Origin of the sequence: Acetobacter indonesiensis, assembly GCF_000963945.1 — a bacterium.
Lineage (GTDB): Bacteria > Pseudomonadota > Alphaproteobacteria > Acetobacterales > Acetobacteraceae > Acetobacter > Acetobacter indonesiensis.
The window spans coordinates 1-114616 of the sequence record NZ_BAMW01000045.1; the positions used below are offsets into that span (position 1 = coordinate 1).

The following is a 114616-nucleotide window of genomic DNA, read 5'->3' on the forward strand; positions in this document are numbered from 1 at the left end:
CTCAATCAATATTAGAGGATACGGAATCACCAACAGATACTCAAAATCCTTTATCTACTTCTACTGGCTGTCGCTCAGACCATACCGCCGCTTCACACTCTGCCCTAAAAACAGGAGAAAAATATCACAGATCAAACGGGATTATAAGCCTCATAATCCTCCCGTTTAACTGACGACACGCCCTAGTATTGTGATGATTTCGGGTGTGTGAACGTTAAAATTATTTGTTATTTGTTTCCTCATTCCGATTCAACCGCCCTTCTCCCATAAACAGCAGTAGCGGCGCAGCGATGAAGATCGAGGATGACGTTCCCACGACAATCCCAAACAGCATGGTCCAAGCGAAACCAGAGAGGGTACTGCCGCCAAAGAGGGCTAGGGGGAGGGCGGCCAGAAAGACCGTTGATGACGTGCCCAATGTGCGGTTGAGGGTCTCGTTGATGGAGAGGTCGATCAGTTCGCGCAGGGGCATGGTTCGGTATTTGCGCAGGTTTTCACGCACGCGGTCATACACGACCACTTTATCGTTTGTTGAGTAACCCAGAATGGTGAGGATGGCGGCAACCATCACCAGATCGAACTCAAAACCGGTAAGAACCAGAAAGCCCATGGTTTTTGTGAGGTCGAGCACCAGGGTGATCACGGCGCTTAGGGCAAACTCCCACTCGAAACGGAACCAGATATAGCCCAGAATCATCGCAAGGCTGAGGCCAAGGGCCAGCATACCGTTACGGAACAGTTCTGAGGAAACAGAAGCACCGACCGCGTCTGCGCGTAGAACAGTGGTGCCGGGCTGGGCTTCGTCAACAGCGTGGCGCACGCTATCAACAATCTTGTTTGTTTCCTGGCCATCCCCTGCATCCAGTCGGATCAGCACGTCATCAGGGGAGCCGAACGACTGGATCGAAGCGTGTGTAATGTTGTGTGCAGCCAAGGCCGTACGGAGTTTGGCGAAATCGGCCGGGCCGGATGTTTTGGCTTCAACAACAATGCCGCCGCGGAAATCAAGCCCCAGCGTCAAGCCGGGATAGAAGAAAAGCCCGATTGAGGCCAGAGACAGCACGGCAGAGGTGATCAGGCCAGCAAAGCGACCGCGCATGAAGTTGATGTGGGTATCCTTGCGTACAAAACGCAGGAGAGGACGTCCGAACATATGCGCCTCGTCTTAAACTGGCAGGCTGGTTGGGCGTGTAAGCGCATACCAGCGGACCATAAGCAACCGGGAAAGAAGAAGGGTGGTGAACAGCGTTGTGACAATACCGATGGTGATTGTCAGCGCGAAGCCGCGAACCGGCCCTGTGCCAAACACAAACAGCATGACGTGAGCCAGCAAGGCTGTGGCGTTACTATCCACAATTGTGGAGGTGGCGCGTTCAAAACCAGCTTGCATGGCGGCCAGAGGCGTCCGACCGCGGGCAATTTCCTCGCGGATGCGTTCATTGATCAGAATGTTTGCATCGACGGCCATACCCAACGTCAGCAACATGCCGGCCATACCGGGGAGGGTAAGTGTCGCTTCAAAAAGCGACAGAATGGCTATCATCAGCACAAGGTTGGCCAGCAGCGCGACGTTGGCATACCAGCCAAAGCGGCCATAGAACAGCGCCATGAACAGAATGACCATGACAAAGCCAGCGGCCAGACTGAGCATCCCAGCACGAATGGAATCTGCCCCCAATGACGGGCCGATGGTGCGCTGTTCAACAACGCTTAGCGGCGCGGGCAGGGCACCGGCACGGAGCATCAGGGCCAGGTCAGTTGCACGCTGGGCGTCAAAACCGCCTGTGATCTGACCGTTTCCACCCGTGATGGGAGAGCGAATGACAGGCGCTTCAATGACCTTGTTATCAAGGACGATAGCAAAGCGTTTGCCCACATTGGCCTGCGTAACAGTAGAGAACGCATGGGTGCCAAGAGAGTCAAAGGAGAAAGAAACAGCCCATTCACCACTTTGCGAATCAATGGCGGCCCCTGCGTTGGTCAGATCCGTGCCATCGACATCCACATGGTCATAAACCGGCAGTGGTGCACCTTCGGACGGGTTAGACATAGGCAGCAGGCTGACACCCGGTGGGGGGGCTGTCGCATGCATTGGGTTTGAATCCACCAGACGGAATGTCATTTTAGCGGTGGTACCCAGCAGATTCTTAATGCGCTCGGGATCGCTGACGCCAGGGAGTTCAACCACAATGCGGTCATCGCCCTGACGGGTGATTTCCGGATCAACGGCACCTGTGGCGTCAATACGACGGCGGACAATCTCAATTGACTGCGTTACGGCTTCACGCGCCCGGGCCTTGACGGCGTCAGGTGAGAGCGTGAGCGTAATTGTGCCGTTATCCTGCTTTTTAACTGTAAATTCGTTAGCAACCGTGCGGGGTAGTTTTTCAAGTGCCGCCACGTCTGCATCTGCTTCTGACGCGTCACGAGGGGAGAAAGAAACAGTGCCCGCCTCATCATTGGTGACAATGTTGCGATAGCCAAGCTGTGATTTCAACAGGGCATCGCGGGTGCTGTCAGCCAAGGTTTGCAGGCGATCATGCGTCAGGCTTTTCAGGTCGATCTGCATAAGCAGATAGGACCCGCCGCGCAGATCAAGCCCCAGATGGACCTGCCGCCAGGGAAGGGATGGGAAGGGGTTACGTAAGCCGTTGGGCAGGCAGAGCAACAGACCTAACAGGCATACACCCAATACCGAGGCCAACTTGAGGCGGCTGTAATACATTCTCACCTGAAACATACGGTTTTTGTCGCCGGGACCATGCCGCTCCCTTGCGTGTGATGCAACACTCCATGCGTATTTAAGAGAGAGGCACCGGGTATTCCGCTAGAAAAAGTGGCACGGTTGCATCAGTGATCGGGCGCAGAAAGCCGCCAAAAGAGGGCGAAATCCTACGGGTAAGAAAATTTACTACGGATTCGGGACCTAAGGCCCACCGTTCGCAGGAAAACGGACAGAAACTGAACGGAAAGAAATCAGGCTGCTATAAAAATTAGGGTTTGCTGAAAGAAACAAAACGGGAACAATAAACGTGTATTTTGGGTTTGGCTTCAGGGCTGCTACCGCTGTGTGGAATAGAATTGGCACATAGCAAGAAGGGGTGGGTTATGCAGAACAGCTTACGTGTTGGCGTGATTGGAGCCGGACATTTTGGTCGTTACCATACCCTAAAAGTGCGCGATGTGCCGCGCGAGGTGCTGGTTGGTCTTTTTGACCCCGATCCCCGCCGCGCTGCGGATGTTGCGAAGGAAGCCGGTTGTCCGGTGATGGAATCAGTTGAAGACCTTCTTGCGGCCTGTGATGCCGTGGTGATTGCCGCCCCTGCAGAGTTTCATTTTGAATTGGCTGTGCAGGCCTTGCGGGCTGGCAAGCATGTTCTCGTCGAAAAGCCGGTCGCTGCGACGTTGGAGCAGGCAGATTTTTTGGTGACGCTGGCCGAGGAAACGGGGCTTGTCTGTCAGGTGGGACACCTGTTGCGTTATTCAGCTGAGCATGAGGCCATAACGCAGCGGATCAGTCGCCCCCTTTATATAGAAGCGACACGTATTGCGCCCTTTAAGCCAAGAGGCACGGATGTGTCGGTCATTCTCGACCTGATGATTCATGATCTTGATCTGGTGCTGGCAATTGTTGATAGCCCGATTGCACAGGTTGATGCGCTGGGCGCTGCCGTCAGTTCTGCCCATGAAGATATAGCCAACGCACGTGTGCGGTTTGAAAACGGATGTGTGGCGACAATTACAGCCAGCCGTATTTCCTTGAAGACTGAGCGGCGCATGCGTCTGTTTTCTGAGGAAGGGTATCTTTCTGCCGATTTTGGAAAGCGCGAACTGACCATGATTGGTCGGGAGCGTGGCATTCCGTTGCCAGGTACTGGTGGCTTCCGTCGGGAAGCGATCTCTTGGAAAGACCATGATTCTTTGCAGGCCGAGCATGTGGCGTTTGTTGCGGCGTGTCTGGATGGTGCCCCAGTTGTGGTGGATGTACGTGCTGGGCGGCGGGCACTGGCTGCAGCCTTGGCGGTTGCAGAAGGAATTGAAGACTCACGCCGGCGTATGGAGGCTTCGGGCCTGATTGCGGTTGGCCAAAAGGTTTTGGCCGACTGAAATATTTTATGATCGCGGGAAACTGCGAAAAATGTGGATGCAAGCGTTTTTTCGGTTCAGATTGAAAAAAAATCACTAGATATAGGGGCGCTGATAGCGCAGAAACGCGACATATGGTGTCGCCTTTCATGGCGCCCACACCCCTATTCAAAGATGCAGTTTAGCAAGCGGAGCAAGTGACGCCATGAGTCTGGTCGACGTTCAGGAAAATGAAAGCCGCCGTTCTGAGTCACGGGAATCTGTGGTGGCAGACCTGTTCGAACCGGGCAAACTGGAAGATATGGTGCAGTTGCCGGGGCATCATCAGGTGCGGGTTGACCGCACACGCGATGCCTTGCTGACGCCGTTTGGTAAGGCAACGCTTGATAACCGCTATCTGCTACCAGACGAAAGTTATCAGGATCTGTTCGGTCGTGTTGCGTCCTACTACGGGGCGGATGCGGCGCATGCACAGCGTATTTATGACTATATGAGCCAGCATTGGTTTATGCCTGCTACGCCAGTTCTTTCAAACGGTGGCACGACCCGCGGCTTGCCTATTTCCTGCTTTTTGAATGAAGCCAGTGATAGTCTGGACGGCATTGTGGGGCTGTGGAACGAGAACGTCTGGCTGGCCAGCCGTGGCGGCGGGATTGGCTCTTACTGGGGCAACCTGCGCTCTATTGGCGAAAATGTTGGGCGTAACGGTAAAACGTCAGGCGTTATTCCGTTTATCCGCGTGATGGACAGCCTGACGCTGGCGATCAGTCAGGGATCTCTGCGCCGTGGGTCTGCTGCGGTCTATCTGCCTGTCTGGCACCCGGAAATTGAAGAATTCATTGAAATCCGTCGCCCGACAGGTGGTGACCCTAACCGTAAGGCATTGAACCTGCATCATGGGGTGCTGGTGTCAGATGCGTTTATGCGGGCAGTGGAAACGGATGAAGAATGGGGTCTGCTATCCCCCAAAGACGGTACCGTCATCCGTAAGGTGTCTGCGCGCGGGTTGTGGATCCGTATTCTGACGGCGCGTATGGAACAGGGCGAGCCCTACATTGTGTATTCAGACCATGTGAACAACGCACGGCCCGAACACCACAAGCTTGCCGGTTTGGAAGTCAAGACGTCCAATCTGTGTGCTGAAATTACCTTGCCGACCGGGATTGACCAGCATGGCAAACAGCGCACTGCCGTTTGCTGCCTGTCGTCCCTGAATCTGGAAACGTGGGATCAGTGGAAAGATAATCCGCAGTTCATTGAAGACGTGATGCTCTTCCTTGATAACGTCTTGCAGGACTTTATTGACCGCGCCCCCGAGGAAATGGAAAAGGCCGCTTATGCCGCCATGCGCGAGCGTTCGGTTGGTATGGGTGTCATGGGGTTCCATTCCTTCCTTCAGGCCAAAAACCTGCCGTTTGAAAGTGTGATGGCAAAGGTCTGGAATAAAAAGATTTTCCAGCATATTCGCACACAGGCTGATGCGGCTTCGCGTAAACTGGCTGACTTGCGTGGCCCATGCCCGGACGCTGCCGAATATGGCGTGCATGAGCGGTTTTCAAACAAGATGGCTATTGCGCCTACAGCGTCGATTTCCATTATTGCCGGGAACGCCAGCCCAGGCATCGAACCGATTGCGGCAAACGTCTTCCTGCAGAAAACATTGTCTGGTTCCTTCACGGTGCGTAACCGTCATCTGCAGAAGCTTTTGCAGGAAAAGGGAAAAGACACAGATGAAGTCTGGTCTCACATCACGCTGAACAAAGGCAGTGTGCAGGCTTTGGACTTCCTGACGCAGGATGAGAAAGACGTGTTCAAGACCGCGTTTGAGCTTGATCAGCGTTGGATTGTTGAGCATGCGGCTGACCGGCAGCCATTTGTCTGTCAGGCGCAGTCAGTCAATCTGTTCCTGCCAGCCGATGTGCATAAGCGTGATCTGCACCAGATTCACTACATGGCATGGAAGAAGGGGCTGAAGTCTCTGTACTACTGCCGTTCTCTGTCCATTCAGCGCGCAGACACCGTCAGTAACGTGCTGACAGCGGCTGACGTGCAGGCAGCGGAAAATGCCCAGCGTGGCGTGGCTGCGGCCCCAGCCGCTTCTACCAGCACGGACTATGATGAATGTCTTTCCTGCCAGTAAATGGCAGGAATAGTCGTCATTTATTTGTTTTTTAAAGATTATTCCTTTTGTGAAGGGCGCTGTAATGAGCGAAAGTCAGGCAGGAACACCGCAAGCCGGGACCAGCGAACAGGAACAGCATTTTGATTTGCTGACTGCAAACCCTGTTTATAAGCCGTTCCGCTATCCGTGGGCCTATGATGCATGGCTAACGCAGCAGCGCCTGCATTGGCTGCCTGAAGAAGTGCCTCTGGCTGACGATGTCAAAGACTGGCATCGTGTACTGAATGATACGGAACGTCATCTGGTAACCCAGATTTTCCGGTTCTTCACGCAGTCAGACGTTGAAGTGAACAACTGCTACATGAAGCATTACAGCCGGGTGTTCAAACCCACTGAAGTGCTGATGATGCTGTCAGCTTTCTCCAACATCGAAACTATTCATATCGCAGCCTACAGCCATCTGCTTGATACGCTGGGCATGCCCGAGGAAGAGTATTCCGCATTCCTTAAATATAAGGAAATGAAGGATAAATACGATTACATGCAGGCGTTCTCTGTGGACAGCAAGCATGAGATCGCCAAGACTCTGGCCGCGTTTGGAGCATTCACCGAAGGCCTTCAGTTGTTTGCGTCCTTCGCAATTCTGCTGAACTTCCCGCGCTTTAATAAGCTCAAGGGTATGGGGCAGATTGTTTCATGGTCGGTGCGTGATGAAACACTGCACTGTCTGTCCATTATTCGTCTGTTCCGGGTGTTTGTGCATGAAAATCCGGAAATCTGGACGGACAAGCTTCAGAACGAACTGCGTGAAATCTGCGCCACCATTGTGGAGCATGAAGAAGCCTTTATTGATCTGGCATTTGAAATGGGGCCGGTTGAAGGGCTGGATGCGGCGCAGGTTAAAACCTACATCCACTTCATTGCGGATCGTCGCCTGATTCAGCTTGGTTTGGAACCCCTTTACAACACCACCAACAATCCGCTGCCATGGCTGGATGATATGCTGAATGCGGTGGAGCACACCAACTTCTTCGAAAATCGTGCCACCGAATATAGCCGCGCTTCTACAAGCGGCACATGGGAAGAAGCTTTTGAAGCTTCTATTTTCGAATAAGCTGTAAAAACATTACATTATACAGTTTTTCTGTGAAAAAGGCCGTCCCACGTGGCGGCCTTTTTCATAATGAAAACGCCAAACAGCATGCCATAAAATCCACACGACTAAGGCTGGTTTTCGAGGTGTACCAGTTTTTGAACGTTGGGCTGTGTTTTCTGCTGACGGTGGAGCACAAGCGGATTGCCGTCTTTCAGAATGAGGCGGCTTTCTGGGGTAAAGCCTCCGGCATCTTCATGTAACGTCAGGCCGGGCAGGATGCGCGATGGGTTTTTGACGCCGTAGCGGGCTTGAACAAGCATCAGGCGCGCGGCGCGGCCACGCTTTGGCCATAGGGGGCAGAGAGCAATGTCTCCAAATCGGGCAACGGTTAGGGCTGTGCAGGCTGCTGCCAGTTGATCTGCCGGGAGCGCTAAGGTGAGGCTACCTTTGTGTCTAAGCAGTCTGCTGGCTCCTTTTATCCAGCTTTTCAATGTGTCAGGCAAAGCACGCCGTGCCAGATCGCGTCGCGCTGTGGGGGAAGAGCTGCTCTCTGCTTCATGCCAGGGTGGATTCGCAAAACAGTGGTCGAACTGACCAAACGGAACTTCCGGAGGCAGATCGGTCGGAAAGCTGGCGTTTACGAATGTGACTCCGGAATGGCCGTTGGCGTGCATATTTTGCTCTGCCAAGACGAGTGAGGCAGAATCCAGTTCGATGCCCCACAGGTTCAGTTCTGGTATGCGATGTGCCAGACACAACAGGCCAGCGCCTGCACCGCATCCGATTTCAGCCACACGCTGGCCGGGACGGGCAGGGACCGCAGCAGCCATGAGCACAGGTTCAAGGCCGGTTCTGTTGCCTGTCTGGAATTGTGAGTACACAATTTTTCCGGCCATGAGAGTGCCGGAAGAAAGCGGAGGAAAGTGAGACATGACGGGCCTTAACAGAAAGTGTCTGGCTGTCTTGAGGCGGTTGACGCTTGACCGTTTTTCTGGTGCCCCGCATATGGGTTGGACGTCAACTCATCCCATGGCTGGGGGAATAGCGTTTGGATGTTGCAGTCAGTCTGCCAGACTCTGGCAAGGCCACAAGCCAGGATGGATCTAGTGTTTCTGTGAGTAAGCCAGGAGAAGCGGGCTTAAAAGCCCTGGCCGATTATCTCGCGCAGGATATGCGCGCCTGTAATCAGGTTATTATTGACCGTATGCAAAGCCCCGTTGCGCTTATTCCGCAACTGGCTGCGCACCTTGTAGCCGCAGGGGGTAAACGCCTGCGCCCCTTACTGACCCTGGCTTCGGCCCGGATGTGTGGGTACGATAATCAGGACGGCAAGCTGCGGCATGTTGAAATTGCTGCCTGTGTCGAATTTATTCATACCGCCACATTGCTGCATGATGATGTGGTTGATGACAGCCAGCTTCGGCGTGGGCTGGCCAGTGCCAATGCCATTTTTGGAAACAAAGCCTCGGTTCTGGTTGGGGATTTCCTGTTTGCGCGGGCTTTCCAGATTTTGACGGCGGATGCGTCACTGGATGTCATGGCGATTCTGTCTGCTGCCTCGGCCACGTTGGCTGAAGGCGAAGTGATGCAGATGACCACGCAGAATGATCTTTCGACCTCGGTCGATCAGTATTTGCAGGTCATATACGGCAAAACGGCGGCTCTTTTTGCAGCGGCGTGTGAATCTGGTGCCGTTATTGGTGAGACCGTGCCTGAAAAGCGTGAAGCTCTGCGGGTTTACGGGGCCAATCTGGGGATGGCGTTTCAGCTTGTGGATGACGCGCTTGATTACGCGGCAGATCAGGCTGTGCTGGGCAAGGAAGTCGGTGATGACTTCCGCGAAGGCAAGGTGACACTGCCCATTCTGGCAGCCTATGAGGCCGGGAGTGAGGAAGACCGTGTCTTCTGGCGGCGCGTAATTGAAGAGTGTGACCAGACCCCGGAAGATCTGGACGCTGCCTTGGCCCGCATTGCGGAAACCAATGCCATTGCGGCAACGCTGGCTAAGGCTGAAGACTATGCCGCCAAGGCACGTGAAGCCCTTTCCATTTTTGAGGATGGAGAAATCAAGTCTCTGCTGATTGAAACGGCAAGCTATTCAGCCAGCCGCGCAAGCTAAGGATTGGCTTGAAACAGTAAGACAGGACGTGAGAGGTCAGACCCAGAAGGTCTGGCCTCTTTTTTTGTTCAGGCTGAAGGTGATGGGGGGACTGTCTTATCTGCCGCTTTCGGTTTGATATCGCGCAGATTGGGGAGAAAAGCCGTCAGCAGCCCGATAGCAGGCAGGTAAGCGCAGACGTGATAGACAAATTCGATACTGGTATGGTCAGCCAGTTCGCCCAGAACAGCCGCACCTAATCCGCCCATACCGAAAGAAAACCCGAAAAAGAGCCCTGCCACAGTGCCCACCCGTCCGGGCATAAGTTCCTGTGCATACACCACAATGGCGGAGAAGGCGGAGGACAAGATAAGCCCGATAATAATGCTCAACCCAATGGTGGCGTGAAGCCCCGCATAGGGCAGCATCAGGGTAAAAGGCAGCACGCCTAGAATGGAAATCCAGATTACCAGCTTTCGGCCAACTTTATCCCCGACAGGACCACCAATGATTGTGCCTGCGGCCGCTGCGGCCAGAAAAACAAACAGATAGGTCTGGGCAGAACGGACAGGCAGGCCGAAATGATGCATCAGGTAGAAAGTGTAATAGCTGGTGATACTGGCCAGATAGAAATATTTGGAAAAGACCAGTGCAATCAGAATGAACAGGGCCTTCCCCACTTGCGCACGGCTAAGATGCGCATGAATAGCCGCCAGAGACGGAGTTCCTGTCTGTGCCCGGCGCGTCTGTTCATACCAGCGGCCCAGAATAGTCAGCAGCGCAATTCCGCCAAGGGCGACGAGTGCAAACCATGCCAGACTTTCCCGGCCACGCGGCACAACGAAGTAGGCGGCCAGCAGAGGACCCATTGCCGTGCCGAAATTGCCCCCGACCTGAAACAGGGATTGCGCAAGACCGTGTGCTCCGCCTGACGCCATGCGGGCAATGCGCGAGGATTCCGGATGGAAAATGGAAGACCCGATACCAAGTAAAGCCGCCCCACAGACCAGAATGGCATAGGAAGGCGCATAAGCCAGCGTAACCAGCCCAATCAGGGTAAAGGCCATGCCAACGGGCAGGGAGTAAGGGCGAGGCTTTCGATCACTCACCAACCCGACCAGTGGTTGCAGCAGGGACGCCGTGATTTGGTAAGTGAGTGTCAGAAAGCCGATCTGCCCAAAATCGAGCGCGAAATTGCCTTTTAGAATCGGATAGAGGGCAGGCAGCAGAGACTGCATGGTGTCATTGAGGAAATGACAGAAGCTGATAGCCCCCAGAACAGGAAAAACGGTTGATGACGTCCGGCTGGGGCGTCCGGCAACAGACTGGCTCACGAGGCAATCCTTGTTATTGTTTTGTATTTTGGAAAAGCTGAGCGACCGCCAGTGTCGCTAGGACTATGTTTGGAGAAGCCTAGACCCGCAAGTCAGCCCTTGTCACGTCTGGATGTTATGACGAGGCAGTGAGGGCGGCCGCTGAAATGCCGTTGGAGGCGAGGTAGGCAGATTTGATGGTATTGAGATAGGGCTACGGGCAACTCTTTCGGCAAAGTATCATCCGAAAAAATGCGCGTTCAGGCTGTTTGCGGTTCTGTCGCAGTGGCGCTGGGCCAAAGGGTAATTTTCTGGAAACCGAACGCCGGTAGATGCTTTTCGAGTGCTTCAGGTTCTGGCGGCGTGGCGGTGAACCATGCTTGTGGTGTGCTGTGGGGTGCTGGGGCGTCTGACAGAGTATGCAACACGGTCAGGGTATGACGGGCAACGGCTTCGGCCGGGTCCAGCCACGTAATATGACGGGGGGCAACGGCGCGTATTTGCTCCAGCGCAAAGGTATAATGCGTGCAGCCCAGACCGACGGTGTCTAATTGCCCATCTGTGTCCCGCTCAAACAGCCCAGCTATTTCCTGCTTAACAGTTTCAGCGGGCACGGTTTCACCGCGAAAGAGTCGTTCTGCGCATCCAGCAAGGCCGGTAGCGGCATGCGCAATCAGTCTACAGTCTGGGGCGTAGAGGGCCTGAAGCTGATTGAGGTAGGGGCGGCGGATGGTGGCGCGTGTTGCCAGCAGGCCAATGACGTGGGTTTTTGTGATGCGTGCTGCCCAGCGTATGGGGGGCACACAGCCAATAAATGGGATATCAGGCCACGCCGCACGAAGGGTATCAAGAGCAAGGGTGCTGGCCGTGTTACAGGCAATCACCACAACCTGTGGTTGCAAGTGACGAATGGCCTGCGAAACAAGCGTGAGAATACGCTCAACAAGGAACGTATCGTCCTGTTCGCCATAAGGAAAAACGGCGGTATCGGCCAGATAATCGATCGAAAGGGTAGGGTCTAAAGCCCGTAACGCCCGCACAATGCCCAGCCCACCAATTCCGGAATCAAATGCCAGAATACGATGAGGAGCAGAGTGTGCGGGAATCGTCATGGGTGGTAGAAATCAGCCCTGTTTGGCCTTGAATTCAGCGGCTTCTTCAAGGCTGCCAACGCCGCCATGGCGGGCAGACCAGGCACATGGGTCTTCAAGGAAGCGACGTACTTCGGCTGCTGCGGATTCTGAGAAATAAGGGCGAGTGGAGCAAGCTTCCAGCACATCCCACCATGTGCACAGAGAGTGCAGGGCCACGTTCATTTCTGTCAGCGTACGTTGTGCACCGGGGAAAACACCATAGTAGAAGACCACAAAAGCGTGGTTCACAATGGCTCCGGCATCCCGTAGGGCGTTGGCGAAGCGTACTTTTGATGCGCCATCTGTGGTCAGATCTTCAACCAGCAGGGTGCGCATGCCTTCGGGGACGTCTCCTTCAATCTGGGCGTTCCGGCCAAACCCTTTGGGCTTTTTGCGTACATACGCCATGGGCAGCAGCATGCGGTCAGCCATCCAGGCTGCGAAAGGAATCCCAGCTGTTTCGCCCCCCACAACGGCATCCAGGCTTTCGTAGCCGACATGGCGGCCAATTTTTTCAACGCCAAGTTCAACAATTTTCTGACGCGCGCGCGGGAAGAAGATAATGCGGCGGCAGTCAATATAAACCGGAGACTTCCAACCAGACGTCAGCGTGTAGGGTTCTTCAGGGCGGAAGTTGACGGCTTTGATTTCCAGCAGCAGGCGTGCCGTGCTCAGAGCAGCATCGCGGTCCCAGTCGCTGGTCTGGCCAGAATGATGGGCGGCCAGGTTTGCGGGTGACGTCATGAAGCGCTTCCTTGAATTTTGGCAGTTGAAATTTGCTTTGGCATAGCCTCCGGCGGCTTGAAAATCTATGCTTCATCTCAGACTTCCGCGCTGGAATGAAAAAATGATGTTGTCTGTAACGCAGTTGGCCCCCGTCTGGGTGGTTGAGAAAGCATCAGGGCGTGATCTGGGGCCAGCTTATGTGCTGGCTTCCCGGCTTGGCTGCCTGTTCCGGCGCGTGAGCATGGATGACCTGATACTCGATTCGCATCTGGAGGGGCGGCGCGCCCCCGGTCTGATTCTGACATCTGGTGTGCGGGGCGGTTACGCGGCGTTGCGGGCTGGTCGGCGGGCGCAATGCCCTGTGGTGTGGTGCGTGAAGGGGGAGACACGGTCAGCCCCCATGTTGCGGTCTCTGCCGTTTGATCTGGTGGTGGCGTCGTCTTCTGCTGCTGTTGCGCCAAAATTCTGTCCCACACTTGGCCCGCTGACTGCGGTTTCGCCTCATGTGCTGGCGCATGCCGGGCGTGCCTGGCAGGAGCGACTGGAGCACCTGCCGCACCCCCGTATTGCAGTTAATCTGGAAGAAGGGGCATTCCGCACGCCTGAAGAAGCATTGCTGCTAGGCAAAAAACTGGCGCTTATGGTGAACCGATATGGCGGCTCTGTGCTGTTGAGCGTGCGGGAAGATACGCACCCGGAGTTAACGGATGCTTTTATTGTCGGGCTGTCAGCGTCTTTTATTCTGGTCTGGCGCACAGGCGAACCTGATGAGGACCCAACGCTGGGATTTATGGCCTGTGCCGATACCGTTGTGGTGCTGGGTGGGAATGCGGTTGCATTGGTTGAAGCATGTGCCGTTGATGTGCCGGTATTTCTGATGGAGCGAGAACAGGATTTGCGGGGTGCAAGAGGGCGGCTGGTCAGGCGGTTGATAGAAGACCATCATCTGCGCCTGTTAGAGGATGACTTTGTCGCATGGCCGCGTCCGATCCTTGATGAAGCGGGGCGGATTGCCGATGTTATGAAGGCGCGATGGGTCTTGTAAAAATGTCACTGAAAAAACTTGTGATGTGCTGAAAAGGGCTTTCTGGCTTGCGCGGGATTATAAACAGGCGTTTAATCAGGGTCTGTTGAGATTGATTATTAATTGAGGGTGATGCTGTGGCTGTTGAACTAAGTCGGATCGCACGTAAATGCGAGCGAGCTGTCATCACGGCGTATCAGGAACTGCGAGACGTTGGGACAGCAGATGTCACCGCATTTCATGCCTGCACAACCCTTTATCGTATTCATCATCCTGAAGCATCATTGAACGAAGCGCGTCGTCTGGTGTCTGAATGGATTGACCATCATGTTGTGCGCAAATCAGAAGCGCCGACCAAAGGCTGCGACTGCGACTGAAAGCGGTAGCTGGGTTACAGTTTCTGTTCTGGAAATGCAGGGGCCAGATCGGGTAATCCGGTCTGGCTTTTTTGTTTGAACAGGGACCATCATGGTGCAGCAGGATCGTTCATCCCTCACTGGCTTGTGGCACGGCCAGTTTACGTATCCGCGTAGTTTCAGGCCTGAATTTTTTACGGCCTCACTGCTCGACCAATCGGGCGCGCTTTCTGGCTCCATTACAGAAAAAGCAACAGAGACCACAGCGCAGCAAAGCATTTTATTCGCCACACTTAGCGGACGGCATAGCGGCAGTCTTGTCATGTTTGTGAAGCTTTATGAAGGCGGAAACCGCCAACATTCCGTACAGTATGAGGGTACCGTCAATGAAGATGGTACCGAAATAAGCGGAACGTGGTCCATTCCCGGTAACTGGTCTGGCCAGTTTTTAATGATACGGGAAGGTCAGGCAGAGCAGACAGAAGAGTTGCTCTGTGAAGCAGATATCTGAAGAAGCTGTTTTTTAACGATAATTAGAAAAATAGAGGGCGCATCGACGCGCCCTCCGTAAGTGTATGTTTTAGCGTTTTTCAATGCCGACGAAATCACGTTCCGGGGCACCAAGATAAAGCTGGCGGGGACGGCTGATGCGCTGACCCGGTTCTTCAATCATTTCCTTCCACTGGCTGACCCAGCCGGTGGTGCGGGCCACGGCAAACAGCACGGTGAACATGCTGGTTGGGATACCCATGGCTTTCAGGATGATGCCTGAATAGAAGTCGACATTCGGATACAGCTTACGCTGAACGAAATATTCATCATTGATGGCGATTTTTTCGAGCTCGATTGCCAAATCCAGCAGTGGATCATCCTTAATGCCTAGTTCGGTCAGAACTTCGTGGCAGGTCTGCTGCATAATCTTGGCGCGTGGGTCGAAATTCTTATAAACACGATGGCCGAAGCCCATCAGTTTCACGCCGCTTGTTTTGTCTTTTACCTTGGCAATGAAGTCAGGAATATTTTCTTTTTTGCCAATGGATGCCAGCATTTTCAGCACGGCTTCGTTCGCACCGCCATGAGCAGGCCCCCACAGGGCGGCAATACCAGCAGCAATGCAAGCAAACGGATTTGCACCCGTAGACCCGGCCAGACGGACGGTTGAAGTCGATGCGTTCTGTTCGTGATCGGCGTGCAGAATAAGGATACGATTCATGGCGCGGGCCAGAACCGGGTTCACCTTGTATGGCTCTGAAACGCGCGCAAACATCATGGACAGGAAGTTTTCGGCGTAGTTCAGGTCATTCCGCGGGTAGATGAACGCTTCGCCCTGCGTATATTTATACGCCCATGCCGCAATGGTCGGGATTTTTGCAATCAATCGCATGGCTGCGAGGTCGCGGTTGGCCCCTACGGCAATGTCGCTGGCGTCTGGATAGAAGGCGGACAACGCGCCGACTGTGCCACACAGAATGGCCATTGGGTGCGCATCACGACGGAAGCCATTGAAGAAGTTGCGAATCTGCTCATGCAGCAGAGTGTGGTTGGTCAGGGTGTGGGAGAATTTGTCAAATTCAGCCTTGTTGGGCAGTTCGCCATTCAGAAGCAGATAAATGACTTCTTCATAGGACGCATGTTCTGCCAGTTGGGCGATAGGATAGCCCCGATGCAGAAGGACGCCTTTGTCACCATCAATAAAGGTGATCTTGCTGTTGCACGATGCGGTTTCACCGTAGCCGGGGTCAAACGTGAAGACGTCCAGTTCAGCCGGGAGTTTACGGATATCGACAACGTCCGGACCCAGAGTGCCGGAAAGAACAGGGAATTCGGCAGTTTTGCCCCCGAGCGAGATGGTGGCAGTAGCCTGCTTACCTTCGTTCTGCGACGCGCTCATGATGTTTCCTTCTGCATTATAAGACCGCAGCCCTGTTGCGGTCTGCTCTGTCACTGTTGTCTCCGATCCCGTCTGAAACAGGAAGAAGCGCGCTGATAAACCGCTCGTTATCTGGGGCGCGATTGGGCAGAAAACCGCGGTTTTTTTGCTTAGGGTCGCGAGAATGTGTCCAAAGTCAGGCTTTGATGGTCACAGCCTTGCCAGCTTGAAGCATCATTTTCGGCGTCAGAACCCCACATATGAAAGACTGCAAGAGACCCAGTTGCGAATCCCTGATCAAGCACGGCGGCCTGATTATCCATAAGGCTGGCGAGGGCGGATATTCCGGGGTTGTGACCAACCAATAGTACAGTGCGAGCCTGTACAGGGGCCAATCTGATCTGCGCTAGCAAGGCCTCAACTGTAGCTTCGTAAATCGCGTCACAGAAGCGCGTGGGAAATAAGGAGGGTGTGTGGAGAAAGGGCTGCAAGCCCTCAAGAGTCTCCCGCGTGCGGCGTGCCGGGCTGCACAGCACAAGATCAGGTGAGAGTGCGTGCGTCCTTAGCCAGTCACCACAGCGAATTGCGGCAGTGCGTCCTGCTGCTGTCAGCGGGCGGGCGAGGTCAGCGTGCTCGCTAAAATCACCTGCGGGGGCAGAGGCTGCTTCCGCGTGCCGAAGCAGCAGCAGACGGCGCGTCATGTTGCAGAAGTATCAGTCGATTTTTTGGCAATCGCTTCGTGATGCCGAATGACTTCATGAATAATGAAGTTCAGGAACTTTTCAGCAAAATCCGGATCAAGATGCGCGTCTTCAGCCAGAGTGCGCAGTCGGGTAATCTGCCGCGCTTCTCGGGCCGGGTCTGCCGGGGGCATGCCGTAACGGGCCTTCAGCGCCCCCACGGCCTTTGTGCACCGGAAGCGTTCAGCCAGCATGGCCACAAGGGCTGCATCAATATTGTCAATGCTGCGGCGAAGATCCTGAAGGGCATCGGTCGGGGAAGGCTGGTCAGTCACGGTGGTTCTGTTTCTCTGGTTAGGGGCAGTGGGATTTAGAGTAGTTTGTAGCCTGTTACGGGCGCGTTGTTACTCTTCCATAAAATCGGGCGGCAGGTCCAGCCACGCCAGATGGCCGCCTTTCCCGGCACCGGTATCGGTAAAAATGGCTTGTCCGCCCGTACGGCCTGGAATGGTCAGCGGGCAGCCGTTGGTTGAGCGCTGATCATGCCCGCAATAGACGGTGTATCCCGTTGGAATATGGTTGACCCAGTTAAGGCACCGTTCCGGGTATCCGTCTTTCTGCATGCGGTTTGTGGTTTCCCCGAACAGCGCGCGGGAGAGCAGGAACGTGACCCGACCAAGAGCCGGAGGCGGAGGCTCCATCAGCATACGTATATCAAAAGCCCCATGCACAAACACCTTGCGGCCGAGCACCACCCATGCCGGTGCTGCTTCAAGGTATGGAAGGATTGTTTGCAGAACGTCAGTATTTTCAGGCTGGAACAGTTGGGTCAGTGTGGCTTCTAACGGAGGGTCAGGGCGTAATTTACGCCCCAACAACGCACGGCCCAGTTTGCGGTCATGGTTACCGATAAGAAACAAACCCCGCCCGCGTTGCATGACATCCATCATCAGGCGTAAGACGCCCGCGCTGTCGGGCCCGTAATCGACCAGATCCCCTAGTTGGATAATGAAGCGGTCTGTTGCGATGGCATGACGAAAGGCCTGCAGATCCCCATGCACATCCCCCACAACACGGAGTCCTTTCCGCATTGCGTTTTTCACGTTTTCGTCAAGGAAGAAGCCTTCGAGCATCCGCGTTTGTCCACCATTCCTTCCTTCCATGTAGGCTTCACTGGTCCAGACAGGAAAGGGCAAGGGACTATTTTTTTGCATCAGGGGTTTGTGCACAACCATGTGACAGGCCAGAGCGCAGTTTTTCTGCCTAGGTATAGCCCATCACCCAGCGCCGGAATGGCGTTGGTGGGAAAAAGGCAGGATGAGAGAGGGCTGTAGCCGGATGACAGGGTGCAGTGTATTTCCCCCGAATATTTGTTCTGCCTTTTTTCAGAACGCTATGAACAAAGAACAGGAAAGCCTCTCATGACAGAGCGCATTCGGAATGCCTCCCTGCGTAGCAAGGTTTGCCCGGCACAAGACGCCGCTGAATTGATTCGCCCCGGCGCCGTGGTTGGTGCCAGTGGTTTTACCGGGGCCGGCTACCCCAAAGCCGTGCCAGAAGCTCTGGCAGCCCTGATGGAAGCATCCCACGCCAAAGGCGAAGATTATCGCATCAGCCTGATTACGGGTGCGTCAACCGGGCCGCAGCTTGATGGTGTTCTGGCAAAGGCCAACGGTGTTTATTTCCGGTCTCCGTTCAATACGGATGCCGGGATGCGGAATCGCATCAATGAAAATGAAACCGACTATTTCGATAACCATCTCGGGCAGGTTGCTGGCCGTGCGGTACAGGGCAACTACGGCAAGTTCGACATCGCGCTGATTGAAGCCACCGCTATTACTGAAGATGGTGGCATCGTGCCGACATCATCAGTCGGTAACTCCCAGACGTTCCTCGATATTGCTGAAAAAGTGATTATCGAAGTCAATGAATGGCAGCATCCGGGGCTGGAAGGCATTCATGACATCTGGGATGGCAACATCAGTGGCCCGCCGCCGCGTGACATCATTCCGCTGACGAAGGCAGATGGTCGTATTGGTGGTCATTCACTGAAAGTGGACCCAAGCAAGATTGCTGCCATCGTCCGCACCAATGATCGTGACCGTAATGCGCCCTTCGCGGCACCGGATGATACGGCAAAAGCGATTGCCAGCCATCTGCTTGAATTCTTTGAACATGAAGTGAAGCAAGGCCGTCTGCCGCCGTCATTGCTGCCGTTGCAGTCTGGTGTGGGCAACGTGGCCAACGCGGTGCTGGAAGGTCTGAACGAAGGCCCATTCGAAAATCTGGTGGGCTATAGTGAAGTCATTCAGGACGGCATGCTGGCCATGCTGGATTCCGGCCGTATGCGCGTTGCTTCGGCCACGTCGTTCTCGCTGAGCCCTGATGCAGCAGAAGAAATCAATAATCGTATGGATTTCTTCCGTAACAAGATCATTCTGCGCCAGCAGGATGTCAGCAACAGCCCTGGTGTGATTCGTCGCCTTGGCTGTATTGCCATGAACGGCATGATTGAAGCTGACATTTATGGCAACGTGAACTCTACCCGCGTGATGGGTTCCAAGATGATGAACGGCATTGGCGGGTCTGGCGACTTTGCGCGCAGTTCCTACCTGTCGGTCTTCCTGTCACCGTCAACAGCAAAAGGCGGAAAAATTTCCGCTATTGTGCCAATGGCCGCCCATGTTGATCACATCATGCAGGATACGCAGATTTTTGTGACTGAGCAGGGACTGGCTGACCTTCGTGGTCTGTCACCAGTGAAGCGTGCGCAGGAAATTATCTCCAAATGTGCACACCCGGACTACAAACCACTGCTTCAGGATTATCTGGATCGTGGTCTTAAAGAGTCTTTCGGTAAGCACACGCCACATCTGCTGAACGAAGCTCTGGCATGGCACCAGCGTTTTGTTGAAACTGGCAGCATGCTGCCAAACTGATTACCTCGGCTGACTAACAAGAATGGAGGTTAAGGCTTCAAGCCTTCCTCCATTTTTTATTTCTGGAAATCGATAGGAATGTTTTGAGGCAGCACGCGTGCCGCCCAGAAAGCTATACGCTGGGCTTGCCTGCGGACTTTCGCCTTTGCATAGCAAGAGGGGAAATTAGTTCCCCTGTGTCAGCGCCTGTGTGAACTGCGCTGGCTGTTCTGTCACCACGATATCAACCGGGCGTTCAGCCAAAAACTCTGCGGTTGAAAAATGGGCTGACCTTGGATTTTCCGTAATGATGGCTTCTGCATCCCGGTGCACCAGTGCGAATAGATCAGGCGCTGCGGTGGGGGAGAGATAAGCTGCGTACGGATGATGTCCGGCCATACGGTGCGCGGCATACGCATCGCGCGTGGAATTGATGGGGATGGCGACCATCATGGCAGAATCAGCCTGCAAAGCAGCTTCAACCCCGTCATGATCCTGAGCCACCAGCACCACACGGTCCCGCATTCTTGCTTTGCGCACCAGCTGGGCAACGTCTGTCGGGTTGGTGTCATTCAGATCAAGCATCAGCAGGGTATGTGCGCGGCGGGATGAGGCCAGCACTTCGCTTAACTGATTGGAACCGGGCACAACAATAACGCGGCCATCGGCCTGTGTGGCCAGTTCAAGCCGCAGCATGGCGGGCGAGGATGAGCCGCTAAGCAGCCCGGTTGATGCGGGTGTCATGCTCAGGCCGGTTCCGGGCGCACAGACCACCAATCCGTGGTGGATGCGGGCCATAATGCCATAAGCTTTTGACTGGTGTAACGCGAGCCCAAAGCCAGTCAACGCACAGACGCCAATAGCCAAGGCAGCTTTGCCGAGGCAGCGTTTGAGCGGATTGGCGTGTGGTTTCTGGGCATCCATTGTAAGTTCAGGATGCGACATCTGATGTTTCCCTGTCCTGCTGGCCTGCCATGGCCGCTGCACGCGCAAGATCAACCGACAGAACACGGCTTACACCGCGTTCCTGCATGGTCACGCCAAAAAGGTGGTCCATATGGGCCATTGTCAATTGATGATGCGTCACAACCAGAAAGCGAGTCCCTGCTTCTGTTACCATGTCGCCAAGAAGAGCACTGAAGCGTCCAACATTGGCATCGTCAAGAGGTGCGTCAACTTCGTCGAGCACACAAACGGGTGCCGGGTTACAGCGAAAGACTGCAAAAATCAACGAAAGAGCGGTTAAAGCTTGTTCACCCCCCGAAAGCAGCGAGAGTGTTGCCAGTTTCTTACCTGGGGGCTGCGCGTAGATTTCCAAGCCTGCTTCAAGCGGATCATCACTGCCGACCAGCCCGAGATGCGCCCGGCCACCGCCGAACATGCGTGAAAAGAGCGATTGAAAATGATGATCGACCTGTGTGAAAACGGCCATTAACCGCTCTCTGCCTTCTTTGTTCAACGCACCAATGGAGCCACGCAGGCGCGCTATGGCGGCTTCAAGGTCTGCAATTTCTGCAGCCAAGGTATTTGCGTGAGTTGAGGCTTCTTCAGCCTCGATTTCCGCACGCAGGTTGACTGGCCCCATATCATCGCGCTCACGCGTCAGGCGGGCAATCTTGCGACGGAGCGATGTTTCGGCGGCTTCTGTCAGGTCGCCCATAGGGGGGCGCGGTGGGGCGGGTGTTTCGGTCAGAAGCTGATCAAGAATAGCCTGTGCCTGTTCGCTCTTGGCTTCCGCTTTTAGCAGGTTTTCACGGGCAGTCGCTAGCTCGCCCTCTGTTTTGCGGCGCTGTTCGTTCGCGGCGGCAAGAGCGGCTTCAGCGTCTGCCCGCGCTTTGTCTGCTGCTGCGTAATTTTCTTCGGCTTCCGTCAGGGCGCGCAGTGTATCTTTTTTCTGGCGTTCTGCTTCGGCTGGGAGTTCCGAGACTGTTTCATGATCAGTCCGGGCTGTTTCAAGCCGGATTTTGGCGTGTTCCAGTTCCGTGCGGGCCGCCGTGGCGCGTGCTGTCCATTCTTCCAGACTGGAGAGGAGTGTTGCCTGCCGACTGGCCAGTGTTGATTTTTCGGCCAGCAGGGCGGCGCGCTGTTCGCGCACCTGCTCCAGCTGCGTGGCGAGTTCGGCTTTCTGCTCCTGATGCAATGCAACATCAGCCTCGCCATCTTCCGGGATGGAAGCTGTGGCGGCATCAAGGGCTGCTATGGCCTGCGCAAGGAGGGTATCTCGTTCCGCTTTTTCAGCCGTGAGTTCCTGAAGACGCGGTGAGAGGGCTTCGAGCCGCGAGCGGAGTTCAAGCGCCTGCTGCTGAAGCTGCTGATGCGTAACACGGGCCTGCTGCGCTGCTTTTTCGGCTGTTGCGGCGTCCTGTTCTGCTTGGCGGAAAGCAGCTTCAGACTCGGTCTGATGACTCTGGGCCGCTTGCAGGGCCGCTTCAAACTGCTTGTTGGCTTGTGCGGCAGTGACGCGGCTTTCGAGTTCGGAAACGGTGTTTTCTTCCGTCGCCACGTCATGGCGCAGCCGGTCACGTTCAGGCAGCAGAGTTTCTAGCCGGGCACTGGCGGATGCTTGCTGATTTTCAGCCCGTGTCAGTGCCTCGTTAGCGGCACGAAGTGTCTGTTCTGCCAGTTTAAGGGCCGAGCGAGCTTTCTGTTCTGCATCCTGCGCCGCGGCGTCCTGTTTGCGGGCGTCATCAAGAGCCGTACGCAGGCTTTCAGCCGAAGGCAGGGCATCGCTTGCGGTCTTGGCGGCGGCAAGAGCGGTTTCTGCATCGGCGCGGGCACCGGCGGCACGCTCCTGCTGGGGGCGGAGACCATCAAGCCGTGCGCGCGATGCAGCATGTCGGCGCTCAACATCGGCTTCCTGCGTGCGGGCCTGTTGGAGCGTTTGTTCAAGACGAGCTCGCTGGTTGCGGTGTTCTGCGGCCTGACGTTCTAGAACCTGCACGGCGTCAACAGCAGTGCGTACGGCCTGTTCTGCTGCCGGGGCATCCTGTTCCAGCACAGTAATGCGCTGCTCGGTTTCTTTCAGGATGCGCCGTTGGCCAAGACGGCGCGTGGCGGCATCGGGCTCGCCCGCACGTGTGTAAAATCCGTCCCAGCGCCACAGATCGCCTTTTAGAGAAACAAGGCTCTGGCCCGGTTGCAGGGTCGATTGAAGCGGCGTGCCCTCTACGCCGTCAGGCAGCAGACCGATAAAACCAAGCAGACGATCAAGAACAGCCGGGGCTTTAATATGATCTTTAAGGGGTGAGGCAGAACTGGGAAGGTGGGGTAGCGAACCAGAGGCATGAGTGAGCAGATGCCAGCCGCGTGGCTGTCCATCAGCCGCCGGAGCATCCAACCCCTCTGCCAAGGCGGCTGCCAGAGCGGCTTCATAGCCTTCGGGCACCTCAATTTGGGCAGAAACAGGCTCAGCACTGGCGGCTTCATCTTGCCCCAGAGCCTGCGCCAACCCTTCAGCCTGCGCTTTCAGGCGTGTCAGTTCTGTTCGCAGAGCATCATGTTTGCCCAGAGCATCAGCCTGTGTGGCTTTCAGGTCCGTCAGACGCGACTCTGCATCACTCAGAGATGCTGTAACGGTTTGTAGATCGGCTTCAAGCGTTGCGCGTTTCTGCTGCGCTTCCTGCAAAATTGAATCGGACAAAGCGTCTTTCATGGCCTGTTCCAGGCCACGGGTCAGCGTTGCTTCTTCCTGCTGTGCTCTTTGCAAGGCTGTTTCGGCCGCCCGCTTTGCCTCGGCAACGTTTTTGCGCTGGGCTTCATCAGCCTGAAAATTACGGCTGGCCTCGGTCAGGGCTGTACTGGATGTCCGTCTTTGGGCTTCGCTTTCTTCCAGTATGCGCGCTGCGACCTGATGGCTTGTGCTGGCCTCGGCTGCTTTAGTGCGGAGCGTCTGAAGAGCGTCGTCCTGAAGCAAGGAGGCATTGGTTTCAGCGTGCCGCTTTTCAAGCTGCGCCAGATCATTGCGCAACGTCGCCAGCCGAGAACGGGCTCTTTCTAATGCCTTGGTTGCTTCAGCCTGTGTCTGACGCGCATTTTCTGCATCATTTTTGGCAATAGATAACGCAACACTCGCTTGGGACCGTGTGCGCTCAGCGTCTTCAAGCGTTATACGGGCAGCCGCTTGTGCCTTGGTCGCGACGTCTACAGCATTTTCTGCCGCAGCCTGCGCCTCATCCGATGGCATACGGCTTTGCAGGCCGTCCAGTTCAGTCTGGAGGGCTGTCACGGCCTCTGTTGTGCGGGCGTGGAGCGCTTTGGCTGTCTCCAGCTCTTCCGTGGCACGGTCTCGACGGGCGCGTGCTGTGGTCAGAGCTTCCGTCAGACGACTCAGCGTCTGATCTGCTTCAGCCAGATCTGCCGTCAGCTTGGTCTGTTGGGCTTCAGCCTCGGCCATGCGAGATGGCAGAGACGTTGTGGCGGCTTCCGCCTCCGCTTGCTCGGTTTTAAGGCGTTCTAGCGTTGCTTCGGCATCATCCGCACGGGTCTGGGCCGCTGTGAAGTCGGCTTCGTGTTGGCTCAGCCGTTCAGTCGCTGCCTGTGCCTGTGCTGTGGCGCGTTGTTCCTCACGCGCCATCCCTTCAGCCGTGACGCGGCAACGTTCCAGAATGGTGCGGGCGGTATCAGCTTTTTCCCGAATGGCGGGCAGGGCCTGATTGGCTTCAAATTCGCCAATAACAGCGGTTTCAGCCGCCTCCTCATGCTCTGTCAGGGTTGTGCGGGCACGGGCGGCCAGATCAATCGCGCGTTCAACCGCCAGTCGTGCCCGTGCGTGCAACACGGCCAGCAATTCCGTTTCTGACTCGCGCAAGGCGGCCGAGATTTCGCGGTAGCGTCCTGCTTCCTTTGACTGTTCGGCCAGACCATCCAACCGCGTGGCCAGTTGCTGGCGTAGGTCTTCTGCACGGGTCAGGTTGTTTTCGGTGGCACGCAGTTTCAGTTCTGCTTCATGCCGACGGGCGTGAAGCCCTGTGATGCCGGCTGCTTCTTCCAGAATGCTGCGGCGTTCTTCGGGCCGTGCGCCCACCAGCATGGCCACGCGGCCCTGACTGACCATGGCGGAAGAGCGTGCGCCAGAAGCAAGGTCAGCAAACAGGGTCTGCACGTCACGGGCGCGGACCGTTTTGCCGTTGATGCGGTAATCACTGCCTGAGCCACGTTCTGCACGGCGGCTGATCTGAAGTTCGTCCAGATCAGCAAAGGCAGCAGGGCCGAGACCTTTGGTGCCTTCCAGCGTAACCGTGACTTCTGCGAGGGAACGTGCGGCGCGCCCTGTGGTGCCAGCAAAAATCAGATCATCAAGCTCACCACCACGCAGGGAGCGGGCGGAAGATTCGCCCATCACCCAGCGCAGGGCTTCAACAACGTTGGATTTTCCGCAGCCGTTTGGCCCCACAATACCGGTAAGACCGGGCAGGATTTCCACGGTTACAGGATCAGCAAAGCTTTTGAAGCCAGCAATCCGCAAACGGACGAAACGAACTGTCATTTAAACCTGAAACAGGGGGCAGCTATAGGGCGTTGCCGCTGTTAGCTGGCTTCCGTCACATGTTTTGCAAAGGTTTCGTAGTCCATGTCGTTTGAAACCTGGACCTTGTTATTAAACCGGAAGGTCGGTGTGGAATCGAAGTGGTATTTATCCTGTGCGTCTGTCTGTTGCGTCAGGATGAATTGCATCAACTGCTGGTCGGCTACCGTTTTATCAAACGTATCACCCGGCATACCTGCAAAGGCAGCCATTTTCTTCAGGGATTCGAGTGGCGGTGCGCTCTGGTTGTAAGCCCAACGGTCAAGGCTGGACAGCAGGGAGACCGCAAAAGCTTCATACCGTTCGGGCGGCAGGGTGCGTGCCACCATGGCGGCAACCGTTGCAAGCTGATCGGTCGGGAAATCATGGAAGACGTAGCGGATTTTGCCCGTATCAATCAGGTTTTTCTTGACCAGCGGAAAGGTATTTTCTGCGAAATGGGCGCAGTGGATGCAGGTCAGGGAGAACCATTCTTCAACCACAATCTTGGCATTCGGGTTGCCAAGTTCACGCGGGGTCATGCGCGGATCCGTGCCTGTGCTCTGGGCGTGTGCCAAACCACCAGCCGCACTGCTGATAAGTGCTGTGCCTGCGGTGACAAGAAGTGAGCGGCGAGAAAAGGCCATGGAAATCCGGGCTCCGTGACTGGTTGGGACTAATCCAAGAAAAATAGGCATGACGGCAGAACCATGCTGCCGTCAACCCGTTCTTTATTCTTGCGCTGTGTTCTGACTGCTGCTTGCAGGCGTTTCCGGTGCGTTTGGTAGCTTTCGCAACCTTACGCGGCGGATGTGCCGTGCATCCGCATCCAGCACACGGAAGACGTAGCCGTTTTCATGGGTCAGAACTTCCCCGCGGGTGGGGACGTGGCCTGCCATACGGAAAACAAGGCCGCCAATCGTCTCGATTTCAGCTTCTTTTTCAGAGGGGGTTAGAATCGGGCCGATCTTGCGTTCAAATTCTTCAACAGGGCAGCGGGCATCCACATCAAACGACCCATCGGGGCGTTCAGCAATCAGCGTTGCTGCGGGTTCATCATGTTCGTCGGAAATATCGCCGACAATGGTTTCAATCAGATCCTCAATGGTAACCAGCCCATCGATGCCGCCATATTCGTCAATGACCAGCGCCATATGGGTTTGCCGCTGACGCATTTGCAGCATCAGGTCAAGCACCGGAATTTGAGGCGCAACCATCAGCGGCTGGCGCAGCAGCGCTTCCAGATTGAAGGCTTCACTGGTGCCGACATAGGCAATCAGATCCTTGACGTGGATCATGCCGACAATGTCATCCAGTTGCTCACGATAGACCGGCATGCGGGAGTGGTTTTCACGCCGCATCATTGCCAGGGCGTCATCCAGACTAATTGCCACGGACATGGCCACAATATCTGGACGCGGCACCATGACGTCATCTGCTGAAATATTGCGCAGACGCAGGATGTTAGCGATTAGCGCGCGTTCCTGCCGATCAAGCTCCGGCTTTTCTCCGTCGGCTGTTTCTTCAGATTCATCAGCAGCCTGTTGCACAAGGGCGGCAATGGAACTACGCAGGCCGGGCGTGTTCTTCTTCCGGTTGAAGAAGGAAAACAGGCCGCTGCGGGGCTGTTGAGGGTCCTGCGTGGAATCGTATTCGCTCATGATCGCGGTTTCCATGGGTTGGGAACGCCCAGCCGGGATAACAAGCGGGCTTCCAGCATTTCCATTTCACGCGCTTCACCAGCGTGATGGTGGTCATAACCTGCCAGATGCAGGCTGCCATGAACAATAAGATGCGCCAGATGGTGGCTGACAGGGCGGCCAGCCTTTTGTGCTTCCCGCACAACGGTTTCAAGCGCCAGAATGATATCACCCCCCGGCAGACCCGGTGGGGGATCAAATGTCAGCACATTGGTGGGGCGGTGTTTGCCGCGGTGCACCCCGTTCAGCCGTTTGACAACGCGATCTGTGGAAAGAACCACGCTACCGGGCTGCCTGCCGTAATCCGTGCAGGCGGCCAACGCGCGCCAGACCAGTTTTTCGGGTGCTGTGACATGGCTGCGCCAGCGCCAGTCCTCAACAAGGACTTCGGGTGCTTCGTCAAAGGCGGAGGATGGGAAAGACTCTGCAAAAACAGAGCTTTCCTGGTAAGCCACGTTCTGTTCCTGAACGTGGCTACTACTACTGGGCGGTTCCATTGTTCTCCTGACGGCCCTTGCTGCGGGAGGTCTCCCTTTTAGCCGTCGCTTTCGCATCATACGCTTCAACTATGCGGGCGACCAGTCTGTGGCGCACAACATCTGTTGCATCAAAGCGCGAGATGGTGACACCGCGCACATGTGCAAGCGTTTCGATGGCGTCCCTCAACCCTGATGTGGTGCCCGATGGCAGGTCAATCTGGGTCAGGTCACCCGTGACAACCATGCGTGACCCCGGGCCCAGACGGGTCAGAAACATTTTCATCTGCGCAATAGTGGTGTTCTGGGCTTCATCCAGAATGACAAAGGCGTGGGACAGGGTGCGGCCACGCATGAAGGCCAAGGGGGCAACTTCAATATCGCCCGCCGCCATGCGGCGCATCACCTGATCACCCGGCAGCATGTCATGCAGGGCATCATACAGGGGACGCAGATACGGGTCGATCTTGTCTTTCATATCCCCCGGCAGGAAGCCCAGACGTTCACCTGCTTCTACCGCCGGGCGGGAGAGGATAATCCGGTCAACTGAGCCCGCCTGAAGCATGGCGACAGCCTGTGCGACGGCAAGATAGGTTTTGCCTGTGCCGGCTGGGCCAATGCCAAAAACCAGTTCCTTGCTGGCCAGCGCCTGCATGTAGGTTGCCTGCCCAGCCGAACGCGGTTCAATAACGCCATGGCGCATTTTTAGGGCGGGAAGGCCTTCTGTGGGAATGAAGGCAGGGGCAACAGGATCGGAAGCAGACGGCCGCATATCGGTTTGCCTTATGGTTGCCTGTAGTCGGGTCATGCGGATGGCCGCATCGACAGCGCTGATATCAACCACGCCACCGTTGGCCAGTTTCTGGTAAAGAGTGCTCAGCGCCGTACGGGCCAGCGCCGTTTCTGTGGCTGCACCTTTTATGGAAATACGATTGCCGCGTCGCGCGACCTGAACCTCCAGCCCTTCTTCCAGATGCCGCAAATGACGATCATGGTCTCCTACCAGTTTGGCCAGCAATGTGTTGTTTTCAAACAACAATGTGACGGGTTTTTCCGTGTCGAGCGGCACGGAGGGAAAGGATGGAGCGGGAAGGGGCTGTCGTGTTGTGGTCAAGCGTACACGGTCTCCTCTACCAAAATGCCTCCCAACGAATTGGTCAGGCGTTCAGTGATTCTGACAGGCAGTTCCTGCCCGATCAGATGACGGGGGCCGGAAACATGCACGGGCTGCAACCACGGGGAACGCCCCGTGATCTGACCCGGTTTACGGCCCTCACCAGTGAACAGAACCGGAATGGTCTGCCCAACCAGCGTATCATTGAAGGCATCCTGCTGTTCACGCAGCAGGGCCTGAAGCGCTTGCAGGCGTGCATCCTTCACATCCTCGGGCACCTGGAACGGGGCACCTGCCGCCGGGGTGCCGGGGCGCTGCGAGTATTTGAAAGAATAGGCCAGCGCAAAGCGCACATCGCGCACCAGTTGCATTGTGGCTTCAAAATCCTCATCCGTTTCACCCGGATGGCCGACAATGAAGTCGGAGGACAAAGCAAGGTCTGGCCGGACCTCACGCAGGCGGCGCACAATGTCACGGTAGTCATCTGCGGTATGGCCACGGTTCATGGCTTGCAGAATACGGTCAGAGCCTGCCTGAACCGGCAGATGCAGGAATGGCATCAGGGCAGGCAGATCACGGTGCGCAGTAATCAGGCTGTCATCCATGTCTCGTGGGTGCGAGGTCATGTATCGGATACGCAGGATACCCGGTATGTCAGCCAGTGTGGCCGCCAGACGGGCCAGCGTCCACACCTGCCCATCAGGGCCTTCACCGTGATAGGCGTTCACGTTCTGACCCAGCAGGCAGATTTCCCGCACACCGCTATCAGCCATACGCTGGGCTTCCGCCAGAACGGACGCGACGGAACGGCTGCTTTCAGCACCACGGGTATAAGGCACCACGCAGAAGGAGCAGAATTTGTCGCACCCTTCCTGAATGGTCAGAAAAGCGGTGTAGTTGCCCGGCGTCTGGGGGGCGGCGGTATCGGGCAGAAAATCAAATTTCTGCTCTGCCGGGAATTCCGTATCAATCACAGCACCGCCTGCACGGGCCGCACGGGCCACCATTTCAGGCAGACGGTGATAGGTCTGCGGGCCAAGCACAATATCAACATAGGGGGCGCGGGTCAGGATTTCCTGCCCTTCGGCCTGCGCCACACAGCCTGCGACGGCAATAATGGTCTGCTCGCCGTTTTCTTTCCGCGCTTCCTTGATTTTGCGCAGACGGCCGAGTTCGGAGAACACTTTCTCTGCCGCTTTGTCGCGAATGTGGCAGGTGTTCAGAATAATCATATCCGCGCTGTCAGGAAGATCGACCGGCTGGTAGCCCAGCGGGCGCAGCACGTCGCTCATTCTGGCGCTGTCATACACGTTCATCTGGCAGCCCCATGTGATGACATGCAGGCCTCGGCGAGAGGAAGACGGGGCGTTTGATACAGTCATGATGGCAGGGGCTCCGGCATGCCGCAGGCCCATTCCGTGCGGCAGGAGGAGGAAATCAGGCGGACAGAGCCTGAGGTCAAGCCTCTTTTCTCACATCATGTGTATTCATGGCGTGGTCCTGTATCCTGAAAGCTGGCAGAGCAGGCCTCCTTAACAGGGCGGATGTCTTGAAAATACGGAACCGTTCCCGTGTTTTCAGCGCCTCTGTCTGTATGAAGCAAAAACTGAGGCCACTCTGTCAAGCAAGCGTTTTGTTGCTCCCGGTTTGTTGCACGGCAACTCGGCGGCGTCGAAGCGTCCGGGCTGGATGGTGCCGGGTTCATTCTGGCGGAGTTCTGCGGCTCCCTGCGCCACGGCATGCCATGCAGCCTGCGCAAGCGCCTTTCTGCTGGGGAAAAGGTCAGGGTCAAGCGGTTCATGGAAAATCACGGCGGCCTGAAGCGATTTCCACTGCACCATCTGCCAAAGGTGCGGCCCCAGATCCATGTCTCCATACCATGAAAACACTGGCCGACGCAGGCGCTGCACGGGCAGGCCTTCCAGTTTGTCATAGGAAATGGAAATGGGTTGGATCAGGGGTGTCATGCCCGGTTCGTAACTGACTGGCAGCAGGGCCGGGTCCATGCCGTCACGCAGCTTAGGCAGCTTGGCGATGGCAAAAAAGGCAGACATGAACGGTAACACGCGGGAACCGTCGGACGATGTGCCCTCGGGGAAGAGGATGAGGTTGTCACCGCCAACCATGCGGCGAATCATTTCATCGCGCTCGCGGCCCGTTGTGCTGCGCTGGCGGCTGACAAAAATGGTTCGACCAATTTTGGAGACCAGCCCCATGACCGGCCAGTTTTCAATATCACCCTTCGCAACAAAGACTGATGGCAGAAGGGTGCCCAGAATAGGAACATCCAGCCAGGAGCAATGGTTGGAAATATAAATGACAGGCCGTTCGCCCCGCTGACGGGCTTTCAGGCCACCCACGGTGCCAACCCGTTTGCCAACCACACGGATATTGACGCCCAGCAGCTTGCACAGGCCGCCCCAGATAACACGCGTCCATCTTATTTTTGCGGTGCCGGGCACAACCAGAAGGCAGGCTTCAAACCCGACGGAAAGCGGCACCCAGAACAGAATCCCGCCAAGGCGGATACCGCCACGGATCTGTGCAGACAACGTGCAGAGACGTTCCATCCACGCAGGGAGAGGCGAGAACCTGTCCGGTTTTGTCAGGTTATCTGTAGCGGACGGCCGCTGCGGGGCCGGGCGGGCGCGGGTCATGTTCTTGCCACTGCCTTGGGCTGGCAGGCTTTACTCTGGCGACAGGAATGAGAAACCATACGCCCTCATAACGCGAAGTTGTGCGGCTGGACAATCTTGCTTCGCATTCCGTGGCTGAGGTGGCAGAAGGAAAGAAAGAGTAAATATCCCTTCATGTTGTGCCTGATTGACCGTATTTTGGTCATGGTGATGCGGCATGGAGCAAAGCAGACCTTTAAAAAACACGGGCAGGAAAGCGGTAAGATCGGTGCAACCACAGGCGGAACAAAACGGGTGAGGGTGAGCGGAAAAGGCATCCTGAACGGACTCGTGCTGACGGCGAATCGTGTTGTTGCCGGTTTTTCGTTGTGGAGCGTCGCTGCGGGTGGCTGGGCCCTTGCCGCTGAATCGCAGGCTTATGTGACAAACCTGAAACCGACCGGGCAGGCCGATCTAGATGCTGCGCTGAAATCGTCCTCTGACCTGTTGAGCCTTCAGGCAACGCACGCCGTGGGGCCGTTTGCATTATCTGGCCGTATCAGAAACGACTATGACCGCCTGAAAACCGCGTTGGAAAGTTATGGCTATTACGAAGGCACGGTAAAAATCACGCTGCATCGCGACAAAAGCAAGGATGCGGTGCAGATGGACGGCCTGTCGCCAGCACTTTCAAGCTGGATTGAATCCGTGCCGGATAAAGAAAAAATCACAGCCGATATTTCGGTTGAGAAGGGGCCACTTTATCACATTGGCTCAGTCAAACTGGTTGACGATAAGAACAATGGCGTTGTTGACCTGACACCCAAGCAAAAAGCCGCTTTTACCCTGAAGCCGGGTGATACCGCTGTTGCGGAAACCGTGCTTGGTGCAGGCGGCACACTGTTAGATGCCCTTCGTGAAGATGGTCATGCCTTGGCAAAGGTTGAAAAGCCCCAAGCCTATCTGCGTCCACAAACCCGCACACTTGATGTAGTTTATCCAGTGACGCCCGGCCCGGTACTGAATATCGGGGCAATTGATATTTCCGGGCTCAAACGTGTGCATGAACCGTTTGTGCGTCGGCAACTCACCGTCAAGGAAGGGCAGCTTTACCAGCCCTCCAAAATTGATGCCGCGCGGCAGGATCTGTCCGGGCTTGGTGTTTTTTCAAATGTGGGCGTGAAGGATGGCTCGACCGAGCCGGTAAACGGCACCATGCCGCTGGATTTTACATTCAAGGAAGCCAAGCGCAGGGCTATTGGGGCCGAAGCGGGCTATTCAACAGATCTGGGTGTGCGTGGGGGTGTAACCTGGACTCATTATAACCTGCTGGGCAATGCTGAACGCTTGAAGCTGACTGCACTGGTTACCGGGCTTGGTGGGTCCGCCCAGCAAGGGCTGGGCTATGACGTGTACGCTGATTTCTTCAAGCCCGGCTTTTATAGCCGCAAGCAGAATCTGAGTGTGCGTGTTGAAGGGCTGCGGCAGTTGTTCTGGTCATACCGTCAGACAGCCATTCTGGTTCGTGCCGGGCTGACGCGCCAGATTGGCAAATATTGGAACGTGAACTTCGGCGTTTCTGGCGAGCAGGAAGAGATTGAACAGTTTGGCGTGACTCGCGATTACACCATTGGCTCCATTCCATTGGGGGCGACCTTTGATAATACGGGGCTTGGTAACCCGATTGAGCCTGCCACACATGGCATCAGGGCCAACGTGAACGTGGCGCCCTCAATCTCACTGGGAAACAAAGGCAGCGGGACGTCTTTCTTCGCCATTATGAATGCGACGGCGTCTTACTATTTTGACCTCAAACATCTGGGCATCAGCAAGCCGGGGCGCAGTATTCTGGCTATTCGTGGCACGGTTGGCAGTATTCAGGGTGCGACGACCTATGACATTCCGCCTGACCAGCGCCTGTATGCTGGTGGTAGTGCAACGGTGCGCGGGTATCGTTGGCAGGGCGTTGGGCCGCAATATGGCCGCACACGCTACGCTATTGGTGGCACGTCACTGGATGCGGGGACGATTGAATACCGTCAGCGGCTGTTCAAAAGCTTCGGCATGGCCGGGTTTGTCGATGCCGGGCAGGTTGGCAGCAGCAGTTCGCCCTTTACCGGCACGTTGCGGGTCGGTGCCGGTGGCGGTGTGCGTTATTACACGCCTATCGGGCCGGTGCGGATAGACGTTGCCGTACCGCTAAACCGTGCCCCACGCGGTGATAAGTGGGATCTGTATATTGGGCTTGGAGAAACATTCTGATGGCGGCGCATGACGAGGATACAGCACCGCGCCGCCGTTCTGTTCTGCGCCGTACAGGCCGTATTGCTGGGTTAACGGTTGGTGTTCTGGCAGGTGTGGCCGGGTTGGCCGTGGGTGTTATTCTGGTCGGGGCAAATACGGGGCCGGGCCGCAGGGTATTAATGCAGCAGACCACGGCGCTGACGGGCGGCATGGTCAATATTACCGGGCTTACCGGGCGGTTTCCTGACAAGTTTCATCTGGACTCAATTGCCCTGAAAGACAAACAGGGTGTCTGGCTGTCCCTGACCAATATTGACCTGAACTGGTCCCCGCTTAGTCTGGTTGCGCGGACGGCGCGTATTTACGCCATCACGGCTGATCAGTTGGCTATTCCGCGCTTGCCTGTGTCAGACAGCACGGCTGCGCCTTCGACCCCGTCAAACAGCAAATCCAATCTGGGTATCGGTATTGATATTCAGAAGCTGGCTGTGAAGCGTATTGATGTCGGGGCTCCGTTAGCGGGGGTGCCTGCTAGCTTCTCCCTTGGTGGTCATGGGCGTCTTTCCTCTATTGACCCCGTCATGAATGGGCTGACGCTGCCATCGTTGCCGAAATCTGACATTGCGCTGACCGTAAAGCGGCTTGATGCGGAGGGCCTGATTGATCTGGCAACCACCACAGGAGGTGGCAAGCTGGGCCTGCATCTGGATGCCAAAGAAGGGAATGACGGGTTTGCAGCCTCCAAGCTGCAAATGTCGCAACTGACACCTTTAGCGCTTTCTCTGGATATCAAAGGGCCTACTAACGCGGCCGTTCTGGCATTTTCTGCTGGGGCGGGGTCAATTACCGCTAAAGCCAATGGCGTGCTTGATCTGTTAGGCGAAAAACTTGGTAGCCTGACTGCACAGCTTGATGCGCCGAAAATGGCCCTGCGGCCTGATCTGGGGTGGGATGCGATTCATCTGGTGGCCCAGCTAAAAGGCAAGATGACGCAGCCGGATGGCACTGGCAGTTTACAGATTGATCGACTGTCGGCTTCGGGCGCGGGTGTGGGTTCTCTTAAAGCTACATTTGACGGGCAGAGCGGTCGTCCCGGCGTGGCCGATCTGTTGCACCTGGTCATGACGGCTGACGGAATTCGTCTGCCCGGTTCTGCGCCAACCCTGCTGGCGAGTGCCCCGCTTCAGTTGGATGCCAAACTTGCCCCGCAGGAAGCGGGAAAGCCTTTGGTGCTGGATGTATCACATCCGCTGTTGCATCTGACAGGCAACGTGCAGACGGCGGCACCGCAACGGGGCACCTTGGCCTTGACGCTGGCTGACCTGCGACCATTCGGCCAGATGGGGAACACGCCCCTGCAAGGCCAGATGGGTCTGAACGCCAAGTTCGATCTACCCGCCAAGCCAGAGGGCGACACCCATGTCAGTGCTGATGGCACGTTGGCCATCACGGGTGGCCAGCCGCAGGCAGTCGGGCTGATTGGCCCGAAGGGCACGTTCTCGCTTGTGACGACCCTTCGTCCGCTAGCGCCCAGCAAAGAAGCAAGCGTGGCCCAACCTGCGAAGGAAACGGCTGAAAACCATCAGACTGCGCCAACAAAAAGCCTCCCGAGTGCGCAGCCTACGGCAGAAAACGGCGGTAAAACCTCTCCGGCACCGGTGAAAGTGGCGGCGCAGGCCTCTTCAGGTGGGCAGCAAGTCGATATCACCAAACTGGCAGTTGATGGTCAGGCGCTGCATCTGGCTGCGCATGGGCAGGTCAATACCGGGCGCGATATGGATGTGGCCTCGACCCTTGCTCTGCCTGACCTGAGCAAGGCGCTGCCCACACTCCGGGGTGGCCTGACGCTGGCCCTGAATGCAAAGGGGCTGATGCAGGATTTTGCTGCAACCTTGCATCTTGAGGGAGACCCCGGCACCGCAACAATGCCGCGTGGCCCGGTTGTGCTTGATGCCGCTTTGGAGCATCTGCCCTCCGCACCGGCAGGTACACTTGATGCACATGGCTCGGTCGATAAAGCGCCATTATTGCTGAATGCCGCCTTTGCTCAGGATGAAAAAGGTGCCCGTCAGATTGACCTGAAAAAGCTGTCTTGGAACAGCGTTCAGGGTGAGGGAGCGTTATCCCTGCCACAGGGTGAAGTGGTGCCGCTTGGAAATCTGAGCCTGAAAATTGGCCGTTTGGCTGACTTCCGCAATCTGATTGGTCAGCAGATTGCAGGCGCGCTTACTGCCTCCGTTCAGACAACACAAGTTGAGGGAAAGCCGCAGGTTTCCCTTAAACTGGACGGCAATGTTGCCACGGCGCAGGCAAAAGTCGGGTCTTTGTCTCTCGCAGGTACAGTGCGTGACCCGGCAGCTCATCCCAGCCCGGATCTGACCTTGAAGCTGGCAGGTCTTTCTGCTGGAGGTGTAACCGGGCAAGCGCGTGTGACGGCCAAAGGGCCGGATAACGCCATGGCGCTGACGGCGCAGGTTGGCCCGGCAAGCTGGTCTGGTAGCCCGTTGATGCTGGATACCGCCGCTGTGCTTGATTTGCCTGCCAAGCAGGTCAAAGTGCAGAAGCTGACGGCGACAGCCAAGGAAGAAAGCCTGAAACTGCTGGCCCCAGCACTTGTCTCATTTGGGGAGACAATGGGTGTAGACCGGCTGCGGGCCACCCTGATTACACGCGGCGCGCAACCTGCGACAATTGACGTTGCCGGGCGTATGAAGCCCACTTTGTCGGTTACGGCAGATATCCGCAATGTAACGCCAGCTTTGGCTCGGCCTTTTGCGCCAGATCTGCATGCGCAGGGTGATTTGTCCTTACAGGCCAAGGTGGCTGGCAGCATGGAGCGGCCAACCGGGCAGGCACATCTGGTTGGGCATGGCCTGCGGCTGGAGGGCAGCACAGCCATGGCGTCAATCCCCGCTCTGAATGTGGATGCTCTGGCTGATCTGGCAGGCACGTCGGCCAAGGTGAATGTGAAAGCCGCCGCCGGGCCCAAACTGGCTTTGACTGTGGCAGGGACGGCTCCGCTCGCAAAAACAGGGCCGATCAATCTGCGGACAGATGGGCATCTTGATCTGGCGATTGCCAATGGTGTGCTGGGGGCACAGGCGCGACAGGCCAAGGGACAGGTTCAGCTTGCCATGCAGGTTGCTGGTACTCTGGCTGCGCCAAATGTGACCGGCACGGTTGATCTGCACGACGCAGATTTTCAGGATTTTGCACAAGGTGTGCATCTGGCCGACATCAACGGTCGGGTTGTGGGCGCACGTGACAGCGTCCTGATACAAAACCTGACGGCGAAGGCAGGTGATGGCTCATTGGGCGTCAGTGGGTCTGTGGGGGTCATGGCCCCCGGCATGCCCATAGACATGCACATAACGGCTAAAAATGCCCGTCCGATTTCAAGTGATCTGCTGACGGCCATCATGAATGCTGACATTGCCATCCGTGGGCAGGTGAGCACACGCATGGATGTTGTGGGCGGTATTGATCTACCGCGTGTGGAAATCAACATTCCCAACTCCATGCCGTCGTCTGTAGCCCAACTGGATGTCATTCGTCCCGGTGACAAGGTTCCGGACAAAAAAGCAGCAGAAGCCAATACCAAAGCCGCTGTCATCAATCTTGATCTCAGCGTGACCTCGCCGGGCAAATTCTATGTCCGTGGACATGGGCTTGATGCAGAAATGGCAGGCAAGCTGAAGGTCAAGGGTACATCCCAGGCCCCATTGGTCAGCGGTGGGTTTGACCTCAAGCGTGGTAATTTTGATCTGGCCGGTATCTCGCTCAACTTCACCAAAGGACGTGTGGCGTTTGACGGAAGCGGCGTAAGCCACAAGTTGGACCCCACACTCGACTTTGAAGCAGACCGTGTTGTAAGCGGCCAGACCGCCATGCTGAAGGTAGGTGGCTATGCCAGCGCGCCCAAGATCAGCTTTGTTTCTAACCCGCCGCTGCCGCAGGATCAGGTGCTGGCCATGCTGCTGTTTGGCACGGACGCGCATTCTCTGTCCTCGACCCAGATGGTGGAGTTGGGGACGGCTTTGGCAACCTTAACCGGCATGACTACTTTTGACCCAATGGGCACTTTGCGCAAAACCCTGCACCTTGACCGTCTGGCTATTGGTGGCGGGTCTGGGGTGGGTAACGGCGGCACGACCGTTGAAGCCGGGAAATACGTGATGAAAGGCGTGTATGTGGGGGCCAAACAGGCCACATCAGGCTCTGGCACGCAGGCGCAGGTTCAGGTTGATCTGATGAAAAACCTGAAACTCAACACGACGGTGGGCACTGGGGGGAATGTGACCGGCTTTACAACACCAGAGAACGATCCGGGCAGCAGTATCGGCTTGCTGTGGCAGCACCGTTATTAAGGCTTGATTAACGTAAGCCCTAATAACGTCTAGCAAGAGCATGTTTTCTTGAGCGCGTGCTCATTGTTTCTCCCCGCTTTTGGGCAGAAATGGCTAATGCCGGGATAATCTTTCGTTAGCCCAGCAGAGGTAGTTCAGCGACCGTGCGCCCCATTATGAGAAGCTGAAATCGACCACTACGGGCACATGGTCAGATGGTTTTTCCCAATCGCGGGCTTCGCGCACCACGGTCATGCCGCTTAAGTCTGCGACCAGATCGGGCGTGACCCATACATGATCCAGGCGACGGCCACGGTTGGACTTTTTCCAGTCCTGATTCCGATAAGACCACCATGTATAAAGCTTTTCATCTGCCGGGATAAAGTGACGCATGGCATCAACAAAACCGACATCCAGCCACTTTGTCAGACGCTCGGTTTCAGGGGGCGTGTGACTGACAACGTTCAGAAGTTGTTTGTGGCTCCAAACGTCATGTTCCAACGGGGCAATGTTGAAGTCTCCCACCAGAACGCTGCGTTCGCGTTTGCGGGTGGTGAACCACTCTGTCACTTCCTCCACAAACGCGAGTTTGTGGGCAAACTTTGGGTTGGTTTCGATATCTGGAATATCGCCCCCTGCGGGCACGTAGAAATCGTGCAGTTCAAGCGGGCCGCTTGGCAGATGCACCAGCGCCCCGACATGCCGACAGTCTTCCTTGCCGTGCCAGTCAGGCAGTTGTTCCAGCGGGGTGACCGGATGGCGTGAAAGAATAGCCACGCCGTTATAGCTCTTCATGCCTTTGTAGTGCAGGTGTTCGTAGCCCATTGCCCGGACTGCATCAGCCGGGAAGAGGGGATCAGGCACCTTGGTTTCCTGCAGGCAGATGATATCTGGCAGCAGATGCGCTGCCAGTTTTTCAAGGCTGGGCAGACGCAGGCGGAGGGAGTTGATGTTCCAGGTCACAAGTCGCATGGGCAGGGCATCGCGCATCCGGGTTTGCGGGGCAAGTGAAATTCGGCACATAAGACAGAACGGGCAGGGTGTATGCCTTGAATTTACCGCATACGGGACCATTTTTGCAGCATGACGCTTTCTCCTTCGGCTCAGGCGAGCCAGCCTCAGGTTTCTTCCGCAGCGCGTGCGTTGCATGACGCTTTGTTCACGCTTGATAGCCACATCGATATTCCGTGGCCGGATCAGGATGACGCGTTTGTGGACACGACAACACGGCGCGTTGACCTGCCTAAAATGCAGCAGGGCGGCATGTCAGCCGGGTGTTTCGTGGCCTATATTGGTCAGGGGCCCGTAACGGAAAAAGGCCACAGTGACGCCCAGGCACAATGTCTGGCCATGCTGGATACCATTAACCGCATGCAGGGGACTCGCAATGGACTGACTGCGCGCGTGTGCCCCACCGTGGCGGAGATGCTGGCCGCTCAGGCTGCTGGGGATCTGGCCGTGGTGCCTGCCGTTGAAAATGGCTACGCCATGGGTGATGACCCGGCTTTGCTGGCGCAGTTTCGGGCCAAAGGAGCGCGTTATGTGACGCTGACCCATAACGGACATAATGCGCTGGCGGATGCTGCCGTGCACCGGCCAAGTTTGGGTGACAAACCGGAGCGGCATGGCGGCCTGTCAGATCTGGGGCGTGAAGCGATTGCCCATATGAACCGGTTGGGCATGCTGGTGGATGTTTCTCATTCAGCCAAATCGACCATGTTGCAGGCCACCAAGGTTTCGCGGGTGCCTGTCGTAGCCAGTCATTCCTGTGTGCGAACACTGTGTGATCACCCGCGTAATCTGGACGATGAGCAACTGGATGCCTTGAAGGAAACCGGCGGCGTCATTCAGATTACCGCCATGCCCGCTTTTCTGAAGCCGCGTGACGGCGATGGCCCGCGGTCTGCCAATGTGGCGGATTTTGTGGACCACATTGATTACGTCGTGAAGCGTATTGGTGTGGAGCATGTCGGGATTTCATCAGACTTTGATGGCGGGGGTGCCATTGATGGTTGGCAGAATGCCACGCAAGGCGTCAACCTGACGGAAGAACTGCTGCATCGTGGTTATGACCGCAGTGAAATTGCGGCCTTCTGGGGCGGTAACTTCATGCGTCTTTTGAAAGCGGCAGAAGCCGCAGCGGAACAAACCGCGACCAAGGTCTGAAAAACACGGTGGGCAGATTTTCGTTGAATTTGTCCACTTCCTCTCTTGACTTCCTTTATTTTCAAAGAAATCTCCGAAACTGCCTTTATCGGGCAAAGCTCTGCTTTTATAAAATCCATATAAATCAATAACTTGATATGTATGGCTAAAAAATATGCAAAGCGTTGAGGAGGGGGGAAATCTGCGGATTTCAGGAGAGATAAGGTGGTTATTCCACAAACTTATCCACAAGATCGGTGGATGAAATTGTTTTCTCGGAAGAGCGCTTGATGACATCTGACATTTCTTCAACTGACGTCTCGGTCAGCACATCCGGGGATGCGCCCGCGTGTGTGCCCAAAGGCGTGGAAGTGATCAGGGAAGCATTGAAGACCATGCCTCTTTCCCCCGGTGTCTATCGGATGATTGGGGAGAAGGGAGATGTGCTGTACGTAGGTAAGGCGCTGGCGCTGAAAAAGCGCGTCACGTCCTATACACAGGTTGCACGCCTGCCTGAGCGGCTGCGGCGCATGGTGTCCGAGACAGTCTCGATGGAGATTGTCACGACGCATACTGAAGCTGAGGCTCTGCTGCTTGAGGCCAATTATATCAAGCGCATGAAGCCTCGCTTCAACATCTTGCTGCGGGACGATAAAAGTTACCCTTGGCTGATGCTGACGGATGGGCACCCCTTTCCGCAGGTGGCCAAACATCGGGGCAAGCCGGTCAAAGGGGCCAGTTTGTGGGGGCCGTTTGCGTCAGCTTGGGCCGTCAATCAGACGTTGAATTTGTTGCAGCGTGTGTTTCTGCTGCGGTCCTGCACAGATGCCGTGTTCAATAGTCGGACGCGCCCCTGCCTGCTGTATCAGATCAAGCGGTGTTCCGGCCCGTGTGTGGATCGCATTGACCAGTCATCTTACGCCAAACTGGTTGAGCAGGCGCGTGAGTTTCTGTCAGGCAAGGACATGGCCTTACGTGAAGAGATGAGCACGGAGATGCACAAAGCCGCTGAGGGCATGGAATTCGAACGCGCAGCCACCCTGCGTGACCGTATCCGTGCGCTCGCGCAGATGCAGGATTCGAATGTTATCAATCCGTCTTCTTTGCATGATGCAGATGTATTCGGCATCTGGCAGGAAGCCGGACAGGCCTGCATTCAGGTCTTTTTCATTCGTGGGGGGCGGAATAATGGTAATCGCTCCTTCTTCCCTGCACACACAAAGGATGAAGAACCGGGAGACGTGCTGTCAGCGTTCATCGCGCAATTTTATGATGATAAGCCGTGCCCAGCACAGGTGCTGGTCAACCACGCGCTTTCTGAAGAGGCGCTACTGGGTGAGGCTCTCTCGCTCAAACGTGGGCGCAAGGTGGAGATTCTTTCTCCGCAACGGGGGGAAAAACGGCAGGTTCTTGACCATGCGGTTGCCAATGCACGGGATGCCCTGCACCGAAAACTGGCGGAGACGGCCGGGCAAGCCAAACTGCTGGAAGGTGTGGCCACAGTCTTTGGGCTGGATGCGCCCCCACAGCGTATTGAAGTCTATGACAACAGCCACATCATGGGATCACATGCGTATGGTGTGATGATTGTTGGCGGCCCGGAAGGGTTTGACAGGCGAGCGTACCGCAAGTTTCTGATCAAAGGCCCGGTCACGCCCGGAGATGACTTTGCGATGATGCGTGAAGTGTTGGAACGTCGGTTTGGCCGTGCGTTGAAGGAAGTGGCCGAGGGTGATGTGTCAAACTGGCCGGATGTTCTGCTGATTGACGGTGGGGCAGGCCAGTATTCAGCCGTAAAAACTGTTCTGGATGATCTGGGCGTAACGGGTGTGAAGCTGGTTGGTATTGCCAAAGGGCCAGACCGCGATGCTGGTCGTGAGTGGTTTCATACAGGGCAGGCTCCTGCCTTTCAGCTCGATCCGCGAGATCCGGTTTTATACTATCTTCAGCGTTTGCGGGACGAGGCGCATCGATTTGCCATTACAACCCATCGTGCCGGGCGGTCTAAAACGCTGGTGACATCAGAACTGGACGATATTCCGGGCGTGGGGCCTGCCCGTAAGAAGATGCTGCTGAACGTGTTCGGGTCAGCCCGTGGGGTGAAGCAGGCGGGGCTGGCCGAACTCGAATCGGCACCGGGTATTAATCGGGAAACGGCGCGGGCCGTGTATGGGCATTTTCACCCGGATTGGACGCCGGGATAAGGCTGTGAGCCAGACCTGCACTGCATTTCTGGGTGAGTGGCAACAAGTGGTGGTCAGAAACCATTTCAGAGCACTGGGAAATAGGTTAGGCTCCCGACAATGCTGACAGATTTGCCGAATGTTCTGACATTGTCACGGATCGTGGCTATTCCGATTGTGGTGGTTTTCGCTGCATGGGGTACGCCGCAAACCGACGCTGCGGCGTGTGTTCTGTTCATTCTGGCGGGGATTACCGACTATTTTGACGGCAAGCTGGCGCGGTCTCGGCATCAGCTTTCAGACTTCGGCCGCATGTTTGATTCGATTGCTGACAAATTGCTGGTCGGGGCCTGCCTGATGGTGCTCGCTGGCTTTCTGCGGCTGCCTTATCAGAGCCTGTGGCCGGCGATTATTATCCTGTGCCGGGAAATTCTGGTTTCGGGCATGCGCGAATATCTGGCTGAACGTCAGGCACGGTTGCCCGTGACCCGCTTGGCAAAATGGAAAACCGGCTTTCAGATGACGGCCATTGGGTTTTTGCTGGCAGGGGACGGTACCGGCATTCTGCTGGGTATGCCGTGGTTGCCCGTGGCCTTGATTGGGGCCGTGCTGCTGTGGATTTCTGCGGTGCTGACACTGATTACCGGTTGGGATTATCTGACCACCGGTCTGCGGCATGTTGATTTATAAGCAGTTGAAACGCTGGTGAAATCTGCCCTAACTACGCTTGGTGTGTGGCAGAAAAGCCCCAAAGTGGTGGCTTTGGGTTGTGTCCCCCCCGTAAACCGTTATTTAGCTTTGTGGTGGCACATTGTCGCTACAGCAGGCATTGCTGATTCGCCTGCATATGTCATGGTTAGCGGAGTCAGGTGATGCGGAAAGCTGCTCTATTGGGAGCATGTCTGGTTTTAGGCGGGTGTTCAGGGTTTGGGAAATATATTTCCGACACAGCCACTCTGCCCGGGGAAAATCCGAATGCACCGTCAGGGTCAGACCTGAATATGCGGCGTATTCACGGATATTCCACAGCCGAAACACCGATTCTGCCACAGGGTGGGGACATCTGGCCGGGGCCACCTGCGCCACTGCCGACTCTTGAAGATGTGGAAAAAGACCGCATTGGTACCGTTCTGGGTGGGGCTGGCGGCCAGTCTGGCGTACCTGAATTGCAGGATGGTGGCGAAATGAGCGTCAACGGCCCGTCCGAACAGCCTGTGTCGAAAGAGCCTATGGGCAAGCTGCCCGATGCCGAACCAGATGTTGCCAACAAATATGGGGTGCAGCGCGGTAATGCTTCGACAATCGAAATTCCGAATGGCGATGGCACTGTTACTCTGATTCACCCCGATGGGTCTGTCACCACTTCCCAGCCGCCACGAAAGGCAGCCGCACCCAAGCAGTGAGGGGTGTGGATTTCAGAATTTTTTCCTCAAGGAGTGCTCATGCAGGGCAGGGTCACTATTCTCTATTTCGCTTCCTTGCGTGAGCAGTTGGGGCGTGAGTGTGAGGATGTTTCCCTGACTGATGGTCAGGTCCCGGTTCAGACGCTGGTGTCTGACCTGCGCAGCCGGGACAAGGCACTTGATGGCGTGTTCGCCGCCATGCCGCGTATTCGCGTAGCTATTAATCAGGAACTGGCCAGTTTTCAGGACACTGTGAAAGCGGGCGACGAAGTCGCCTTCTTTCCGCCCATGACAGGCGGCTGACGGCCATGATCCGCGTTCAGGTTCAGCAGGACGAGTTTGATATGGGCGCAGAAATGGCTGCTCTGTCCCGTATCTCGGGCGCTGTTGGCGGGATGAGTGTGTTTATGGGGCAGGTCCGCGGGAATCAGGGCGATGGGCTAGAAAGCCTGACGCTTGAACATTACCCGGGCATGACCGAAAAAATGCTGATGGGTTTGGCTGAGGAAGCGTTCAGCCGGTTTCATTTGTTGGGCTGCACTGTCATCCATCGGGTCGGCATCATGTATGTGGGGGACCCAATTGTTTTTGTCGGTACAGCAGCCAGCCATCGTGCAGCAGCCTTACAAGCCACAGCCTTTCTGATCGACCGCCTTAAAACCGGCGCTCCGTTCTGGAAGCTTGAACGCTTTACAGATGGCCGCAGTCACTGGGTGGATGCGCGTGAGACAGATGATGCCGCAGCCGCCGCGTGGGACGATCCAAGCAAAGACTAAGAACGGTTCTTCACGCTGGGTGGCGTGAAGCTTAAACCGATGCTTTCAGAAATCTGGTTGGATTTTCTCTCTGAATGTGATGCCGTTTGAAGGTAAAATTCCTCGGCATCACGATGATAGTCGCTTTTTATCTGTAAAAGACCTTTACGCGCTTTCCTCTGCCAGCTTTCGCACCGGTCCCTGATTTTCCCAGAATCATCAGGATGAAAGCACTCGATAAATGGTGTTTGCCAGTGTCTTCAAATCGTCAGGTGTGATGGTGAACGCAGGGGTCAGGTAAACAATATTCCGGAAGGGACGGATCCATACGCCTTCTGCAATAAATTTCTGACGCAGTGCGTCCGGATTGGAGATTTTTTCAAGCTCCACCACGCCAATAGCCCCCAAAGTTCTGACATCCTTGACGCCCGGTAGCGCTCTGCACGGTTCCAGCGTTTCGGTCAGAATGGCGTTGATTGTCTGCACCTGGTGCAGGCGGGGTTCGCTTTCAAACAGGTCAAGTGATGCATTGGCGCAGGCACAGGCCAAGGGGTTGGCCATGAATGTGGGGCCGTGCATCAAAGCGTGTTCGGGGTTATCGGACAGGAAAGCGTCAAACACGTGGCGGCGTGCCACTGTTGCCGCCAGCGCCATTGTGCCGCCCGTTAGCGCTTTAGACAGCGTGACAATATCGGGCACGATCTCTGCCTGTTCGTAGGCGAACAGCGTGCCAGTGCGTCCAAAGCCGGTAAAAATTTCATCCAGAATAAGCAAAAGCCCGTATTCGTCAGCTGCCTTGCGCAGTATGCGCAGAACATCAGGGCTATGAAACAGCATGCCGCCAGCGCCCTGCACCAGAGGTTCTGTCAGAATAGCCGTTAGCTCATGGGCATGCTGGGCCAGAAGGCGGAGAAATTCGGCTGTGCTGGCATCATCAACTGGCAGGGGGGCAATGACGTGCTGAGCCAGGACCGTGCCATACAGGTGATGCATCCCTTCTTCCGGGTCGCACACGGCCATGGTGGCCAGAGTGTCTCCATGATAGCCGCCTTTGAAGGCCAGCATTTTTGTGCGTCCGGTCTCCCCTTTGTTCAGACGGTATTGAATGGCCATTTTCATGGCAACCTCAACAGAAACCGAACCAGAATCGGTGAAGAATACGCGCTCCAGATCACCGGGCAGCATGGCACACAGGCGGGCGGCCAAGCGAAGAGCCGGTTCATGCACCGTGCCGCCAAACATAATGTGCGGCATGGTGGCAAGCTGGGCTTCTACAGCTTTTCGAATATGTGGGTGGTTGTAGCCGTGGCAGGCTGTCCACCACGCGGCGACACCATCTATCAGCTCGCGACCGTCAGCCAGTTCAATACGTGTGTCGTGTGTTCGCACGGCCGCCAAAGGAGGCGAGGCCGTTTTCATCTGTGAATATGGGAGCCAGATATGTGGCAGCCCTTTTTCATACCAGTCTGGGGCAGTCTGACGGGACGTCATTAGGCTGGGTGAGGGGGCTGACATTCTGGCTCTTCTCCTGCTTCGGTGATTGACCGGCGACGCGGCCTACGGCACCTACTCTGTTCATGACGCGGTTTGATCATCTTTTCCAGCAGGGGCTGGAGAGATTGGCGGAACAGGGGCGTCTTCGCACGCCACGCTCGTTGAACCCTGTAGGCCATGGCCTGCTGCAACGGGAAGACGGCACTGCTCTGGTTGATTTCTCCTCAAATGACTATCTGGGGTTGCGGCAACACACCCGATTGGTGCAGTGCGCCAATGAATGGGGGCGGCGATATGGTGCAGGCTCTGGTGCCTCGCGCCTGGTAACGGGCACCAATTCTGCCATGCAGACCTTGGAGGCACGGTTGGCCGCGCTGAAGGGGATGGAGGCAGCTTGTATTCTGTCTTCTGGGTGGCAGGCAAACGCAACGCTTGTGCCTGCTTTGGCGCGTCTTTCTGTAGAAGTGACGGGCGAACCGCCGGTGGTGCTGGTTGATAAACTGATTCATGCAAGCCTGTATCATGGATGCGCCGCGGCTGGTGTCAGGCCCGTGCGGTTCAGGCACAATGATGTCCAGCATTTGCGTGCGCTTCTTCAGAAAGAGGCGGACACGCCCGGTCTGAAAATTGTTCTGACAGAAAGCGTGTTCAGCATGGATGGGGACCGTGCGGACATGGTTGCACTTTCAGAACTTTGCCGAGAGCACGACGCTTTTCTCTGTGTGGATGAAGCCCATGCAACGGGTATTTTGGGTAAAAACGGCAAAGGGCTGGCGGATGGGCTGGCCGATCTGGTTATTGGCACATTCAGCAAAGCGTTGGGTAGTATGGGGGCGTTTGTGGCGTCGTCCTCCGCCGTGTGTCGCTGGCTGGTGACAAGCGGTTCGGGGTATATTTATTCTACAGCGCCCTCGCCAATGGTGTTGGGGGCAGTAGAGGCTGCTCTTGACCTTTTGCCCACGGCTGACATGGAAGAGGCCAGACAGCGTGTTGCATTTTTAGCCGAACGGTTCAGGCAGAAAATGCACGCGGCAGGCTTGGATACAGGGCCGTCATCTACCCAGATTGTTCCTGTTGTGGTGGGGGCCGAGCAAACGGCTTTGTATCTCTCCCATCTAGTTGAAAACGCTGGTTTTCTGGCGGTTGCCATTCGTCCTCCCACTGTTCCGCCGGGGGCGTGCCGTTTGCGGGTTGTCATGCATGCCCAGCATACTGTTAAGCAGGTGGACAAGCTGGCAGATGCAGTGTGCACTGCGATTGGTCAGGTAGCCCAATGACGCTCCAACCCGTTTTTGTGCATGGATGGGCGTGTGGTGTGGATGTGTGGCAGCCACTGTCTGCTTTGTTGCCTGCTGATTCCGCCTGCTTTGTCGATTTAGGGTATTTTACTTTTTCTGACACAGTGCCTCTCGGCTCGAAGTGTCTGGAGCAGATTGAGGCTGACCGTCCCATTTTGGGGATTGGCCATTCTCTGGGGTTGATGTGGCTTCTTGCGCAGCGGAAGTGGCCAGAGGGTAGCCGCTTTATTGGCATCAATGCTTTCTCGCGTTTCACGCAAGATGAGGGTTTTGCTCAAGGCGTAGCCCCACGGGTTTTGGCCCGTATGGCAACCGGACTTCAGCGAGCCCCTGAAGATGTGGTGAATAATTTTCGTGAGCGCTGTGGTTTGCAGCCTGTTGAAGGGGCATCACTCCAGATCAGTGCTCTGCAAGATGGTTTGCAGATGCTTATGACCGGTGACGTGCGCTGTTCGGCGCAGGAGCTTACCCAGCATAGGCAGCGTGATTTGCTGGTCCTAGCCGGGGCGGCAGACCCTATTGTCAGTCCGGCCATGACGAGGGCTGCTTTTGCGCCAGAAACACTTATCGTGTGGGAGCAGGGTGGTGGTCATATGTTGCCTTTGACCCATACCCGATTTTGCGCGGATCAGATCCGCCAGTTTATGAACGAGACGTCCTGATATGACGCAGATTACTTCGCGACAAATCCGTGTGCGAGACGCATTTGATCATGCTGTCGATTATGAGGCTGCTGCAACCGTGCAGCGTATTGCCGCGCGACACCTGTTTGAACGTCTTCAGGCTCGGTTGGCGGCGCGTAAACCGGCGCGTATTCTTGAATTAGGATGTGGCACAGGGTTTCTGACGGAAAAGTTGCGTGCAGCGTGGCCGGATGCCGAAATTGTTGCCACAGATATTGCCCCATCCATGCTGGAACGCGCGCGACGCCGTGTTGGTGGAGGCGTCACTTTTAGAGTGATGAATGCTGCTGCCATTGAGGATGAACTTGGGGCGTTTGATGTTGTCTGTGGCAATCTGGTGTTTCAGTGGCTGGAGCAGCCGCAACTAGCGCTTGCGCACTGGGGCGATAGACTGAAAGCCGGTGGCATTGTTGCGTTATCCACCTTGTTGGACGGTACATTTCGGGAGTGGCAGGCAGCGTGTGCGCCCGAAAAATCGGGAAGCGGGCTTTCCCCTTATCCAGAACACTCACAAATAGAGGCGTGGCGACCTGCCTTGTTTAGTGGCGAGTGGAGTGTTGAAAGCTGTGTGCAGACTTTTCCAAATGGCGCACAGTTTCTTCGGCATCTAAAGCAAACGGGAGCCTTTATCCCGCGCCGCGATCATACCCCTATGCCGGTCGGAGCGTTGAAGCGCAGTCTGGCACGCTTTGATGCTGGGGACAGCTTTGTTACGTGGCATCTGGCGTATGGCTGCTTTCAGAAGCCGCCACGCGCAGGGGTATTTGTTACGGGTACGGACACAGGGGTTGGGAAGACTTTTGTTTCTGCGTGTCTGGTTAAGGCATGGAGTGCGCTTTATTGGAAACCGCTTCAAAGCGGACTGGCTGATGAAGCTGGTGATACACCGACAGTTCAAATCCTGACGGGAAGCAGCGAAAGGGACTGTCTGCCACCAGCGGGTGCATTTCAGGCTCCGTTATCACCAGAAGCCGCAGCAGATGCGGAAGGTGTGGTCATTGACCCAGCTGATCTTGAATTGCGCATGCAGCAGCCTGACCGCCCCATGGTAGTGGAGGGGGCAGGTGGTCTGATGGTGCCTGTTACAGAGAAAGTGATGATGAGTGACCTTGCTGTGGAATGGGGGCTGCCCGTGGTGCTGGTCGCGCGAAGCGGTTTGGGCACTTTGAACCATACGCTGCTTAGTCTTGAGGCACTGCGTCGGCGGGGTGTGGCTATTGCCGGCGTTGTATTGAACGGGCCGCTAAATCCTGCAAACCGTCAAACAATCGAGCAAAAAGGGAAGGTGCGTATTCTTGCGGAAATACCGCATCAACCTGACGTGTCAGCAAAAACTGTGGCTGAAATTGCCAAGATGTTGCCCTCATGGGAACTCTTGACTGAAAAGTCTCGGGGAGAGCGGGAGTAGTTTTAAGGCCTGCAGAAGGAGTTCATGTTTGCCCTAAAAAGGTAGGTTGAGACGTTTCAAAACCTGAACACCATAGGGCCTGCATGACACAGGAATATCTGCGTCTAACTCGGAATGTTGTGGGCGTAATGCCGGAATAAGTGGGCAAAGCCCGAATTGTTCCGGCCAGAAATGGCTTACAGGTCTAATCTGACAAGCGTTCAGGCAGCCTTTTGTGGAGGAGATTTCGTTACAGTCAGTGATAACGGCGGATAAGTCCTGCTAGCTTGCCCTGAATTTTCAGGCGTTCTGCCGGAACAATCCGTGTTTCGTAATTTGGGTTGGCTGGTTCCAGAGCAATTGTATTGCCCTTACGGCGCAGACGTTTGAGTGTCACATCATTATCGTCAATTAGCGCGACAATAATCTGGCCATTTTCCACGCTTTCTGTGCGACGGATAACGACATAATCTCCGTCCATGATGCCCGCATCAATCATGGAATCACCTGTTACTTCCAACGCATAATAATCGCCGGTGCCAACCAGTGTCATCGGGATATCAAGGAAAGAATCGGTATCTGCCATTGCCTCAATAGGCAAACCCGCAGCGATACGCCCATAAAGCGGTACTTTGAGTGTCTGTGCGTTCGCGCGGGAGAAGTCCGCTCGGACGACATTGGACGGCAATGTTTCCGGTGTAGCCTGAGCCATTTCAGGAAGCTGGATGACTTCGAGCGCACGGGCGCGATGATGGTGGCGACGCAGAAAGCCACGTTCTTCAAGGCCGGAAATAAGACGATGGATACCTGATTTGGAGCGGAGCCCCATGGCTTCCTTCATTTCATCAAACGAAGGAGAGAAGCCGGTCTGCTTAAGGTGCGAATCAATAAAGAGCAGAAGTTTGTGCTGTTTACGTGTCAGCATCAGGGGCACCTCGGGGCAGGATTAAGCGATTTATTTTGTATTTGTTCTATATAGGTTCTCTTTTTGGGTCAAGGAGTTATTCATCATTGATGGCCGATTTTCAGGTCGTGAAGAGAAAGGTTTACGCACGTAGTCTTCAGCTTCGGGGCTGCATCCGGCTCCTGTCTGTTTTCGCATCATGCTTTTCGGGTTAAGGCTTTGCACGATCAAAAACCAATTCGCTGCTGATTAGCCGGTTTAGTCGGTTCATGAAGGCTGGTCTGCGGAGAGAAATGATTTTCTGTAACAGCATCTTCTGGGGGCGGCTTTCTGCTTTTGCTGCATTTGCGCTCTCGGCATCGGGTCTTGTTATTCAGGCTGCTTATGCAGAAGAAAATTCCTTTGCTGACAAATTGACGGGCCAGTGGGGCGGGTGGCGAACAACGCTTTTCAATCAGGGGCTTGATCTGGAAATCAATGACCAGAATGAATTCTGGGGTGTGCCGGTGGGTGGAAGTGAACCCACACAGACTTATATCGGTGTGACCACGGCCGAACTTTCTTTTAATTTGAAGAAACTGACCGGTTTAACCTTAGGCACACTCACTATCAGCGGCGTGGATATCAGAGGAAGGCCGTTCAGCAATAAGCCACTTTATGTATTTAATCAGGTCTCAGGGATTGAGGCGGACGACAACCTCAGGTTGTATGAAGTGTCATATGATCAAAAATTTTATCATGATCGATTGGATGTTCGGGTAGGAAAGCTGGATCTTAGCCGTGATTTTATGGGGAGCGAGACGGCGCAGAACTTTCTGAATGCATCATTTTCCTGGCCAATGCTGCCAGATAATAACCTTTATGATCAAGGGCCTGCGTCGCCTTTGGCCACGCCAGCAATAAGAGTGAAATACCAGCCAAGCACCAGATGGTCGGTTTTCGCAGCAGTGGGGGATGATAACCCGATAGGGGCCGGGTTCATCAATGAAGGTGATCCATGGAACCAGAATCAGGACCCAAGCGGCACACGGTTCCATTTTGGGACAGGCACATTGATGTTTTTGGAAGCCCAGTATCGCAGGGACGACGTCGCTTACCCCGGCACGTTTAAGGTGGGAGGCTTTGGTGATACCGGGCGCTTCCCTGATCAGGCGTCGCTTGAAATGCGCCACAAGGGAAACTGGGCGCTATATGGCATAGCAGATCAGATGCTCGCGAAGTTTTCTGACACGCAAAACCTGACGGTTTTTGTCCGGGCTACAGGCACGGGGTTGGCTGACCGTAATCAGATTGTATACGCAGTTGATGCTGGCATTGTGCTGAACGCCCCCTTTCGCCGTGCAAATGATTCGGTGGGGTTAGGTTTTGGTGTCGGTGCGCCCAGTGGCGTTCTGGCGCGTTCTGAACGGCGCTCGCATGAAATTCCCCAAGGAAACGAATATCACCTTGAACTGACATATCAGTGGCAGGCTTGTCCTTGGCTGCTAATACAGCCCGATATTCAGGGTATTTTGTCACCTAGTGGGGGCGTGGTGGATGATGATGGGCGCCGTGTGCATGACGAAGCGATTTTCGGCATGCACTCAAGCGTATCTTTTTAGTATTTGATTATAAAGTATTTTAGGGAAGACGCATGATGTTGCATACCGTGCCAGCCTTAACGGCTGGTGCATGGGGAGCGCGAATAAGCAGCGCATTGCTTTTGGCCAGAATATTCAATTGGGCCGAATCTTGAGACGCAAACGGTGTGGCAAGTGGAAGCTGACCATCGGGTTGCGGCGTTAGTGTGCACCGTAAAAAATCCTGCCTTTGATCATTCTGCTTCAGGTCACTCCCTAGAATGGCTGTTTCAGTTTCCAGTTTTTCACTGACCTTCTGGCCTATCAGGGCGCGGATGGCTGCCTGAACAAACACGAGCGAACACACCATGGCAGCCACAGGGTTGCCGGGCAGGCCGATCATAGGGGTTTTGCCCAGTTGGCCTGACATAAGTGGTCGGCCCGGACGCATGGCAATTTTCCAGAAATCGAGTTCAAGTCCATGCGGCTTGAATGCGTCGCGCACCAAATCATAAGTGCCTACGCTGGCTCCGCCGATGGTGACCAGTAGATCAAGGTGGCTGGCGTGTTCTATGGCAGCAGAAAGAGACTCACCGTTATCACGTGCCACAGGAAGCAGGATGGCGTCCGCGCCCAGTGAATTAAGATAAGCCGTGACCATAAAGGCACCGGAGTTGACGATGGAATCGGGTTGCGCAGGGTCCCCGGGTAAAATGATTTCATCTCCAGTGGCCAGAATGCCCACACGTGGACGGCGTGAGACCGTCAACCACACATGGCCAGCTGCTGCGGCCAGCCCGATATCACGAGCAGTCAGCAAGTGACCGGCGGGAAGCACTGTTTCTCCCCGCTGAAAATCCTGCCCCTGTTTGCGAATGAATTGACCCTGTTGGCCATCTGCCAGCAGCGTGACGGTGTTTCCATCGCGTTGCATGTTTTCCTGGATCAGCACGGTATCAGCCCCGGTAGGGATCTGGCTGCCGGTAAATAGCCGGATACAGTGGCCTTTTGTGACGGTCAGGCTGGAGGGATGCCCGGCAGGGGCTTCCCCAATAATGGTGAGCGTCGCACCCTTTTGTGCGTCTTCAGCGCAGACGGCGTATCCGTCCATTGAGGATACGGAAACGGGTGGATTTGAAAGGCGCGCGAGAAGCGGAGACGCAAGAACCCGACCACAGGCAGAGGCGATTGAAACCGTTTCCTGACCACAGGGGGCAAGTTTTTCAAGGATTCGGGCACGCGCAACTGCCACATCCAGCATGTTTTTTTACTCCTTTTGGCAATTCCCACGCCAGAATGATGCAAGAATGCTTGACCTTTGGCTCTTGTATGCGCATTTTGCGCTCACTTGAACACCACCCGGGCCTTTTGCCCGGACTCATGATGCTCTGCTGAGGAAGCCATGGCCAAGACCAATGTTATCAAGATCCGTCTCGTTTCCACGGCGGACACTGGTTATTTCTACGTCACGAAGAAGAACGCTCGTGCGCATACCGGTAAAATGGAACTGAAGAAGTACGATCCCGTTGCGCGCAAGCACGTTGTGTTCCGCGAAGCGAAGATCAAATAATCATCTGCATTTTTGTGGATGATACAAATGCGGCACCCTCGGGTGCCGTTTTTTGTTGGTAAGCTTTGTTGATGTGATCATGGCCGCCACCCATGACGGCGTTTTCTTACGCAATAGAAAACCCCAGTGGACAGGCGCGGCTGCGCTGCCAACATCATGCCTGAACGCGCGTTTCCAGGATATTGGTAACAACTGCCAGAGAGTATGGTACTCGGTGAATCTTTCGCTTTAGTAAAGCGGGTCGCGCCGATCATACGGTACGACGATATCATTCTTGTCTGCCAGATTGAGCATGGCGCGGGCGCGCTCATCCAGCGTGTCTTTGTCGAGTGATTGTTCGTGGAGTCCATTAACGCGGCGACGCCACGCGGCCTGTTCAGCTAAAGAATCCTGCTGGGCCTGCTTGGCCTGATCAAGCAAAACAAGCTGCTGCTTGTAGGCTTTCATGCCATGGTCGCCCTGTGTGGCGTTCCAGCCGAAATACCCGGCAATGCCAAGAAAAACCAAAGGGGGAACAACAGCCCGCACTGTACGTCTGATGATACGACCTATCTGCACGCTGTTCCTGTCCTTTTCTGATCTGTCACATCAGGTTGCCACGTCTCTATGTCTAAACCATGAACTGCTTGTCAGAAAAGCAAAAGCCTATGGGTAAGAGGCAAAAAAAGCCGCATGGATGTCCATGCGGCTTCTGGCGGTCTGGTGTCAGACCGTTTTGACGTAAGAAAAATCAGACTTTCAGAATGCTGCGGCCGGCATACTGGGCAGCCGTGGCCAGTTCCTGCTCAATCCGAATAAGCTGATTGTATTTTGCCGTCCGGTCAGAGCGTGAGAGCGAACCTGTTTTGATCTGGCCGCAGTTCGTGGCGACTGACAGATCAGCAATGGTCGAATCTTCCGTCTCGCCAGAGCGGTGGCTCATGACGGCGGTGTAGCCAGCCTTGTGAGCCATCTCGATAGCCTGAAGCGTTTCAGTCAGCGTGCCAATCTGGTTCACTTTTACAAGCAAGGAATTACCAACGCCTGCCTGAATGCCACGACGCAGACGCTCCGGGTTGGTCACGAACAGATCATCCCCAACCAGCTGAATTTTGCGGCCGAGTGTTTCAGTCAGCAGGCTCCAGCCTTCCCAGTCATCTTCAGCCAGACCATCTTCAATGGAAACAATGGGGTAACGCTTGGTCAGGTCTTCCAGATAGCTGACCATGCCAGCGGCATCGAAAACCTTGCCTTCACCCTTCAGGTTATATTTGCCGTCGCGGTAAAATTCGCTGGAAGCGCAATCAAGCGCGAACGTGACATCTTCACCCAGACGATACCCAGCCGATTCGACAGCACGGGAGATAAAGCCCAGTGCATCATCAGCAGATTTCAGGGCAGGGGCGAATCCACCTTCGTCACCTACGTTGGTGTTATGCCCTGCTGCCTGAAGTGCCTTTTTCAGGTGAGCAAAAATTTCTGCCCCCCAGCGAATGGCGTCTGACACAGTTGGCGCACCAACTGGCTGAATCATGAATTCCTGAATATCGATCGGGTTATCAGCGTGTTCACCACCGTTCACGATGTTCATCATGGGAACAGGCAGGGTGTGGGCAAAAACACCGCCAACATAGCGGTAGAGCGGAACCTGAAGTTCAGCCGCCGTCGCTTTTGCAACTGCCAGAGAAACCCCCAGAATCGCGTTGGCCCCCATGCGGCTTTTGTTTGGCGTGCCGTCCAGATCAATCATCGCGTTATCAATGTCGATCTGATCCGAGGATTCGGCACCCTGCAGGGTAGGGAGAATTTCGTTTTCAATATTCTCGACCGCCTGCAGAACCCCTTTGCCGTTATAGCGTTTGGGGTCTTTGTCACGCAGTTCCACTGCCTCATGCGCGCCTGTGGACGCACCGGACGGAACGGCTGCCCGGCCTTTTGCGCCAGAAGCCAGCTCTACATCCACTTCAACCGTTGGGTTGCCGCGGCTGTCGAGGATTTCGCGCGCAATGATATCGACAATGGCACTCATACTTTTTTCATTCCCGTTTCTGGTGCCGGACGTTGATCCGGCAGCGGTGTATCTTGTTCTTGTTTTCGAGCGTAACGAAACACGGAAGCCGATGTTCCCGTGCGGTTGCTAGTGGCAGCCTGTTGGGCTTTTCTGTCAACCAATCTATTGCAGGAAAGCGTGCAGAGGAGGCACACCGAACGCTCATGAAAAGACTTCCGTTTGTGGCCGTCGTGCTGACAATGGCCGGATTACTGCCCTTTCTATTTGGTGCGTGCTGTATTGTTTTCTTCAATTCAGGGGTGCCGGTGCCCAATCTGCTAATGGGCTTTGTGTTTTACGGTGCGGTGTGCCTCACATTCTGGGGGGCGGTGCAGTGGGGGCTGGCGCTTGATCCGTCGCCCTCCATCATCACGGCAGGGGCAGATCGGGTTGATACCATGCGCTTGGTGTTGGGAATTTTCCCCGCGCTGGCAGGGTGGGTGGCCGCCTATCTGGCGTTTGCATGGCAGCCTGTTGCGGGCGTGGCGGCTCTGGCCGTGGCCATGCCTGTGCTGGCTTTGGTTGAACGTGAAGGCTGGCGGCGGGGGGCCTTGCCTACCGGTTATATGGGCCTGCGCTGGATTGCGACGGCTGTGATGGAGTGCAGCCTGATTATTGTGCTGGTAGCCCGCGCGTTCTGACGGGGTAGTGAATGCGCCGGGGTGGCGTATAACCTATACGCGTTATAACAAACCAGCTTGAGTTTGAGATGCCCGATAGCGACCGCAAGGCAGGGTGTGAAAGGGGCAATGCACCATGAGCAATAAGCCGCACATACTGGTAAAAGGGGCTGGCGTTGCTGGCATGACGGCAGCCGTCACGCTGGCAGAACGTGGCGGGGTGGTCACGCTGTATGACTCTGGTGGCCGTGTAGGAGCCGGAGCGTCCTGGATGGCGGGCGGAATGTTGGCCCCGTGGTGTGAAGCCGAATCAGCCCCGCCGGAAGTGACGGAGCAATCGATTGAGTCGGTGGACTGGTGGGCCGCCCATGTAACGGATGTCACGCGGGCAGGCAGCCTTGTGCTGGCCCCCGCACGTGACGTGGGCGAGATTGCCCGGTTTGGCCGCCGCACATCCCATTTTGAAACCATTGATGGTGCTGAAATTGCGCGTCTGGAACCAGACCTTGCTGGACGGTTTCATAAAGGTTTGTTTTTTACTGATGAAGGGCATGTTGACCCCCGCAAGGCACTGGTCGCTTTGCTGGCCCGCTTGGAAGCCCTAGGGGGAAAAGCCGTATTTTCTGCCGCGAATGAACCTGATGAAACTGGCTTTGACTGGGTGGTTGATTGCACAGGGCTGAACGTCAGGCAGGATTTACCAACCCTGCGCGGCGTACGCGGTGAAATGCTGCTACTCCGCTGCCCGGATGTAGAGCTTCATCGTCCTGTCAGAATGCTGCACCCGCGTATTCCCATTTATATTGTGCCACGGGCGGATCATGTGTTCATGGTGGGTGCAACCATGATTGAGAGCGAAAATGCGGGCGGCATGACGGTGCGGTCCATGACGGAACTGCTGAATGCAGCGTGGACGCTGCATCCGGGTTTTGCCGAAGCTGAAATTCTGGAAATGGGCACCGGCTTGCGTCCGTCTTATCCGGATAACATGCCTCGTGTGGTGCAGGATGGCAGGCGCGTATTTGTTAACGGCATGTATCGGCATGGTTTTCTGCTTTCGCCAGCGCGGGCGCGTGAAGCGGCGGATATTATCTTCGGGCGGGCAGCCTAAAAGGTTGCACACCGACCATGCTGTGCTTACGTGCCGGGGATGAGAAGGGGAGAATACCCGTATGAAGATCATGGTGAATGATGAGGTTCATGAAGTTTCAGCCAGAACGCTGGCCGCGCTGATTGATGAACTCGGCTATAGCGGCGCACGGATTGCCACAGCCATGAACGGGGATTTTGTTCCTGTACCACTGCGAGAAAAAACCGATCTGCGCGATGGTGCAAAAGTGGAAATTGTTGCCCCGATGCAGGGAGGCTGAGGCATGACAGCCTTATTTTACGGTGTTGAACTCTCATCCCCTTTGATGCTGGGCACGGCGCAGTACCCCTCGCCCGATATTTTGCGCGATGCGGTGCTGGCTGCCGAACCGGGTGTGGTGACGGTATCGCTGCGCCGCGAATCTGCGGGTGAACGGGCAGGGCAGGCATTCTGGACCCTGATTCGGGATTTGGGTGTGCCAGTGCTGCCAAATACCGCCGGGTGCCATACGGTGAAGGAAGCTGTAACCACGGCCCATATGGCGCGTGAAGTGTTCGGCACGGACTGGGTGAAGCTGGAAGTTATTGGCGAACTGGATACCCTTCAGCCAGACGTATTCGGTTTGGTTGAGGCAGCCCGTATTCTGACAGAAGACGGCTTCAAGGTGTTTCCCTATACCACGGAAGATCTGGTGGTGGCTGAGCGTCTGCTGGCTGCTGGCTGCGAAGTGCTGATGCCGTGGGGCGCGCCGATTGGGTCGGGTAAAGGGTTAAATAACGTGTTCGGCCTGCGTGCCCTACGCGCCCATTTCCCGGATGTGCCGTTGGTGGTGGATGCGGGTATTGGGGTGCCGTCCCACGCAGCGCAGGCGCTTGAACTTGGCTATGATGCTGTTCTGATTAACACCGCAGTAGCCAAGGCGGGAGACCCAGCCGTTATGGCGCGCGCCTTCCGGTTGGCGGTCGAGGCAGGTTCTCTGGCCCGAAAAGCTGACCCGATGGAGGAGCGTGACATGGCGGCTCCCTCTACCCCTGTTGTTGGAAAGGCCATGTTGGCATGAGCGCACTCCCCCAGAAAATTTACCCGGTTGTGGATACGGCAGAATGGGTCAACCGTCTGGGTGCGGCCGGTGCACGGTTTATTCAGTTGCGCGTCAAGGATTACGCGCCAGATAAGTTGCTGGCTGAAATCAGACAGGCACACCAGTACGCTAAGCAGCATGGCGTCTGTCTGGTTTTGAATGACTACTGGCAGATTGCGCTGGATGAAGGAATTGATTACCTGCATCTGGGGCAGGAAGATCTGGATACAGCAGATCTGGCTGCTATTCGCAAGGCTGGTATCAGATTGGGTCTGAGCACCCATAGCCACGAAGAACTTGACCGTGCGTTGGCCTGCAACCCTGACTATGTGGCGCTGGGCCCCATCTGGCCAACACGCCTGAAAAAAATGGCATTTGGGCCGCAGGGCGTGGAAAAGCTGACAGAGTGGAAAAAGCTGATTGGGGATCTGCCTTTGGTGGCAATCGGTGGTATCAGCTTTGACCGACTGCCGGCCTGTCTGGATGCTGGCGCAGATAGTGTCGCGGCTGTTTCAGACTTCACACAACATGCTGACCCTGAAGGGCAGGTCAAACGGTGGCTGGCGGAAGCTGACGGCGGCCTGACACAGCCTTAGCCGCCCGCAAAAATACGGGCGGCATCGGTTTTGTTGAACAAAGTCAGCAAGGTCTGCGCGGCGGGCGGTAAAGGCTGATTTTGATCGGGTGCGGTATCGGGCAGGATGTGCTCTGCTTCCTCGTGCGCGGCATCTAACAGCATATCCACCAATATTTCTGACGCCATGCGGTAATCGGGCAGGCCAGATTGTCGGCGGCCTGTGACATCTCCCCCACCCCGCAGGCGGAAATCTTCATCAGCAATCAGAAAGCCGTCTTCTGTTTCCCGCAGACAGGTCAGACGGCGGCGGGCTGTGTGCCCCAGCCCATCATCATGCAGCATCAGGCAGTAGGAGGCAGCAGCCCCCCGCCCAACGCGGCCACGTAACTGATGAAGCTGCGCCAGCCCGAATCGTTCAGCATGTTCAATCACCATGATGGTTGCGGTGGGGACGTCAACACCGACTTCAATGACCGTGGTGGCCACCAGCATACGTGTCTGGCCTTGGGCAAAGGCGCCTAGTGCTTCCTCACGCACTGCGGCGTCCTGTCGGCCATGGGCCAGCCCGGCTATTGGGCCAAATCGTTCTGTCAGTTCAGCATGGCGGGCTTCTGCTGCGGCAATATCAAGGGCTTCACTTTCAGAAACGAGCGGGCATACCCAGAAAATCTGCGCCCCTTTGGCCAGAGCCCGGTCAAGACCAGCCAGAACCTCATCCATCGTGCCGATGCTATGCAGGGACGTTCGCACAGGTTGCCTGCCAGCGGGTTTTCCCTCCAGCTTGCTGATCTGCATATCGCCAAAACGGGTCAGCAATAACGTGCGGGGAATGGGGGTGGCCGTCATGACCAGCATGTCGGCGCTGTGCCCTTTTTCTACCAGTGCAAGGCGCTGCTCGACCCCGAAGCGGTGCTGTTCATCAATGACTGCCAGCCCCAAGTCTGCAAACTGCACGGTTTCCTGCACCAGTGCATGGGTGCCGACCACAAGCGGGGCTGTGCCATCAGCAATGGCCTGAAGCACCTGTTTGCGGGCTTTGCCTTTGACCGAACTTGAAAGATACACCACCGGCACGGGGGAGAGGCGTTCAAACGTCGTAGCGTGCTGGCGCGCCAGAATTTCGGTCGGGGCCATGATGGCGGCCTGCGTCCCGGCTTCAACCGCACGCAACATAGATAGAAGCGCGACCAGCGTTTTCCCCGCGCCCACATCTCCTTGTAACAGGCGGCTCATCCGATACGGGGCGGCCATATCGGCTTCAATTTCAAACAGGGCTTTTTTCTGCCCTGTGGTGGGGGTGTGCCCAAACCGGGCGAGTGCCTGACGTTGCAGGTGCCCGTCTCCGGTCAGAGATCGACCCAGCCTGCTGCGGGATGCCCTTTGTGCAATACGGGTGGCAAGCTGGTCTGCAAGAAGTTCATCAAACGCCAGACGCGCCTGTGCGCGGGTTTGTTCGGCCCGCCAGTCTTCCCCTGTGTCACTACCTGGTATGCGGTCGGGAAACTGCATCCATGTCAGGGCGGTGAGAAAATCCGGCCAGCGGCGACGCTTCAAGGTGGCAGCTGCATGCCATTCAGGCAGCGACGCGGGGAGGCGTTCCAGTGCTGCGGTCATGGCCTGCCGCACTTGTCCCGTAAACAGACCCGCTGTCAGGGGCCAGACCGGGTCTAATTTTGGAATACGGTCAGCGGAACGGGCGGGAAGCAGATAATCGGGACTGGTGATGGTCAGACGGTCATGAAACCGCTCGACTTTGCCAGAAGCGACTATGGATTCGCCCACCACAACCTGTTTGGCCTGCCATGGCGAGAAGAAGGCCAGTTCAATGCGGCCGGTCTCATCTTCTATTGTCACGCGCCACGGCTGGCGGGTGCGTGGGGCCGGTGCGCGGATATCAAGAACCACACCCGTTACCGTAGCAATTGTATCGGGGCTGAGTTGCGCCAGAAGCGGGCGGGCGCGTCGGTCAGTCACGCTTTCAGGCAGGCAGAACAGCAGGTCAAGCACGCGGGAACCCCCGGCAATGCGGCTGAGCAGCTTTGCGCGGGCCACGCTGACGCCGGGTAGGCTGTCAAGGGGAGCCAGAACGGCAGCAAGGGCTGAAAGATCAGCTTGCCCCGTAACCGGAGAGGATGTGATGGAGAAGGGACTGGACACCGGAGATGCAGAAGCCTCTGTTTGACGGCTGACAGACAGGAACGCCAAGGCTATAGGACAGCTACGCCATGCAAGACAATTTTAGTGCCCCCACCGCCGATACTTCAGAAGAAGATCCGCTTGCCGCCCGTCGCCGCAGGCTGGTGTTCCGTGCCAACCATCGTGGCACGTTTGAGACCGACATTCTGATTGGTGGGTTTGTCGAAGCCAATGTAGGCACCATGACAGCGGCCGAGCTGGACGACATGGATGCCATTATGCAGATGCCAGACCCGGAACTGACAGACTGGCTGTTTGGCCGCCTGCCATTGCCTGAGGAAAAAGCAACCCCCATGTTACGCCGCATGGTTGAAGCCTGCCGCGCAAAAGGAGCCGGGAAAACGGAATGACGGGAGACACGCGTGTTGAGGGGCGCATAGCGCCAGTCTGGGGCGTTGCAGATGGGTATGATGCCTTTCTGCTGGCACGTCGTGCCCGTGAACATAACGGGCCAGTTGTGCATATTGCCCGTGATGATGCCTCAACCGCGCGGCTGGCAGATTTGCTGGCCTATGTTGCGGCAGATGTGGAGACACTTCGCTTCCCCGCGTGGGATTGCCTGCCGTATGACCGTGTTTCCCCTAATCCGGCCATTGTGGCGGAACGTGTTGCCACGCTGACGCGCCTGCTGGAACCCAGCAATGGCAAACCCCGGCTTGTGCTGACAACTGTCGCTGCCGTTGTGCAGCGTGTCTCCCCACGCAAGACATTTGAGGGGCAATCCCTGACGATCCGTCAGGGCGAGAGTCTGGATCAGGCTTTTCTGATCGAACTGCTGGTGGCCAACGGTTACACCCGCACGGATACAGTTATGGAAGCTGGTGAGTTCGCCAGCAGGGGCGGGATATTCGACCTGTATCCCGCCGGTGCTGCTGAGCCGGTTCGGCTTGATCTGTTTGGGGACGAAGTTGAAAATATCCGTGCGTTTGACCCGGGCTCCCAACGGTCAACGGATAAACTGACAGAACTGACCTTGCGTCCTGTGTCTGAGTTTTCGCTCGACCCGGAGAGTATTTCGCGCTTCCGCTCTGGGTGGCGTGATGTGTTTGGACCTGCTGCGGCAAGTGATCCGCTCTACGAGCATGTCAGCGATGGACGGCGTTATCCGGGGTTGGAGCACTGGCTACCTTTGTTCCATACCCAGATGGAAACACTGTTCGACTATATGCCCAAGGCCTCGGTCTCGCTTGATTATCAGGCGGAGGAGGTTCTGAAGACCCGGCTTGAAATGATCGAGGATCATTATCAGGCCCGCCGTCAGCCACCGCGTGAAGGCGAGACCCCTTATCGCGCTCTGCCGCCGCATTTGTTGTATCTGGATGCCAAGGGATGGGATGCCATTCTTGCACGTCTACCGGTGGTGGCGTTTAGCCCATATGCAAAGCCGGACGGGGCTAGCGGAATGGATGTGGGTGGCCGTCCGGGCAAGATGTTCGCCAAAATTGTCCCCAATGCTCAGCGTGAGCAGGTTTTCACCCTGCTGGGTGAACAGGTACGGGACTGGGGGCAGGTTAATCGGCGCGCATACGTTACCGCGTGGAGCAAGGGCTCGCGTGAGCGTATTGGAACTTTGTTGCGTGAAAACGGCGTTGCGACCCAAAGCTATGATAGTTGGGAGCAGGCTAAAAAGGCCAAACCCGGCTCGGTGGGGCTTCTGACACTTGGCCTTGAACGTGGCTTTGTGGCTGAAGATATGGCGTTTGTGTCCGAGCAGGATCTGCTGGGCGAACGGATTGGCCGACCACCGCGCCGCCGCCGCCGTGCGGATGAACTGATTGCCGAAGCTGGAGAAATAACAGCGGGTGATCTGGTGGTGCATCAGGATTACGGTATTGGCCGCTACGATGGGCTTGAAACAGTCAGCGTTGGGGTGGCCCCGCATGATTGTTTGCGGCTGCTGTATGACGGTAATGAAAAGCTGTATCTGCCCGTCGAAAATATCGAGCTTCTAAGCCGTTTTGGGTCTGATCAGGCTGGTGTGCCGCTGGATAAGTTGGGCGGCGTTGCGTGGCAGGGCCGCAAGGCGCGGATGAAGCAGCGCATCCGTGATATGGCTTCCGAACTGATCAGGACAGCAGCGGCGCGCGCCTTGAAAGAGGCTCCGGTTCTGGCCCCGGCGGAGGGGCTGTGGGACGAATTCTGTGCCCGCTTCCCGTTTGTCGAGACCGATGATCAGGCCCGTGCGATTGCCGATGTGCTGGAGGATATGGGGTCTGGCCGTCCGATGGACCGGCTGGTCTGCGGGGATGTCGGGTTTGGTAAAACCGAAGTCGCGCTGCGTGCTGCGTTTGTCGCGGCAATGTCAGGTGGGCAGGTAGCGGTGGTGGTGCCAACAACATTGTTGGCACGTCAGCATTACCGCACGTTTGCCGCACGGTTTGAGGGCTTTCCCATAAAATTTGCCCAGCTTTCCCGCATGGTAACGGCCAAGGACGCCACGGCCGTGCGCAAGGGTATGGAAGACGGTTCGGTCAACGTTGTGATCGGAACCCATGCGCTGCTGGCGAAAACCGTGAAGTTTGCTGCGCTCGAATTGCTGATTATTGATGAAGAACAGCATTTTGGCGTGAAGCATAAAGAAAAGCTGAAGGCACTGCGTGAAGACGTGCATGTGCTGACCCTTTCGGCCACCCCGCTGCCCCGAACCTTGCAGCTTTCCCTGTCCGGGGTGCGGGAAATGAGCCTGATTGCTACTCCGCCCACAGACAGGCTGGCCGTTCGCACGTTCATCATGCCATTTGATAGTGTGGTGATTCGTGAGGCTATTCAGCGTGAGCGCTTCCGTGGGGGGCAGATTTTCTGCGTGGCCCCCCGCATTGAAGACCTTGATCGTCTGGCAGAGCGTTTGGCCGCCATTGTGCCGGATGCCAAACTGGTGCAGGCACATGGCAGGCTGACACCGACTGAACTTGAACGTGTCATGACCGAGTTTTCGGACGGCAAATATGACATCCTGCTGTCCACCAATATTGTGGAAAGCGGTCTGGATATGCCAGCCGTAAACACCCTGATTATCCATCGGGCCGATATGTTCGGCCTTGGGCAGTTGTATCAGCTTCGTGGGCGTGTGGGGCGTGGCAAACAGCGTGGCTACGCTTATCTGACATGGCCGCAAACGCATGTTTTATCGGCATCAGCCCAGAAGCGGCTTGAGGTCATGCAGACGCTCGACACATTGGGGGCGGGCTTTACACTTGCGTCTCATGATCTGGATTTGCGTGGTGCGGGTAATCTGCTGGGTGACCAGCAGTCGGGCCATGTGCGTGAAGTCGGGATTGAGCTTTATCAGCAGATGCTGGAAGACGCTGTGGCTGATCTGCGCGCCGATGCTAGCCGCAGACGTGCGGAAGACAGGGACTGGACGCCCAACATTATTGTCGGGTTGCCAGTGCTTATTCCGGTTGATTACGTGCCAGACCTGCCCGTCAGGTTGGGCCTTTATCGGCGTATCAGCGGTTTGGCATCAGATGCTGAACTTGAAGCAATGGAAGCTGAACTGGTGGACCGCTTCGGCGCTGTGCCGCCAGAAGTCAAAAACCTTCTGGATATTGTTGATCTTAAAAGATTATGCCGCGCATCGGGTATTGAGCGGCTGGAGGCTGGGCCGAAGGGCATGGTGCTTCAGTTCCGGCATAACGCGTTCCGTAACCCTGCCGGGTTGGTGCAATGGATGGGGCGCTGGAAAGATGGTGTGGTACGGCTACGCACAGACCATAAACTTGCGGTTGTGCGTGAATTGACCAATGTGCAGCGGATTGATCTGGCCCGACGCGTACTGCGTGATCTGGCGAAGTTGGCGCAGAAAGTACCGGCAGAAGCTGCGTAGGCTACGAGCAGATTCGGCTGAAAGCCGTTCAATAGTGCAAGAAAAAGGGCTGCTCTCTTTCAAAGAGAGCAGCCCTTTTTAATTATTTAAGCGGGAGCGGGAAGCCATTGACCGTCAATACACCGCCCTGCCAGCTTGTGTTCCAGACATTTGCACCACCCTGCGCATGACTGACAAGCCGGGCGAGCACCAGCCCAGCGGCCAGTTTCATTTGTTTGGCGGCTCGGGCTTTTTCAATCAGGGATTCCAGTTCCGTGATCTCAAGATGACCAGAGGCTGACGTGGCGTTCACATTCCCTGTCAGCGTTGCCGTGCCGTTCCCTTTCAGGTGTACCGAATCACGTTCGGCATCAAAATTGGAAATGGTAACGTGCACTGCCGGGGCCTGCTCCGCTTTGCCACCAATGGCAGCCATCAGGGCCGGAAGTTCGGACGACGGCAATGAAAAGGCTGCATGGGCAGCTGAAGGCAGAAGGTCCTGATTGGCCACGTTTCGAAATGAGAGCCCGGTTAGCGCAAGGGTTGCCGCACTGGTGTGGGCACTGCTGCTACCTTCCAGCTTAAGGTGCGCACTACCAATGCCAACATGCGCAGTGCCGCGGGCAATAGTGGCACCAGACCAGGTCAGATCATAAGTGCCACCGGCTTTCAGGCCTTTGGCAACGGCTTCCCCTTGTGTCTGAAGCCAGTCTGAACATGCTGCGTTGTGGTGGCCAGTCATGGCGGAGACAAGCAGAAGGGACGCAGCATCCGCCTGATTTTGCACATTGGTGTCATCACCACTGGGTGCGACGTAATGCATCTGCTTGACCGTAAGCATTGTGCCGCCATCGGGTGTGCGTACGGTCGTGCTGTCATAGGACACATCGTGCCCTGAAGACTGCGTGCCGCCATGGGTGATGACGGCACAACTGGCAGGCGGAGCCGCCTGTGCCTGTCCGGCAAAGAGGACAGAAATGCAGGAGACGCCAATGCTCACGAGCGTGAGAGAGGCCAGGGGAGGAATGGTGTGTGCTTTCATTTGTGCGTAAAGGTGGCGTAAGCAGACGGCTTACGCAATCTGGATGTGAAAAATAGTGCGGTTTTGTCAGTTTAGGCCCGCACAGAAGGCAGGAAAGACTTTCGCAGCATGTTTGGACTGGACCCGTTTCTTCTCAGCCTGATTGGCACCGTGCTGCTGGCGACTTTTTTCCCCTGCCATGGCGATGCTGTACCGGTTTTTCGGTGGCTGGCCATTGTCGTCATTGCCATGATGTTTTTTTTGCAAGGTGCCCGTCTTTCACGCAAAGCCGTGGTTGATGGTCTGACTGCCTGGCGTCTGCATTTGATGATTCTGTGCAGCACGTTTGTGTTGTTTCCGCTACTGGGGCTGGCGCTTCACGCTGTTATGCCGGGACTGTTGCAGAACGAGGTGTGGCTGGGCGTGCTGTTTCTGTGCTGTCTGCCATCGACCGTGCAATCATCGATTGCGTTTACCTCCATTGGTGGCGGGAATGTGCCTGCTGCCGTTTGTGCGGCTACCGCTTCAAACGTGTTCGGTATTTTCATCACACCGTTTCTGGTGGGGCTGGTGCTGGCACGCCATGGCGCGCAATCAGGCAGCGTGATGGATATTGTCTTTCAGCTTCTGTTGCCGTTTGTGCTGGGCCAGATTTTGCAGCCCTGGATTGGTGACTGGGCACATCGCAATAAAAAGCTGCTGTCCATGACGGATCGCGGGTCTATCCTGATTGTGGTGTACACCGCGTTTAGTGATGCCGTGATGCAGGGGCTGTGGCATCGCCTTCCAGTCAGTCAGCTTGGTCTGATTGCGGTTGTCGATTTTCTGCTGCTGGTATGTGTGCTGGTTATTACCGCATTTGGAAGCCGCCTGAGCGGTATGCCGCTGCGGGATGAAATTGCGGTTGTGTTCTGCGGGTCAAAAAAGACGTTGGCATCGGGCGTGCCAATGGCGAATGTTCTGTTCCCTGCAGCGTCGGTCGGGCTGATTGTCCTGCCTCTGATGATCTATCACCAGATTCAATTGTTTGTCTGTGCAGTTCTGGCGCGTAAATTTGCAGCTATGACAAAGGCGAAAGAGGCCGAACAAGGAGCACAGTCATCCCCAATGGTGGAAGGCTGAGACATGGCCGGGTTTGATCCTGATAACTGGAAAGAACTGCGCCGGCTTGGCCACACGATGCTGGATGAGATGTTTGATAATATTCAGAACGTTGCATCAGGGCCAGTATGGCAGCCTATGCCAGAGTCTGTGAGACAAGGCTTCAAGGAAGAATTACTCCCTAAACAGGGCGTAGCGCTTTCCCAGCTTTATCAGCAATTTACGCAAACTGTATTGCCTTATGGAGTGGGTAATCGGCATCCACGCTTTATGGGGTGGGTGCATGGCGGTGGCACTGTTCAGGGCATGTTGGCTGAGATGCTGGCGGCAGGATTGAACGCCAACCTGGGTGGCAGAAACCATGCGCCGGTTGAAGTGGAGCGCATGGTTATTCGCTGGACAGCAACGCTGCTGGGTTTCCCTGAAACGGCAACGGGTGTTCTGGTAACAGGGTCATCCATGGCGAATTTTATCGCCATTATTACCGCTAGCCGGGCTGCCCCAGACGGTGTGCAGATGCGTGCAAATGGACTGAATGGGCGCAAGCTGGTGGGGTATGCCGCGCAAACAGCTCACGGCTGCATTGCCCGCGCGTTTGATATGGCGGGGCTGGGTACAGATGCTTTGCGCCGTGTGCCGATTAATGCTGCATTTCAAATGGATATGACGGCCCTTCGTGCGATGATTATGCAGGACAGAGCCGCAGGGTATGAGCCGTTTCTGGTTGTGGGCACCGCAGGGACAGTCGATACCGGATCGATTGATCCGCTTTCTGATCTGGCGATTTTTGCGCGACAGGAAGGACTATGGTTTCACGTTGATGGTGCATTTGGCGCATTGGCGCGCCTATCTCCTCACTATCAATCCGCATTGGACGGTATGGAGCAGGCCGACAGCATTGCTCTCGATTTTCATAAATGGGCGCAAACCCCTTATGATGCAGGCTGTGTTCTGGTCCGGGAGGAAGGAAAGCAGGCTGCGGCCTTCGCGCAGACTTTGGCGTATCTGTCGCGTGAGGACCGAGGACTGGCAGCAGGCGCACCGTGGTTTTGTGATTTGGGACCAGATTTATCGCGTGGCTTTCGGGCTTTGAAAGTGTGGTTCACGCTGGCTGGGTTTGGCACGGAAGGGTTGGGGCAGGTTGTCACCAACAGTTGCAACGTTGCCCGTTATCTGGCCGATCAAGTGGATACATTGCCCTATCTGGAGCGGCTGGCCCCTGTGGCTTTGAACATTGTCTGTTTTCGCGTTGTTGTGGAAGACGAAAATCTGGACACGCTGAACACAGAACTTGTGAAGGACCTACAGGAAAGCGGGATTGCTGCGCCGTCTACGACAACCCTGCATGGCAAGCGCGCTATTCGGGCAGCGATTGTAAACCACCGCACGACAGAAGCCGATATTGATATTCTGCTGGACGCACTGGCTGCGGCGACTGAAACCCGGACAGGAAAAACCCTGAACCGGGAGTAAGTCGGATTTTTACCTACGTGAGCGCGCCTTACGGCGGCCACGCATGGCGCTTTTTTCGTCAAAAAGGCCGGAAAGAGCCTGTAACATGGTGCCGCCCAGTTCTTCGGCATCAGTAATAGTGACGGCGCGCTGATAGTAGCGCCCAACGTCATGCCCAATACCAATAGCGGTCAGTTCTACCGGGCTGCGGTCTTCAATCATGTGGATCACCTCGCGCAGATGATCTTCAAGGTAGGAGCCGGGATTGACGGATAAGGTGCTGTCATCAACCGGTGCACCGTCAGAGATAACCATAAGGATCTTGCGCGATTCCGTACGGTTTTTCAGACGCTTCCATGCCCACAGCAGGGCTTCGCCGTCGATGTTCTCTTTCAGCAGGCCTTCACGCAGCATCAATCCCAGATTGATGCGGGCACGCCGCCACGGCATATCCGCAGCCTTGTAGATGATATGGCGCAGATCATTCAGTCGGCCGGGTTCTGGCGGTTTACCATCCTGCAACCATTTCTCACGGCTTTGACCGCCTTTCCATGCACGCGTGGTAAACCCAAGAATTTCTACTTTTACGCCACAGCGTTCAAGCGTGCGGGCCAGAATATCGCCGCAGGATGCTGCAACGGAAATTGGTCGCCCTCGCATGGAGCCAGAATTATCAATTAGCAGTGTGACAACCGTATCACGGAAATCGGTATCGCGTTCCTGTTTGTAGGAAAGCGAGAGCAGGGGGTTGACCACCACGCGTGACAGACGGCCTGCGTCAAGCAGGCCATCTTCCATATCAAACTCCCAGGAGCGGGTTTGTTGGGCCATCAGGCGGCGCTGCAACTTGTTTGCAAGCCGCGAGACGACACCATGCAGGGTTGCCAGTTGTAGGTCTAACTGGTGCCGAAGACGATTGAGTTCTTCCGGGTCACACAGATCTTCTGCTCGGATTTCTTCGTCAAAAGCGGTGGTGTAGGCATGATAGGTCTTGGCGGTTTCACCGGGTGGTGTTTCCGGGCGGCTGCCCGGCCCGGCTGCATCGCCAGTACCTTCCGCACCGCTACCTTCGGTTTCTTCCTCCATCATGTCTGGGGAGGATTCACCGCTGCCAGCCATTAACTGGGGCTGCGGTGCTGCTTCTGTGGCTTCTGGTTCAGCAGGGGGGGCGTTTTCTTCCGCTTCTGGCGGAGACGCATCATTTTCATCCTGCGAGTCAGAAGCGTCTGATCCGTCTTCATCCTCCTCCATCTCATCGGAGGGAAGATCATCTTCCGTCAGTGCACATGCTGCAAGTAGTTGGCGGGAGGCACGGGCATATGCTGCCTGATCATCCTGATACGTTTTGAGGCTTGAGAGAGCCTGCTTCGCCTTCGGAGGAAGTGTTTCGCGCCATTTATCAAGAATACCCTGTGCAACAACCGGAGAAGGTTCTCCAGTCAGGGCTTCCCGGGCCAGTAATTCAAGGGCAATAGCAGGCGAAAGCTGTTCTGCGTCCGTCATGCGGTCAAGGCCGCCGTCACGGCAGTCTTGTTCAAGACGTTCGCGCAGGTTGGCAGCTACCCCCTTCATATGACGGGCACCCACGGCTTCAATCCGTGCCTGCTCAAGGGCGTCGTACACATCTCGTGCGGTGCTGTCGTCAGGTGTGCGAACCTGATGCAGGCTGGCATCATGATGTTTCAGCCGAAGGGCCTGTGCATCTGCCGTGCCGCGAATACGCCTGATTTCGTCATCCCGCAGATGGCGGGATGGCTGCTGAAGACGTACCTTTCCGCCCAGACTAAGCGGCGGCACCGGCATGCTGCCGGTGTGGAACGAGACGTCCGTTTCCCGCTGCCCGCTTAGGGCGCGCAGGGTCGCCGCCGTGGCCTGCTTGAAGGCGTCAATCCGGTCTTCGGTGTCTGATGCGCCTTGGTTCCGATTGTGGCCACGAGGGGGGGCAGATGCCCCTTTTCTGCTGTCAGACATTCAAAAACCGCTCTTTCTTCACGCTTCAGAAGCCCTTTTTGGGCAGCGGGCTGGCGTTAAAGCAGCGCTGGTAATATTCAGCCACCATGTTGCGTTCTGCTTCGTCGCATTTGTTCAGGAACGTGACGCGGAAAGCAAATGCGGTATCTTTGAAAATCCGCTCATTTTCAGCCCACGCAATAACAGACCGTGGTGACATGACGGTTGAAAGATCGCCCGCCATGAAGCCTGCGCGGGTCAGGTTGGCCAGTGCCACCATGTTTTCAATCGTGCCACGGGTTGCCTTGTCTTCCGGGTCAATCCCCAGACGGGACAGAACAATACCAACTTCCTGCGCGTGGGGCAGATAATTCAGGGATGTGACAATGTTCCAGCGATCCATCTGGCCCTGATTGATCTGCTGGGTGCCGTGGTACAGGCCTGTGGTATCACCCAGCCCGATGGTGTTGGCGGTTGCAAACAGGCGGAACCACGGATGCGGCTTGATAACGCGATTCTGGTCAAGCAGCGTGAGCTGGCCTTCTACTTCCAGCACACGCTGAATAACGAACATGACGTCCGGGCGGCCAGCATCATATTCGTCAAAGACCAGCGCGCACGGGTGTTGCAGACACCACGGCAGCAGGCCTTCCTGAAATTCGGTAATCTGCTGACCATCTCGCACGACAATGGCGTCTTTGCCGACCAGATCAATACGGGAGACGTGGCTGTCTAGATTGATACGGATACAGGGCCAGTTCAGGCGTGCCGCAATTTGTTCAATGTGAGAGGATTTACCCGTACCGTGAAAACCCTGCACCATCACGCGGCGATTAAAGGCGAACCCGGCCAGAATGGACAATGTTGTGTCGTGGTCAAACAGATAAGCAGGATCAATTTCAGGCACATGTTCCGTACGCAGGGAAAAGGCCGGAACGGTAAGGTCTGAATCCAGCCCGAAAACGTCACGGACTGATACCTCACGGTCAGGCTCTGACAGTGCTGAAATCGGGGGGAGTTCACCCGTAGAAACCGGGCTTGCAGAATCAGTCATTCTTTATCCGTCTGATATGTTTGGCGCTCTAGGCTGGTGTGGCGCGCTCGGGGCTCGGTAGCGGAAGATGGGCTGACAGGATGGCACGATCAGCCAGCTTTTTCGAGACCCTCTGCCATAAGATGTGACCTCACAATCGTGAAGGCAACATTGATAACCTTCAAACGCTCCTCCGCATCACGGTCCCCGTTGTTGGTATCAGGGTGGTGCTTGCGGGCAAGCGTACGATAGCGGGCTTTTGCTTCATCAAGAGTAACTGGCCAGTCCAACCCCAGTGTGGCTAAAGGTTCGATCAGCCCTTCAGGGGCGCGGGGCATAGCTGCCTGACGTTTGCGTTCAGCGCGGGCACGGCGATTTCGGCCTAGAATATCGAGCGGATCAAGAACTTCTTCTTCATCAAAACTCTGACGGCGAGGGCGGGCAGCGCTTTGGCCAAACGCCCACGATGGCCGATCCCATGCGATATCGGCACGCAGATGCGCTTCTATCTGGCCGGGAGACATACCTTTGTAATAATCCCACCGCGCATTATATTCCCGTACATGCTCAAGACAGAACCAGTAATACTGGTTGAGCGTTTCGCGTGAACGAGGTGCACGGTACCCGGCGGGTTTATCGCAGTTTGGCATATCACAACAGCGCTGCGGGGCGTCCGGATCCGGATCGAACGCCCTGTGACGGGTATTCCTTCGCTTCATCATCAGGGTTATGTGCGTCATGAACCGTTCTGTGCAAGGGGTAAGATATGGCTTCGCTACGCAATACTGCATCGACACAGCAGGCAGAGGGTATACGGGCGCACCGCGTACGTGATGCTCTGACTGCCGCATTTGCACCGCAAAAGCTGGACATTCAGGACGAAAGTAGCCGGCACGCGCATCATGTTGCCATGACCCGCGGGCCGGAAGCCGGAGCAACTGAAACGCACTTCAGGGTGGTGTTGGTCAGCAAGCTGTTTGAAGGCGTGAGCCGGGTGAATCGGTCACGTATGGTGCATGATTCATTAAGCTATGAATTTGGCAGCGGCCTGCATGCACTGGCACTGACTCTGCGGACCCCGGAAGAGGATGCAGCCCTTTCATGAAACATTCTGACACAAGGCCAGTCAGGAAAGGTCATTTGACCCGGCGCACTCTGGTAGCCCTTGCTCCGCTTGCTCTGGCAGCCTGCGCAACTGGGCAGACTGGGGGTAGGGGTGCCGGGCAGACTGACACGGCGCGAGTTGAAGCCTATTTACGAACAGTCAGTCTGAACAACGTGCCGTTTACCCAGACATGGCCCAACGGGACCGTGGGAGGAGGTCTGTTGACCTATCATGCAGGGTATCTGCATCTGGTTTATACAGCGCCTCATGCAATGGATCTGGAAGCTTCGGGCTCCCACGCGGTGTTCAAGGATAGTCAGGCCGGATCTGAAACCCGTATGGGGTTGGCCCACAACCCACTGGGCTTATTGATGGGTAACCCCATCCAGCTTTCCGGCCCGGTGAGTGTCACGGATATTCAGAAACCACCGGGTATAATGCAGGTTTCCCTTACCCGGACTGAAAACCCCTCACAGGGGCTAGTGACCCTTATTTTTAAGGATAATGGCCGCACGCTTAGCCTGTTTGAAATCCGCATTGTGGATGAGCGGCGTCACACATTATTCATTCGGCTTCAATAGGGGTGAATGCGGACGGCTGACTACCGAAAATAGCTCTCCAGTTTTCAGCGAGGGCTGCATCAAGCTGTGAAAACGTCACAGGCAGCCCGAGTTTGTGGAAGCTTGTGACGCCGAACTCCCGAATACCGCAGGGAACGATACCATCGAAATCTGCGAGGGTAGGGTGCAAGTTGATGGAAACACCATGCCAACTGACCCAGCGTGAAACACGGACACCGATAGCCGCAATTTTCTCTTCCAGTCCGGTTTTAGGGTCAATTACCCACACACCGACACGTCCATCCCGGATTTCACCCTTGAGGCCAAACTGCGCCAAAGTGCGGATGACCCAAGCCTCTAATGCGTGAACGTAGGCTCTTAAGTCTCTTTCTGGAACACTGCCGTGTGGATGATGCAAATCCATCATCACATAAGCGATTCGTTGCCCTGGGCCGTGATAAGTCCACTGGCCGCCGCGCCCGGCGTCATATGTTGGGTAATGGTTAGGGTTGAACAGGTCCGCTGGTTTGGCTGAGGTTCCCGCAGTGTAAAGCGGGGGGTGTTCAAGTAGCCATACGCGTTCACGGGCATCATGAGCCCGAATATTCTGGGCAATATCCTGCATGCGTGTGAATGCGTAAGGGTAAGGGACGGGGTTTTTACTGATTTCCCATAAAAAGTCGTTTTGAGTCATTGCCGCCTGATGTTGGTTCGGTTATAGGGCTTCTCACCAAACGGTATCGCTTTTTCGATGCTGATTGTCACGGGGCGGCCGTGGCGGAATGGTAGACGCGCAAGCTTGAGGTGCTTGTGGGGGAATACCCCGTGGAAGTTCGAGTCTTCTCGGCCGCACCATTTTCAACTCCCGGAAAATTCAGTATTTTTTAAAGCTGGTTTTTCCCGGAGTTGATTTCTTTTGAGATAATTTTTGTCAAAAATTCAATAAAACGAGAGCCCTGCCATATTCAGGCCTCTCTTTGCCTGTTTAAAAAACGGACAAACGGTTGCGTCGGTGTGGCCCCACGAAAATTCGACGTAAATATTTTTCGGGCAGTTTTCTCAGGCAAAGCTGCTAGTTTGATTTGACGAAAAGGGCTGCACACGATTAGCTGCCTGCGGCGCAATTCGTTGAAACTGAACTTTTAATTAAGGTGTCATATTCGTGTCCAAGCCCAAGCCTTTACGTAAAGCGGTCCTGCCTGTTGCAGGGCTAGGCACACGCTTCCTGCCAGCAACCAAGGCCATGCCAAAGGAAATGCTGACAGTCGTTGACCGGCCCCTGATTCAATATGCGATTGATGAAGCACGTGAAGCTGGCATTGAAGAGTTCTGCCTGATCACTGGCCGCGGCAAGGACTCCCTGATCGACTATTTTGATATTGCTTACGAACTTGAAGCGACCCTGCGGGAACGCAACAAGATTGAAAGCCTGAAAGCTCTTGAGCCCAGCTCAATCGAAGCCGGTTCTCTGGTTGCAGTCCGTCAGCAGGAACCCCTGGGGCTCGGTCACGCCATCTGGTGTGCGCGTAGCTTCATTGGTGATGATCCGTTTGCTATTCTGCTGCCTGACGATATCGTCCAGTCTAAAACGTCCTGCATGAAGCAGCTTGCGGATGCGTACTACCAGACTGGCGGCAGTGTTGTTGCCGTGACCGAAGTGCCTAAAGAGCACACCAACCGTTATGGTATTCTGAAAACCGGTGCAGATGATGGGCGTCTGGTGGAAGTGCAGGGGTTGGTTGAAAAGCCCAAGCCAGAGGAAGCCCCTTCAAACCTATCTATCATTGGTCGTTACATTTTGACGCCTGACGTCATGCCGCACTTGTCGAAGCTGGAAAAAGGTGCCGGTGGGGAAGTTCAGTTGACTGACGCAATGGCCAAAACCATTGGACACGTACCATTCCACGGCTTGCGCTACGAAGGCCGTCGTTTTGACTGCGGTAACAAGGTTGGTTTCCTTGAGGCACAGATCGCGTTCTCACTTGAACGTCCTGATCTGGCGGATGACGTGAAAGCCTTCCTGAAGACTTATACGCAGGGTCTCTAAGGGAAGGGCTGCGTTAGCGCAGCTTTTCACAATAGAAGACTAAGAACAATAGGCATGTTGAGGCGTATGTTTTAGCGTGCCAAATGTTAGGAAAAGGCGGTTGATGAAGTTTCGTCACCGCCTTTTTTGTTTCTCCCTTTACATTGCAGCAACGCACATTACGTAATGCGGTCTCTTTCTATTTGGGTTTCGACATTATGAAAGCCTGCTGCTATATAGTGGACCTATGTTGTCCTCTTTAATTGATCCTGCGGGACGTCGTATTTCTTATCTTCGTGTATCGGTCACGGATCGATGTGACATGCGATGTGTGTATTGCATGTCAGAAAGCATGACGTTTCTGCCGCGAGCAGATGTGCTTGATTTTGAAGAATTACTACGCCTCTGTCAGGTCTTTGTTCAGCATGGTGTCAAAAAGCTGCGGATTACGGGCGGCGAACCTTTGGTCAGAAAAGATATTGGTTCTTTTTTTCAGGCTTTAGGGCAGTGGCTGCATCACCCCGCACAGCAGGGATCTCTGGACGAACTCACCCTGACAACAAATGGGAGTAGGCTGGGTTTGTACGCCGAAACACTTTTCAAAGCGGGTGTTCGGCGTGTGAATGTTAGTCTGGATACGTTGGATGAGGGACGATTTGCGCGGATAACACGGCGGGGCAAACTTTCTGCAACGCTTGATGGTATTCGTGCTGCCCGTGCCGCAGGACTTGCTGTTCGGATCAATACGGTGGCGATGGCTGGCGTCAATGATGACGAATTCGATACCATGCTGTCATGGTGTGGAGAGATTGGCGCTGATCTCTGCCTGATTGAAACTATGCCCATGGGGGAAACGGGCGAAGACCGAACGGCTACGTATCTACCGCTATCTGAAGTCAAGGCACAACTCGCCAAGCGCTGGACGCTTGAGCCTTTGCTCGACCGTACAGCAGGACCGGCACGCTATATGCGTGTGGCAGAAACGGGACGGCGGATAGGGTTTATTACCCCTATGAGCCATAATTTTTGTGACAGTTGCAATCGGGTCAGATTGTCCTGCACAGGGCGGCTATATACCTGCCTGGGGCAGGAAGATGGCATTGATCTGCGTGACATCATGCGCTCTGGCGGAGACGATGAAGCACTGCTGGCGGGTATTCAGGCAGCTATTACGCTCAAACCTCGGGGTCACGACTTCATGCTTGGGGTTCGGCCGGGTGAAGTTTCAGGGCCGACCCGACATATGAGTGTGACGGGCGGGTAATTTATTACGCGGTGTTTTTCGGTGATGGTGTGTCAGTTAGCGCCGATGCAAGCGAGTGCGTAAATTGTCCCGGCTTTAACGGGTGTGGCTGGTCTGGGCTTGGGGTCCAGGCCGTGAGAACGGCGATGTGAAGCGGCATGGCAAAAGTGCCATCAGGATCAGTTTCAAGTTCTGCGGCAGCAGCCGGGAAGAGCATACGGGGCGGTGTTGTCTTACTGCGTAAAGTTAACGCATTTGTTTCCCCTGCGGCGCGCAGATCCTGCAAAAGCCCCGTTAGGGAGCGGTAGCGTAGATCAAGTTTCTCCGTATCAACCACAGGCAATGCAAACCCAGTACGTTGCAAAAGCTGCGCGCAGCTTTGTTGCGTTGGAAGTGGGGAGACACGGGGGGATACACCGTCGCATAAAGCCAGTTCCGCCATTTCCAGCGCGTGCTTTAACGGGCGCAGAGTGGGAAGAATGGGCATGCTGGCTAAAAACAACCCATCGGGTCGCAGAATATGGCGGATCTGGGCAAGGGTGCCCGGTAGGTCATTAATCCAGTGCAAAGAAAGGTTTGCGACAACCAGATCAAAACTATGCTGTGCGAAAGGCAGATGTTCGTAGTTTACGCAAACATTTGGGTGTGCAGCCTGTTGGCTGGCTGGAAGCGTTTCCTGGCAGGACACGACGGTCATGCCCCGTTTTTCAAGCAAGGGTGCTACGGTGCCTTGCCCCCCCAGATCAAGCGCGGAAGAAAGGGGGCGAGTGATATCGTCCAATCGTTCCAGCAAAATGTCTGTTGCGGCATTCAGGATAGGGGAAATTTTTTGGAATGTGTGTGCTGCGCGAGCTTTATGGTTTCGGACAGCACGGCGGTCAAAAATATCAGGGGCAGGCATGACACGCACTCTGCCTATGTCTTGCAGGCTTGCCAAGCTGGTGTGCAATGACATCTGAGGGAACACACCCTGTGCGACTGCCCATGCGCATTGCGAGAGCTGCCGGGCAATTTGTTCTGGATACTCTTTTTCCACCATCCTGTCAGTTGTGTGGTGCAGAAACAGACAGGGCTGGCTTGCTGTGCATTGACTGTTTCAAACGGCTGACTCCCATCAATGCGCCATTTTGCCGGAAATGCGGGCACCCGCAGCCCTCTGCGGCATATTTGAATGAAATGGGCTGTTGTGCACAGTGCGAACGAAGCCCACCTGTATGGAATGAAGCCCGAGGTGCGTTTCTTTATGACAAGGCTGCGAAAGACCTTATTCTTCAGCTGAAATATGCGGATAGGCAGGAGCACGCGCGTTTTCTGGGCGATAAAATATGCCGGGTGGCGCTGGGAGTATTAGATCAAGCTTGCATTGTTGTGCCTGTGCCAGTGCATAGAAAGCGGCTTCTAAAACGGCGATATAATCAGGCTGCATTACTGGCTTGGGTAGTGTCAAAACAGGCAGAAGCCCAGTGTTTGCCGGATGCGTTGGTGCGCGTCACGCCGACAAATAGCCTTGCAGGCTTTTCGCGTCAGGAGCGTTATCGTGAACTCGCTGAAGCCATTGTCGTGAAGCCGAGATATAAAGATGAACTGGCAGGCAAGAACATCGTTCTGGTGGATGACGTTTTAACATCAGGGGCAACAGCGTCGGCGTGTACCAAGGCTCTCAAGGCCGCAGGCGCCACCTCTGTCAGTGTGCTGGTTGCGGCACTGGTGCCAGGGCAAAGCGATGGGGATCTTGATTTTCCGGTATCTGGTGGATGATACAGGTGTGAAAAACTTCGGCACTCTGTCGTTGAGTGTCATTGAGCGCGGTATATGCCCGCATAAGTTGAAAAAGGAGAGCCGAATTTATGGCCAACATCGAAATCTACACACAACCCGGCTGTCCCTATTGTGTGCGTGCCGTACAGTTGCTGCAAAGCAAGAACGTTCCTTTTCAGGAAATCAATGCGCCACGCGGTACCCCTGAACGCGAGCAGGCGTATGAACGTTCAGGTGGTCGTACAACTGTTCCGCAGGTTTTTGTAGGCGAGAAAGCTTTGGGCGGATGTGATGATCTGATGGCTTTGGAGCGTCAGGGTAAACTGGATGCTGCACTTGGGATCGGCTAACAGGCCATACATGTTAGGTCGGATAAAGAGATCATGATCTGCTACCAGTTGTGCTGTGCAAATGACCATTATTTTGAGGGATGGTACCGTGATAGTGCCGCATTTGCACAGTTGCAGCAAAAGGGTCTGTTAAGCTGCCCTCATTGTGGTTTTTCTGACGTAAGGCAGGCTCTGATGGCCCCGGCTATTACCAAAGGGCGGTCGGAGAAAAAGCAGCCAGCCAGACCAGCGGATAATCAGCCTGTTTCGCAAGAGACGGATCAGAACGTAGTGCCGGTTCAGCGTGCTCCTTTATCAGATCAGATGATTGTTGCCTTTCAGAAGATCCGTCAGACGGTTGAGCAGAATTGCGAAAACATGGGTGACCGGTTTGCTAAAGAAGCTGTAAGGATTCACCACGGTGAAGCTGAGGAACGCGGTATCTACGGCACTGCGACAGAAAAAGAGCAGAACATGTTGCGGGAAGAAGGCGTTGATGTGCTGACTGTGCCTTGGGTAAGGCGGGCGGACAGCTAACGCTAAAGGCAGCTATTCAACAATTTGGAGTGTGCCGTGTGGTCTGGCCCGCCGAATATAATAGAGAAAGTCAGTCGGTCAGACTGTTTCAGGATGGAGAAGAGAAGGGTGAGCAAAAAAAACAGGTGGCTTGCGGCATTTCTTTATCCCATCCTGATGTGCGCTATGCTTCTTGTGCCGGCAGTAGTTCGTGCGGCAGACAAAGCACCAGATGACGATTTTATGGGGTATTGGCTTAGTCAGGGGCACGATGGCGTTTTTCTGATTGGACGATGTGGCGACACAGTCTGCGGGCATCTGGTCGGGCTTCAATATGAGGGTACCGATGTCCCGCGTGATAAGAACGGTAAGTCCGAATGTAACCTGCTGATGTTGACCGAGTTTCGACCATCTTCAGACGATAACGGACGCTGGCATGGCAAAATTCTGGACCCTGACACAGGGCATATCTACCAGTCGCAAATCTGGTCCCCGCGTAAAGATGTTCTAAAATTGCGCGGTTACATTGGGTTGCCACTGTTTGGGGAAACACAGACATGGACGCGCTATACCGGCACACTCGGTCCTGTCTGCAAGATGCCGCATTAGGCCTTCTATAAAATTAAGAATAACAAGGCGATTGTTCATGACACATACGTTCTCCCGCCGTCTGTTCGGTCTGGGTAGTCTGGCAGGTGCCGTAACGGTAACATTCCCAGCCTACGCTGCCGATGACACAGCCAAAGCACCTGCGCAGGACGATCAGAAACCGTCAGGGCGGACGTTCTGTTATGTGGGTGGTTATACCCAGCATGGTCCGCCCGGCGGGAATGGAGAAGGTATTACTGTTTTCGAGATGGATCAGAAAACAGGTGTGCTGACTAACCTGATGACGTTTACGGATATTGCCAGCCCGTCTTACATCGTGCTCTCACCCGATAAGCGGTTTCTATACGCCGTCAGTGAAATCAATGATTTCAATACAGCGCATAGCGGGGCCGTCACGGCCTTTTCCATAGATCATAGTACGGGCGCTTTGACCAAGCTGAACACTGTGGAGTCAGGAGGGGCCGACCCTGCGCACCTTAGCGTTCACCCTTCCGGGCGATATGTGCTGGTGGCCAACTACACGGGCGGAACTGTAGGCGTCATTCATGTGCAGGCGGATGGCTCACTTGGTCGGATGACCGATCTGATTCACAACACTGGTCCACGTATGCCAGACCGTGCAGCGGATAATCCGCCGGGTAATTTTGCCGTCAGTGATCATTCATCTGCTCATCCGCATATGGTGAAAGCTGACCCAACGGGAAAATTCGTTCTGGTCATGGATGCAGGGTTGGACCGCGTCTACGTCTGGACCATCAATCTCACGACCGGCAAACTGACGCCTGCGGCTGTTCCATTTACGACCATGACGCCCGGTTCCGCCCCCCGTCATTTTCAGTTCGGGTCAGAAGGGCATAAGCTTTATCTGCTGTGTGAACAGGACTCAAAGGTGGTTGTCGCGGATTTTGACCCACAAAGTGGCAAAATATCCCCCGTGCAGACTGTCAGCAGCGTGACAGCCCATTTCCGTGGCAGCACCTTGGCTGCGGGGATCCTGCTGTCTCCAGACGAACGGTTTTTATATGTTTCAAACCGATTGGGGGATTCGTTGGCAGTGTTTCAGGTTGCCAAGGATGGTGGCCTGACACTGGTTGATGAAATCTGGACGCATGCTGATTATGGTCGGTCACTTATGTTCGATCCGTCTGGCAGCTATCTGTATGTTGCAAACCAGCGGAGCGATTCCATTACCTCATTCCGTGTTGATAAAACGACAGGCAAAATCAGCTTTACGTGGGACTTCACCCCAATCGGTAGCCCCACCTGCTTTGAATTTTTGCACATTCCTGCGTCAGCCTGACGCAGGAAAGACATCGATCAAATAGACTCAGCTTTTTCTGAACGCTGCAATGTAATTGACGTCCAGATTACGGCTTTCTTTCCAGCCGTTCAGCCCCGGCGTCATGCCCGCAATGGCGGTAATTGTCAGGCCCGCCTGACGGGCATAGCGGCCCAGTTCAGCCGGGGTGATAAATTTACGCCACTCATGCGTGCCGACAGGCAGCAGGCGCAGAATATATTCCGCCCCAATTTTACCGATTGCGAGTGATTTCAGCGTGCGGTTCATTGTGGAAACAATGACCGTGCCACCCGGTTCTACCAGATCGGCCAGCATGCACATAAATCTTTCAGGATCAGTGACATGCTCTATAATTTCTAACGCAATCACAGCATCAAACCGGGCTTTTTCTTCCACTAGTTCTTCGGCGCTGCCAACACGGTAGGTCAGTGGTCCAGACCCATCTGGCAAGGGCTGATGGTCAAGGTGGAGGCGGGCAGCTTCAATGCCGTCAGGGGAAGCATCCAGTCCCAACACATCATGCCCGGACTTGGCCAAGGCCTCACTGGCAAGGCCAGCGCCGCACCCGATATCAAGCACCCGCACGCGACGGCTTGTGCGGCCGCGTAGCGGAAGGTGACCATTGGTCCAGTTGATGCGAAGTTCGTTCATGGCGTGCAGGGGACGCATTGGGCCGGAAGGGTCCCACCATTTGTCAGCCAGTGCCCCAAAGCGGGCAATTTCTTCCGGAGAAACGGAGGACGCAGCGTCTCGGCTGGAGGGATGCATGGAACAAAATTCCTTTCCTGCTGATCTCCCCCGCTGGACGAGAGGGGGCCGGGAAGGGTATGTGACGCGCCTTGTGAAGCTTCGCAACGTCCTTTTGCGTCTTTTATGCATGCGGGGCGAGCGTGAGGGCTGAAAAGCGGTCTGTTTACGGCCTGTCTGGTGGAGAAAAAATTATGCCCGGTTCCGTGCCTCGGATCGTCATGAAGTTTGGCGGAACATCCGTGGGGGATCTTGAGCGCATTAAGGCCGTGGCCGAGCGTGTCAAGAAACAGAAAGATGCTGGTTGCGACGTACTGGTTGTTGTCTCTGCCATGGCAGGGGAAACCAACAAGCTGGTCGGTTACTGCAACGCCCTTTCTGACCTGCACGATGCACGCGAATACGACTCGATTGTCGCAACCGGTGAGCAGGTTACCAGCGGGCTGTTGGCTATTGCGTTACAGAAGCTTGGTGTGCCTGCCCGATCATGGGCCGGGTGGCAGGTGCCAATCCGTACAGATTCGGCACATGGTAAAGCCAGCCTTGACACCATTGATGGTGCACGTCTGCTCGGCAGCATGGCAGAAGGCGTGGTGCCTGTGGTGGCAGGCTTTCAGGGTGTAGGCCCGGACGAACGGATTACGACCCTGGGCCGCGGTGGTTCGGATACGTCAGCCGTCGCATTGGCTGCTGCCATTAAGGCGGATCGGTGTGATATCTATACCGATGTGGATGGAATCTATACGACAGATCCACGCATTGTTACCAAGGCGCGTAAGCTCGAAAAAATCACGTATGAAGAAATGCTTGAACTGGCATCGGTTGGGGCAAAAGTGCTTCAGACGCGTAGCGTCGGTCTGGCCATGCGGCAGGGCGTGCGCGTGCAGGTACTGTCAAGCTTTGTAGATGGACCCGCTCTGGTTGAGGGCGATCTTCCCGGGTCTCTGGTGGTGGATGAGGACGAGATAGTGGAAAAGAAACTGGTTACCGGCATTGCGTATTCTCGTGATGAAGCCAAATTGTCGGTAAGGCGTATTCCTGACCGTCCGGGGATTGCGGCTGCGATTTTTGGCCCGCTGAGCGAAGCCAACGTGAATGTGGACATGATTGTGCAAAGCACCGGCGCGGATGGCACAACAAACATGACCTTCACCACCAGCAAAACCGATCTGCCCCGCGCTATCAGCACGCTGGAAGCCGTGCGCGAAGCCGTTCAGTATGAAGAACTGGTGACTGATGCAGACGTGGTGAAAATCAGTGTGGTGGGGTCAGGCATGCGGTCACACGCCGGGGTTGCCAGCACCATGTTCCGCACATTGTCTGAGCGGTCGATCAATATTCAGGTGATTTCAACCAGCGAAATCAAGGTTTCTGTTCTGGTCGCCGCAGAATATGCCGAACTTGCAGTCCGTGCGCTTCACACAGCTTATGGGCTGGATAATGTCTGAAACCATGGAGCGCGATTTCACGGCGGAGCCAACACAGGCCGAACGGGAGCGGGCGCTCAAGCGTCTGCAGGGGCTCTGCAAGCGGGGAACAGATTTCTTAGGTACCCAGTACGCCATTCTTGGCGGTGCGATGTCATGGGTCAGTGAACGTCATCTCGTCTCCGCAATTTCTAATGCGGGTGGATTTGGTGTCATAGCCTGCGGCGCAATGCAGCCCGAGCGTCTGGCCGAAGAAATTGCCGCGACACGCGCCCTGACTGATCGCCCGTTTGGTGTGAATCTGATTACCATGCACCCCCAGCTTTCCGAGTTGGTGGACGTCTGCCTTCAGGCTGGGGTTGGCCATATTGTTCTGGCTGGGGGCATACCGCCCGGTGCAGCGATTAAGGCCGCCAAAGAGGGCGGGGCAAAAGTTATAGCCTTTGCTCCCGCTTTGGTGCTGGCTAAACGGCTGATCAAAATGGGTGTGGATGCGCTGGTAATTGAAGGCGCGGAAGCTGGCGGTCATATCGGCCCGGTTTCTCTGACAGTGTTGGCGCAGGAAATTCTGCCGCATATTGATCAGGTGCCTGTTTTTGTCGCGGGTGGTCTTGGTCGTGGGGATGCGCTTGTGTCCTATCTTGAATTAGGGGCATCGGGGGCTCAGCTCGGAACGCGGTTCGCGGCTGCGGCTGAAAGTATTGCTCACGAAAAATTCAAGAACGCATTTGTAAGAGCAAATGCGCGTGACGCTGTTACATCCGTACAGCTGGATGAACAGTTCCCGGTTATTCCCGTTCGTGGACTTGCGAATGAAGGCAGTAGCCGGTTTTTGGCACATCAGGCTGATGTCATCCGTCGTTTTCAGAGCGGCGCTGTTTCAAAAGAAGAGGCACAGCTTGAAATTGAACATTTCTGGGCTGGTGCGCTGCGTCGTGCCGTCATTGATGGAGATGTTGAAAACGGCTCTGTCATGGCGGGTCAGTCTGTCGGTATGGTAAAAGCTGTTCAGCCCGTGGCTGAAATTATTGCGGACCTTGTTGAGCAGGCTGTCGTGGCGCTTGTGCGCCAGCAGCGGCGTATGGAAGCTGATGGCTGATACCGGTTCCATTCCTGAGCAGGAAAAACCTGCCCCGACTGATACCCTGCCTGACGTGGGCAGTGTAGGCGTGGGACCTGCTTTGCGTATGCGCCGGGAACAGCTTGGCTGGACGTTGCCGCAGGTTGCGGCATGGCTGCGTATTCGGGAACCTTATCTGGAAGCACTGGAAAGCGGTCGGGCGGGTGTATTCCCGGCAGAAGCGTACGCCCTTGGTTTTCTGCGCACCTATGCCGAAGCACTGGGTTTCAGACCGGAAGATGTGGTTTCACGCTATAAACGCGAGGGGAAAGGAAGTAGTCGGAAGCCGGAATTGACATTTCCTGCGCCACCACCCGATAGGCGAATCCCGCCCGGCGTCAGCGTTTCATTGGGTTTGGCCGTGATTGTTGCTGCCTATGCAGGTTGGTATCATTTCATTGGTCATGCCCCGCCTGTGCCAGAACATGTGCCGCCGGTGGCCGATATTATCCCCGGTGAGAAAACAGCCAACGCGCCGTCACCACAGGTGGCCTCCATTTTGCCGGGGGCTGGTACGTCGCCTCCACCCACTCCGCGGCCAGCGCCGCCAGTAGCACCGGCAGCGGCTGCGGCAAATTCCGACGCGCCGGGGCAGTCTGCTGCGCCGGTTGATCCCTTGGCATCCTCGCCTGACTTCACCAAACCTGCATCTAATGACATGCAACAGTCAGGAGGAGTTAATCCGGACGGCTCTGCTAACATTGCTGGTCATGACGTTGCACCGGCTGTGGATGCCGACCAGCTTGCCTTGAAAGCAGATGCAGCAAGCTGGGTTCAGGTTAAAGATAGTGCAGGCAAGGTGGTTTATGACCACATTATGCAGCCGGGTGATACATGGGCGGTGCCTAAGGAAAATAGCCCGTATAGTTTGACAGTTGGGAATGCTGGTGGCGTCAGCGTGAGTGCTGGTGCTATCACAACGCCGCATCTTGGCCGTAATGGGGCTGTAAGACGAAAGCTGGTTTTGACTGCTGATGCGGTTCGAGATGGTAGTCTTGCCGGTGCGCCGTCAGCATCAGTAGTCGCGCCATCATCACAGCCCACAGGTGAAGGCAGCCCCCAGTTAGAGAAGCTGGACGCAAAAAAAGCAGAAAATGCTCCAGCACCGACAGTCGAACCTACAGTGCCGGGCCAGTCTGAATCTCACACTGCCGAGCAGGGGGGTGTCGTGCAGGAGAATGCACCGGTAGTGGCTTCATCGCAGCCTGTTGCGCCAGTGCGACGGCGCAAGCCCTCTCCGCCGCCAGAAACCAGTGCGGATGACCTCAACGCCCGCCAGTTACAGGGGCTGGGTGGGCATTGAATGCCTCTATTACGCGCTTTCATGTAGCCAACACGCATTGATTTTGGCAGGAAGCATAAAACATACTGGGTAGGCCGCGCTGCTTTCAGCGGTTTGCCTGACTAACTGTCGTCTCGACAAAAGGATGTAAGATGAGTGGCTACCGGCCTTACCAATATATCGAGCGTCGGAAATCACGGAAGATCCATGTCGGCAAGGTAGCCGTCGGTGGGGATGCGCCGATTTCTGTCCAGACCATGACCAACACCCTGACCAGTGATGCCCAGGCCACGATCGAGCAGATCCGCCGGGCTGAACTGGCTGGTGTCGATATTGTCCGTGTATCCTGCCCGGATGAAGAAAGCACGAAGGCGCTGGAAGAGATTGTGCGCGAAGTGAATGTGCCTATCGTGGCCGATATTCACTTCCACTATAAGCGCGCGATTGAGGCGGCTAAAGCAGGTGCTGCCTGCCTGCGTATCAATCCGGGTAACATCGGGAGCGCCGAACGCGTTAAAGAAGTGGTGAACGCCGCCAAGGATTATGGCTGTTCAATCCGCATCGGCGTGAATGCTGGTTCTCTTGAAAAGCATCTGCTGGAAAAATATGGGGAGCCCAACCCCGAAGCGCTGGTAGAAAGTGCGCTTGAGCACGCTAAAATTCTGGAAGATCACGATTTCCGGGAATTCAAGATCAGCGTTAAGGCGTCAGACGTGTTCATGGCTGTTGCAGCCTATCAGCAACTGGCGGATGCATGTGATTACCCGCTGCATATCGGCATTACGGAAGCCGGTAGTAAGCGCGCGGGTACTGTAAAATCGTCCATCGGTCTGGGTAATCTGCTGTGGGCGGGTGTGGGTGACACCATGCGTGTGTCACTGTCTGCTGCCCCGGAAGAAGAAGTGCTGGTTGGTTGGGATATTCTTAAATCCCTCGGGCTGCGTCATCGTGGTGTGAAAATCATTTCCTGCCCGTCTTGTGCGCGTCAGGGGTTCAACGTGGTTGAAACGGTTCAGACCCTTGAAGATCGTCTGGCTCATATCAAGACACCGCTGACACTCTCTATCATTGGGTGCGTGGTAAATGGTCCGGGTGAAGCCTTGATGACAGATCTGGGTGTGACGGGCGGCGGTTCAGGCCGTCACATGGTTTATTCCGCTGGCAAGCAGGATCATACCGTGCCTGGCGCAGACATGATTGAGCATGTGGTCGAACTGGTGGAAGCCCGCGTGGCTGCCATTCAGGCGGAAGAAGCCAAGGCGAAGGCAGAAGGCAAAGCTGAAGAACTGCCGGAAATGTCTTCCGCTAAATAAGCCCTGTGCAGTGTGGGTTGCTGACAGTAGCAGCCACACTGCCTTGTCGGTTTTTAAGTAAAAACAGAAGAAAGCTACTGTGGGCGGTAAGTGACGCCTACTGGCTGTATGATCGGGAAAAGATCCGTGAGCACCATTCAACCCGTAAGAGGAACACACGACCTTATTGGCGAAGAACAGCGGCGTTATACGCATGTTGTTTCAACAGCACGCCATATTGCAGGTCTTTACGGGTTTGATGAATGGTCCACCCCCATTTTTGAAGACACGAAAGTATTTTCGCGCTCGCTGGGCGACACGTCAGATGTCGTGTCTAAGGAAATGTACTCTTTCAGTGACCGAGACGGTGAAAGCCTGACTTTGCGCCCCGAAGGAACGGCCGCGATCTGCCGTGCCTTGGTTACAAATGGCCTGACCCAGTCCTTGCCCCAGAAAGTGTTTTATGCCGGGCCGATGTTCCGGCATGAACGGCCGCAGAAGGGACGCTATCGTCAGTTTCACCAGATTGGTGCGGAACTGATGGGGGCTGCTGAGCCACTGGCAGATGCAGAAGCCATCGCCTTGGGGTTTCAGGTGCTGAAAACATTGGGCGTCGCGGAACACGTTACGCTTGAGTTGAATACTCTGGGGGATACTGCCAGCCGCGATGCGTGGCGCGCTGCGCTGGTGTCTTATTTCTCTGGTTATAAAGCCCGTTTGTCAGAAGACAGTCAGGTGCGGCTGGAGAAAAATCCGCTTCGTATTCTCGATAGTAAGGATGCGGGAGACCGCGCCCTTGTCGCAGATGCTCCGATGATGGAAGAGTTTTTGACACCAGAATCCCGGACATTCTGGGATGATTTGCGTCGCACGCTGGATGGCTTTGGGATTGACTATAAAGTCAACACAAGCATTGTGCGCGGGCTGGATTACTACAACCATACGACATTTGAATTTGTAACCAGCAAGCTGGGGTCTCAGGGCACAGTTATGGCGGGCGGGCGCTATGATGGATTGGTGCAGCAGATGGGTGGCCCGGAAGTGCCGTCCATTGGCTGGGCTGCCGGGGTCGAGCGGCTATCCATGTTGCTTGAAGCGGCTCCGCCCGCACCGCGTTCTGTTGTGATTGTCCCGGTTGGGTCCCCTGACGAAACAGCCTTATTCCAGATTTTGCAGGGCTTGCGGCGACAGGGTATCCGGGTTGAAATCGGTTATCGTGGTTCTTTGCGTAAACGTATGGAGCGGGCCGGGAAGCAGAACGCCAGCCACGTCATTTTCGTAGGTGAGGATGAACTGGCCAAAGGAGCATTCCGCGTCAAACATATGGAAAATGGTCAAGAGGCAGAAGTTTCTCTCGACCGTCTTCTGTCCGATGCACAAGCTATTTTTGCTGGTGTTGGTGGAACAGTCGCGCAATGACTTTGGATGAACGGCTGGACAGAATTGTCAGCCGGGCGCTTGAACTTGAAGCGCAACTGGCAAGTGGCGTTAGTGGGGAGGCCTTTACGCAGGCCTCCCGTGAATATGCCGAAATAGAACCTCTGGTTGCCCGCATTAACGCTCTGCGGTCAGCCGAGCAGGAGGCGCAGCAAGCTGAAGCCCTTCTGGCTGACCCGGAAATGAAGGATCTGGCAGAAGTTGAACTGGCAGATCTGAACGACCGTCTGCCGAACCTTCGGCAGGATGTGCGTCTGGCCATGCTGCCGCGCGATGCTGCGGATGAGCGGAGTGCTATTCTTGAAATACGCCCCGCAGCGGGTGGGGATGAAGCAGGGCTTTTCGCATCAGAGTTATTCGACCTTTACCGTCGGTATGCTGATGTTCGGGGCTGGCGCTTTTCCATCATGGATTATGATGAAAGCGAACTGGGCGGACTACGCGAAGGTATTGCCGAAATTACCGGCAAAGGCGTTTTTGCGCGTTTGAAATATGAATCTGGCGTACATCGCGTGCAACGTGTGCCGGCGACAGAAAGCCAGGGCCGTATTCACACATCCACAGTCACCGTTGCCGTTTTGCCAGAAGCCGAGGAAGTTGACGTAACAGTTGATGAAGGCGATTTGCGCATAGACGTTTATCGGGCCTCTGGTGCTGGTGGTCAGCATGTGAACAAGACCGAAAGTGCGGTGCGCATCACGCATTTACCGACCGGTATCGTGGTGGCTATGCAGGAAGAGAAAAGCCAGCATAAGAACCGCGCCAAGGCCATGAAAATTCTGCGGGCTCGCTTATACGAACGTGAACGTGCGCAGGCACATGCTACGCGTGCGGCCGACCGTAAATCTCAGGTAGGGACGGGGGATCGGTCTGAACGTATTCGGACCTATAATTTTCCTCAGGGCCGCGTGACAGACCATCGTGTCAATCTGACGCTCTATAAAATTGACCGTATCATGCTGGGTGAAATTGATGAGTTTGTGGATGCCTTAACACAGGAAGAACAGGCTGAACTGTTGGCAGCAGAAGGGTTCTAAATATTGTTGTTTGGGCTGAGGCGGTTTAGCTAACAGGCATTGAACACACGTTTGAATGGGTTGGATGATGGTCCGCAACCGTTTCATCATCCGGGTCCATCAAAAAAAACTCGGTAAAGTTGTTTGAACCGAGCGCATACAGGTGATGGTGATCAGGATTATGCAACGTGCCATCGTTGCTGACTTCGTGAGTTTCTACGCGTCCTTCGGGCGTTCGAATGGTGATTTCGCCACATAAAGTGTAAGTGTGGTCCAGACGCCCGACTGGCGTTGTGATCCTTACGGTTTTTTCCCGGTTTTTATCATCCAGTCGAAAAATAGCGGCCAGTTTACCGTCTATATAGACACGGGAGACCTCCGAGATTTCTGAATCGGCTTTTCCGTCTGTTACGGTAAATTCGCCTGCCCACGCCGTGGCATATGACATGGAAACAGTAAGAAGGGCTGCACACATGGGCACGAGTGCGCGCGCATAGTATTTGAGGCTGAAGAAAGAACTCATGTCTGGTAGTCCCGCTGTTAGGCAAAGGCGAGAGAGTGAATAGAGCAGAAAAAGAACAAGCCAGCCAGCCATTGGGGCATTTGTTAGCCTATGCAACACAGGTTTTGTCCGCTGCTGAAATAGAGTCCCCTCGGCGTGAAGCCCGTTTGTTAATGGCGCATGCCTTAGGCTGGCGCGCCGAACAGCTTCTTGCCGCTTCCCAGCGGGATTATGTGCCCGAGCAACCTTTTTTGTCCTATCTGGAACGTCGTGCAGCGCGTGAACCAATGGCGTTCATCACTGGTTCTAAGGGGTTTTGGACGCTTGACCTCGCAGTCTCACCAGCGACCCTCATTCCGCGTGGAGACAGTGAGACTGTGCTGTCCTGTCTGCTAGACTATTGCCCGGATAAAAACGCTAGATTGTCTCTGCTTGATCTGGGAACGGGGACGGGGTGCCTCCTTCTGGCAGCCTTGGCTGAATATGAACAGGCATGGGGAATTGGTGGAGATATCAATCCATCCGCCGCACAGTTGGCGGCAAAAAATGCGATGCTCTGCGGGTTGGCTGAAAGAGCTTTTTTCTTTGCTGGCAAGTGGGATGATGCCTTGCAGGGTCAACGCTTTGACGTGGTCCTAAGCAACCCCCCCTATATTCCGACCTCTGATCTGGAGAGCTTGATGCCAGAGGTGCGGCAGCATGAACCTTTGGCGGCCTTGGATGGAGGTGAGGACGGCATGGAGGCTTACCGTGTTTTGTGCGCGCGGTTACCGTTTCTTCTGACTGAACAGGGCATTGCGATATTTGAGATTGGTGTTCATCAGAGTGATGACATCAGGAGAGTTGCAGACCAGAACAACGTAGAAGTCGTTGAAATCCGTAAAGATCTGGGGGATGTGCCGCGTGCCGTGGTTTTGCGGGTCAGGTCAGAGAAAACTGCATAAAAAACTGGTTGGCTTTAATCGTTCAGATTGCTAATATGCCGCTAGCTTATTCCGGTTGTGGCATGTGCCTTTATTTGCCATGCCGTATGAATAAAGCCATGAGGGCCTTTATCTCAGCAATGGTTTTCAGTGCTGGACAGAAGCCCGTCCCGACAGACAATTCGGCCTTCAGTCAGGAAACACGTCTTGAACAATGCGACTGTTTCTTCAAGTGAAATGCCATGAACATGAAAGTGCTGCGATAGCTCATGAACGTAAAACGCATGCGAACCAGAAATCATCGCTCAAATGGCGGTGGCGGCAGCAGTGGTGGCTCTTCCCGGCATCTGAACGGTCAGATTCCGATGAACCGGAACCATGTGTTTGACAGTCACGGCCCGGATGTTCGCGTGCGCGGTACAGCCCAGCAGCTTTTTGAGAAATATCTTCAGCATGGTCGGGATGCGACCGGGGCAGGGGATCGCGTTGCGGCTGAAGCTTATTTTCAGCACGCTGAACATTATTTCCGTATTATGAATGCCATGGCGCAGGCCGCGCAGCAGAGCCAGCAGGAGCGTGCTGAACGTCAGGCTGTGCGTCAGCAGCGTCTTTCTTCAGCAGAAGATGGAAGCGATATGGGGCGTGGTGAAGAAGGCGAAATGCCTGTTCGTGGTGAGGAACCACAGCCCGATATTCAGCCACAGCCCGAACTTTCTGAAGGCTGATTTTATCTGACTTTGAAACTGAGCATCATTGTGCCTTTAATGGACGAAGGTGCTCAGTTTTTTATTATGTCTAATGGCGTTACGGGCGGGCGAATAAAGCACAGTTTTGTGCTTGCACGCTTAGAGCGTGTGGTAAAGTGCAACTTAGAGATGATCACGTAAAACCGAGCTCGGAAAATTTATAAAGCACCAAATATGTTAATGCTTTATTTTTTGGATTTTCCGGAAAGATGGTAGCGGCGGAAGGATTTGAACCTCCGACCAAGGGATTATGATTCCCCTGCTCTACCGCTGAGCTACGCCGCCATCGTTCGGTGGTGCTGATCTACCCTCGGTGGGGTGGGGTCGTCAAGGCGTTGTGCATGTTTTTTGTTACAAAAAATCATAGCCTTGGCTTTTAAGCTTATATCGCCGGGTTATTGATCGAGATTGCCGCCCCCAAAAATATAATTGCTGACCTGCTGCTCCAGGCTAGAGGGCTCAAGCGTGTGGGTCAGGAGTGTGCCGGGCGCAGCAAAGCTGTGGGAATGGCCTGCTTCGATCATCAGGGCATTGTCAGAGGACAAAGTGCTGCTGCCAATGGTCAGAACGCTGTCATCGGGCAGCTTTAGTTCAGAATTAACGCGAAATTTCACGATAGCCATTTGCGAAACAGGATCTAGCGTGATGGAAGACACCCGGCCAACAGGCACGCCAGCCATGGCAACGTCTGCACCACGGGCTAACCCGTTAGCGGACACAAAGCGGGCAGAGAGATCATACCGATCTTGGCCTGGGGCCGTCTGTGTTGCGCGGGCATAGAGAGCGAACGCAAGCGTGCCTGCAAGCACGGCGCTGCTGAACAGAGTTGCTCCTGCGCGGCCTTTGCCAATCATTGATCAGTTTACTCCAATTAACAGTGTGGCTGTAACACGACGGTCATGAATGCTTGCAGCAGGCGGGCTCTTGGTGCAAGGACAAGCTTGGTCTGGCCAGATCTGGGTTTTTGTAGCGATGTCATTCATTCAGGCGATTTTTATAGCCATTCTGCAAGGGGCAACAGAGTTGTTCCCTGTCAGCAGTCTTGGTCACGCGGTTATTCTGCCCGCTTTATTGCATTGGTCTTATGACCTGCATGACGTGACCTTCCTGCCATTTCTGGTCATGCTTCATCTTGGCACATCCGTCGCGCTCCTGATTTTTTTCTGGAAAGACTGGGTAGCCCTGCTGCGTGGCGCTGCTGGCCTGCTGGGGCCACGGCTCCAGATGGAAAGCCTACACATCCTTTTTCTGTTGGTGGTGGCGACCATTCCCGCAGTTGTTATCGGCGGCCTTTTTGAGCATCTGTTGCGGAGCCTGTTTGGTTCGGCGTCTTCGGCTGCAATTTTTCTTTTCCTGAATGGAATAATGCTGCTTCTGGCGGAAAAACTACGTGGCGCAGGCGGGCGATTTGGGGCTCGGGCTGTAGCGGACATGACTATGCGTGACGCTGTGGTTATAGGTCTGTTTCAGTGTATTGCCTTTTTCCCGGGGTTTTCGCGTTCAGGTGCCACAATTTGTGGCGGTTTGATCCGTGGTTTACGGCATGACACAGCCGCGCGTTTTTCTTTTCTGATGGCCGAACCAGTGATTATCGCGGCAACCGTCAGAGAAGCCTTCAAAATGCGGTCCATGCCGATTGATGCTGCCCAGATGCATCTGGCTCTCATTGCGGCAGTTATTTCTGGTGTGACGGCGTTGGCCAGCACTGCGTTTTTGATGCGTTATTTTCGCGATCATGATCGCTGGGCGCTTTCTCCATTTGCCTATTACTGCATGGTAGCAGGGGCAATTGCGACCGTGGTTCTGCATTTCGGCCGCTAGAGAAACCAGCATTGGCCGATCCCAGAACGGCCTAACGCAAGAAATTATTCGTGTTTTATGAGCCGGTAGCGTAACAAATGCTATTGGTGACGTGTTGGAGGTTACACAGGCTCTCATGGGGTTTTCATCCTGCCCGGATACGGGGCGGTCTCGCCGTAAATCACTTGAGAGAATCGAGCAGGAGAACGGGGCGCAGCGTCTTACACGTACGTTAGGGCCTGTTCAGCTTACTATGCTTGGTGTGGGCTCGACCATCGGTGCCGGCATCTACGTCATGACGGGAACAGCCGCTGCCAATTATGCTGGGCCTTCCATCCTGTTGTCTTTTGTGGTGGCTGGCCTTGCGTGCCTGTTTACAGCGCTTGCCTATGGCGAGTTGGCCTCCGCTATGCCCGTCTCTGGATCAGCTTATACCTACGCGTACGTTTCCATGGGCGAGGCATGGGCATGGGGCGTTGGTTGGTTGCTGTTGCTTGAATACGGAATTTCATGCGCCGGGGTTGCGGCCGGTTTTTCTGGGTATGCTGTTAGTTTTTTACAGGATTTTGGGGTTCAGGTTCCTCATGCATTAAGCACCACAACCATGCAGGTTGCGCTTGATGGCGTGCATAGGAATGTCTCGGTGGCAGGGCGGCTTGATGCTGTGGGGGCGGCGTCCATTCTGGTTGTTACCGCATTGCTTATCCTCGGGGTGAAAGAGTCCCTGCGTATCAATACGGCCATTGTTTTTCTCAAAGTGGGCGTGTTGGCGGTTTTTGTAGCCTTGGGAGTATGGGAAATTCACCCATCCTACTGGACACCTTTTATTCCCCCGCACGAGGGTGGGTTCCGGTACGGTTTGCCAGGCATTTTTCGGGCCGCATCCATTATTTTCTTCGCTTATGTCGGGTTCGAAGCTGTTTCCACTGCCTCTTCTGAGGCGCGCAATCCACGGCGTGATATTCCGGTCGGAATTATTCTGTCGCTGCTTATTTGCACGGCAGTTTATATTATTGTCGCAGCCGTACTGATCGGTGTGGTGCCTTGGAAGGTACTGGACGTTGCTGACCCTCTGGCAATAGCTGTCAACGCCATGCATCAGCCTTGGCTGGCCGTTTTCGTCAAAATTGGTGCCGTTGTCGGGTTGTGTTCCGTCCTATTCGGGTTGCTATACGCGCAAAGCCGTATCTTCTTCGCAATGGCCGAAGATGGATTGCTTATGCCGGTGTTCAGCAGCCTTCATCCAAAATATAAAACACCGTGGATTGGTACCATTTTGCTGGGAATCATAGTTGCTATCGCAACTGCGACCCTGCCGATTGATATTATTGGTGATTTAGTCAGTCTGGGCACAGCAACGGCCTTTGGTATTGTGTGCTTCACGGTTATCTGGGTGCGCAATACGGCCCCAGATTTCCCACGGACGTTCAGCGTGCCCGGGGGCGGCTTTACGGTCAAAGGAATTTGGCTGGGTTACGTCCCGTTACTGGGTATTCTGTTTTGCATCATCATGGCGGCACCCTTGTTTATTGATATCGTGATGGCCCTGTTCTCGGGCGATCCGGTGCCGGCAACATTGCTGGGAGTATATGTTGTGTGTGGGTGGGCCAGTTACCATTTTTACGGCCGCAAGCATTCCCGGTTGGCTCAGGATACAGGATCAACAACTACTGCATCCTGATGCAAGGGTTTCAGTCGTTCATGGGATAGGATGCCAGTAGGCGTTTCTGCCTGCGCCATAGACGTATCCCATGCCAGAAACCGCTGGATTTCCACCCTGCTTTCTTCTTTTTTGCGCCGATACGAAAGGTTTCACCGTAGTGGTGAAACTGTGCGGCATAGGCTTCCTTTAAGGTTGTTCGGGAATCCCAGATATGTGTGGCTTCTGACCCCACACCATTGATTTCGATAATTTCAAACTTTTCTCCGGCGCGCAGAGCCTCAACTGAATCAAATTTCACGTCCACCCGGCCAAAATGAAAATCAGGAATATCCTGCATGATTTCATCCAGTCGGGCTGTCAAAGCGGGCGTAATATCGACCGCACCATTACGGAAGATGGCTCCCTTGCAATGGTTACCGGTGAAAACCAGGTCGATTGATTCACCGGCTGCTAGAACGTCGTTCAGGCGGCTTTGCAGACGCGGTGTGTATATATGCAGCAATAATTTTGTACGGGGGTCCTGCTTTAGTAAGTCAAGCACGGTATCGTGCCCATTACCGACCAAAGCCGGGATATCTTTGTAAGTCAGGGACGATATTGTGCCGTGTGGGCTGTCGGGGTGTCGAATATAGAATAGCCCGGCTTCGTGCCTGTATGGGATCAGGCGTTGAATAACCAGATGAACCCCGCGCGGGAAAGCCGCTAAAGCAGAGTTAAGTTCTGCTTCAGTTTTCACCAGTTTTACGCCAGTGCCATTGCACCCTACGTCAGGCTTCACCACTACGGGGAATGTCAGCCCTTTGCGCTCCATAGTATCGAGCGCGCGTTGAGTGTCATCAGAACTGGTATAAAGGGTCGTGTATGGGGCAATCCATTTCGCCGCAGTGGTGCCAGCCATATCAAGAATGCCGCTTTTGCTTTCCCCACATAATCCACCAGTTTCAATCCGGGGATTGGCTGCTGTTGGCGTGCTGAAATCCCGATAACGGATACCCAGCAAGATCCAGTAGATTACGACTGGTGTATAAAAAATCCATCCTGGCCAGAACTCGAAGCTGGATAGCGGAGACCCCTTTTTGTCAGGGAGAGTGCCGGGTACGGAAGCGGAAGAAGGCTGCGTAGTCATTTTACCTGTTTCTGCATGTGGGCGGCAACGCGACCCATAATGATAATGACCAGCACGAAACCAAGGATGCCAGCCCAACGCCAGGCTCCAAGATGTGCAAGAAGAAAGCCGCCAACCCGGAGTGACAATGCAAAAAGTGCAGTTGTCCAGATCATGGTGGCGGCCAGCGTGGCTAGAGTAAAGGTGCGCAGCCCTGCATTGAAAAAGCCGCAGGCGGTATAAAGGGGCAACCGTGTGCCGGGCACAAAGCGGCTGATGAAAACCACTTTAAACAGTTTCTGCGTAAGCCACTGTCGCTGCACGTCACGTTCTGGCGTGTTGACCCAGCGTCGAGCAGGAGCCCATCGCGCCGCTAAATACCCCAGACCGTATAACCCAACATCCCCCAGAACGATGCCCACATACAAGGCAAGCAGGGCTTCCATCGGGCCTAATGCGTGCAGCTTGACCTGAATGGCTGTCAGCACTGTTGCCGCATCTTCAAGAATGAAGGTGGCCAGAATAACAATCAGAACCTGTACAGCGGGGTAAGCCGTTGTTGTGGCAAGAAAATGCTCCAGAGAATCTGGCATTCAGTCAAGACAGTCCACGTAAGAGTAAGGGGCCTGCTGTGCCGCTCAAGGCTGGGAAGAGCAAGACATATCGCAGACAACTGAAGAAGAGCGTCTTCTTATATTGGGTATCAAAACAGGCGTTCGTGCCCGGAAAGTCAAGCTGAGAGGATTTCATGCAACAGCGTGACACGACTCATACCTGAGGCTCTGCATATGCTGGGCGAGGGATGGAAAAAGAGATAGCTTAGGAGATAGTAAATACGCTTATATCCGCTCAGGTTAATAATAAGTAACAGTAAGAACTGGTGAATGATGCTGAGAAGAAGAGGTCTTGTCTGTGGTGCGGTCTCCACTTTGGTGGTGCCTGTGTTTGCCAGAGAATCTGTTGCGAAGACGCTGCATAAAGCCGCAGCCAAACCTGCCGCGAGTGGCGACTATGCGACCTTTCTGGCTGGTGTCCGCCGGGAAGCCATCCAGCAGGGATTGTCTGCCTCAATCGTGGATGATGCTTTGGCGTTGACAGCCGAGCCAAATGCCAAGGTACTGAAAGCGGATCGACATCAACCAGAATTCACGCTGACATGGGCACAATATAAAGACCGCGTCATTACCGATAAAAAAATCTCTGACGGGCAGGCTGCGGTTTCCCAACGGTCTGGCCTTTTGAACCAGATCAGCAAAGTCTACGGCGTTGATAAGGGTGTGATTGCCGGAATCTGGGGGCTGGAATCGGCATATGGGACGAAAATGGGTACGTACCATGTGGTCGATGCCCTTGCGACTCTGGCTTATGACGGTCGCCGATCAGCTTTTTTCAGGGCTGAGCTGTTCAAGGCGCTCCAAATTCTCAATCAGGGCGACATTACTCCCTCAGGCATGTTGGGCAGCTATGCAGGCGCTATGGGTCAACCCCAGTTTATGCCGAGCGCATACGAACGCTACGCAGCCAGTTTCCCGGCCGGTGGTCGTCGCGATATCTGGAATAATGAAGCAGATGTCTTCGCCTCCATTGGGAATTATCTGGCCAAGTGTCACTGGCAGGATGGTGAGCCATGGGGAGAACCTGTTCAGGTGCCAGACACGCTGGAGCAGAATCAGATTGGCCGTACGCAAACGCATCCGACATCGTATTGGTCAGGGCTGGGCGTCAGACCGGTTATGGGTGGCAGCTTCGTCGGGTCTGGGTTGGAAGGGGCGATTGTCCGTCCAGACGGACCGGGCGGAGAAGCCTATATGATTTACCACAATTTCAACGTGATCCGCCGATATAACCCGTCCGATTTCTATGCCCTCGGTGTTGGTCTTCTTGGTAGTGCCATAGTGTGAAAAAAGCTGTTTTAGCGTGTTGCCTGGGGGTTGTTGCGTGTTCGCGCCCCGTTACCAAAGTGCAACCTGCGGTGCATTATGTTGTGGGCAGTGGATGGCAGGTAGGGAATGCCTGGTTCTATCCAAGGGAAAATTTTTCCTACCAGGCGACAGGCCTTGCTGTGCGGCAGAAAGAGGAAAAGGGGAGCTCGCCGCTTACTGCTGATGGTGAGGTGCGCGACGCTATGACTATGACCGGCAGCCACCCCACGTTGCAGTTGCCTGCGGTGGTAACCGTCTTCAACATGGATAACGGGCGCGAAGTTACGATCCGGCTGAATGACCGCGGCCCCAAAGAAGTTGGTCGCGTGCTGGGGCTGTCGCGCAAGGCGGCTGACCTGCTGGGCATAGGACCAAACCCGGCCCGTGTTCGTATTGTCGAAGACGAAAATACCAGCCGTCAGTTGGCAGAGATCTTGCCCGGTGGGCCTGTTCTGCAAATCAATACCGCCCCGCTGGAAACCGTCGCACAGACCCAGTTGGATGCTCCTGTAGCAGGGGCACGGGTTGGTCGTGCCGTCCCCTCTGTTCAGTCTGCTTCGATAGCCACGACACCAACCAATGCGGGCGGTGTGACATTGCCCGATCTCCCGGCACAATGGCGGCAGGGTAGCCCGGTTGGTGGTCAGTTCTGGGTTGAAACAACAGACTTTACCTCTCGCTACACCGCAGCGAGAGAAGCCGCGCGGGAGGGAGCAACCGTTGTTCCGTCTTTCACGCAGCAGGGAAAAATGTGGGCTGTGCGTCACGGCCCGTTTGCGACTATAAGCGAGGCGGATGCGGCACTGAAGCGCTCGCTCGCTGATGGTTTAACCGGATCTCATATCGTCGTCGAATAGGTAAAGAACGTGCATACTCGCCGGTTTCTGCTCGCAGGGGGCGCCGCCCTTGCTTCCACAGGTTATTCCCTGAACGCTTTTGCGCGTAAGGCCCGTACGGGTGCACACGCACACCCTGCAACGCCTGCTGCGCCCGCAGGGGCTTCTGCTGCTGCCACCGTGCCAGAAGCGCCCGCCATGACGCCGGTTGGGCCTGTCGATACTGTTGCGCGTTGGGCGTGTATCCTGGATTACAACAGTGGCGCGACCCTGCTGGAAAAAGCTGCAGACGAGCGGATGCCTCCATCATCTTTGACCAAGATGATGACGGCGTATGTGACGTTTGGCATGTTGAAATCAGGCCGCCTGAAGCTGGATCAGGCGTTACCTGTCAGCGAAAAAGCATGGCGCATGCAGGGCTCGCGCATGTTTGTGCCATTGGGCCAGAGCATCCCCGTGCAGGATTTGATTCAAGGCATGGTTATTCAGTCCGGCAACGATGCCTGCATCGTGCTGGCTGAAGGAATTTCCGGGTCAGAAGAACAGTTTGTTGCTGTGATGAATGATACGGCTGGAAAGCTGGGGCTGAGCAATTCGCACTTTATGAATGCTACTGGTTGGCCAGCAGAAAACCATTACATGTCTGCGCGTGACGTGGCCTATCTGGCCCTGCGCCTGATTCATGATTTCCCTGAATATTACCATTATTTCTCGGAAAAAGAGTTCTTCTTCAACAAGATCCGTCAGGAAAACCGGAATGCTCTGGTGGTCAAAGGTCTGGCAGATGGTCTGAAGACCGGTCATACCGATGCCGGTGGTTTCGGCCTGTGTGCATCGTCTGAACGGGAAGGTCGTCGCGTTATTCTGGCGCTGAACGGCATGCCGACATCGAATGTACGCGCCCGTGAAAGTGAACGCCTGATGGGGTGGGCATTCGCTAATTTTGAAGCGGCAAAAATCCTGAATAAGGGCGAAGTTGTGGAGCAGGCTCCGGTCTGGATGGGCCAGTCCCAGACGGTGCCGCTGGTTGTGGCACAGGACTTCACGATGCTGCTGCCACACGGTTGGCGTAATTCTACCCACGTTTCTCTGGATTATCAGGGACCACTCGCCGCACCGTTGAAGGCTGGTCAGCCAGCGGGGCAGTTGACGGTCCTGTTGCCCGGAGGGCGTCAGGCGCTTGTACCCGTGGTTGTAGGGCAGGATGTTCCGGCTTTGGGTGTGCTTGGTCGCGCAGCCCGTCGACTGCATCTCTGACCCATGGTTCGGGGATTATTCGTCACGCTTGAGGGCGGTGAGGGAGTAGGGAAGTCAACGCAGTTGAGACTGCTGAATTCCGTTCTCCCGTCCTATGGGCTTGATGTGCTCACTACGCGCGAACCAGGGGGCTCTCCCGGTGCGGAAGAACTGCGTCAGGTTCTGTTGTTTGGTCAAAGCCCTCTCTCTTTGCGATCCGAGATACTGACCCATTTCGCGGCGCGCTTTGACCATGTGGATCAGGTGATAGCCCCCGCATTAGCTGCTGGGAAAGTAGTCATTTGTGACCGTTTTACCGATTCGACGTTGGCCTATCAGGCATATGGTCGGGCAGATGGTGCATCAGAAATATTATCTTTGGTTGCCCGCTTGCAGGAGCAACTGGGGGCTGATCCGGACCTGACGTTTTTGCTGGAAGCCCCGCGTGAGGTTGCCCGCGTGCGCCTTGCCGCTCGTGGAGCCCCGGTTGATCGCTACGAGTTATCGGATGAAGGCTTTCATGCCCGTGTCTTGGCGGGCTTTCAGCAGATAGCGAGCGACAATCCCGATCGTGTAAAGCGTATCGGCACAAGTGGGCAGTCACCGGAAGAGGTGAATAGCCTGATTGTAAAAGCTATTCTTTCTCGCCTTCAGCAAGGGTAAGTCATGCAGGAAGACCCGCGCCTTTCATCCCTGCATCTGCATGGGCATGAAGCCGCTTTAAAGGCCTTCCGCACGGCGCTTTCGTCAGGGCGCTTGCCGCACGCATGGCTGATTACCGGCCCTCCGGGTATTGGGAAGGCGACCTTTGCGTTTCGTGTCGCCCGGATAATTTTGCAGGGCGAGGACCCAGAAAGCCCTGCGGGGCGGCGGATTTCAGCCGCGACTCATGCTGACCTACTGGTTGTGAGCCGTAGCTTTGACGAAAAACGTCAGCGCTTCCGTGGGGAGATTGTTGCGGATGATGTCAGGCCTATCAACGCCTTTCTACGGCGCACTGCGGCAGAAGGTGGATGGCGTGTCGTTATTGTAGATGGAGCCGAGTGGCTTAACCGCAGCGCAGCCAATGCTCTGCTGAAAATTCTGGAAGAACCACCCCCAGAAGCAGTTCTTCTGCTGACCAGTTCAGCCCCCGGCAGGTTACTGCCGACCATCCGCAGCCGGTGCAGAAAGCTTGATCTGACATCTTTGGAGGGGCACGATCTTCAACGGATTGTGGCGAAGCAGATCCCCGATATTACGCCCGCTGATATGCAGCGCATCCTTGATGGAGCGCAGGGTTCAGTGGGGCGAGCCTTTGCCTTGCTGGTGGATAACGGTGGGAAAATGGCAGGGATGGCCCAAGAAGTGCTAAAAGGGGTTTCTGCCAGTCGGGCATACCAGATTGCCGAAATCGTCCTGAAAAAAGACGATGGTTTTAATTTATTTTTCAGTATGTTATCTGATTTTCTTCAGAATGAAGCCCGTCATTCTGCCCGACAGGGGCAAAAGCAGTCTGCCAGCCTGGCGCAGACGTGGGAGGCCATTATGCGCCTTCAGACCGAGACGGAACGCTTTAATCTGGATAAACAGGAAACTCTTCTCGAAGCCATGACCCTCGTGAGTAAAGCATGACCAGCCGTTTTTATATCACCACCCCAATCTATTATGTGAACGGTGCCCCCCATATTGGGCATGCTTATACGTCTATTGCGGCTGATGTGCTGGCACGGTTCCATCGCCTTGCAGGTGATGATGTGTTTTTCCTCACCGGTACTGATGAACACGGGCAGAAGGTAGAGCAGGCGGCTCAGGCAGCGGGTGTTGACCCCAAAGCATTTGCTGATCGCGTTTCAGACGATTTTCGTAGCATGGCTGATGCCATGGCCATTTCGTATGACGATTTTATCCGCACGACTGAACCGCGTCATATTAAAAGCGCGCAGGCGTTGTGGCAGAAAGTGGCTGATAGTGGAGCCATTTATCTTGGGGCTTACGAAGGGTGGTATGCCCTGCGTGATGAATGTTTTTACAGCGAAGATGAACTGATTGACGGGCCTGATGGCAAAAAGGTTGCGCCGACAGGCGCGCCCGTCGATTGGGTTAAGGAGCCTTCTTATTTCTTCAAGCTGTCAGCATTCCAGGATAAGCTGCTTGAGCTTTATGAAGCGCATCCAGAATTTCTCGGTCCGAATAGCACCAAGCGCGAAATCATCAGTTTTGTGAAGCAGGGGCTGCGAGACCTTTCTGTCAGCCGCACCAGCTTCAAATGGGGTATTCCGGTGCCAGGGGATGCCGACCACGTCATGTATGTGTGGTTTGACGCCTTGGCAAATTACCTAAGCGCCCTTGATTACCCGAACCCTGATGCGCCGCGTGCTGCATTTTGGCCCGCCAGCTTGCACTTGGTGGGTAAAGATATTGCTCGCTTCCACGCCATTTACTGGCCAGCCTTCCTGATGGCAGCTGGTATTGATGTGCCGAAAAAGATTTTTGCCAACGGATGGTGGACAATCGAAGGCCAGAAGATGAGCAAGTCTTTGGGCAACGTTGTTGATCCGCGTGATCTGGTCAAAGAATTCGGTCTGGATGCCGTAAGGTTCTTCCTGCTGCGTGAAGTGCCATTTGGCGGTGATAGCGATCTGTCACGCAAGTCTCTGATTACCCGGAACAATGTCGAGTTGGCGAATGATCTGGGCAATCTTTGCCAGCGTACCTTGTCTCTGGTGGCCCGAAATTGTGGCGGGGTCGTGTCAGAACGGCGCACAGTGACTGAAGACGATGCACATCTGTTAGGGCAGGTTTCTGTCCTTCCTCAGCTTATGGCCAGTCAGCTTGAACGATGTGCTTTGACAGACGCGCTGGAAGACGTGTGGAAAGTCATTCGTGCAGGCAATGCGTATATTGACCATCAGGCCCCTTGGGCGCTCCGCAAAACGGATGAAGAGCGCATGAAAGACGTTCTGCGTGTTCTGCTGGATACTTTGCGGGGGATTGCAACAGTGCTTCAGCCGTTTATGCCGCAAAGCATGGATCGGATGCTGACACAGCTTGGTGTCGAGGAAAGTGAGCGCACATTTGCGGCTCTCGAAACCTTGCTGCCTGGTGGGCGCACTTTACCCGCTCCGCAGGGCATCTTTCCACGCTATGTTGAGCCGGTGGCAGATCCTTCATGAATGAAATCATGACAGGCCTGATCGACTCCCATTGCCATCTTGACCATTTTACAGATGACGAACTGCCGACATTGCTGGCTGCGGCAAAGGAGGCCGGAGTCAGCGGGATGGTGACTATCGGGACGCGTTTGGCACGGGCAGAAGAGCAGAAAGCTCTGACACGCTTCAGTAGCTCGGATGTACGCGTGTGGTGCACAGTGGGAACGCATCCCGATCATGTGGAGGAAGATCCTCTGCCGTCGGTGCAAGCCATTGTGGATATTGCGAACGCGCCAGAAGTTATTGGTATTGGCGAAAGCGGACTGGATTACTTTCATGGCGATGAAAGAGTAAGGCCGCTTCAGCAGGATAGCTTTCGCCGTCATATTGGGGCCGCGCGTGACCTGAATGTGCCCATTATCATTCATGCCCGGCAGGCAGATGAGGATATCGCCCAAATTCTACGCGAAGAGACAGCAATAGGAAGTTTCCCCATTCTGTTGCATTGTTTTGCATCCAGCGCTGCCTTGGCGGAATGCGTGGTTGAACTTGGCGGGTATGTCAGTTTTTCTGGTATCTCAACATTCCCCAAATGTGGTGAGTTTCGGGATGTAGCCCGCAATTTGCCGGGTGACCGCATTCTGGTTGAAACCGATTCCCCTTATCTGGCCCCAGTTCCGCGCCGGGGTAAACGGAACGAACCTGCTTACGTGGCTTATACAGCCGCTTGCATCGCGCAGGAGCGTGGACAAACGCCTGACGACTTTACCCGTATGACAACGGATAATTTTTATCGGCTTTTTCGGAAAGCAGCATAAGCGCGAAAGGCTGGGTTCAGTGAAAGTTACGGTTCTGGGATGCGGTGGGTCTGCCGGTGTTCCGATGCTTGGTGGAGAGGATGGCCACGGAATCTGGGGGGCATGTGACCCGGATGAACCCAAAAACTATCGTTCTCGCGCGTCCTTGTTTCTGGAAATGGGAAATGGCGAAAATATCCTGATTGATACAGGGCCAGATATCCGCACCCAGTTGCTTGCTAATGGCATTACGGCATTTCGCAGCATTTTCTATACCCATGCCCATGCGGACCATATTTCAGGCTTGGATGAGGTACGGGGCATTAACCGTATCATTCGCCAGCCTATAAAAGCCTACGGTATTGCGAGCGTTCTGTCTGAAATTCAGACACGATTTGACTATGTTTTCAAACCGTGGACAGCACCCGAGTTTTTTCGGGCCGTTGTTGAAGCCCATCCGGTTGAGCCGTATGGACTGTTTGAAATGGCAGGTTACCCGTTTACCATTTTTCCGCAGCAGCATGGACGCGTTGGCTCCAGCGGATTGCGATGCGGTGATTTTGCCTACAGCACGGATGTTGTTGAGTTGGGACAGGACGCCTTGGAATGTTTACAGGGCGTGGATACTTGGATTGTTGATTGCTTTCAGCGAAAACCCCACAGTGCACATGCATGGCTGGAACGGGTCATGGAGTGGAAAGAAATTCTCTTCCCCCGTCGAATTATCCTGACTCATATGGGCACGGATATGGACTGGCGTTGGATGCAAGCCAATTTGCCTGATGGCATAGAGCCAGCATGGGATGGCATGTGTTTTACACTTCCTGATCCTGAACCGGTGCTTGCCTAGGCCTATTAGGAGCCACTGAGTGTCTGGATCAGTCCAGTCTTAAGGTAAAAGAAAAGCCCTCCTTCATATTTTTGGTGAAGGAGGGCTTTTTATTAGTCAGGATTGATAGCGCTTTTTAGCGACTCATCAGCACCGTCAGGTCTGCATGTTCCAGAACGTGTCGCGTGACGCCGCCCAAGATAAGCTGGCGTAGGCGAGAGTGCGAATAGGCACCCATTGCCAGCATGTCGGCATCAAAGTCCTTACATGCGGCCAGAAGCCCTTTACCAACATCTCTATCTACGGGGTTGAATGCGACGGCATCTGCCTTAATGCCGTGGAATGACAGATAATCAATGACATCCCGCGCTTTAGGGCCACGGCGCTGGTAGTCCTCACAATGCAGCACACGGACCGCTTCTGCGGTCAGAGCCCACGCCAAAGCACCACGGAGGGCAGAAGACGATTCTGCCGTGCCATTCCAGCCGATACAGACACGCTTAATCAGGCCCTGTGGCGGTGTACGTGGGGCGATCACAACAGGGCGACCACTATCGAACAACACAGCGTGAAGAGTTTCGGAGGATGAAACTTCTTCACCCGAGTCCGGGTGGGGGACGAGAGTAAAGTCAGAAAGACGGGCATGAGCCGGTACAATCTCACTTTCCGCACCAGAAATAATATTGAAGCTCATGCTCGGCTGATCCCAGGGGAACGGCGAGCGTGGTGGCACAACCTGTATGTCTGGGTGCGTAGCCGCAAACTGTTCGAACAGCTTATGCACTTCGCGGGCGTGGCGTGCGCTTTCATGTTCGGCCGACCGCATCAGGTCTTCTACCATAGCGCCAGAAAGGCCTTCGCCTGCCATGGGGGCAATATCACGCCCATCAGGGCGCACATGCAGAACAGCCAGATGCGCGCCAAAGCGACGTGCAAAATTATAGCCACGAATAAGTGCAGCTTCGCCGTTTGATACGCTGGGCAAGGGAAGCAGGATTTTTCTTACGTCTTTCATTTTTATTTTCTCCCCATTTATTCTTTCTGTGGTGCGGCAAAAGCCCGTCTTCACGGATAAAGTCGTGTCACACTCCACCCGTTTTCGTCTGGCGTCCAGCGGGCGCGATCATGCAGACGGTAGGGCCGTTCCTGCCAAAACTCAAAAGCCACAGGTTTAACCCGATAGCCGGACCAGTTGGTGGGCCGGGGAATGTCTCCCTCACCATAACGCGCTTCAGCCTTTTTTAGTCGCGCTTCAAAAATTGAGCGATCTTCTAACGGGCGGGACTGATCAGATGCGATGGCACCCAGACGTGACATCCGGCTTCGACTCGCAAAGTAAATGTCAGCTTCCTCAGATGTTACGTGGGTCACGGCCCCTTCAATGCGGATTTGACGGCGGAGGCTTTTCCAGTGGAACAGAAGGGCAACGTTGGGGTTTTCCGCTAATTCATCCCCCTTACGGCTATGCTGGTTCGTGTAAAATACAAACCCGCGTTGGTCCGCGCCCTTCAAAAGAACAATACGGGCGGAAGGGTGGCCATCAGGCGTGCTTGTGGCCAGTACCATCGCATTTGGGTCAGACGGTTCAGTCTGTTCCGCATCTTTCATCCAAACGTCGAACAGAGTGAACGGATTTGCCGTCACGTCGATCAGCGGTGGGTTATTGGCCATATCAGGGGCTGTCGTGTGCGTGTTTTCAGTCATGCCTACTTTCTCCAACGTCCCGCCATCAGGGGAGTTGCTGCTTGCCGTCATCATACTGCTTCTGACGAACGGAGGGGAGAGGCTGCACGGTGTTTGCTATCACCCTCGGTATGGCAGCTCCGCTTGAAAAGCAGTGCTGACAGATAAATGCGGAAGTGAGGCAACAGTTGGCTATTTTGCGGTAGAACACTTGGCGCAAGGTCTTGTTTAGTGCGGGCGGGTATGCGACCTACCCCTAAAGTTATGTCGCTTAGAGTAAACAGAACAGGTCGAGGTTCGCAGCATGTCTTCTCATGACACCACTCTGCCCGCCAAGGGCACGCTGATGCAGGGCAAAAAAGGCCTGATAATGGGTGTGGCCAATGACCGTTCCATCGCCTGGGCTATTGCTAGCGCAGTGGCCGCCCAAGGTGGTGAAATGGCTTTTACATATCAGGGTGAAGCGCTGGGCAAGCGCGTGCGTCCGCTGGCAGAAAGTGTTGGTGCTTCCCTGGTGCTTCCCTGTGATGTCACTGATGATGCAGGAATTGATGAGGTCTTTACCCGTCTTGAAAAAGAATGGGGACAGATCGATTTTGTGGTTCACGCCATTGGCTGGGCAGATAAACAGTTTCTACGTGGCCGGTATGTTGATACCCCGCGTGATGCCTTCCTGACAGCTATGGATATCTCCTGTTATTCATTCACTGCGGTTGCACAGCGGGCCGCACGTATCATGAAAAAAGGTGGCTCTTTACTGACCCTCAGTTATCTGGGCGCAGAACGTGTCATGCCGCATTACAATGTTATGGGTGTGGCCAAAGCTGCCCTTGAAGCCTCCGTTCGCTATATGGCGGCCGATCTTGGGAAAGACGCTATCCGCGTAAACGCCATTTCCGCAGGGCCTGTCAAAACATTGGCCGCCAGCGGCATTGGGGATTTCCGCTACATTTTGAAATGGAACCAGTATAACGCCCCGCTTGAGCGGAATGTCGCACTGGAAGAAGTGGGCGGGGCAGGGCTATACATGCTTTCTGACCTGTCGGGCGGTGTGACGGGTGAGGTTCATCACGTTGATAGCGGGTACCATATTGTTGGTATGAAAAACCCTGCTGCCCCCGATATTTCTGTTGCTGGAGACTAATAAAAGCCGTGTCTCACAATACCTTTGGCCACCTGTTTCGCGTCACGACCTGGGGTGAAAGCCATGGCCCGGCCATTGGTTGTGTTGTAGACGGCTGCCCACCACGCCTTTCGCTATCGGAAGCAGATATCCAGCCTTTTCTTGATAAGAGGAAGCCGGGCCAGTCTGCTTTCACTACGCAACGGCGGGAGGCAGACGCTGTGCGTATCCTGTCCGGCGTGTTTGAAGGACAGACAACGGGTACGCCTATCTCTTTGTTGATCGAAAATACGGACCAACGATCAAAGGATTATGGTGACATTGCCCAGACCTATCGTCCTGGGCATGCTGATCTGACCTATGACCAGAAATACGGTATCCGCGACTATCGCGGAGGGGGGCGGTCGTCAGCCCGTGAAACGGCAAGTCGCGTTGCGGCTGGTGCTGTTGCCCGACGTATTCTGGGGGATGATATAAAAATCCGTGGGGCTTTGGTTCAGCTTGGCCCACATAAAATAGACCGCACCCGCTGGGACTGGGAACAAGTAGAGAAAAATCCGTTCTTCTGTCCGGACGCGGCGGTGGTGCCCCAGTGGGAAGACTATCTTGCCGGTATTCGTAAGGATGGTCTCTCGATTGGTGCGGTCATTGAAGTTATCGCGGAAAATGTTCCAGCCGGGTTGGGTGCGCCGATCTACGGCAAGCTGGATTCCGATTTGGCCGCAGCATTGATGAGTATCAACGCTGTAAAGGGTGTCGAGATTGGGGATGGTTTTGCGTCTGCCGCACTGACAGGTGTTGAAAATGCGGACCCTCTTTCCATGAAAGATGGGAAAGTGGTGTTTGGGGCCAACCACGCAGGCGGCATTCTTGGTGGTATCTCCAGCGGTCAGCCTATTGTAGCGCGTTTTGCGGTTAAACCGACCAGTTCAATGCTGGCACCTGTTCCTTCCGTTACACGGGATGGACAGGAAAAAGACGTGATTACCAAAGGGCGACATGACCCCTGCGTTGGTATTCGTGCCGTGCCGGTAGGTGAGGCAATGATGGCCTGCGTTCTGGCAGACCATCATTTGCGCCACAGAGGGCAGATAGGCTGAACTAGCCTACCAGTTTTGCATCCAGCGTGATGGTTGCCTTGAAGAGTTTGGAGACTGGACAGCCCGTTTTAGCCTTGTTGGCCAGTTCTTCAAATTGCTCCTGCGTAGCGCCCGGAATGTTTGCTTCCAGAGTCAGGGCAACTGCATCAATTTCAAAACCGTCAGCAACCTTATTCAGGCTGACGACTGCTTTTGTATCAATTGATTTTGCTGTCAGGCCCGCGTTGCCCAGAATAAGGGAGAACGCCATGGAAAAGCAGGCGGCATGGGCCGCACCCAGAAGTTCTTCCGGGTTGGTGCCAGGCTTGTCTTCAAACCGAGTATTAAAGCCATAAGGCTGCTGGTTGAGAGCCTGACTTTCAGTTGAAACCGTGCCTTTGCCTTCCTTAATTGGGCCTTCCCAATGCGCGGTACCGTATTTTTTAATTGTCATGACGTGGTTCCTTTAATCCATACTGGCTTGCAGGTTCGGTCACAGAACGCATTTTTTGCACCAGAGTTCATTGCAATGCTGCTCCGCTCTCGCAGAGATGAGGACGGTGTTGGTGCGAAGTTGTGCCATATCTTTCTGTCATAGCTGCGGTTTCGTATGTTGCCGATCTTGCTGGCCAGCAGGGGCTGCTGCATGCGGAAATGCTTTCCGGCGTTGTCTCTTTCCCATTACACAAGAGACCGTGCTGATAATTCGGAGACCATGATGAGTTCCACCACGACCGATAACGCTTCTTCTGTTGATGTCGTCCTGATTGGTGGGGGCGTAATGAGCGCCACGCTGGGGGCTTTTATCAGACAGCTTCAGCCCGATTGGAGCATCAGCATTTTTGAACGCCTGGATAATGTGGCGGAAGAAAGTTCGGATGCCTGGAACAACGCGGGAACAGGCCATTCCGCGTTATGTGAATTGAATTACACCCCCCAACTTGCTGACGGCAGTGTAGATATCAGCAAGGCTGTGGGTGTGAATGAATCGTTCCAGATTTCACGCCAGTTCTGGGCTTATCTGGTGGAGCAGGGGATTATTGCCAACCCGCGCGACTTCATTACGCCGGTGCCGCATATGAGCTTTGTGTGGGGGGAGCAGAATGTCTCCTTTCTGCGGAAGAGGTATGAGGCGTTAAGCGCTCATCCATTGTTTGCCGGGATGGAGTATTCGGAAGACCCGGCCCAGATGGCCCAGTGGATGCCATTGGTCATGCAAAATCGGCCGGCCGGTCAGAAGCTTGCCATTACCCGTAGCCTGAATGGAACGGACGTAAATTTTGGGGCATTAACGCGTCTACTGTTTGGCTATTTGGCAAGCACACCCGCTTGCACCTTGCATACGAAACATGATGTTCAGGACATTACCCGAGGAAGTGACGGGCGTTGGCGCGTACAGGTGCAGGACCTACGCCTGAACACACAACGCACCGTCAGTGCAAAATTTGTGTTTATTGGCGGCGGCGGCGGTGCTCTGCCACTGTTGCAGAAAACAGGAATCCCTGAATCACGAGGTGTGGGAGGTTTCCCTGTCAGTGGCCAGTTCCTACGGTGCAAAAACCCGGACATCATCGCGCAGCACCATGCAAAAGTATATGGCAAGGCGTCAGTAGGGGCTCCCCCCATGTCCGTGCCACATCTGGATACTCGCGTAATTAACGGGCAACGGGCGTTGCTTTTCGGACCATACGCCGGATTTTCGACGCGCTTCCTGAAACACGGCTCCCTAATGGACCTGCCAAAATCTGTCAGAGGCAATAATCTTGGTGCCATGTTGGCTGTGGCACGAGATAACTGGGCGCTGACAAAATATCTCATTCAGCAGGTCATGCAGTCCAACAATGACCGCATGAATGCTTTGCGTGACTTTGTGCCCGATGCTCGGCCGGAAGACTGGGAACTGGTCACGGCTGGCCAGCGTGTACAAATTATCAAGAAGGATGCCAAAAAAGGAGGCGTTCTTCAGTTTGGGACAGAAGTTATTGCCAGCCAGGACGGATCGGTTGCGGCTCTGCTGGGCGCGTCTCCGGGGGCATCAACCGCTGCCCCAATTATGCTGACAGTTCTGAAAAAATGCTTTGCTGACAAGCTGCCAGAATGGGAGGCAAAGCTGAAAATAATGGTGCCGTCTTATGGGCAGACATTGGCAAACAACCCAGAACTCTGCACGCAACTGCGAGACAAGACGACGGACGTTCTGAAACTGAAAGACTGATTTTTATAAAGGGCTGTGTGATTGTCACATAGCCCTTTACCAGACTAAGATCCTGACTGTTTGGTTTCCGTTCAACACATCATGGTATGTTTGAAACGGACATATCAGATCGATGCCACCAGCATTCAGAGATCGTATCACGCTTGGGGATAAAATCATTTGGATCCCCGCTGAACGTCACTGTGTTTGTGGGTGTTTCCTGCAATGATAGTTCAGTGCAACGTAGCAGGTTGCCTTCAGCCTGCAAAAACGCTCCAATCTTTGCCATCATCAGGCAGACCATCAGTTCCGTTGTTGGATCACCCGGTGTGACAACAATCCGTCGGGCGCGGGCTGGTTCGTGCGTTTTGAACCAGTCAAGCAGAGGATCATCCTCAGCAAGCTGTAGGGCGTGATCCAGTTTTTCATCAACGAAACGATGCCAAGTGCTTTTCGCCTTCTGAAACGAAACCGGCATGTTGCCGTGACCATCAAGGCGTGCAGGCTGCGTCGGAGACAGTTTGACCGTCACAAATTCATTGTGGCCATGGGGCAGGGCGCACGATTCACTGGCTCCATGAATAAGCCGATGCCCCATTGAAAAGCGACGGGTGAAAACAAGATCAGGCATTTGCTTTTCCTGCCTGATAGTCTTCCCATCCTGTGCGTCGCAGGTCACAAGCTGGGCACTTTCCACATCCATGCCCCCAGGGATGAATGGTATTTCGATCCCCCAGATAACAGGTATGGCTTTCCTGATTGATCAATGTGACCAGTTTTTCGCCACCAATTTCTTCAGCCAAAGCCCATGTTTCTGCTTTATTGATCCACATTAAAGGGGTGTGCAGAACATAACGAGAATCCATCCCGAGATTCAACGCAACCTGAACGGCCTTAATGGTGTCATCCCGGCAGTCTGGATAGCCCGAATAATCAGTTTCACACACACCGGTTATAATGTGCCGAATACCGCGACGGGCCGCTAAAGCTGCGGCGAACGTCAGAAAAATGATATTTCGGCCCGGAACGAACGTGTTGGGAAGTCCACCTTCGGCTAAAGCAATTTCAGCATCACGGGTGAGAGCTGTTTCAGAAATCTCGCCCAACGCACCAAGCGCGATTGTATGATCCATGCCCAACCGCTCTGCCCACAGCGGATTTTGACCGCGCATACCATCACGTAGGGCTTCCCGGCAGTCCAATTCAACAGCGTGCCGTTGGCCGTAATCAAACCCCATTGTTTCTACGCGCTCAAACCGTGTCAGCGCCCAGGCAAGGCATGTTGCTGAATCCTGCCCCCCGGAAAACAGGACAAGAGCCGACTCTTTTTGAGCGTGGGAAGAAAGAGGCATGAATTAAGGAATACCAGTTAGCTTGTGGGTCTGAAGAGACAAGCCCCATTGAGGATGTGTCATGCAGTATGCGATTGCTGCCTGTATATTGGTGCTCTGGTTCGGCCCGTCCATGGGTTGTAACCAGAAATGTTTGAAATCGAGTTTGCTCAAGCTGGCAGGATCTAGGCCGGGTTGAGGGAAAACCAGCTTGAGTTCTGTGCCGCTTGTTTGTTCAAGTGTGCTGCCAGCTTTCGGGCTGATACAAAGCCAGTCAATGCCAGCCGGGGCAACGACAGTCCCATTGCTTTCAACAGCGATGCTGAAGCCTCGTTTATGCATCGCATCGATCAAAGTGGCATCAAGCTGGAGCAGGGGCTCGCCACCTGTAAAGACAACCAGACCGGGTGTGGAGGACGTAAGAGGGTTTTCCGGCCACTGACTTAAAATGGCGTCTGCTAAGGTATCAGCCGTTTCAAACTTACCACCGCCGTCACCATCTGTGCCGATAAAGTCGGTATCGCAAAACTGACAGACAGCTTTTGCGCGATCTTCTTCACGGCCGGTCCAAAGATTGCAGCCTGTAAAGCGGCAGAACACCGCGGCGCGTCCTGCCTGTCCTCCTTCACCTTGCAGTGTGAGGAAAATTTCCTTCACGGAATACGTCATTGTTCAGGGGCCAGTTGCCAATCAGGCCTGTGCGGCTTCCAGGCCAATGCCCGTCGTATGCATGCCCAGTCGGTCAAGGAGTTTGCGATCGCGCTGCGCTTGCGGGTTTGGGGTGGTCAAAAGGCGTTCGCCATAGAAAATGGAGTTTGCACCCGCAAGAAAACAAAGCGTCTGAGTCTCGTCGCTCATGTTTTCACGGCCTGCGGCCAAACGAACGCGGCTTTTGGGCATCGTGATACGCGCCGCAGCAATCATGCGAACAAAATCAAGTGGATCAATTTCTTCGGCTTCACCCAGAGGCGTTCCTTTGACGCGCACCAACAGGTTGATGGGCACACTTTCCGGGTGCGTCGGCAGCGTTGCGAGGGCTGCAATCAGGCCTGCGCGGTCGGTCTCATTTTCGCCCATTCCGACAATTCCGCCGCAACAGACATTAATGCCCGCATCACGCACGTTGGAGAGTGTATCCAGCCGATCCTGATAGGTCCGTGTGCTGATAATTTCGCCGTAGAATTCAGGTGAGGTATCGAGGTTATGGTTATAGTAATCCAGCCCCGCGTCTTTCAGCTTCCCGGCTTGGGCAGAATCAAGCATGCCAAGAGTCACGCAGGTTTCAAGCCCCAGTTCTTTAACACCTTCAACCATGGCGCAGACTGTTTCCAGATCATGGTCTTTAGGGGACCGCCATGCTGCCCCCATGCAGAAGCGGCTGGCACCAGCATTTTTGGCTTTACGGGCTTCGTCCAGAACTTTTTCAACCGCCATCAAGCGGTCTGCTTTGACGCTTTTTTCGTGCCGCGCGCTTTGCGGGCAATAAGCACAGTCTTCTGGGCATCCACCCGTTTTAATGGAAAGTAGGGTGGATATCTGAATATCTGTGGGGTCAAAATAGGTACGATGAAGCGCCTGTGCTCGGAACATCAATTCAGGGAAGGGCAAATCAAGAAGAGCCTGAATCTCTGCTACCGTCCAATCATTACGGACTTCGGCGTCAGTGCTGGTGACAACTGGCACAGGTGAAGTGGGACGAGCAACAGAAGATGAACCATCAGGCATGGGGGAAACCGAATTTTTATGAAATGGAGCCCGCAACATATCTGCTTTGTGCCGACAATGCCAGTATGCAGAATGTTGCGACCGCTAGAAGCTCTAAAACATAAGGTCTGTGTAGGTTTTTGATAAAGGATATAGCAAGCTTATCAAGACCTTATTCACCACAAAACAGGCTGGGTATGCTGGGGTATAACCCGTTGAACAGTGGCTTTTTCCGGAATGTTATCGAGAACCGGCATGACAATTGGCGGTGAGTAACGCTACACTTGAAGCGAGTAAAATAGTCGGAAATGAAGCAGAGAAAAATCTGTTCGTGACTGATTCGGTGTAGCTTTTTGAAGGATTGTAAAGTCATGAAGCAGATGTTCGGCCAGTTAGGGGCAGTTGCTGTGCTGCTGTGCTCTGTAGGGTTGTTAGCGGGTTGTCAGGCTCATCATGATGACAACAATGGATCAACCCAGCGTGTTCGGCCGCTCCGTATTCCTAATCCGGCAGCATTGTATTGCACGAAAAAAGGCGGAACCATCACGATGGAGCATCAGGAAGGCAAAGGGCAGGTGAGTTACTGCCATCTGCCTGATGGTACCGTCATGGAAGAATGGGCGCTTTTTCGACGTGACAACCCGAAGCCAGCAGCGAACTAAACCAAGAAATTAGTTCGAGTGAAATTGGGAGGCTATCTAATAAGGTAGCTTCTCAATGTAGCGAGACAATTACAGGCCCAAACCATGTGTGGGGGTCGAACGCAACCACACTCAAAAACCAGCAGATAAAAATATCATAAGATATATTATGCCAACTAAAATGATAATGAGCTTTTTATGAGGCTATCTTGTCAGCAAACTCTGCCCGCTGGCATGTTGAGCGTTAGCCAATTCCTGATCTGGGATGTGGTGTGGATTTTCAAATGAAACGATACTCAAGTTAGCAAGCGATGGACCTCATCTCTGTCGCACTCTGCCTGCACCTAGGTCGTAGACCCATCACTATGATGTCCCATGGTCATCATGGGATCAAAACTTCCACAGTCAAACGGCCAACAGCTTTCATTTTTGAGGAATGGGTGTGCTTTCGATTATATATCGATTGAAATCGTGCATCTCGGAAATTTTATCTCCCGTATGGATGTGTCTTTTGGAATACCTTTAATGCGAAAAATTGCGGATAAATGTGGTGGAACAGTCTTGAATGTGGAGTCTCTAGTGTATAATTGAACTCAAACACGACCATGACCCGTCTTTTATGGAACATGCTTTTATGTCTGTTGCTTCGGAAATTCTCACGGCTCTACGGTCAGAGGAGCATGATCCAGTTAGATTGCTACGGTCAGCCAGTAATCTGTTGGGTGACGAAATTGCTGTCATGTCCTCTTTTGGGGCTGAATCTGCTCTATTGTTAGCTTTTGTTGCCGAAGCAGCGCCAGATATGCGTGTTCTATTTTTAGAAACGGGAAAACATTTTCCTGAAA

At 54.9% G+C, this 114616-nt stretch carries 105 protein-coding genes and 2 tRNA genes (1 of these 107 cut by a window edge); 63 read left to right on the top strand and 44 right to left on the bottom strand.

The window, feature by feature from the left end:
• Positions 1–220 precede the first annotated feature (220 nt).
• Together secF and secD are read right to left on the bottom strand one after the other, a co-directional pair.
• On the bottom strand, positions 221–1153 hold the full coding sequence (gene secF, locus Abin_RS10260) for a protein translocase subunit SecF (RefSeq protein ID WP_048846602.1): 933 nt from the start codon (positions 1151–1153) through the stop codon (positions 221–223).
• 12 nt (positions 1154–1165) lie between these two features.
• Positions 1166–2731, bottom strand: a complete 1566-nt coding sequence (gene secD / locus Abin_RS10265; protein ID WP_174766824.1) for a protein translocase subunit SecD — start codon at positions 2729–2731, stop codon at positions 1166–1168.
• A gap of 377 nt (positions 2732–3108) precedes the next feature.
• Between secD and Abin_RS10270 the strand changes: the two genes are divergently transcribed.
• From Abin_RS10270 to Abin_RS10280, 3 genes are all read left to right on the top strand, one after another.
• A complete protein-coding gene (locus tag Abin_RS10270) occupies positions 3109–4107 on the top strand; it encodes a Gfo/Idh/MocA family protein (protein ID WP_048846606.1) in 999 nt (332 codons plus the stop codon).
• 184 nt (positions 4108–4291) lie between these two features.
• On the top strand, positions 4292–6226 hold the full coding sequence (locus Abin_RS10275) for a ribonucleoside-diphosphate reductase subunit alpha (protein WP_048846608.1): 1935 nt from the start codon (positions 4292–4294) through the stop codon (positions 6224–6226).
• Between the two features lie 64 nt (positions 6227–6290).
• Entirely contained in the window at positions 6291–7322 is a 1032-nt protein-coding gene (locus Abin_RS10280) for a ribonucleotide-diphosphate reductase subunit beta (protein WP_048846610.1), read from the top strand.
• A 107-nt stretch (positions 7323–7429) separates the two neighbouring features.
• Here Abin_RS10280 and Abin_RS10285 read toward each other — a convergent pair whose 3' ends face one another.
• Complete coding sequence (locus Abin_RS10285; RefSeq protein WP_048846612.1) at positions 7430–8236, bottom strand: tRNA1(Val) (adenine(37)-N6)-methyltransferase; 807 nt, start codon at positions 8234–8236, stop codon at positions 7430–7432.
• A gap of 116 nt (positions 8237–8352) precedes the next feature.
• On the opposite strand from Abin_RS10285, the gene Abin_RS10290 reads away from it, so the two are divergent.
• Positions 8353–9423, top strand: a complete 1071-nt coding sequence (locus tag Abin_RS10290) for a polyprenyl synthetase family protein (protein ID WP_048846614.1) — start codon at positions 8353–8355, stop codon at positions 9421–9423.
• A 68-nt stretch (positions 9424–9491) separates the two neighbouring features.
• Here the strand turns inward: Abin_RS10290 and Abin_RS10295 are convergent, their stop codons facing one another.
• The 3 genes from Abin_RS10295 to Abin_RS10305 all read right to left on the bottom strand — a co-directional run bounded on the left by Abin_RS10295 (position 9492) and on the right by Abin_RS10305 (position 12592).
• Positions 9492–10736, bottom strand: a complete 1245-nt coding sequence (locus Abin_RS10295; protein ID WP_052948211.1) for an MFS transporter — start codon at positions 10734–10736, stop codon at positions 9492–9494.
• A 239-nt stretch (positions 10737–10975) separates the two neighbouring features.
• A complete protein-coding gene (gene murI, locus Abin_RS10300; RefSeq protein ID WP_048846618.1) occupies positions 10976–11827 on the bottom strand; it encodes a glutamate racemase in 852 nt (283 codons plus the stop codon).
• A gap of 12 nt (positions 11828–11839) precedes the next feature.
• Positions 11840–12592, bottom strand: a complete 753-nt coding sequence (locus Abin_RS10305; RefSeq protein ID WP_048846620.1) for an orotate phosphoribosyltransferase — start codon at positions 12590–12592, stop codon at positions 11840–11842.
• Between the two features lie 103 nt (positions 12593–12695).
• On the opposite strand from Abin_RS10305, the gene Abin_RS10310 reads away from it, so the two are divergent.
• The 3 genes from Abin_RS10310 (at position 12696) to Abin_RS10320 (ending at position 14465) form a co-directional block, all read left to right on the top strand.
• Positions 12696–13619 (top strand): ELM1/GtrOC1 family putative glycosyltransferase, encoded by a 924-nt coding sequence (locus Abin_RS10310; RefSeq protein WP_158319914.1) that lies wholly within the window; start codon positions 12696–12698, stop codon positions 13617–13619.
• 116 nt (positions 13620–13735) lie between these two features.
• The gene (locus Abin_RS10315; RefSeq protein WP_048846624.1) at positions 13736–13975 is read left to right on the top strand and encodes a hypothetical protein; all 240 of its coding nucleotides are present in this window, start codon (positions 13736–13738) and stop codon (positions 13973–13975) included.
• Between the two features lie 91 nt (positions 13976–14066).
• Positions 14067–14465 carry a hypothetical protein gene (locus tag Abin_RS10320; RefSeq protein WP_048846626.1) on the top strand — a complete coding sequence of 133 codons (399 nt, stop codon included), beginning with the start codon at positions 14067–14069 and terminating at the stop codon, positions 14463–14465.
• Between the two features lie 69 nt (positions 14466–14534).
• On the opposite strand, the gene gltA is transcribed toward Abin_RS10320, so the two are convergent.
• The 4 genes from gltA to Abin_RS10340 form a co-directional block, all read right to left on the bottom strand.
• Positions 14535–15845 carry a citrate synthase gene (gene gltA / locus Abin_RS10325; protein ID WP_048847034.1) on the bottom strand — a complete coding sequence of 437 codons (1311 nt, stop codon included), beginning with the start codon at positions 15843–15845 and terminating at the stop codon, positions 14535–14537.
• Between the two features lie 149 nt (positions 15846–15994).
• Positions 15995–16525 (bottom strand): SixA phosphatase family protein, encoded by a 531-nt coding sequence (locus tag Abin_RS10330; protein WP_048846628.1) that lies wholly within the window; start codon positions 16523–16525, stop codon positions 15995–15997.
• Positions 16522–16839: a chorismate mutase gene (locus tag Abin_RS10335; protein WP_048846629.1), complete on the bottom strand. Its 318-nt coding sequence runs from the start codon at positions 16837–16839 to the stop codon at positions 16522–16524. The genes Abin_RS10330 and Abin_RS10335 overlap by 4 nt, the downstream gene beginning before the upstream one ends.
• A gap of 69 nt (positions 16840–16908) precedes the next feature.
• Positions 16909–17637 carry a metallophosphoesterase gene (locus Abin_RS10340; RefSeq protein ID WP_048847036.1) on the bottom strand — a complete coding sequence of 243 codons (729 nt, stop codon included), beginning with the start codon at positions 17635–17637 and terminating at the stop codon, positions 16909–16911.
• Between the two features lie 288 nt (positions 17638–17925).
• Between Abin_RS10340 and Abin_RS10345 the strand changes: the two genes are divergently transcribed.
• The gene (locus tag Abin_RS10345) at positions 17926–19443 is read left to right on the top strand and encodes a succinate CoA transferase (RefSeq protein ID WP_048846631.1); all 1518 of its coding nucleotides are present in this window, start codon (positions 17926–17928) and stop codon (positions 19441–19443) included.
• Between the two features lie 165 nt (positions 19444–19608).
• Here the strand turns inward: Abin_RS10345 and Abin_RS10350 are convergent, their stop codons facing one another.
• The 8 genes from Abin_RS10350 to Abin_RS10385 form a co-directional block, all read right to left on the bottom strand.
• The gene (locus Abin_RS10350) at positions 19609–20367 is read right to left on the bottom strand and encodes a hypothetical protein (protein WP_048846634.1); all 759 of its coding nucleotides are present in this window, start codon (positions 20365–20367) and stop codon (positions 19609–19611) included.
• A complete protein-coding gene (locus Abin_RS10355) occupies positions 20354–24907 on the bottom strand; it encodes an AAA family ATPase (protein ID WP_048846636.1) in 4554 nt (1517 codons plus the stop codon). Before Abin_RS10355 ends, Abin_RS10350 begins: the two co-directional genes overlap by 14 nt.
• A 41-nt stretch (positions 24908–24948) precedes the next feature.
• Positions 24949–25572, bottom strand: a complete 624-nt coding sequence (locus Abin_RS10360) for a thioredoxin domain-containing protein (protein ID WP_048847038.1) — start codon at positions 25570–25572, stop codon at positions 24949–24951.
• A gap of 84 nt (positions 25573–25656) precedes the next feature.
• Positions 25657–26586: a hemolysin family protein gene (locus Abin_RS10365; protein ID WP_048847040.1), complete on the bottom strand. Its 930-nt coding sequence runs from the start codon at positions 26584–26586 to the stop codon at positions 25657–25659.
• Positions 26583–27122, bottom strand: coding sequence for an rRNA maturation RNase YbeY (gene ybeY / locus Abin_RS10370; RefSeq protein WP_048846638.1), 540 nt, complete (start codon positions 27120–27122; stop codon positions 26583–26585). The genes Abin_RS10365 and ybeY overlap by 4 nt, the downstream gene beginning before the upstream one ends.
• Complete coding sequence (locus tag Abin_RS10375; RefSeq protein ID WP_084593592.1) at positions 27106–28215, bottom strand: PhoH family protein; 1110 nt, start codon at positions 28213–28215, stop codon at positions 27106–27108. The genes ybeY and Abin_RS10375 overlap by 17 nt, the downstream gene beginning before the upstream one ends.
• On the bottom strand, positions 28212–29630 hold the full coding sequence (miaB, locus tag Abin_RS10380; RefSeq protein WP_048846640.1) for a tRNA (N6-isopentenyl adenosine(37)-C2)-methylthiotransferase MiaB: 1419 nt from the start codon (positions 29628–29630) through the stop codon (positions 28212–28214). The genes Abin_RS10375 and miaB overlap by 4 nt, the downstream gene beginning before the upstream one ends.
• Positions 29631–29792: 162 nt before the next feature.
• Positions 29793–30872 carry a lysophospholipid acyltransferase family protein gene (locus tag Abin_RS10385; protein WP_048846642.1) on the bottom strand — a complete coding sequence of 360 codons (1080 nt, stop codon included), beginning with the start codon at positions 30870–30872 and terminating at the stop codon, positions 29793–29795.
• Between the two features lie 294 nt (positions 30873–31166).
• Here Abin_RS10385 and Abin_RS10390 point away from each other — a divergent pair, with 294 nt between their 5' ends.
• Positions 31167–33092 (top strand): autotransporter assembly complex protein TamA, encoded by a 1926-nt coding sequence (locus tag Abin_RS10390; protein WP_048847044.1) that lies wholly within the window; start codon positions 31167–31169, stop codon positions 33090–33092.
• The gene (locus tag Abin_RS10395) at positions 33092–37441 is read left to right on the top strand and encodes a translocation/assembly module TamB domain-containing protein (protein WP_048846644.1); all 4350 of its coding nucleotides are present in this window, start codon (positions 33092–33094) and stop codon (positions 37439–37441) included. The genes Abin_RS10390 and Abin_RS10395 overlap by 1 nt, the downstream gene beginning before the upstream one ends.
• A 153-nt stretch (positions 37442–37594) precedes the next feature.
• Here the strand turns inward: Abin_RS10395 and xth are convergent, their stop codons facing one another.
• Positions 37595–38392: an exodeoxyribonuclease III gene (xth, locus tag Abin_RS10400; RefSeq protein ID WP_048847046.1), complete on the bottom strand. Its 798-nt coding sequence runs from the start codon at positions 38390–38392 to the stop codon at positions 37595–37597.
• A 111-nt stretch (positions 38393–38503) separates the two neighbouring features.
• Between xth and Abin_RS10405 the strand changes: the two genes are divergently transcribed.
• The 6 genes from Abin_RS10405 (at position 38504) to Abin_RS10430 (ending at position 43927) form a co-directional block, all read left to right on the top strand.
• On the top strand, positions 38504–39586 hold the full coding sequence (locus Abin_RS10405) for a dipeptidase (protein WP_048846646.1): 1083 nt from the start codon (positions 38504–38506) through the stop codon (positions 39584–39586).
• Between the two features lie 266 nt (positions 39587–39852).
• Positions 39853–41769 (top strand): excinuclease ABC subunit UvrC, encoded by a 1917-nt coding sequence (gene uvrC, locus Abin_RS10410; RefSeq protein WP_146867622.1) that lies wholly within the window; start codon positions 39853–39855, stop codon positions 41767–41769.
• A gap of 99 nt (positions 41770–41868) precedes the next feature.
• On the top strand, positions 41869–42438 hold the full coding sequence (pgsA, locus tag Abin_RS10415) for a CDP-diacylglycerol--glycerol-3-phosphate 3-phosphatidyltransferase (RefSeq protein ID WP_048846648.1): 570 nt from the start codon (positions 41869–41871) through the stop codon (positions 42436–42438).
• Between the two features lie 182 nt (positions 42439–42620).
• On the top strand, positions 42621–43151 hold the full coding sequence (locus Abin_RS10420; RefSeq protein WP_048846650.1) for a hypothetical protein: 531 nt from the start codon (positions 42621–42623) through the stop codon (positions 43149–43151).
• Between the two features lie 39 nt (positions 43152–43190).
• Positions 43191–43454 (top strand): molybdopterin converting factor subunit 1, encoded by a 264-nt coding sequence (moaD, locus tag Abin_RS10425; protein ID WP_048846651.1) that lies wholly within the window; start codon positions 43191–43193, stop codon positions 43452–43454.
• A gap of 5 nt (positions 43455–43459) precedes the next feature.
• Positions 43460–43927: a molybdenum cofactor biosynthesis protein MoaE gene (locus Abin_RS10430; RefSeq protein WP_048846653.1), complete on the top strand. Its 468-nt coding sequence runs from the start codon at positions 43460–43462 to the stop codon at positions 43925–43927.
• A gap of 198 nt (positions 43928–44125) precedes the next feature.
• Here the strand turns inward: Abin_RS10430 and Abin_RS10435 are convergent, their stop codons facing one another.
• On the bottom strand, positions 44126–45421 hold the full coding sequence (locus Abin_RS10435) for an adenosylmethionine--8-amino-7-oxononanoate transaminase (RefSeq protein ID WP_048846655.1): 1296 nt from the start codon (positions 45419–45421) through the stop codon (positions 44126–44128).
• A 62-nt stretch (positions 45422–45483) separates the two neighbouring features.
• On the opposite strand from Abin_RS10435, the gene Abin_RS10440 reads away from it, so the two are divergent.
• From Abin_RS10440 to bioD, 3 genes are read left to right on the top strand one after another with little or no spacing between them, the layout of a single operon-like run.
• Positions 45484–46677 carry an aminotransferase class I/II-fold pyridoxal phosphate-dependent enzyme gene (locus Abin_RS10440; protein ID WP_048846657.1) on the top strand — a complete coding sequence of 398 codons (1194 nt, stop codon included), beginning with the start codon at positions 45484–45486 and terminating at the stop codon, positions 46675–46677.
• Positions 46674–47360 carry an alpha/beta fold hydrolase gene (locus tag Abin_RS10445; RefSeq protein WP_048846659.1) on the top strand — a complete coding sequence of 229 codons (687 nt, stop codon included), beginning with the start codon at positions 46674–46676 and terminating at the stop codon, positions 47358–47360. The genes Abin_RS10440 and Abin_RS10445 overlap by 4 nt, the downstream gene beginning before the upstream one ends.
• A 1-nt stretch (position 47361) precedes the next feature.
• On the top strand, positions 47362–48789 hold the full coding sequence (bioD, locus tag Abin_RS10450; protein WP_048846661.1) for a dethiobiotin synthase: 1428 nt from the start codon (positions 47362–47364) through the stop codon (positions 48787–48789).
• Between the two features lie 235 nt (positions 48790–49024).
• Here the strand turns inward: bioD and lexA are convergent, their stop codons facing one another.
• Positions 49025–49693 carry a transcriptional repressor LexA gene (gene lexA / locus Abin_RS10455; protein ID WP_048846662.1) on the bottom strand — a complete coding sequence of 223 codons (669 nt, stop codon included), beginning with the start codon at positions 49691–49693 and terminating at the stop codon, positions 49025–49027.
• A 248-nt stretch (positions 49694–49941) separates the two neighbouring features.
• Here lexA and Abin_RS10460 point away from each other — a divergent pair, with 248 nt between their 5' ends.
• Complete coding sequence (locus Abin_RS10460; protein WP_048846664.1) at positions 49942–51273, top strand: carbohydrate porin; 1332 nt, start codon at positions 49942–49944, stop codon at positions 51271–51273.
• A 19-nt stretch (positions 51274–51292) separates the two neighbouring features.
• Here Abin_RS10460 and Abin_RS10465 read toward each other — a convergent pair whose 3' ends face one another.
• Positions 51293–52492 (bottom strand): molybdopterin molybdotransferase MoeA, encoded by a 1200-nt coding sequence (locus Abin_RS10465; protein ID WP_048846666.1) that lies wholly within the window; start codon positions 52490–52492, stop codon positions 51293–51295.
• A gap of 141 nt (positions 52493–52633) precedes the next feature.
• Here Abin_RS10465 and rpmG point away from each other — a divergent pair, with 141 nt between their 5' ends.
• Positions 52634–52801 (top strand): 50S ribosomal protein L33, encoded by a 168-nt coding sequence (gene rpmG, locus Abin_RS10470; RefSeq protein WP_003623017.1) that lies wholly within the window; start codon positions 52634–52636, stop codon positions 52799–52801.
• A gap of 228 nt (positions 52802–53029) precedes the next feature.
• Here rpmG and Abin_RS10475 read toward each other — a convergent pair whose 3' ends face one another.
• Complete coding sequence (locus Abin_RS10475) at positions 53030–53359, bottom strand: FtsB family cell division protein (protein ID WP_048846668.1); 330 nt, start codon at positions 53357–53359, stop codon at positions 53030–53032.
• A gap of 172 nt (positions 53360–53531) precedes the next feature.
• Entirely contained in the window at positions 53532–54809 is a 1278-nt protein-coding gene (gene eno, locus Abin_RS10480; protein ID WP_048846670.1) for a phosphopyruvate hydratase, read from the bottom strand.
• Positions 54810–54994: 185 nt separating this feature from the next.
• Between eno and Abin_RS10485 the strand changes: the two genes are divergently transcribed.
• The 5 genes from Abin_RS10485 (at position 54995) to Abin_RS10505 (ending at position 58217) form a co-directional block, all read left to right on the top strand.
• On the top strand, positions 54995–55471 hold the full coding sequence (locus Abin_RS10485; RefSeq protein ID WP_048846672.1) for a DUF3429 domain-containing protein: 477 nt from the start codon (positions 54995–54997) through the stop codon (positions 55469–55471).
• A gap of 115 nt (positions 55472–55586) precedes the next feature.
• Positions 55587–56561 carry a glycine oxidase ThiO gene (gene thiO, locus Abin_RS10490; protein WP_048846674.1) on the top strand — a complete coding sequence of 325 codons (975 nt, stop codon included), beginning with the start codon at positions 55587–55589 and terminating at the stop codon, positions 56559–56561.
• Between the two features lie 61 nt (positions 56562–56622).
• Positions 56623–56820: a sulfur carrier protein ThiS gene (gene thiS, locus Abin_RS10495; protein WP_048846676.1), complete on the top strand. Its 198-nt coding sequence runs from the start codon at positions 56623–56625 to the stop codon at positions 56818–56820.
• A 3-nt stretch (positions 56821–56823) separates the two neighbouring features.
• A complete protein-coding gene (locus tag Abin_RS10500; protein ID WP_048846678.1) occupies positions 56824–57600 on the top strand; it encodes a thiazole synthase in 777 nt (258 codons plus the stop codon).
• Positions 57597–58217, top strand: coding sequence for a thiamine phosphate synthase (locus tag Abin_RS10505; protein ID WP_048846680.1), 621 nt, complete (start codon positions 57597–57599; stop codon positions 58215–58217). The genes Abin_RS10500 and Abin_RS10505 overlap by 4 nt, the downstream gene beginning before the upstream one ends.
• Here Abin_RS10505 and recG read toward each other — a convergent pair.
• Complete coding sequence (recG, locus tag Abin_RS10510; protein WP_048847049.1) at positions 58214–60355, bottom strand: ATP-dependent DNA helicase RecG; 2142 nt, start codon at positions 60353–60355, stop codon at positions 58214–58216. The genes Abin_RS10505 and recG overlap by 4 nt on opposite strands.
• Positions 60356–60423: 68 nt before the next feature.
• Here recG and Abin_RS10515 point away from each other — a divergent pair, with 68 nt between their 5' ends.
• Both Abin_RS10515 and mfd read left to right on the top strand, forming a co-directional pair.
• A complete protein-coding gene (locus Abin_RS10515; RefSeq protein WP_048846682.1) occupies positions 60424–60744 on the top strand; it encodes an FAD assembly factor SdhE in 321 nt (106 codons plus the stop codon).
• The gene (mfd, locus tag Abin_RS10520; protein WP_048846684.1) at positions 60741–64220 is read left to right on the top strand and encodes a transcription-repair coupling factor; all 3480 of its coding nucleotides are present in this window, start codon (positions 60741–60743) and stop codon (positions 64218–64220) included. Before Abin_RS10515 ends, mfd begins: the two co-directional genes overlap by 4 nt.
• A gap of 82 nt (positions 64221–64302) precedes the next feature.
• On the opposite strand, the gene Abin_RS10525 is transcribed toward mfd, so the two are convergent.
• Positions 64303–65199 (bottom strand): hypothetical protein, encoded by an 897-nt coding sequence (locus Abin_RS10525; protein WP_255319264.1) that lies wholly within the window; start codon positions 65197–65199, stop codon positions 64303–64305.
• A gap of 150 nt (positions 65200–65349) precedes the next feature.
• On the opposite strand from Abin_RS10525, the gene Abin_RS10530 reads away from it, so the two are divergent.
• Positions 65350–66342, top strand: a complete 993-nt coding sequence (locus Abin_RS10530; RefSeq protein ID WP_048846688.1) for a bile acid:sodium symporter family protein — start codon at positions 65350–65352, stop codon at positions 66340–66342.
• Positions 66343–66345: 3 nt separating this feature from the next.
• Positions 66346–67794 carry a pyridoxal phosphate-dependent decarboxylase family protein gene (locus tag Abin_RS10535; protein ID WP_048846690.1) on the top strand — a complete coding sequence of 483 codons (1449 nt, stop codon included), beginning with the start codon at positions 66346–66348 and terminating at the stop codon, positions 67792–67794.
• 9 nt (positions 67795–67803) lie between these two features.
• On the opposite strand, the gene cobT is transcribed toward Abin_RS10535, so the two are convergent.
• The 3 genes from cobT to Abin_RS10550 form a co-directional block, all read right to left on the bottom strand.
• Positions 67804–69744, bottom strand: a complete 1941-nt coding sequence (gene cobT / locus Abin_RS10540) for a cobaltochelatase subunit CobT (protein ID WP_048846692.1) — start codon at positions 69742–69744, stop codon at positions 67804–67806.
• 25 nt (positions 69745–69769) lie between these two features.
• Positions 69770–70777: an AAA family ATPase gene (locus Abin_RS10545; protein ID WP_048846694.1), complete on the bottom strand. Its 1008-nt coding sequence runs from the start codon at positions 70775–70777 to the stop codon at positions 69770–69772.
• An 89-nt stretch (positions 70778–70866) separates the two neighbouring features.
• A complete protein-coding gene (locus Abin_RS10550) occupies positions 70867–71478 on the bottom strand; it encodes a J domain-containing protein (protein ID WP_084593606.1) in 612 nt (203 codons plus the stop codon).
• 44 nt (positions 71479–71522) lie between these two features.
• Here Abin_RS10550 and Abin_RS10555 point away from each other — a divergent pair, with 44 nt between their 5' ends.
• Both Abin_RS10555 and Abin_RS10560 read left to right on the top strand, forming a co-directional pair.
• A complete protein-coding gene (locus tag Abin_RS10555) occupies positions 71523–71861 on the top strand; it encodes a BolA family protein (protein WP_048846696.1) in 339 nt (112 codons plus the stop codon).
• A 35-nt stretch (positions 71862–71896) separates the two neighbouring features.
• Positions 71897–72442, top strand: coding sequence for a hypothetical protein (locus Abin_RS10560; protein ID WP_255319265.1), 546 nt, complete (start codon positions 71897–71899; stop codon positions 72440–72442).
• Here Abin_RS10560 and lipB read toward each other — a convergent pair.
• Positions 72426–73115, bottom strand: coding sequence for a lipoyl(octanoyl) transferase LipB (lipB, locus tag Abin_RS10565; RefSeq protein WP_048846700.1), 690 nt, complete (start codon positions 73113–73115; stop codon positions 72426–72428). The two genes, Abin_RS10560 and lipB, sit on opposite strands and share 17 nt — an antisense overlap.
• A gap of 74 nt (positions 73116–73189) precedes the next feature.
• Between lipB and Abin_RS10570 the strand changes: the two genes are divergently transcribed.
• The 3 genes from Abin_RS10570 (at position 73190) to moaA (ending at position 75711) form a co-directional block, all read left to right on the top strand.
• Positions 73190–73276, top strand: a tRNA-Leu gene (locus Abin_RS10570).
• Positions 73277–73583: 307 nt separating this feature from the next.
• A complete protein-coding gene (gene galU, locus Abin_RS10575) occupies positions 73584–74468 on the top strand; it encodes a UTP--glucose-1-phosphate uridylyltransferase GalU (RefSeq protein WP_048846703.1) in 885 nt (294 codons plus the stop codon).
• Between the two features lie 226 nt (positions 74469–74694).
• Entirely contained in the window at positions 74695–75711 is a 1017-nt protein-coding gene (moaA, locus tag Abin_RS10580) for a GTP 3',8-cyclase MoaA (RefSeq protein WP_048846704.1), read from the top strand.
• A 4-nt stretch (positions 75712–75715) separates the two neighbouring features.
• Here the strand turns inward: moaA and Abin_RS10585 are convergent, their stop codons facing one another.
• Positions 75716–76591: a methyltransferase domain-containing protein gene (locus tag Abin_RS10585; protein WP_048847053.1), complete on the bottom strand. Its 876-nt coding sequence runs from the start codon at positions 76589–76591 to the stop codon at positions 75716–75718.
• 47 nt (positions 76592–76638) lie between these two features.
• On the opposite strand from Abin_RS10585, the gene Abin_RS10590 reads away from it, so the two are divergent.
• The 5 genes from Abin_RS10590 to Abin_RS10610 all read left to right on the top strand — a co-directional run bounded on the left by Abin_RS10590 (position 76639) and on the right by Abin_RS10610 (position 80202).
• The gene (locus tag Abin_RS10590; RefSeq protein WP_255319266.1) at positions 76639–77448 is read left to right on the top strand and encodes a ComF family protein; all 810 of its coding nucleotides are present in this window, start codon (positions 76639–76641) and stop codon (positions 77446–77448) included.
• A gap of 89 nt (positions 77449–77537) precedes the next feature.
• Positions 77538–77798, top strand: a complete 261-nt coding sequence (grxC, locus tag Abin_RS10595; RefSeq protein ID WP_048846706.1) for a glutaredoxin 3 — start codon at positions 77538–77540, stop codon at positions 77796–77798.
• A 33-nt stretch (positions 77799–77831) separates the two neighbouring features.
• Positions 77832–78314, top strand: coding sequence for a DUF1178 family protein (locus Abin_RS10600; RefSeq protein WP_048846708.1), 483 nt, complete (start codon positions 77832–77834; stop codon positions 78312–78314).
• A gap of 93 nt (positions 78315–78407) precedes the next feature.
• Positions 78408–78902 carry a DUF2147 domain-containing protein gene (locus tag Abin_RS10605; RefSeq protein ID WP_048846710.1) on the top strand — a complete coding sequence of 165 codons (495 nt, stop codon included), beginning with the start codon at positions 78408–78410 and terminating at the stop codon, positions 78900–78902.
• A gap of 37 nt (positions 78903–78939) precedes the next feature.
• Entirely contained in the window at positions 78940–80202 is a 1263-nt protein-coding gene (locus Abin_RS10610; RefSeq protein ID WP_048846712.1) for a lactonase family protein, read from the top strand.
• A 27-nt stretch (positions 80203–80229) separates the two neighbouring features.
• Here Abin_RS10610 and ubiG read toward each other — a convergent pair whose 3' ends face one another.
• Complete coding sequence (ubiG, locus tag Abin_RS10615) at positions 80230–80970, bottom strand: bifunctional 2-polyprenyl-6-hydroxyphenol methylase/3-demethylubiquinol 3-O-methyltransferase UbiG (protein ID WP_048846715.1); 741 nt, start codon at positions 80968–80970, stop codon at positions 80230–80232.
• Positions 80971–81143: 173 nt separating this feature from the next.
• Here ubiG and Abin_RS10620 point away from each other — a divergent pair, with 173 nt between their 5' ends.
• The 6 genes from Abin_RS10620 (at position 81144) to prfA (ending at position 88544) form a co-directional block, all read left to right on the top strand.
• Complete coding sequence (locus Abin_RS10620) at positions 81144–82397, top strand: aspartate kinase (protein ID WP_048847057.1); 1254 nt, start codon at positions 81144–81146, stop codon at positions 82395–82397.
• A complete protein-coding gene (locus Abin_RS10625; protein WP_048846717.1) occupies positions 82390–83475 on the top strand; it encodes an NAD(P)H-dependent flavin oxidoreductase in 1086 nt (361 codons plus the stop codon). The genes Abin_RS10620 and Abin_RS10625 overlap by 8 nt, the downstream gene beginning before the upstream one ends.
• Positions 83468–84799 carry a helix-turn-helix domain-containing protein gene (locus Abin_RS10630; protein ID WP_052948212.1) on the top strand — a complete coding sequence of 444 codons (1332 nt, stop codon included), beginning with the start codon at positions 83468–83470 and terminating at the stop codon, positions 84797–84799. Before Abin_RS10625 ends, Abin_RS10630 begins: the two co-directional genes overlap by 8 nt.
• A 131-nt stretch (positions 84800–84930) precedes the next feature.
• A complete protein-coding gene (gene ispG / locus Abin_RS10635) occupies positions 84931–86091 on the top strand; it encodes a flavodoxin-dependent (E)-4-hydroxy-3-methylbut-2-enyl-diphosphate synthase (RefSeq protein ID WP_048846718.1) in 1161 nt (386 codons plus the stop codon).
• Positions 86092–86217: 126 nt separating this feature from the next.
• Positions 86218–87489: a histidine--tRNA ligase gene (gene hisS / locus Abin_RS10640; RefSeq protein ID WP_048846721.1), complete on the top strand. Its 1272-nt coding sequence runs from the start codon at positions 86218–86220 to the stop codon at positions 87487–87489.
• Positions 87486–88544: a peptide chain release factor 1 gene (prfA, locus tag Abin_RS10645; RefSeq protein ID WP_048846723.1), complete on the top strand. Its 1059-nt coding sequence runs from the start codon at positions 87486–87488 to the stop codon at positions 88542–88544. Before hisS ends, prfA begins: the two co-directional genes overlap by 4 nt.
• Before the next feature lie 25 nt (positions 88545–88569).
• Here prfA and Abin_RS10650 read toward each other — a convergent pair whose 3' ends face one another.
• Positions 88570–88998 (bottom strand): hypothetical protein, encoded by a 429-nt coding sequence (locus Abin_RS10650; RefSeq protein ID WP_048847061.1) that lies wholly within the window; start codon positions 88996–88998, stop codon positions 88570–88572.
• Positions 88999–89081: 83 nt separating this feature from the next.
• Between Abin_RS10650 and prmC the strand changes: the two genes are divergently transcribed.
• Both prmC and Abin_RS10660 read left to right on the top strand, forming a co-directional pair.
• Complete coding sequence (gene prmC / locus Abin_RS10655) at positions 89082–89969, top strand: peptide chain release factor N(5)-glutamine methyltransferase (protein ID WP_048846725.1); 888 nt, start codon at positions 89082–89084, stop codon at positions 89967–89969.
• Positions 89970–90217: 248 nt separating this feature from the next.
• Positions 90218–90673: a DUF4167 domain-containing protein gene (locus Abin_RS10660; protein WP_048846727.1), complete on the top strand. Its 456-nt coding sequence runs from the start codon at positions 90218–90220 to the stop codon at positions 90671–90673.
• A 231-nt stretch (positions 90674–90904) separates the two neighbouring features.
• On the opposite strand, the gene Abin_RS10665 is transcribed toward Abin_RS10660, so the two are convergent.
• Positions 90905–90979, bottom strand: a tRNA-Met gene (locus Abin_RS10665).
• Between the two features lie 110 nt (positions 90980–91089).
• Entirely contained in the window at positions 91090–91548 is a 459-nt protein-coding gene (locus tag Abin_RS10670; protein WP_048846729.1) for an MlaD family protein, read from the bottom strand.
• 118 nt (positions 91549–91666) lie between these two features.
• Between Abin_RS10670 and Abin_RS10675 the strand changes: the two genes are divergently transcribed.
• Positions 91667–92515: an undecaprenyl-diphosphate phosphatase gene (locus Abin_RS10675; protein WP_048847063.1), complete on the top strand. Its 849-nt coding sequence runs from the start codon at positions 91667–91669 to the stop codon at positions 92513–92515.
• A gap of 115 nt (positions 92516–92630) precedes the next feature.
• A complete protein-coding gene (locus Abin_RS10680; protein ID WP_048846730.1) occupies positions 92631–94175 on the top strand; it encodes an amino acid permease in 1545 nt (514 codons plus the stop codon).
• A gap of 10 nt (positions 94176–94185) precedes the next feature.
• On the opposite strand, the gene Abin_RS10685 is transcribed toward Abin_RS10680, so the two are convergent.
• Together Abin_RS10685 and Abin_RS10690 are read right to left on the bottom strand one after the other, a co-directional pair.
• Positions 94186–95283 carry an ATP-grasp domain-containing protein gene (locus Abin_RS10685; RefSeq protein ID WP_048846732.1) on the bottom strand — a complete coding sequence of 366 codons (1098 nt, stop codon included), beginning with the start codon at positions 95281–95283 and terminating at the stop codon, positions 94186–94188.
• Entirely contained in the window at positions 95280–95855 is a 576-nt protein-coding gene (locus Abin_RS10690; RefSeq protein ID WP_048846734.1) for a DedA family protein, read from the bottom strand. The genes Abin_RS10685 and Abin_RS10690 overlap by 4 nt, the downstream gene beginning before the upstream one ends.
• A 294-nt stretch (positions 95856–96149) precedes the next feature.
• On the opposite strand from Abin_RS10690, the gene Abin_RS10695 reads away from it, so the two are divergent.
• From Abin_RS10695 to Abin_RS10730, 8 genes are read left to right on the top strand one after another with little or no spacing between them, the layout of a single operon-like run.
• Positions 96150–97163 carry a lytic murein transglycosylase gene (locus Abin_RS10695; RefSeq protein WP_048847066.1) on the top strand — a complete coding sequence of 338 codons (1014 nt, stop codon included), beginning with the start codon at positions 96150–96152 and terminating at the stop codon, positions 97161–97163.
• A complete protein-coding gene (locus tag Abin_RS10700; RefSeq protein ID WP_048846736.1) occupies positions 97160–98041 on the top strand; it encodes a septal ring lytic transglycosylase RlpA family protein in 882 nt (293 codons plus the stop codon). The genes Abin_RS10695 and Abin_RS10700 overlap by 4 nt, the downstream gene beginning before the upstream one ends.
• 9 nt (positions 98042–98050) lie before the next feature.
• Positions 98051–99277, top strand: a complete 1227-nt coding sequence (locus tag Abin_RS10705; RefSeq protein WP_048846738.1) for a D-alanyl-D-alanine carboxypeptidase family protein — start codon at positions 98051–98053, stop codon at positions 99275–99277.
• A 3-nt stretch (positions 99278–99280) separates the two neighbouring features.
• A complete protein-coding gene (gene tmk, locus Abin_RS10710) occupies positions 99281–99919 on the top strand; it encodes a dTMP kinase (RefSeq protein WP_048846740.1) in 639 nt (212 codons plus the stop codon).
• A 3-nt stretch (positions 99920–99922) separates the two neighbouring features.
• The gene (locus Abin_RS10715) at positions 99923–100870 is read left to right on the top strand and encodes a DNA polymerase III subunit delta' (protein ID WP_048846741.1); all 948 of its coding nucleotides are present in this window, start codon (positions 99923–99925) and stop codon (positions 100868–100870) included.
• Positions 100867–102411, top strand: a complete 1545-nt coding sequence (gene metG, locus Abin_RS10720; RefSeq protein WP_048846743.1) for a methionine--tRNA ligase — start codon at positions 100867–100869, stop codon at positions 102409–102411. Before Abin_RS10715 ends, metG begins: the two co-directional genes overlap by 4 nt.
• 8 nt (positions 102412–102419) lie before the next feature.
• Complete coding sequence (locus tag Abin_RS10725; RefSeq protein ID WP_048847068.1) at positions 102420–103208, top strand: TatD family hydrolase; 789 nt, start codon at positions 102420–102422, stop codon at positions 103206–103208.
• Positions 103209–103227: 19 nt separating this feature from the next.
• The gene (locus tag Abin_RS10730) at positions 103228–104037 is read left to right on the top strand and encodes an MBL fold metallo-hydrolase (RefSeq protein ID WP_048846744.1); all 810 of its coding nucleotides are present in this window, start codon (positions 103228–103230) and stop codon (positions 104035–104037) included.
• A 115-nt stretch (positions 104038–104152) separates the two neighbouring features.
• On the opposite strand, the gene Abin_RS10735 is transcribed toward Abin_RS10730, so the two are convergent.
• The gene (locus tag Abin_RS10735) at positions 104153–105031 is read right to left on the bottom strand and encodes a universal stress protein (RefSeq protein WP_048846746.1); all 879 of its coding nucleotides are present in this window, start codon (positions 105029–105031) and stop codon (positions 104153–104155) included.
• 50 nt (positions 105032–105081) lie between these two features.
• The gene (pdxH, locus tag Abin_RS10740) at positions 105082–105720 is read right to left on the bottom strand and encodes a pyridoxamine 5'-phosphate oxidase (protein ID WP_048847070.1); all 639 of its coding nucleotides are present in this window, start codon (positions 105718–105720) and stop codon (positions 105082–105084) included.
• Between the two features lie 283 nt (positions 105721–106003).
• Between pdxH and fabI the strand changes: the two genes are divergently transcribed.
• Both fabI and aroC read left to right on the top strand, forming a co-directional pair.
• Entirely contained in the window at positions 106004–106843 is an 840-nt protein-coding gene (gene fabI / locus Abin_RS10745) for an enoyl-ACP reductase FabI (RefSeq protein WP_048846748.1), read from the top strand.
• 8 nt (positions 106844–106851) lie between these two features.
• Entirely contained in the window at positions 106852–107922 is a 1071-nt protein-coding gene (gene aroC / locus Abin_RS10750) for a chorismate synthase (protein ID WP_048846750.1), read from the top strand.
• Position 107923: 1 nt separating this feature from the next.
• On the opposite strand, the gene Abin_RS10755 is transcribed toward aroC, so the two are convergent.
• A complete protein-coding gene (locus Abin_RS10755; RefSeq protein ID WP_048846753.1) occupies positions 107924–108355 on the bottom strand; it encodes an OsmC family protein in 432 nt (143 codons plus the stop codon).
• A 261-nt stretch (positions 108356–108616) separates the two neighbouring features.
• Between Abin_RS10755 and Abin_RS10760 the strand changes: the two genes are divergently transcribed.
• Entirely contained in the window at positions 108617–110116 is a 1500-nt protein-coding gene (locus tag Abin_RS10760) for a malate:quinone oxidoreductase (protein ID WP_255319267.1), read from the top strand.
• Positions 110117–110195: 79 nt separating this feature from the next.
• Here Abin_RS10760 and Abin_RS10765 read toward each other — a convergent pair whose 3' ends face one another.
• The 4 genes from Abin_RS10765 to bioB are packed head-to-tail and all read right to left on the bottom strand — an operon-like array spanning position 110196 to position 113151.
• Positions 110196–110726, bottom strand: a complete 531-nt coding sequence (locus Abin_RS10765) for a 6-pyruvoyl trahydropterin synthase family protein (RefSeq protein WP_048846756.1) — start codon at positions 110724–110726, stop codon at positions 110196–110198.
• A complete protein-coding gene (gene queC / locus Abin_RS10770; RefSeq protein WP_048846758.1) occupies positions 110719–111447 on the bottom strand; it encodes a 7-cyano-7-deazaguanine synthase QueC in 729 nt (242 codons plus the stop codon). The genes Abin_RS10765 and queC overlap by 8 nt, the downstream gene beginning before the upstream one ends.
• A 3-nt stretch (positions 111448–111450) precedes the next feature.
• Positions 111451–112095: a 7-carboxy-7-deazaguanine synthase gene (gene queE / locus Abin_RS10775; protein ID WP_048846761.1), complete on the bottom strand. Its 645-nt coding sequence runs from the start codon at positions 112093–112095 to the stop codon at positions 111451–111453.
• Positions 112096–112116: 21 nt separating this feature from the next.
• Positions 112117–113151: a biotin synthase BioB gene (gene bioB / locus Abin_RS10780; RefSeq protein ID WP_048846763.1), complete on the bottom strand. Its 1035-nt coding sequence runs from the start codon at positions 113149–113151 to the stop codon at positions 112117–112119.
• 350 nt (positions 113152–113501) lie between these two features.
• Here bioB and Abin_RS10785 point away from each other — a divergent pair, with 350 nt between their 5' ends.
• Complete coding sequence (locus Abin_RS10785; RefSeq protein ID WP_052948213.1) at positions 113502–113792, top strand: putative hemolysin; 291 nt, start codon at positions 113502–113504, stop codon at positions 113790–113792.
• 613 nt (positions 113793–114405) lie between these two features.
• Positions 114406–114616, top strand: partial view of a phosphoadenylyl-sulfate reductase gene (locus Abin_RS10790; protein ID WP_048847073.1) — the 5' end (the start) only. 476 nt of this gene lie beyond the right edge of the window; 211 of the gene's 687 nt are visible here — the first part of the coding sequence; it begins with the start codon at positions 114406–114408; its stop codon lies off the right edge, out of view.

Coding starts and splice junctions, on each gene's coding strand:
- Abin_RS10535 (WP_048846690.1), top strand. CDS start 66,346: ATGGCCGGGTTTGATCCTGATAACTGGAAAGAACTGCGCCGGCTTGGC.
- ispG (WP_048846718.1), top strand. CDS start 84,931: ATGAGTGGCTACCGGCCTTACCAATATATCGAGCGTCGGAAATCACGG.
- Abin_RS10355 (WP_048846636.1), bottom strand. CDS start 24,907: ATGACAGTTCGTTTCGTCCGTTTGCGGATTGCTGGCTTCAAAAGCTTT.
- Abin_RS10650 (WP_048847061.1), bottom strand. CDS start 88,998: ATGTGTGCAGCCCTTCTTACTGTTTCCATGTCATATGCCACGGCGTGG.
- Abin_RS10285 (WP_048846612.1), bottom strand. CDS start 8,236: ATGTCTCACTTTCCTCCGCTTTCTTCCGGCACTCTCATGGCCGGAAAA.
- Abin_RS10695 (WP_048847066.1), top strand. CDS start 96,150: ATGCTGAGAAGAAGAGGTCTTGTCTGTGGTGCGGTCTCCACTTTGGTG.
- thiO (WP_048846674.1), top strand. CDS start 55,587: ATGAGCAATAAGCCGCACATACTGGTAAAAGGGGCTGGCGTTGCTGGC.
- Abin_RS10460 (WP_048846664.1), top strand. CDS start 49,942: ATGAAGGCTGGTCTGCGGAGAGAAATGATTTTCTGTAACAGCATCTTC.
- Abin_RS10530 (WP_048846688.1), top strand. CDS start 65,350: ATGTTTGGACTGGACCCGTTTCTTCTCAGCCTGATTGGCACCGTGCTG.
- lexA (WP_048846662.1), bottom strand. CDS start 49,693: ATGCTGACACGTAAACAGCACAAACTTCTGCTCTTTATTGATTCGCAC.
- Abin_RS10270 (WP_048846606.1), top strand. CDS start 3,109: ATGCAGAACAGCTTACGTGTTGGCGTGATTGGAGCCGGACATTTTGGT.
- queE (WP_048846761.1), bottom strand. CDS start 112,095: ATGACGTATTCCGTGAAGGAAATTTTCCTCACACTGCAAGGTGAAGGA.
- thiS (WP_048846676.1), top strand. CDS start 56,623: ATGAAGATCATGGTGAATGATGAGGTTCATGAAGTTTCAGCCAGAACG.
- Abin_RS10320 (WP_048846626.1), top strand. CDS start 14,067: ATGGTGCAGCAGGATCGTTCATCCCTCACTGGCTTGTGGCACGGCCAG.
- Abin_RS10680 (WP_048846730.1), top strand. CDS start 92,631: ATGGGGTTTTCATCCTGCCCGGATACGGGGCGGTCTCGCCGTAAATCA.
- Abin_RS10545 (WP_048846694.1), bottom strand. CDS start 70,777: ATGACTGATTCTGCAAGCCCGGTTTCTACGGGTGAACTCCCCCCGATT.
- miaB (WP_048846640.1), bottom strand. CDS start 29,630: ATGGGCCTGCGGCATGCCGGAGCCCCTGCCATCATGACTGTATCAAAC.
- tmk (WP_048846740.1), top strand. CDS start 99,281: ATGGTTCGGGGATTATTCGTCACGCTTGAGGGCGGTGAGGGAGTAGGG.
- Abin_RS10605 (WP_048846710.1), top strand. CDS start 78,408: ATGGAGAAGAGAAGGGTGAGCAAAAAAAACAGGTGGCTTGCGGCATTT.
- Abin_RS10440 (WP_048846657.1), top strand. CDS start 45,484: ATGACGCGGTTTGATCATCTTTTCCAGCAGGGGCTGGAGAGATTGGCG.
- Abin_RS10660 (WP_048846727.1), top strand. CDS start 90,218: ATGAACGTAAAACGCATGCGAACCAGAAATCATCGCTCAAATGGCGGT.
- Abin_RS10600 (WP_048846708.1), top strand. CDS start 77,832: ATGATCTGCTACCAGTTGTGCTGTGCAAATGACCATTATTTTGAGGGA.
- Abin_RS10785 (WP_052948213.1), top strand. CDS start 113,502: ATGAAGCAGATGTTCGGCCAGTTAGGGGCAGTTGCTGTGCTGCTGTGC.
- Abin_RS10445 (WP_048846659.1), top strand. CDS start 46,674: ATGACGCTCCAACCCGTTTTTGTGCATGGATGGGCGTGTGGTGTGGAT.
- Abin_RS10515 (WP_048846682.1), top strand. CDS start 60,424: ATGCAAGACAATTTTAGTGCCCCCACCGCCGATACTTCAGAAGAAGAT.
- Abin_RS10350 (WP_048846634.1), bottom strand. CDS start 20,367: ATGTCGCATCCTGAACTTACAATGGATGCCCAGAAACCACACGCCAAT.
- Abin_RS10690 (WP_048846734.1), bottom strand. CDS start 95,855: ATGCCAGATTCTCTGGAGCATTTTCTTGCCACAACAACGGCTTACCCC.
- Abin_RS10280 (WP_048846610.1), top strand. CDS start 6,291: ATGAGCGAAAGTCAGGCAGGAACACCGCAAGCCGGGACCAGCGAACAG.
- Abin_RS10630 (WP_052948212.1), top strand. CDS start 83,468: ATGGCTGATACCGGTTCCATTCCTGAGCAGGAAAAACCTGCCCCGACT.
- Abin_RS10555 (WP_048846696.1), top strand. CDS start 71,523: ATGGCTTCGCTACGCAATACTGCATCGACACAGCAGGCAGAGGGTATA.
- xth (WP_048847046.1), bottom strand. CDS start 38,392: ATGCGACTTGTGACCTGGAACATCAACTCCCTCCGCCTGCGTCTGCCC.
- Abin_RS10395 (WP_048846644.1), top strand. CDS start 33,092: ATGGCGGCGCATGACGAGGATACAGCACCGCGCCGCCGTTCTGTTCTG.
- Abin_RS10500 (WP_048846678.1), top strand. CDS start 56,824: ATGACAGCCTTATTTTACGGTGTTGAACTCTCATCCCCTTTGATGCTG.
- Abin_RS10465 (WP_048846666.1), bottom strand. CDS start 52,492: ATGCTGGATGTGGCAGTTGCGCGTGCCCGAATCCTTGAAAAACTTGCC.
- Abin_RS10755 (WP_048846753.1), bottom strand. CDS start 108,355: ATGACAATTAAAAAATACGGTACCGCGCATTGGGAAGGCCCAATTAAG.
- mfd (WP_048846684.1), top strand. CDS start 60,741: ATGACGGGAGACACGCGTGTTGAGGGGCGCATAGCGCCAGTCTGGGGC.
- Abin_RS10310 (WP_158319914.1), top strand. CDS start 12,696: ATGATGTTGTCTGTAACGCAGTTGGCCCCCGTCTGGGTGGTTGAGAAA.
- Abin_RS10330 (WP_048846628.1), bottom strand. CDS start 16,525: ATGACGCGCCGTCTGCTGCTGCTTCGGCACGCGGAAGCAGCCTCTGCC.
- lipB (WP_048846700.1), bottom strand. CDS start 73,115: ATGACTCAAAACGACTTTTTATGGGAAATCAGTAAAAACCCCGTCCCT.
- moaA (WP_048846704.1), top strand. CDS start 74,695: ATGTTGTCCTCTTTAATTGATCCTGCGGGACGTCGTATTTCTTATCTT.
- Abin_RS10505 (WP_048846680.1), top strand. CDS start 57,597: ATGAGCGCACTCCCCCAGAAAATTTACCCGGTTGTGGATACGGCAGAA.
- Abin_RS10620 (WP_048847057.1), top strand. CDS start 81,144: ATGCCCGGTTCCGTGCCTCGGATCGTCATGAAGTTTGGCGGAACATCC.
- cobT (WP_048846692.1), bottom strand. CDS start 69,744: ATGTCTGACAGCAGAAAAGGGGCATCTGCCCCCCCTCGTGGCCACAAT.
- Abin_RS10385 (WP_048846642.1), bottom strand. CDS start 30,872: ATGACCCGCGCCCGCCCGGCCCCGCAGCGGCCGTCCGCTACAGATAAC.
- Abin_RS10420 (WP_048846650.1), top strand. CDS start 42,621: ATGCGGAAAGCTGCTCTATTGGGAGCATGTCTGGTTTTAGGCGGGTGT.
- murI (WP_048846618.1), bottom strand. CDS start 11,827: ATGACGATTCCCGCACACTCTGCTCCTCATCGTATTCTGGCATTTGAT.
- Abin_RS10765 (WP_048846756.1), bottom strand. CDS start 110,726: ATGCCTGATCTTGTTTTCACCCGTCGCTTTTCAATGGGGCATCGGCTT.
- bioD (WP_048846661.1), top strand. CDS start 47,362: ATGACGCAGATTACTTCGCGACAAATCCGTGTGCGAGACGCATTTGAT.
- bioB (WP_048846763.1), bottom strand. CDS start 113,151: ATGCCTGATGGTTCATCTTCTGTTGCTCGTCCCACTTCACCTGTGCCA.
- Abin_RS10405 (WP_048846646.1), top strand. CDS start 38,504: ATGACGCTTTCTCCTTCGGCTCAGGCGAGCCAGCCTCAGGTTTCTTCC.
- Abin_RS10435 (WP_048846655.1), bottom strand. CDS start 45,421: ATGTCAGCCCCCTCACCCAGCCTAATGACGTCCCGTCAGACTGCCCCA.
- moaD (WP_048846651.1), top strand. CDS start 43,191: ATGCAGGGCAGGGTCACTATTCTCTATTTCGCTTCCTTGCGTGAGCAG.
- Abin_RS10590 (WP_255319266.1), top strand. CDS start 76,639: ATGACATCTGAGGGAACACACCCTGTGCGACTGCCCATGCGCATTGCG.
- pdxH (WP_048847070.1), bottom strand. CDS start 105,720: ATGACTGAAAACACGCACACGACAGCCCCTGATATGGCCAATAACCCA.
- Abin_RS10430 (WP_048846653.1), top strand. CDS start 43,460: ATGATCCGCGTTCAGGTTCAGCAGGACGAGTTTGATATGGGCGCAGAA.
- Abin_RS10275 (WP_048846608.1), top strand. CDS start 4,292: ATGAGTCTGGTCGACGTTCAGGAAAATGAAAGCCGCCGTTCTGAGTCA.
- queC (WP_048846758.1), bottom strand. CDS start 111,447: ATGCCTCTTTCTTCCCACGCTCAAAAAGAGTCGGCTCTTGTCCTGTTT.
- Abin_RS10585 (WP_048847053.1), bottom strand. CDS start 76,591: ATGCCTGCCCCTGATATTTTTGACCGCCGTGCTGTCCGAAACCATAAA.
- Abin_RS10715 (WP_048846741.1), top strand. CDS start 99,923: ATGCAGGAAGACCCGCGCCTTTCATCCCTGCATCTGCATGGGCATGAA.
- Abin_RS10685 (WP_048846732.1), bottom strand. CDS start 95,283: ATGACTACGCAGCCTTCTTCCGCTTCCGTACCCGGCACTCTCCCTGAC.
- rpmG (WP_003623017.1), top strand. CDS start 52,634: ATGGCCAAGACCAATGTTATCAAGATCCGTCTCGTTTCCACGGCGGAC.
- Abin_RS10340 (WP_048847036.1), bottom strand. CDS start 17,637: ATGCTCGAAGGCTTCTTCCTTGACGAAAACGTGAAAAACGCAATGCGG.
- fabI (WP_048846748.1), top strand. CDS start 106,004: ATGTCTTCTCATGACACCACTCTGCCCGCCAAGGGCACGCTGATGCAG.
- Abin_RS10670 (WP_048846729.1), bottom strand. CDS start 91,548: ATGATTGGCAAAGGCCGCGCAGGAGCAACTCTGTTCAGCAGCGCCGTG.
- Abin_RS10365 (WP_048847040.1), bottom strand. CDS start 26,586: ATGAGCGAATACGATTCCACGCAGGACCCTCAACAGCCCCGCAGCGGC.
- Abin_RS10760 (WP_255319267.1), top strand. CDS start 108,617: ATGATGAGTTCCACCACGACCGATAACGCTTCTTCTGTTGATGTCGTC.
- Abin_RS10735 (WP_048846746.1), bottom strand. CDS start 105,031: ATGAAAGACGTAAGAAAAATCCTGCTTCCCTTGCCCAGCGTATCAAAC.
- ubiG (WP_048846715.1), bottom strand. CDS start 80,970: ATGCATCCCTCCAGCCGAGACGCTGCGTCCTCCGTTTCTCCGGAAGAA.
- Abin_RS10550 (WP_084593606.1), bottom strand. CDS start 71,478: ATGATGAAGCGAAGGAATACCCGTCACAGGGCGTTCGATCCGGATCCG.
- Abin_RS10725 (WP_048847068.1), top strand. CDS start 102,420: ATGACAGGCCTGATCGACTCCCATTGCCATCTTGACCATTTTACAGAT.
- prfA (WP_048846723.1), top strand. CDS start 87,486: ATGACTTTGGATGAACGGCTGGACAGAATTGTCAGCCGGGCGCTTGAA.
- grxC (WP_048846706.1), top strand. CDS start 77,538: ATGGCCAACATCGAAATCTACACACAACCCGGCTGTCCCTATTGTGTG.
- pgsA (WP_048846648.1), top strand. CDS start 41,869: ATGCTGACAGATTTGCCGAATGTTCTGACATTGTCACGGATCGTGGCT.
- Abin_RS10305 (WP_048846620.1), bottom strand. CDS start 12,592: ATGACGTCACCCGCAAACCTGGCCGCCCATCATTCTGGCCAGACCAGC.
- Abin_RS10360 (WP_048847038.1), bottom strand. CDS start 25,572: ATGGCCTTTTCTCGCCGCTCACTTCTTGTCACCGCAGGCACAGCACTT.
- metG (WP_048846743.1), top strand. CDS start 100,867: ATGACCAGCCGTTTTTATATCACCACCCCAATCTATTATGTGAACGGT.
- gltA (WP_048847034.1), bottom strand. CDS start 15,845: ATGAGCGCGTCGCAGAACGAAGGTAAGCAGGCTACTGCCACCATCTCG.
- Abin_RS10675 (WP_048847063.1), top strand. CDS start 91,667: ATGTCATTCATTCAGGCGATTTTTATAGCCATTCTGCAAGGGGCAACA.
- Abin_RS10485 (WP_048846672.1), top strand. CDS start 54,995: ATGAAAAGACTTCCGTTTGTGGCCGTCGTGCTGACAATGGCCGGATTA.
- ybeY (WP_048846638.1), bottom strand. CDS start 27,122: ATGGAACCGCCCAGTAGTAGTAGCCACGTTCAGGAACAGAACGTGGCT.
- eno (WP_048846670.1), bottom strand. CDS start 54,809: ATGAGTGCCATTGTCGATATCATTGCGCGCGAAATCCTCGACAGCCGC.
- secF (WP_048846602.1), bottom strand. CDS start 1,153: ATGTTCGGACGTCCTCTCCTGCGTTTTGTACGCAAGGATACCCACATC.
- Abin_RS10625 (WP_048846717.1), top strand. CDS start 82,390: ATGTCTGAAACCATGGAGCGCGATTTCACGGCGGAGCCAACACAGGCC.
- Abin_RS10610 (WP_048846712.1), top strand. CDS start 78,940: ATGACACATACGTTCTCCCGCCGTCTGTTCGGTCTGGGTAGTCTGGCA.
- Abin_RS10345 (WP_048846631.1), top strand. CDS start 17,926: ATGACAGAGCGCATTCGGAATGCCTCCCTGCGTAGCAAGGTTTGCCCG.